We start from the raw sequence: 115,343 nt of genomic DNA on the forward strand, positions 1-115,343 counted from the left end.
GATGTCCGGGTTCGCGGGGTTTTCAAACTGCTGCGGAATGAAGCTGTCGGGGATTTGCCCGCGAAGCTCCTCGGCCTTCCGGATAGCCCCTGGCATGCGCTCCTCGGCTGGCGTGAGCACAACTTCAGCCCCATAGGCTTTCAGAATATTAATCCGTTCCTTCGACATATTATCCGGCATGATCAATATCGCCCGGTACCCTTTGGCCGCCGCATTCATCGCCAGTCCGATCCCCGTATTCCCGCTCGTCGGCTCGATAATCGTAGCCCCCGGCTTCAGACGCCCGTCCTTCTCAGCTTGTATAATCAAATTATAAGCGGCCCGGTCCTTCACGCTGCCGCTGGGATTGAAATATTCAAGCTTTACATACAATTCGGCATCGTCTTCGCCTGCCAGCCGCCGAATCCGAACTGCGGGAGTGTCCCCGATCAGCTCGGTGATGCTGTTTACCATTCTTGTTCGCTTCGTCATACCGCGCCGCTCCTTTACTTCCGCTTGCGCCGGGTGCGAACACCCGGGCCTATGGCCTTAATTGTAAAGACCCGGACCGCCCGAGGTCAAGTCGGCCGTTTGTCTGGCCCGCCATCACGCGGCATGCGCCTTGCGCATGAAGTAATAGGCGGCCAGCGGCGAGCTGCCGATGCCGAGCAGCAGCCAGTTCATCACCGCAGGAGAGCTCGCGAAGGAAATGACGGCGACGAACACGGCTGTGCCGAGCAGCCTTCCCGCATTCAGCGCCAGCTCGCGCATAACGATGTACTCCTCGCGAAGCTTCACGCTCTCCTCTTCTTTGCCGATTAAATCGAAGACGATGGTCGTCATAGGGATGCTGTACAGCGGATAGAAAATCGCGGCCCCTATTCCAAAAATCAGCAGCGTCGTGAAGCTTACCTTCCAGAAGAAAGGCAAAATGATCAGAACCAGCATCACAACGCCGATCAGCATGGCCATTCGCCGAAATCTTGGCTTCAACAGACGCCCTGCCAGCATGAAGAACACCAGCGAGACGGCCGAGGAAATGAGCGCGAAATTGCCGAGCTTCATCTCGTTGCCCGTATGCACATACACGAGCAGCGCAATCATGAAGCCGAACACGCCCTCGCGGCAGCCTTGAGCGACAAGCGCGGCGCTGACCGTGCGCCATGCGGTATCCTTTTGCCTTAAACATCTCCATGTCAGCATCCATTCATAAGTGCCGGTCGTCTTCCGCTTTTTCAGAAAAAAGCTGACGATCACGCCGACGACAAAGACGACCAGCGACAGCGTAAAAATAAACCGGTATCCGCTGACGGCGCCCATGCGTACGATCAACATACCGGAAAGCCACGGGGCAATCATCCCGACGCCCGACCCGATGAGGCCGACCCAGCCGTTGAACCGGTCACGACTGTCGGGATCCGTCACTTCGAAATAAACGACATTGAACGCAAGCCAAAAAAAGCCCGCGGCGAGCCCCTGCGTTACGCCGAGCAGCACGAAATATTCAGCTGCGCTTTCGCCGAACCACAGCACAATCAAGTAGAACAGCGCGGAAACCGCCACGCCGGCACGCAGACAATTCATCTTGTTATGTTCCTTCACCCATTTACCCGAGATCCAGAACGTCAGCGCCATCGTCAAATGATGAATCAGCGTAAACCAACCGATCAGCGTGAAATCTTGCTTCGCCTTCCACAAGTACACGTTAACGAACGTCCCGGATAAAGCGTTGCCTGCCGCAAAAAAACCGCTTACCGCAAGCAGCAGTCTGGACTGTGCGGAGAGCGGCTCGCCTTTCTTCAGGACGGATTTGCGGCCGCCCCGCTTTCCTTCCTCTTCATGTTCCCCCCGCACCTCACGCCATTCGTGCCGGTCTTTCCCGTCTTGCAGCAAGCCCGTCCTGCCATGGTGCGAATCATGTTTCGATCCGGTGTACATGCCCTCACCCTCTCTTTGGAGTGTGTAAGCTTTAGCTTCCCCAATCGGCCGGAAAGCATGACCTGAAGCAAAAAAAAGAAATCCTCCGCCGGCGACCCAGCTTCGGATTCCCTTTTTTTTGTACATCGTTGCTATCGAATTTACGCCTTCCCGTGCTGCTTGAGCAGCTCGATCATCGCCACGCGATCCTTCTCCGCCAATACATGCTCAACCTTGAAGCATGACGGGCAAACGTATACCTGGCTCGCATGCGAAGCGGAAAGCAGCGGTTTCTTGATCGCCTGATGAACGAACGGTACGAACGAATCCGGCGACGTCCGGGTGCCCGCGAGCAGCATAAAGCTTTGACAGGACGTGCACTCGGGCGCTTCCTCTTGATGGTCCAGCAGCCGCTGCACGCCTTCCTCATATTCGTCGTCCATGGCTTCCAGCTCGGCCTCGTCCATATCGTCGTATTCTTCGTCTTCATCCTCGTCAAACTGGATCGATTGTCCTGTCTGCTTGACCGTTAATTGAATGCTGCGGTAATCGCCCAAGTCATTATAGCAATGCGGACACGAAGTCTCCGGTCCGATCTCGGGATCCCATACAATTTCGGTTTGGCACCAAGGGCAAAACAAATCTTCCGCTTGCGACAATCGTCATACCTCCTCGGGTGACCGGCCTCGGGTCCATGCTCCATATCGCCGGGCCACTCTCTTCATGCATATTTAATAAAATAGTAAACGCCCGCGCCCAAAAACACAAGCGCAAGCGCAAACAAGGTCCCCCATAAATACTTCAATCTCCGCACCTCTCCCTCAGGGCTTGTTCATCTTCTACGGTGTCTGCAAGCCGGTGCCCTTAGGTCACGCTCGCGCCGATCACATACGAGAGCGAGATGGAAAGAATCATCGAGAGAAAGCCGACCGCGCGATTATCCTTTTGGATTTGTTCGTCGATTTTGAAGTAGGGCGTCAAAAACTCAAAAATAAAATAGGCTGCAAGCAGCAATACAAAACCGTATCCCGCCCAAATCAGCGAATGCAGTACGGAATCGTTGTTAAGAATCGCAAACCGGAACAAGTTGCATATGCCGAAAATTTTACCGCCCGTCGCCATCGCAACCGACACATTGCCGTTCTTGATTTCTTCCCAATCCTTGTATTTCGTAACCAACTCGAAAACCGCCAAGAAGACGACGAGCGCCAATACGGCGACCGAAAAAAACGCCAAGGTTTCCACATACGGATTTCCCATCAAACGATCCACCTCTTCATTCATCATGATCGATTGCCCCTGCCTCTCCCTGCATATGGTTGCTCACATCCGAGAACAGCCGAAGAGACTGAAGGCGATTAACCTTCAGTCTCGTCCATATCGTCTTATTCCGATTGTTTCTTGGCAGCCAGTTTGGCACGCAAAGCGGCTAGCTCGTCTTCGACGCCGTCGTTCTTGCCAAGCGCATCGAGCTCGTCGTCCAAGCTTTTGTTTTTGCCGCGCAGCTCATTGCTCGCTTCGGCTTCCGCTTCAAGCTGAAGAACCTTCTCGCTCATACGGTCGAAGCCTTTGGCCGCATTATCGGTACCGAAGCCGGACATCGCCTGGTTGATTTGCTTCTGCGCTTTAGCCGCTTCCGCCCGGGCCACCAGCACTTCCTTCTTGCTCTTCAACTTGCCGAATTCATCTTTCATTTCGGCCAGCTGGCCGCGAAGGCGATCTGCATTCGCTTTGGCCGTATCGAACTGCGCTTTCATTTCGTCGTAACGCGCCTGATGCTCCTTCTTGTCCTGAAGCGCGCGGCGGGCCAAATCTTCGTTGCCGGATTCAAGCGCCTTGAGCGCCTGCTCTTCGCGCTTTTGCACCATTTCCAGCGCTTCCTCATACTGCTGCTTGAACTTTTTCTCAATCGCGATTTGCTTCGCGACTGCGGTTTCCGCCTCGAGGATGTCCTCTTCCATATCGCGGAGGAACTGGTTCAGCATTTTCACCGGATCTTCGGCCTTGTCAAGCAAGTCGTTAATCGAAGCCATCGTCAAATCGCGCAATCGTTTAAAAATCCCCATCTTTACCTAACATCCTCTCAAATTATTATTTATGTGGAAAACAAGCCTGCAGACCCTTCAACCTGAACATCGATGTTTACACTTCTTTATTACGAAAGCAAGAGGCTTTTCGTTTCAGAGGATCGCAGAAAAAATTCGATATGCGCGTTCGACTCGGGACTATTTCAGTTCGGCAACGGTTACTCCGGCCCCGCCCTCATTGTAATTGCCCATGCGGTAGCTTTTCACATGCTTGTGCTTGCGTAAATATTCTTGCACCCCGGAACGCAGAACGCCGGTTCCTTTGCCGTGAATGATATAGACCTGGCCGAAATTCGCCAAATACGATTCGTCGAGAAATCTGTCGATTTCCACAATCGCCTCCTCGACATTCGCGCCCCGCAGATCAAGCTCCATCTTCGCGTTGTCGTCGCGCGTCCGCTTCAGGCTTGACGTCGCCTTCGGCTGCTGGGGCTTCGGCTGCGCGGAAGCCGCTTTAATCAGCTCAACGTCAGCTTTATTCACCTTCAGCTTGAGAATGCCGAGCTGTACCGAAACCTCATGCTCGCCCACGATCTCGACGACATGACCCTTCTGCCCGACCGTGGTCACGAGCACCTCGTCGCCCGGCTCCAGGCGATCCGGCTTCTTCTTCGCCGATTTGACCGCGTGTTTGGCCTTCAACTCCGGCACGGCGTCGTTCATTTTACGCTTCAGCTCGCTGATCTTGTGATCCTTAACGCCCCCGGCCTCCTCGCGCTGCAGGCGGCGCAGCTCGGCAATGACTTCCTCGGCTTCGCGCCGGGCTTTAGCTACCGCCTCCCGCGCTTCGCGTTCGGCGCGCTCGAGCATCTTGTCGCGCTGTTCTTCAAACTTCTGCCGTTCGCGCTTCAGCTCCTCGCGGAGCGTCTCGACTTCGTTGCGCAGCTGTGCCGCCGTCGTCCGCTCGGCTTCAGCCTGCAGCGTGTTCTCCTCGAGCGTGGCAATCATCGATTCAACCCGCTGCTCTTCCTCGCCCACTTGACCGCGAGCGCTCTCGATGATGGCGCGCGGCAGGCCAAGCCGCTCGGCAATCGCGAACGCGTTGCTTCGTCCGGGCACGCCGATCAGCAGCCGGTAAGTCGGCCGCAGCGTCTGCACGTCGAACTCCATGCTGGCGTTAATGACGCCTGGACGGTCGTACGCGTACGCCTTCAACTCGCTGTAATGCGTCGTGGCGATAATCCGGCAGCCCATCCGGTGCATGAAATCAAGAATCGAGATGGCGAGGGCAGAGCCTTCCGCAGGATCCGTGCCGGCGCCGAGCTCGTCGAGGAGCACCAGGCTTTTTGGCGTCATTTCTTTCAGAATCCGGATAATATTCGTCATGTGGCTGGAGAACGTACTGAGGTTTTGCTCGATGCTTTGCTCGTCGCCAATATCGGCGTAAATGGCGTCGAAGACGCACAATTGACTGCCCTCTTCGGCCGGAACGAACAGTCCCGACATCGCCATCAGCGACAGCAGACCGACCGTTTTCAACGAGACGGTCTTACCGCCTGTATTCGGGCCGGTAACGATGATGGAAGAATATTTATTGCCGATTTCCACGTCGATCGGTACGACTTGCTCGCTCGCGATGAGCGGGTGCCGGCCGCGCTTCAGCTTGATGAAGCCGCGGTCGTTCAAAATCGGCAGCGTCGCTTTCATCTCCCGGGCGAGTCCCGCTTTGGCGAAAATAAAATCGAGCTCGGCCAGCGCCTCGACATTGACGAGCAGCGTATCCGCGGCTTCGGCGACGAGCACCGTCAGCATGCGCAATATTTTTTCGACTTCGATTTCTTCCTTGAGCTTCAGCTCGCGGACGCGGTTATTCATCTGTACGACGGCTTCCGGCTCAATAAACAACGTGGCGCCCGACGCCGACTGATCATGAATCATTCCGCCGAAATGACTGCGGTATTCCTGCTTCACCGGGATGACATACCGGTCATTGCGGATCGTGACCAGGTTGTCCTGCAGCATTTTTTGAATCGAGGGGGTACGCACCATCTGCTCCAGACGCTCACGCGCCTTCGATTCGCTGCCCCGCAGCTCATGACGGATCCGCGCCAGCTCCGGACTTGCGCTATCGACCACGTTCGCATTCTCGTCGATACATTGGCGGATGCGGTCTTCCATCGGCTTATGATCGGTTAGCTGTCCAATAAGCTCCATTAATGACGGGATCGCGTAATCGTCGTTTACGTCGCTTAAGAAGCGTCCCAGCCGCCTGCCGCCCTGACTCGTCATCGCGACGTCGAGCAGCTCCGACGGGTTCAGAACGCCGCCGATGCGCGCGCGATGCAAGGCGTTCCGAATATTCCGAATACCGCCGAACGGCGCCGCGCCCTTGAGACGGTCGGCATTGACCGCTTCGTCGGTCGCTTGAAGCCTTTTTTTCACCTCGGGAAACAGTCCGCTAGGCACCGTCTCCAGCACCCGTTCTTGTCCGAGCGAGGTTGAAGCATGGTTGGCGCACCGTTCCAAGACGGAGTGATAGTCCAGCGTATTCAATATTTTTTCATTATACGATTTCGTAGGTTTCATCAGTTTCCCCATGGGTCCCTGCCTTTCTGGCTTAACCATTTACACCTGCTATTATATCCAACTTGCGGTACCAAAGCGAATGATTTTCCCTTCACCTTCCATTCATACCGGCCGGGGTTCAAGGCAACCCTAAATGTTGCACCGGATGAGCATGCTGCACAATAAGTTCCGCTAAGGAGGAATGAGTCTGATGTATCTGTTAGGTCATCTAGTCCGATTTATTGTCTCCGCTCTTATGCTGCTCGTAGTAAGCTGGATCGTTCCCGGCTTCACTGTCGGAGGATTCTGGAGCGCGTTCTTCTTGGCCCTGGTCATCGCTGTCGCCGCCTGGGTTATCGAAGGCGTGTTCGGCAAGCGAATTACGCCGTTCGGCCGGGGTATCGTCGGTTTTCTCGTGAGCGCACTCGTCATTTGGCTCGCCCAGTTTATTGTCGGCGGCGTTTCGACAAGCATTGTCGGCGCGATTCTGGCCGCCCTTGTGGTCGGGATTATCGATTTGTTCATTCCGGTCAAAACGCCGTTCGAACATGGCATTTCAGGACGGGAAGACGCCAAGTAACAACAAACAACCACGGTTCATCCCAGCCGCGAACGAACCGTTTCCCGCGGTGCGGCTGGGTTTTTCACTTGCCCGGGCTACTTCACGATCTGTTCATATTGTTGTCACCCGCCCGACACAGCCAAAAGTCCCTCTTCGAGTTACACTTACTTTACGGGATGCAGCAATGCCCGGACATGTAAATGAGACGGAGGGATTACAAATGAGAATCAAGATGAATATGAATAAATGGATCGTAACGTTAGCGGCATTCGCCCTTATGCTTTCCTTAGCGGCATGCGGGGCGAAGGAAGCCCCTAAAGCGGCAGAGCAGCCGCCAGCTTCGACAGGAGCTTCCAGCTCAAGCTCCTCGGCTCAGCAAGTGAAGCTGGTCGCCACCAATTTCCAATTCGATCAGAAGGAATACAAGGTGAAACAAGGCCAAGACGTCACCTTTACGCTGGAAAACAAAGAAGGCATGCACGGCATCTCGATCAACGGTTTGAATGTGAAGCTGGATAACGGGTCGAAGACGGCTACCGTGAAGGCCGACAAAGCCGGCACCTATGATATTATTTGCACCGTTCCTTGCGGGCAGGGCCACATCTCCATGAAATCGAAATTGATCGTCGAATAAATCGAATATACCGCAGAAGCGTCCTTTCTCGAAAGGGACGCTTTTTTTATGAAGTAACTTTTCCTTATGCGATTTATCAGGAAATATAATTTCCCCTCTGTACCAGCGGCTGTTATAATAATAAAAAATCGGCAAAGGAGCGGACAGGATGGTAAATTTGGCAAGCTTGAAGGGAAAAACGGCGATTGTTACAGGAGCAGGAACAGGACTTGGACGGGCTACGGCGATAACGTTGGCGGCCGCGGGCGTTACCGTCGTATTGTGCGGCCGGCGACTCGGTAAAATCGAAGCGGTCGCCGCCGAAATTGCAGCCAGCGGCGGCTCGGCCTTGGCCGTACAGGCCGACGTCAGCCAAGAAGCCGATGTAAATAGGCTTGTTCGCACAGCCGTGGAACGATTCGGTACGATTCATATTCTGATTAATAACGCCGCCGTTTACGAAACCGGACAAGTGATTGATACGGAGCTCTCGGCTTGGAACGAACAGATCAGCGTCAACCTCACCGGAGCCTTCCTGATGACGCGCGCCGTGCTGCCGACGATGCGCAAGCAAAAAGGCGGGCACATCATCAACATCACCTCTTCGCTCGCTACCAACGGAGCGGGCGGCTTCGCCGCATACAGCGCCAGCAAAGCCGGGCTCGAGTCGCTGACCCGGACAACGGCCGAGGAAGAAAGCAGCTACCGGATTCTGGCGAACCTGTTCAATCCAGGCACGATCAAGTCCGAAATGCACGCCACCGGTAAAGACCCGCACCTCGTCGCCCCGGATATCGCTGCTCTGGCTGCGCTAAGCAACCCCGGCTTCACCGGGAGGCTGGTCGAAGCGGGAACGGTGTTGGAATAAGGCGCATAGCGCGAAAGCGGGGAGCCGAAGGCGGAACGCGAAGGCGGAACGCGAAGGCGGAACGCGAAGGCGGAACGCGAAGGCGGAACGCGATGACAGGGACGCGATCGCGGAACGCGATGACAGGGACGCGATCGCGGAACGCGATGACAGGGACGCGATCGCGGAACGCGATGACAGGGACGCGATCGCGGAACCAGATGCGTTATCCACGTTTTTGTTTTGGCGTCTGGTATAATAGCGGAACTTGGGGCGGCTGCGGTCGCATTTTCACCTCTCTGCAGCGTTTGTAGCGAAATTCCCCCGTATAAGAGACCACAGTTCCGCTTTTGCCCGAATGGGTGCTGAAAGTTGAGAATCAAGGTACCCGTGTTCCGCTATTTTTGGAAAGTATGCCAAAAAGGACTCCTTGCGGAGTCCCTGACGGTGAACACAATTTGGTCACTGCTCTGAACCTTATGAATCTCGGGTCTACCCTCATTGAACACTATGCAGTACGGATACTACAATAACGTCTCTGCGGCACATCCCCTCGCTTCTGGTCGGATTCAACAACAACTTCCCCGGCATTGCTCGTTAGAACCTCCAACGGAACCACACCTCTCTCGCTTTCACCGTCGAAGTCTAATATGAACCGTTCATCTCGAAAATATACGCCGCTCGTCAAACCTATTTTGCATGATGGCCTGTGGGCGAACGTCGGACATCTCATAGATGCAGATCGCAGCGGCATGGCAAGCAAGCGCTGTACAAGTTACGCTTTCACCCGCTCCGAGCGGTTCTCCCACATTTCCTGCAGCTTGTCGGTCACGACGGGCGTATGCTCCAACATATACGGGGCTGTCATCGACGTTTGGAGCAAGCGCTGCGCCGTATCGTTAGGAAAGACCGTCATGACGTGTACGGCGATCAACGCGATCAGCCCCGCTTCCACGAACCCGAGCGCGGCGCCGCTCCACTTGTTTACCGTCTTGATGCCCGGTGCGGCGGCCAGCCAGTTCAGCAGCCTTCCGGCTACGCTGAAGCCGAGCTTGACGCCAAACAGCAGAATGCCGAAAGCCAGCGCGTTGTAGACATACGTATCGAGATGCAGGCCTTCCGCCAAAAACGCGTACTTGCGGTACGTCTCATGCTCCGACAAGTTCAACAGGCTGCGAATCCACGGGGCCGTGTCGTCATAAAAAGCAAACGCCGCGACATAGGCCAGAAACAAACCGACAAACGAAACGAGTTGCCCGACGAAACCGCGGGCGTAACCGAGCACGGTTCCGGCGGCAACGACCGCCAGAACCGCGTAATCCAAGCCATTCATCGGCTGCATGCTAATCTTTCTCCACAAGTTCGATCCACTCGTTATATTCGACCTGCAGCTTCTCGTATTCCGATTTCAGCGATTCCAGCTCGCGGAACACCCGTTCGGCCTTCTCCTGCTGCGCGTCATACTCGGCTTGCAGCGCTTGGTGCTGCCCGATTTGGAGCTTCAGCTCCTCTTGCAGCTCATTGTACAGCTCCACCTGCAAGCTAAGTTCACGCTGCTGTGAGACGAACTCTTTCTGCAATTGACCGGCCTGCGAAACCGCAGCTTCCAGTTCGTTAATCCGCGAGGCTTGCGAGGCAAGACGGGCAGTCAGGACGTTGTGCTCTTCGAGCGACGTTTTTTGCTTCGCTTCCCAGGCCGCGCATTGTTCCTGCAGGGCGCGACTGAATTCTTGGGCGCCCAACACTTCCTTCTGCGCGTCGATCAAGCGGCGTTCCCGTTCTTCAAGCTGACGCTCGAGCTCGGCAAGCCGCGTTCGAAGCTGTTCATTCTCTTGGGTGCTCGAGGACTCCTGCTCCGCGAGCCGTTGAACCATCTCTTGATACTTCTTCTGGAGCTCGTCATACAGCTCCTGCACCAGCCCAAGCTCCTCCTGCTTGCCCTGCAGCAAGGTACGCAGCTCGTCCGCTTGTGACGCCTGGATTTCGCTCCGCCGCTGCCACTGGCTGCTGCTCTCCTGCAGCTGCAGGTTATACGCCTGCTGCTGCCCGAGCTGCCGCTCCAGCTCCTGGCCGCGCTGCTCCCGCTCCGCGAGCTCCTGCTGCAGCTCCGCTGCCCGGGCCGCCCGCGCCTCCAGCTCCACTCGCGCACGAGCCTCCGCCTCGGCCAGCTCGCTCACACGGCGCTGCTCCAGCGCCTCCAGCTCGCGGGCATGCTCCGCGCGCAGCGCTGCCTCCGCTTCCGCCAGCTCCCGTATGCGCGCAGCTTCCGCCTCAAGCGCCTGACGCAGCTCCGCTTCTCGCGTTACGCTGTCTTCGCGCTGACCGGCCAGCTCGGCTTCGAGCACGCCGTACAGCTCAAGCTGCAGCTCGAGCTCCTCCGCCTGCTCCCGCTGAGCCGAACGCAGCGCCTCCAGCTCCGCCTGCAGCCCATCCGCACGCTGCTGCTGCTCGCGGCATTGCTCGAGCTGCTCGCCAAGCTGCACCTGCAGCCGGCGGTGCTGCTCTTGCTGCTCGCGCAGCTCCTCTGCCCTGCGCTGCTCGGCCGCTTCGAGCGCGCGAGCGGTCTCCGCTTCGCACTCCGCCAGCCGCGCGTCAGCCGCCGCTGCCTGCTCGGCCGCTTCCCGTCCAAGCTCCGCAATGCGGCGCTCCAGCTCCGCTTCGCGCTCCGCCAGCCGCGCATCGGCTGCCGCCGCCTGCTCGGCCGCTTCCCGTCCAAGCTCCGCGATGCGGCGCTCCAGCTCCGCTTCGCGCTCCGCCAGACGCGCATCGGCTGCCGCTGCCTGCTCGGCCGCTTCCCGTCCAAGCTCCGCAATGCGGCGCTCCAGCTCCGCTTCGCGCTCCGCCAGACGCGCGTCAGCCGCCTCTGCCTGCTCGGCCGCTTCCCGTCCAAGCTCCGCGATGCGGCGCTCCAGCTCCGCTTCGCGCTCCGCCAGACGCGCATCGGCTGCCGCTGCCTGCTCGGCCGCTTCCTGCTTCAGCTCGGCTTGGCGCGCTGCCTCCGCTTCGAGCGCAAGCCGCGCGCGCTCTTCCGAGGCGGCCAGCTGCGCTTTCAGCTCCGCTTCACGCGAGCTGCTTTGCTCCAGCAGCTCGTCATAGAGCGCCACCTGCAGCTCCACTTCCTGCTGCCTGCCGCCGAGCTGCTCCTGCAGCTGATCCAGCTGCTCGCTCAGCTCGGCGTACTGCCGCTCGCCCGTCGCGACGCGCTCAGCAAGAAGCTCCCGCTCAGCGGACAAGCCGCTCAAGCGAAGCTCCAACGCAGCACGCGACTCTTCGCCTTCGCGCAGCCGCAACGCGAGCTGCTCCGCTTCGCGTGACTGCTCGGCCGTAAGCTCCTCCAGCTCGCGCAGCCGCGCCGCCAGCGTCTCGCGCTCTCCTTGCGCTTCACCCAAACGGCGCTCCAGCTCGGCGCGCTGCCGCTCGCAGTCAGCGATCTGCTGCGCAGCTTGCTCCGCTTTGCGCAATTGCTCCGCATGCTCCAGCTCCAGCGCCGCCAAGCTTTCCGCCAGACGGCTGCGCTGCGATTGCTCTTCGCCGAGACGCAGCCGCAGTTCCTCGCGCAGGCGCTCGCTTTCCTGCAGCAGCTGCCCCAGACGCTCCGTCTCGCGAGCCTGCTCCGCGCTGCGTCCTTCGAACTCGCGCGCACGCTCCAGCGCTTCGGCCATCTGCACTTCGAGCTGGGTCAGCCGTTCCTCCCGGATGCGCAGCAGCTCGGTTTTCTCGGTCAGCTCCGTTTCAGCGACTTCGTACAAAGCGCCCAGCTCCTCGACCTGCCCCTGCAGCTCGACTTGCTTCCCTTCGAACGCCGCTTTAACGGCAAGCAGCTCATCGCGTTCCGCCGACAACGACCGCAGCCGCTCGCGATCGGCGTCAACCGACTGTTGAAGCTCCCCATGCTTATCCGTTAAAGCCGCCAGCTCGCCCTGCACCTTCGCAAGCTCCCGCTGCTGTTCCTGCGCAGCTTCGACCTCCTGCTGCATGCGGGTCCATTCGTCCGCCATATTGACGGCCGCAAGAACGGCGATTTTGGGCAGATCCAGACGCGGACTGCCGGCGGCGATGCGGTGCATTTGGTCGTTCACGACGGCAACGACGCGTTTTATATAGGAAGGGCTGGATTTGGATACTAATTTATATTGGGAGCCATAGATGTCGACGGTCATCCGTACTTTATCTTCACCGTTCACGAAGCCGTTCCCCTTTCACACAAAAAATTCTCCGTATCCTGAATTATTCGATACGGAGAATTGCTTTTCCTGCTAGGAGTTAATACGTTTTGTCGGTCAAAAGCAGCCTTCGTTATTTACGCAATTCCGCGCCGTAGGAAGCTTCCAGCGCCGCCACGACGCGGACGTGCAGCTCGCTGACTTCCTCGTCGGTCAGCGTCCGCTCAGGCGTCCGGTAGACGAGCGATATCGCAACGCTCTTCTTCGACGAGTCGATCCGGTCGCCTGTGTAAATATCGAACACCTGAATCGATTCGAGCCAATCGCCGGCCGTAGCTTGCGCCGTTGCGATCAGATCGCCGACGGCGACAGCGCGGTCCACCACGAGCGCCATATCGCGAGTAATCGCCGGGAACCGGGGCAGTTGGCGGTACGTAAACCGTTCGCCGGCCAGCTTCGCGAGCGTCTCCAGCTCCACTTCGAGCACATACGTGTCGGCGAGATCTTTGGCCTGCTGCAGCGCGGGGTGAAGCTGACCGATCGTACCGATCACCCGGCAAACGCCGTCTTCCTCCACTTCGATCGAAGCGGTACGTCCCGGATGGAAGCCTTCCGGATTAGCGGCGACGTAACGAATGCCCTCGATGCCCAAGTACGACACAACGCGCTCAAACACACCCTTCAGGTCGAAAAAGTCGACATTGCCCGGCTTTCCGGTCCAATGCAGCTCGCTGCGCTTGCCGGTCATCAGCGCGGACAGCAGCAGCTTCTCTTCCGGAAGCTTGCTCAGCGACGACTCGCTGCTCAAGAAGACGCGTCCGATCTCAAACAGCGCCACGTCGTCGATGTTCCGGTTGCGGTTATACAAGGCCGCATCGATCAAATGCGGCACAAGGCTCGTGCGCAGCACGCTGCGCTCCTCGCTCATCGGCATCGCCAGCGCCACCGGCTGCGCATCCCGGTAAGCCCCGGCGAACGATGCGATTTGCTCCGGATGCGTGAACGAATACGTGATCGCCTCATGCAGCCCGCTGCCCGTCATTAAGCGGCGGACTGTCCGGCGTATCGCTTGTTCTTTCGTCAAGGCGCCAGGCGTCGTCTCCGTGTTCATCAGCGTCGTCGGGATGTTGTCGTACCCGTGCAGACGGGCCACTTCTTCAATTAAATCGACGGTGCGGGTAATGTCTCCGCGACGGCTCGGCACATGAACAAGCAGCCCGTCCTGCTCCAGCGGCTCGAACGTGAAGTTCAGCCGTCGGAAGATCGATGTCACTTCGTCCATCGTCAAGCTCGTCCCCAGGTAACTGTTAATGCGGCCGAGCGTGATTTCGATTTGCACCGGACGATGCTCGCGCGCCACAGCTTCGACGATACCGGAGGCCACCTGACCGCCCGCAAGCTCGGCCATGAGCGCTGCGGCCCGGTTTAACGCCGGAATAACCGCTTCCGGGTTCACTTCCTTCTCGAAGCGCAGCGAGGCTTCCGAACGCAGGCCCAGCTGACGCGACGTCTTGCGGATCGTGCCGCCGTCGAACTTCGCGGATTCGAGCAGGATGCGCGTCGTGCCCTCCGACACCTCGGAATTCGCGCCGCCCATCACGCCCGCGAGTCCGACCGGCTTCGTACCGTCCGTAATCAGCAGCATATGCGGCTCGAGCGTCCGCTCCACGTCGTCCAGCGTCACCAGCTTCTCGCCTTCGCGCGCGAAGCGGACGTCGATGTGCCCGTTCGCCAGACGGTCGGCGTCAAACGCATGCAGCGGTTGGCCGTATTCCAGCATCACGTAGTTCGTGACGTCGACAATGTTGCTGATCGGGCGGATGCCCGCCGCCATGAGGCGGTTTTGCAGCCAGAGCGGGGAAGGCCCGATCTTCACGCCTTCAATCAGCCGCGCCGCATAATGCGAGCAGGCGTCCTTGGCCGTAATTTCGACCGAAATACGATCGGATGCTGTAACGGGCGACTCCGTATCCTGCAGACCGGACGCGCTATCCGGGGTCTTGACGTCGCGACCGAGAATCGCTCCGATTTCATAAGCCGCGCCCAGCATGCTTAAAGCATCGGACCGATTCGGCGTCAAGTCGAGGTCCATCACCTCGTCATTAATCGCCAGCACTTCCAGAATGTCCGCGCCGATCGGCGTATCCGCCGGCAGCACGAGAATGCCTTCTTGAATTTCCTTCGGCAGCAGCTTGTCGTTGAGACCGAGCTCTTTCGCCGAGCAGATCATGCCCTGCGACTCGACGCCGCGCAGCTTCGCGCGTTTAATAACGAGACCGTCCGGCAGCTTCGCGCCGACGATGGCGACGGGCACCTTTTGCCCCGCGTCCACATTTTTCGCTCCGCATACGATTTGCAGCTCCTCGGTTTGGCCGACGTCCACCTTACAAACGCTCAGCTTGTCGGCATCCGGGTGCTTTTCGCGGGATTTCACGTAACCGACCACGACGCCGGTCACGCCTTTGTTCCGGTTTTCCACGATATCGACTTCAATGCCGCTGCGCGTCAGCTTCTCGGCGAGCTCGTTCGCCGTATAACCGCTTACGTCGACATATTGAGATAACCATTGGTAAGATACTTTCACCTAGTCCACGCTCCTCTCTCTTACAAGTGGACGAACTGCTTCAGGAATCGCAGATCGTTCGTATAGAAATGACGAATGTCTTCAATGTCGTACTTCAGCATCGCGATCCGCTCGACCCCGAGGCCGAACGCAAAGCCGCTGTACTCCTCCGGATCGTACCCGGCCATCTCCAGCACGCGCGGATGCACCATACCGGAGCCGAGAATTTCCAGCCATCCGGTATGTTTGCACACGCGGCAGCCGTGTCCGCCGCACATGGCGCAGGTGACGTCCACCTCGGCGCTCGGCTCCGTGAACGGGAAGAAGCTCGGGCGCATCCGGATTTGCGTTTGCTTGCCGAACAGCTCCCGCATGAACTGGAGCAGCGTCCCTTTGAGATCGCTCATGCGGATGTTGCGGTCGATGACCAGCCCTTCGATTTGCGTAAACATGTGCGAATGCGTCGCATCGTCGTCGTCGCGCCGGTAGACGCGGCCCGGACAAATGATTTTGATCGGCACATGGCCCTTCATCTTCTCGAGCGTACGCACCTGAACCGGAGACGTATGGGTCCGCATCAAAATTTCTTCCGTCACGTAGAACGAATCCTGCATGTCGCGCGCCGGATGGTTTTTCGGCAGGTTGAGCGCTTCAAAGTTGTAGTAATCCTGCTCCACTTCCGGCCCTTCCGCGACCGTATAGCCCATCCCGATGAAAATGTCTTCGATTTCCTCGATCACCTTGCTGATCGGATGCACCGCCCCGCGTGCAACCGGACGTCCCGGCAGCGTCACGTCGATCGTCTCGGCTGCCAGCCGCGCCTCAGTTTCCGCCCGGTTGTACTCGGCCTGCTTCGCCTCGATCACGTCCTCGATAGCCCCGCGCACCTCGTTGGCCACCTGCCCGATGAGCGGGCGCTCCTCCGCGCTCAACGCTCCCATCCCGCGCAGCACTTCGGTCAGCGGACCTTTTTTGCCCAAATATTTGATCCGCAGATCGTTCAACTGCTGCTGGTTCTGCACGCCCGCCAGCTCGCCGAGCGCCTCGTCCTTCAACTGCAACAAACGTTCTTTCATCGTGATCTTACCCTCCTTAAGTGTTGTACGAATGCTCCATATCCACGCCACGCAAAAAAGGCCTCCCCGTCCCGGATAAGGGACGAAAAAGCCGTGGTACCACCCTTGTTAGAAAGCTGCGACGCCGCACTTGAACAGGGCGACTCGAAGCGCTTCTCACTTCGTTGAACATAACGGTTCGTAAACCGGTGACCCTCTACTTGCCGCAGCGATAGCTTTCGCGGTTTCAAGGGACTGCTCGGGAGCGAACTTCGGCAGCCTGATTCTTTCGGACCCGCTCTCAATCTCCGGCGGGGCCTCCCTGTGAAGAAGCACTGCTTACTTGTCTCCGTCCACGCATTTGACGGTATGGATTTAACAAGTATTATATGCAAATGGGCCTGCAGATGCAAGGGCGTCCGCCCTTCCGGTCCGGTTCGGCGGTTTGGAATCCGAAGGGGCTGTGGTATAATTCATGGATAATCATGCTAGCAGATGACGAAAAAGTGGGGTCCTTCATGTTAACCTTCGAACAAAAATTGTCCGTGATCGAATCGTTCCCCGAACTGACGCGTAAAGACGTGTCGCTCGGGCGCATTAATTTTCATTATGAAGAAAGCGGCTACGACAAGAAAATCGTCGTCTATCACCTGCACCCGAACGGCAACGGCTTCGTCTATGCCGGTCATACGGCGGACTATGCGACGGACGAGCGCGGTCTCGTGAACATCCGCGACTACTCGGCAGAGGAACTGCGCAAGCTGATTCGGGCGTCGATCCAATCGCTCGCCCCGAAGACATCCGCCGAGCAGGCCGTCAGCGGCGATGCGGCGGAGGAAGAACGCTGGCACGGGCCGAACGGCCAGACGCTGCTGCTCATTCACGAGGACGAGCTGTGGTACCTGTACGCCGGCTTGAATCTGGAATCCGCCTTCGAAACGTATGAGGAAGCGGCCCGGTATTTGCAAGAGGAAGGCTTCAAGCGCCCGTAATGGGTGCGGAAGAACCTCTGTGAACGCGAACACCGCGGACACTCGGACTTGAACTTGAATTTGAACTTGAACTTGAATTTGAATTTGAACAAAGCAATCGGATTGGAGTGCAAACGAACCATGCTTACAGGACAGCAGCGCAGTCACATTCGCCCGGGGCTCGAGGTCGATATCGTGCTGAAGCAAGACCAGCGGACCGGCAAGACGACCCGCGGGATCGTCAAGGACATTCTCACGAACTCTCCGACGCATCCGCACGGCATTAAAGTCCGGCTGCAGGACGGCCAGGTCGGTCGCGTGAAAGCCATTATCGGCGCCGCTAATTCTTAACGGACGAACACCCCCGTATCCTGCCGGAGCCGGGGGTGTTCGTCTGTTATAGTGAAGGAATGTTCTCCGCCTTTCTTCGAAAATTTTCGAAAACTTGCAACTTGGCTCCATTTTGTTTCGTCTGGATAAGGTACGTCTCGTACACATAGAGAGAGGCGCGAACCATATGAAAGGGGAGTCCTCCGTTATGAAACTGCTTAAAAATGTGCTTCTTGTTCTTCTAGGCTGCGCTCTATGCTACCTGCTCGTCGGCGTGCAGTTTGTTGACCTCATTCGCTCTCTCGTCGCTTAAAAACTTCCATGACTGACTTACGTTCGGCGGCACGGCCGCATCCGCAAGCCGCCTTTGACCCGCAAGGAAATCAGCGGCTCGGGGATAGCCGCAGCTTCCGTTGTGCGCTCGAACCGGTACGCCCTGCCCAGCTCCGCGAGAATAAGCGCCGCTTCCATCATCGCGAACTGCGAGCCGATGCAGCCGCGCGAGCCGCCGCCGAACGGAAAATAAGCGAACCTCGGCCAGCCGGCGCTTTCCTTGGCAAACCGCTCCGGCCGGAACGCGTAAGGGTCGCCGAATACGCGCGGATTCCGGTGAACCGCATAGGGACTGATCAGAAACGAGCTTCCCGCCGGGAAGGTTTCCCCCAGCACGTCCACCTCACGCTCCGCCTCCCGCAGAATCGTCCAGGCCGGCGGATATAGCCGCAGCGTCTCTTGTATGATCTGCTGGGTGTACTTGAGCTTGCGATACTGCTCGAACGCCGGGCCTTCCGATTGCCCGGGCGCATCGACTTCGGCGTGAAATTTGGCGGCGGCGTCCGGCTCCCGGTCGAGCGAATACCATGCCCACACAAGCGCATTGGCCGTCGTTTCATGACCGGCAATCAGCATCGTCATCAGTTGATCGCGGACTTCCGTATCCGTGATCGGCTTTCCATCCTCGTCCTTCGTATCGAGCAGCAAGCCAAGGAGGCTTTCCTCGTACCGGTCGGGCCGTTTCCTTGCATCCGTTATCGCTTCCCGAACAACCGACTCCAGCGTACGAATCGCCCGTTTGTGTACGCGGTGTCCCCGTGTCGGCACACCGAACGGGACGATGAACGGAAAGAACAACGTACGTGCCGACTCGCGAATCGCGATATCGACGGCGTCCGCCAATTCTTTCTTCCGCTCTGCGACATCCGTTGCGAACATGCCTTTGGCAATGACGGATAACGTCAGGCGCATCATCTCGTCATGCAGCTCCACAGGCTGTCCGTCCTGCAGCGATTCGATCGCTCGCTGCGATTCCTCCGCGACAATACGCGCGTACGCCTGAATCCGTTCTTTGTAGAACGCGGGCGTCAAATATTTCTTCTGCCGCCGGTGCTCCTCTTTTTCCGACGTCAGCAGCCCGTCACCGATCGTCCTTCGAAGCACTTCCGAGCTTCGGCCCTTGCGGAAATACGCTTCCTTGGCGACCAGGATTTCGTGGATGAATTCCGGCGCATTGACGATATAAGAGGGACGCTTCTCTCCCGAACGCAGGGAAATCACGTCGCCGTCCTGCAGCACCTCTACTAACAAGCCGAGCGGATCGCGTTGAAATGCGATAAAATTGCGCATGCGCGACGTGCGGATGTCTACGATGCGAGACATAGCTTGAACGCCTCCTCCGAAACCTTATGGATGTATGTCCCAAAGTATACCATGTTTAGAAGAACGCTGGCATTTATCGGGCGGGAACCGTTTCAAGAAGCAAGATATACGTAACGAAAGTGTGCGAAAAGGGAGGAAGAGAAGGTGAGGAAACGCTGGATTTGGATGATGACGCTATTATTGCCGCTGACGGCTCTCGCTTGGGCCGCCTTCCCGCATCCGTGCGCCGCCTGTTCTTGTGCGGCGGTCACTCCGCTGCAAGCCGCCGAACAAGCGGCGGCAGTTTTCGAGGGGAAGGTGCTGGGCATCCGCGAGACGTACGATCCATACGACGAAAGCAGGGCAATCGGAAGACGATACGCCGTTCGCCTGGAGGTCGATTCGATCCGGAAAGGCGAGCTGCCCTCGGAAGCTATCGTGTACACCGGCTTCCATTCGTGCGGCATTGATTTTAAGCAGGGGGAAACGTATTTGGTATACGCGCAGGAGCGGCATCCCGGCGAGCTGGAGACGCATCTTTGCGCAGGGACGAAGGCGCTGACGGATGCCCGGGACGATTTGGCCCTGCTGCCCGTCGGCGTAAAGCCTTCCACCCAAGCCGATCTCCCCGGCAGCCTGATGACGGAGGTACCGGGCTGGCTGGCCTTGTATGCGAAGCAGGCGTGGAACAAGCTGACGCAGCCGCACGCGCTTGCCAAGCTGGGCTTGCTTGCGTTAGGGTTCGCCATCGCCTGTGCTTTCGTCGCGACGAAGCGCAAACGGCTGCCGCTCTATAGCCTTTCGCGCGTTATCGGCTTGTTCGGCGGAGTGTACAGCTCGGCCCTGTGGGTCAGCCTCATCTGGCTGAATCCCTACGCGCCTCTTTCCGATCCCGGCGAATGGCTGGCGGTGCTGCTGTTCGGGCTCGCTCCTGCGCTGCTCGCCATCGTCTCCTCCGTTCGGCGGCGGCCATGGGGAATGCTGGCGGCTCTGCTGTGGGCCGCCCCGCTAAGCTTATATGTGGCGGCGACGCCTGGAGTCTTTCGCTGGGCAGGCGTCGCGCTTCCGTTCTATATGCTGGCTTGGCTGATGATGAAGCTGCACAAGGACTCGTCAGCGCGTTGATGCAATGCCCTGCAGCGGTGGGCGGTGCAGGTTCGCGCAAGGATCGCGCAGGCAAGATCAGCATAAGCCGCTAGGCTCGCTCCGCCTTGTAGGCCTCGCATTCTGCGAGCCAGCGCGGGACGATGCCCGGATTCGACGCAAAGTGAAGGTGCGTGTAGCCGGCAATCAGCCGGTTCCGCAGAGCGCCTTCGGTCTTCGTGCCGCGCATGCCTTTCGTCTCGTAGGCATGCGCCGGGAGCGCCGTCTCGTCAGGCGGCTCGTAGACGGAGTAGTGGAACTCGTGCCCGCGCGCAGCCTCGCCTTCCGGCAGCAGGAAGTTGCCGGGTAAACCGGTCACCTCGCGCAGTCCGAGCGCCGCCAGCTTCCGCTGCATCGTCACCTGTCCGGGGACGAGGCCGACCATCGGGAAGCTGCGTCCGTCCGTATCGCGGATCGACCCGGTCAAGTACATGAAGCCGCCGCACTCGGCCAGCGTCGGCAGGCCTTGCTCCACCGCCCGCCGGATCGATTCGGCGACCGCGGTTTGCGCGCCGAGCCGCTCGGCAAACTCCTCGGGGAAGCCGCCTCCGATGTACAGGCCGCCCGCATCCTCCGGCAGCGGCTCCCCGGCCAGCGGCGAGAAGAAGCGCAGCCGGGCGCCGTACAGCTCCAGCAGCTCGAGATTTTCCTCGTAGTAGAAATGGAACGCGGCGTCGCGGGCGACAGCCAAGGTTACCGGGTATTTCCTCGCCGGTTCCGCGAAGATCCGATTCGCCGGACTCGGAGGCAGCCCAAGCTCGTCCGCGAGCTCGCTTAGCTCCAGCAGCTTGTCCATATCGGTTGTCTGCTGCAGCCTCTCCGCGAGGGCGTCGAAGAAGCCTCCAAGCTCGCCCCGTTCGATGGAAGGCACGAGGCCGAGGTGCCGCTCCGGCACCGACAGCGCCTCTTCCCGCAGCAAATAACCGATGACCGGAACGCCGCACTCCTGTTCGATCGCTTCCTTCACGATGCGGTAATGCCCGGCGCTTCCGACCTTGTTGGCGAAGACGGCCGCGATTCGCACGCGCGGATCAAGCAGCTGAAAGCCCTTGACGATTGCCGCCGCACTGCGCGCCATGCTTTGGCAGTTGACGACGAGCAGCACCGGAGAACCGAGCAGCAGACTGATTTCGGCCGTGCTGCCGACGTTCGATTTCGGGTCTTTGCCATCGTAAAAGCCCATCACGCCTTCGATCACGGCAAGGTCCGCATCCGCCGACGCGCGTTCGTACAGCTCCCGCACCGCTTCCGCTCCGAACATCCAGCTATCCAGATTCCGCGACGGTCTGCCCGTGACCGCCTTGTGATACGTCGGGTCGATATAGTCCGGCCCGCATTTAAACCCCTGCACCTTCAATCCTTTGCCTCTCAGGGCGGCCATGATGCCGAGCGTCACCGTCGTTTTGCCGGCGCCGCTTCCGGTGCCCGCAATCACGAGACAACGCCGGCCTGCCGCCGCACACTCCTGATCCATCCTGCCAATCCCCCTAAATAACGGTTGGATAAGCCGCCCCGCCTCCGTTATTTTAAAAAAGGCGCGACGGCTACCGAAATCGTGACGTTGCCGCTTTTTTTCTTCGTCAAGGCCAACTGCTGCGCACCCGTATATCGTTTGACGGCCGGTTCGCTGACGCCGTACGCTCCGGTAAACTTGTACACCGTGTCGGACGGGTCGTCGATCGGCATCTCGTTCAGCTCCTGCGGCGTATAGCACACGAGCGGCCAGCCGTGCGAGCGGCATACCGCAAGCAGCCCTTCCTCGTCCTGTTTCAGGTCGATCGTACAGACCGCCTTCACGCTTTGCAAGGAAAAACGAAGCTCGCTGAGCGTATCGCGCACAACCGCTTCGATCTCCTCGGCGGACGTCCCGCGGTTGCAGCCGATGCCGAGCGCAATCACTTTAGGGCGGTACAGCACGCCGTTCGCCAGAATCGGCAGCTCCTCCGGCTCCAGCAGCCGGTGCGTCACCACCAGCGCCGCCTGCGGCTCGTCCGCCAGCGCGCTTGAGATATCGCCATATGTGCGGATATGCGGCGGCAGCGGCGTGTCGTGCAGCCACCAATCCGGCTCGCCCGACTCCTGCACGACGGCGACGCGCTCCTCGTTCACGACCGACGCGCTGACCGGCGTCAGCTTGTCGGCGCTGTCCCACGTCCAGCCGAAACGGCGGCCGAACAAGTCGACCGCGATCGTCTTCTGCACGTCGGACGCCGTCGTGATGACGGCTCTGGCGCCGAGCGCCGCCGCCACCTCGCGCGTCAGCTCGTTCGCGCCGCCCAAATGGCCCGACAGCACGCTGATGACGTGCTCGCCCTTGTCGTCAATGACGACGATGCCGGGGTCCTTCTTCTTATCTTCCAGCAATGGAGCGATCATCCGGACGACCGCGCCCAGCGATATGATGCAGACAAGCCCCTGATAAGCCGGAAAAAGCGCCGGATACAGCAGGCGCACGCTGCCCTCGAACAGCTGGATGCCTCGCTCCGCCTCGTCTCCGCGCGCAAACTTGGACATGTAATACACATCGGTGGCGCCGCCGAACGACGCTTGCAGGCGCCGGGCCAGCTCCGCGCCGTGCTTCGTGATCGCGACAACCGCATAATCGCCGCTGCGCCGGATTTCCGGCACGGCTCCTTCCTGCAGCTTGATGGCGGCGGGCGTTTGCATCACGGCTTCACCCCCTTGCGGTAGCCGTGAGTGAACGTGGCGTCGTACAGCTTCGAGCGGTACGCGTCATTCTCGTGAATATGCGGATCGAGCGCCCAACCGGCCAAAATCATCGCGTGCTTTCGAATGCCGTTCACCCGCATATCTTCGTCGAGCCGCTCCAGCGTGGAACGGACGACGACTTGATCCGGCCACGAGGCCCGCTGCACGACGGCAACCGGCGTCTGGGGCGACCAGCCCGCTTCCGTCAGCTCGCGCACGACCTTCTTGGTGAGCGTCGCGCTAAGAAATAGCGCAAGCGTGCAATGGTGCTTGGCCAGATCGCGCAGCTGCTCGCGTTCCGGCATCGGCGTGCGTCCTTCCACGCGCGTCAGAATGACCGTCTGCGTCAGCTCGGGAATCGTCAGCTCGGCGCCGATCGCGGCGGCCGAAGCGAAGACGGAGCTGACGCCGGGCACGACTTCGATGCCGATGCCTTCGCGCTTGAGCAGCGCCGCCTGTTCCATGATGGCGCCGAACATCGACGGATCGCCGGTATGGACGCGGGCGACCATTTTCCCCGCCCTGACCCGGTCGGCCATGATTCCCACCATCTCTTCCAGGCTCATGCCGGCGCTCAGCAGCACTTCCGCCTCCGGCTTCGCACGCGCGATCAGCTCCTCGTTGACGAGCGAATCGGTGTACAGCACGACGTCCGCTTCCTGCAGGAGGCGCAGCCCTTTGACCGTAATCAAATCCGGGTCGCCGGGGCCCGCGCCGATTATATATACTTTCATTTTCTCACCACCATCAGCGTTAAATATTCGAGCTCCCGCCCCGCCAAGTCGGCAACGTTGCGCCATATTTGCTCCTCGGCCGAGGTCACCTTGGTCAGGACGGACGCCTTGTCCGTCAAGCCGAGATCGCCCAGCACGCGCAGCATCAGGTCGATCACCTTCGCTACCTTGATGAACACGACGGCATCGTGCGTTTCGAGCGCCGTCCGCATCGCCTCGTAATCGTCCGTCGCCGGTACGATCGCCACCTGTTCGTCGCCGTCCGCCAGCGGAATGCCGAGTCTCGAAGCCGAAGCGTTGATCGACGAAATGCCGGGCACGGACACCGCCTGCACCTCGGGATGGCGCTCGTTCATGAGCCGCATCAAATGAATATAAGTGCTGTACAGCATCGTGTCGCCCTCGGTGACGAAGGCGACGTCTTTCCCTTGATTCAAGTGCTCCCACACGGTATCGACCGTTTTGTTCCACTGCTTCTCCAGCGCCTCGCGGTCTTTCGTCATCGGGAACGTCAGCCCGAGCATCGTTTTCTCCGTCGTGTCCACATACAGCTCGGTAATGGCAAGGGCATAGCTTTTGGCCCCCGATTTTTTACGCGGGTAAGCGATGACAGGACATTGTTTCAACAGGCGGAACGCCTTCACCGTAATTAATTCCGGGTCGCCCGGCCCGACGCCGAGCCCGTAAAGCGTACCAAGGTTAGTCATCTTGAGGTTTCCTTTCTGTCTGTGAGGGTGCACTCGTGATCCGCCGGTTTCCGCCGGGCGGCGATGATGTAAACCGGATTTAAGCTTTCAAACCGCGTCATATCGAGGATCGGCTTGCTGCGGCTCAATTGAGCGAGTGTGATGTCGGCCCGGAAGCCTTCATCGGCAAAAGCTTGCGCAGCTGCCGCCAGGTTCTCAATCGTCACCGCGTTCAACACAATCGTACCGCCCTGTCTTAGACGCGAGCAGCACAGCGCCAGCAGATCCCGCAGCTCGCCGCCGCTGCCGCCGATGAACACGGCGTCGGGGTCCGGGAACGACTCCAGCCCTTCGGGCGCTTTAGCGTGCACGAGCGTGATGTCCGTGCGGAACTTGCGCGCGTTCTCGCGGGCGTTGGCCAGATCGCCTTCGTTCTTCTCAACGGCGTACACGGCCCCCTCCGGGCAGAGGCGAGCGGCTTCGATGGCCACCGATCCGGTGCACGTGCCGATGTCCCACACGATGCTGTCCCGCTTCAAGCCGAGCGCGGCGATGCTCAACACGCGCACTTCGCGCTTCGTGATGAGCCCTTTATCCGGCTTCCGCTGGGCGAATTCGGCGTCGTCAATGCCGAGCGGCCATGCCGGGGGCATGACGCCGGGGCTTTTGGCGCGCAGCACGACGACGTTCAACGGCGCGAAGTCGCCGCTCGAGAGGGCCGCAAGGTCGGTTAAACCGTACCAGCCGGTCCGCTCCTTCTCTCCGCCCAGATGCTCGGCGACGAACGCCTCATATTCCGTCATCCCGTACTCCAGCAAATAGGCCGCAACGGCCGCCGGATGGTTGATCTCGTCGGTGAGCAGCGCCACCTTCGGCTTGCCGTCGATCCGCTGCGCCAACCCCCGGATCGGCCGACCGTGAAGGCTTACTGTGAAGGCATCATGCCAGCCTTCGCCGATCCGCGCGAACGCAAGCTGGACCGAGCTCACGAATGGCAATACCTCGATCCGGCCGGGCAGCTTCGCCGCCAAATACCCCCCGATGCCGTAAAACAGCGGGTCCCCGGATGCGAGCACCACCGTGCTCCGGCTCTCGTTGCGCAGTTGTTCGACGAGTTCGCCGAGCCCGCTGCGAATCATGACTTTCTCCGCCGGGCTGTCGTGGAACATCTCCAGCTGCCGTTCCCCGCCGACAAGCACCCCGCATTGTGCGATCCGCTGCAAATAAGCGTCCGGCAATCCGGCCCTCCCGTCATCGCCGACGCCCATCACCACGATCGTATTTTCCATGTTCCTCTCACCTTTCCCTGTCGCTTCCGGATTGTTCCCCCGTCCCGTGTGAAGCTGTTGCGGCAGATCGCCCCAGCAGCTCGCCCTTCATCGAGATAATAACGGTTTCGATCTGAAGGCTTTCGTCCGGCTCGCCTTCCGCCTGCCGTTCGCGCAGGTCCGCCGGGCGGCTCCTGCTCCCGGTTTCCTTAAGCAACGCTCGGCAGCAGTATTCGCCCATCCGCTGGAAGAAGGCCTCGTTCCCGAGCGCCTGCATCATATCGCCGACCTGTGCGGCCGTATTGGCTTCCCGGATCTGCTGCAGCGTCTCCCCGGACGCCCCGGCCTGCTCCGCCAGCCCGGCGAGAAAGCCGAAGTCCACGGGGGCGCTTTTGGAGTGCACCATCATCACGCCCTGCGCCACTTTGGAAAATTTGCCCATCATGCCGACGAGGGTGATGCGCCTGATGCCCTGCCTGGCGCATTGCTGCACGGCAAATCCGACAAAGTCGCCCATTTCGACGAACGCCTCCTCCGGCAGCGCCGGATACAGCTCCATGCCGAACTTTTCCGTACGGCCTCCGGTGGAGAGGACGATATGACGGACGCCGCTCTTGACGGCCACCCGAATCGCTTGGGCGACGCTTGCTTTGTAGGCCGCCGTCGAGAAAGGCACGACGATACCGCGCGTGCCGAGAATCGAGATGCCGCCCAAGATGCCGAGCCGCGCATTGAGCGTTTTCTTCGCAATCTCTTCGCCCTCCGGCACCGATACGACGACCCGCACGCCACGGTGAATCTCGTAGCGGTTGAGCACGGCCGCAACCGCTTCGCGGATCATTTTGCGCGGCACCGGATTGATGGCAGCCTGACCGACGTCGACGGGCAGCCCCGGCTTCGTCACCCGACCAACGCCGATGCCGCCGTCGATGTCTATGCCTTCCTCCGGGGTCCACGAGACCTCGGTTATAATTCTCGCGCCATGCGTTGCGTCCGGGTCGTCGCCGCCGTCCTTGATGACTTCGGCGCAAGCCCGCGTCTGCTCGAATTCGCACCGGACGATGTCGAACGTCACATCCTGCCCGATCGGCAGCCGGATCGTCGACTTCATGACCGTTTCCTGCACAATGAGCGCCTCCAGCGCCGCCTGAGCAGCCGCCGTGGCGCAAGCGCCCGTCGTATACCCGTGACGAAGCGGCTTCGTCTCCTGGTTGTCCGCACCGGCCTTGACCATGTCTGTTACCCCTGACGCTCCGCGAGCAGCGACAGCGCATTAACGGTCGCAACCGCGACCGGACTTCCGCCTTTGCGGCCGATATTCGTGATGAACGGCACGTCCAGCTTCAGCAGCTCTTCCTTCGATTCCGCCGCCGACACGAAGCCGACCGGGACACCGATGATTAAACCGGGACGCGCTTCGCCCTCCTTGACGAGCCGAATCAGCTCCAGCAGCGCCGTCGGAGCGTTGCCGATCGCATAGATCGCGCCGTCCGCTTCCCGCGCCGCCTTGCGCGTCGCGATGATCGCGCGCGTCGTATTGAGCCGCTTCGCCTCCTGCATCACGTCGGGATCGGATATGTACACCCGCACCTCGCCCCCGAACTTCTCCAGACGCGGCTTGCTGATGCCGACCTGCACCATCTGCACATCCGCCACGATCGGCTTGCCGCTGCGGATCGCCTGAATACCGGCCTGTACGGCATCCGGATGAAACACGAGGCTGCGCCCCAGCTCGAAATCGGCCGAAGCATGAATAACCCGCTGCACGACTTTATACTGCTCCTCGGCATAATCGTGCGGGCCGAATTCCTCCGTAATCATCTCGAAGCTTTTTTCTTCAATTTCCTGCGGCTGTACGGTCACCGGTTTAAAATCCGTGCGAAAATCCATTACCGACGCACCTCCTGTGCAATTTGTCCGAGCTCGGCGAGCACGCCGTCAAACTCCGTGTAGACGACCCCGTAATCAAGCGCCGGCCGACCGATCACAATCGTGTCGATGTCCATCTCAAGCGCGGCCGACAGCTTCTCTTCCACGGCGCCGACTTGTCCGCTTTCCTTCGTGATCAGCACCGTGACGCCGTAATGCCGATAGAACGCCTGATTGATTTCCTTCGAAAATGGCCCCTGCATGGCCACGATGTTCCTCTGCTCGACGCCGAGCTGCTCGCACTTCTCCATGTTGTCTTTACGGGGCAGCATGCGCGCGACCAGCGTCGTATCCGGCAGCCCGACCAGCTTCTCGGCAAACACCTGCAGCGTCTTGCTGCCCGTGGCGAGGAATACGACACCGCGCTTTTGCGCCGCCAATTCCGCCGCCTGCTCGTAGTCGTCGACGAAGGAAAGGCGCGGGTGGGCGGCGAACTTCCCGCGCTCGCGCTCATAGCGGACGTAAGGCACGTCCGCCGTGCGGGCCGCCGCCATCGCATTGCGCGACGCTTCCTCGGCGAACGGGTGCGTCGCGTCGACGACCGCCTGGACGCTGCGGCTGCGGATCAGCTCCACGAGCGCCGCTTCGGACAGCCTCCCGACCTGCGTCGGAACACCGGCCTCCATGAGGCTCTTCGCCGCACTCTCGGTGACGACGGTCGCCAGCAGCTCGTAGCCGGCTTGCCGGATGCGTATTGCCAGCTCACGCGCGTCGCTCGTTCCGGCCATGACGAGGATCATGCGGGCACCTCCTTCGTAGAAGCCGGAGACGGCGCTGCCTCCTGCGGCTGCTCGCGATGCTGATCCTGTTGTTCATGGCCGGGATGGCGCTTATGCTCATGATCATGATCATCGGCATGCGCGTGGACATGGCTGTGTTCCTGTTGATGCTTAGGTTCGTGGTCATGCTCGTGCTCGTCGCCGTGCGCATGAATGTGTTCGTGCTCATGGTTATGAGCGTGCTCGTCGCCGTGTGCATGACGGTGCCCGTGCTCATGTTCGTGACGGTGCTCGTGCTCATGATGATGATCGTGCCCATGGTGATGACTGTGGTCATGATCATGATCATGGTGATGATGCTTCATCGCTTCCAGCCGGAATTGACACATGTCGCAATTCATCCGCACCTGCCCCTGCAGCGCTTCCTGTGCGCGCTCCCGCATAATCTCGCGCAGCATCGGGTGGAACCCGAAGTATTCGGCAAGCACGAACTCGCGGTCCGGATACGTCTCCGCGAACGAGGCCGTCAGCTGCTCCAGCCTCTTGATCAGTACGCCCGTGAACAAAAAGTACGGCAGCAGCACGATGCGTTTCGCGCCCAGCCTGACACAGCGGTCCACGCCTTCGTCGGCCCGCGGGGCGGTTACGCCGATGAACGCCGTCTCGACCCATTGCACGTTGAGCCGTTCCCACAGCAACCGGGATATTTTAAACAAATCGCTGTTCGCATCGGCGTCGCTGCTTCCTCTTCCGATCAATAGCAGCGCCGTATCCGGCGATTCGATCAAACCGTCGACACCGGCCTCCGCCAGCCGGGTCTGCAAAATATCCAGCGCCAGCTCGTGCACGCCGATCGGTCGGCTGTAAATAAATTCGACACCGGGAAACTGACGCTTCGCCTCATCCATAGCCGCCGGAATATGGAGCTTCGCATGTCCCGCCGCAAACAGCGTAATCGGCACAACGCCAACCCGGGTCGCCCCCCGGGCGACGCACGCGGCAAAGCCTTCCCGCATGGAAGGGGACTCGAACTCCAAAAAACATGTTTCTACAATCGGCACATCCAGCCCGTTCTCCACCGAACGGACAAAGGCGCGCACCTCTTCGTTTCCTTCCGGATCACGGCTTCCGTGACCGACAAATAACAAGGCGTCCATCTACGATCCGCCTCCCTTCGTTTAATCGCCGCAGACGGCATTTTCAATCTTGAACACCGGCACTTCCCGGTAACGATATCCTTCAAGCTCCTTGATCCGGCTATAATATTTATGAAAACGCTCGTTCGGATGGGCCTCATCCGCATACCGCCTGACGATCCGCTCCACCGTCTCCAGCAAGCGATCCGGCTCTACGCCTTCAGCCACCGGGATGCCCGGATGAGCGTTGCGGCCGACCGTTTTGCCGCCGAGGAACAGATCGAACTTTTCCTTGCGGTACACGATGCCGATATCTTCCCGCACCGCGCCGTAACAAGCCATTCCGCAGCCGTTGAAACCGATGCGCAGCTCCTTTGGCACCTTCAGGCCGCCGATTCGCTGCTGCAGATCCTCCAAGTAAGGAACCGAATCCGCTTTGTCCATATTGCAAAAATCGCATGCCTTGATTTGCGCGACATCGCCGACCGGCGCCAGCAGCAGCCCAGCCGCCTCCAGCCGCGATACCGCCTGCTGCGGCTCCGAAGTCACGAGCCTCACAAGCCATTGATGATGCGGCGTATATTCAATCGAACCGTCTTCGCCCACGATGTCGGCCAGCAGCGTCAGTTGGGCGGCCGTCAATCTCTTCTCCGCGAGCCCGGGGCTGACGGCGAACTCGAGAATCTCCCGCCGCCGGAACGGATCGCTTTCGCGCTGCCAGGACGGTGTCTCGGCCGGCGCTCCGGCGTTCGCCGCACCGCGCTGCGTCTCCACGAGCCGCAGCGCCTCGAGCGCCAACGCTAGCGGCGACGCGGCAGCGTCCCCCGCTGCGCCCTCCGCTTCCTTCGCAGCCGTCGCCTCTGCGGCAGCCGCTTCGCTCTTCGCCGCTCCCGCTGCCGGCTCTCGCTCCGCCGTCGCAACAGCGCCTTCCCGCGCTTCGAGCGACCACGGCTCCGCCTCGGCGCGCAGCCGCTCATGCGGCTTCAACGGCTGCACGTCCGCGCCGAGCGTATACTTGCGCTGGTAGCCGCGCGGCGTAATCATCAGACCGTCGTAGACGACCGTCGCCGAGTTGCCGATAATAACCGTCGTCAGCATGCCGATGTCGTGCTCCAGCATGCGTTCGAGCGTCGTGATGGCAATCTCTTCCCGGTCCCGGTAGGCGCTTTTGACAATACCAACCGGCGTTTGCGGCGACCGGTAACGCAGCAGCACGCTGCGCGTCTCGACGATTTGCCGGGTGCGCCGGCCGCTTCGCGGGTTATATAACGCGATGACGAAGTCGGCCGCCGCCGCCGCTTCGACCCGCCTAATAATGAGGTCCCAGGGCGTCAAATGGTCGCTCAGGCTGATCGTGCAGGCATCGTGCATGATCGGCGCGCCAAGCAGCGAACCCGTCGAGTTGATCGCCGAGATGCCCGGAATCACCTCCACGTTGACACCGGTGTCCCGACGCCAGCCTTGCTCCATCAATACTTCGTAGACGAGGCCGGCCATCCCGTACACCCCCGCGTCCCCGCTCGAGATAACCGCGACTTTCCGGCCGGCCTGCGCCTGCCGAACCGCCTCCTGCGCCCGGCTGACCTCCTCGGTCATCCCGGTACGTACGATATGCTGCCCGCTCAGTAAACCGCGGATCAAATCCACGTATGTGTTGTAGCCGATGATGACCTCGCTCTCCATGATCGCTTCTTTCGCCGCTTGCGTCATATGCTCGAAGCTGCCGGGGCCAAATCCGATAACCGATAGCTTGCCTTTCATCGTTTCGTCCTCCCTTCCAGTCGCTGAACGATAATAGCGGAACCATCAAACAAACCAACCCACGCAAAAAAAGCATCCTTCCTCTCGGAAAGATGCTTGACGATAAAGTGAACCGGCTGCTGCCGGGGTAAATTCCCGCGCGTTTGCCGAATATGACGGCAAGCGCTTGGCTCTAACCCGCAGTACGCCTGAACCCATTCCCGTACACCCCCCTATCCGCGTAGGCTTTCTGGTGACTTTGCCGCTCTCGTCGCGTTCGATCGTGACAAGGCAGCGGAAAACAGGCAGGTCTCCTGACTTGCGTCTCATCGCTTTTTCACGCGCCTTCCCATCGACGAATCGACAGTGGCCTGGGTCGGAAAAAGCTCCTCGCTTACAGTGGCGGGACCGTGCCGGACTTACACCGGCTTCCCTATTAAGCCGATACGCGCAATGGCGGCATATCGGCACCTGTTCTCTGAACTCAATATAAAATTAGGTACGTATTCACGCATTTCTTTGATAATCAACTCCCATGATAGCACGATTATTTCAAGACTGTCCAACTCTTTGTCGGAAAGGGAGCTTGATGCGGGAGGTTGAGATGACACGCGTCAGGAGTGCTTGCCGCTTTTGTCGCCGCGCTGGGCGCCCGGCCTGATGCCTATGCCCCGTGGTCACGCAAGTCTTCGGCCAGCTGCGGTTATGGCTTTTCATCAGAGCCGGGATCGGATATGCTGAAATAAAGGCAAAACCGCCGCTGAAAGGAGCCTCTTGTCAAATGAATCACGAGTTATTGATCGCCCTGGCGTTGAAGAAACCCGGAACCAGTCTGCGTTACCCGTTCGAGCCCGATCTTCCGGTGCTTTATGTCGGCAGCAAAATGTTCGCCTTATTAGGCCATCAATCCGGCGTCCCGAGCGTCAATCTGAAGGCCGATCCGGACACAATCTGGCTGATGCGCCAGACGTATCCAGACACCGTGCTGCCGGGATATCATATGAACAAAAGGCATTGGAATACCGTCATCTTGAACGGAAAGCTGGCGGATGAGGAGCTTGAGAACATGCTTGAAGAGTCGTATCAGCTTGTCAGACGGAACTTGTCAAAAGCGGAGAAGGAAGCGATCTGGGGCCCCGGGCAGCGAAAGAGCTGAACCTCTTAACGTTACTCCCCGCGATGTGTATCCCGTGCCGTGAATGCGGCGATCGCGCCGAGCAAGATCAGCATGGAGGCCGCCCACAGGACGCCGCCAATGCCGAGCCACAGCGAGTTTCCTTCCGAAGCCATCGAAGGGTGCGTCGGCCTCGTGCCGATCGCCTTCAGACAGCAGGCCACCGCTGCGCTGAACACCACGAAATGCGCGATCACCCACCCGAAGGCGCTGCGGTATACTTCTTTTCGCCCTTTTATCCAAAGCAAAATGACAAAAACAAACGAAATGCCCATGACGATGCCGAAACCGCCGACGAGCAGCGCCATCGTTTCCTGTTCCATCGGTAACAAGGCTGTTCCCCTCCCCCTGGTACGTTTTTCATAGGGATTCCCCCGTTCCTCGTGGACGGCCCGGGATAGATACATGTTTCTTCCCGCCGCAAGCCCTTCCCTCTACGAACGATTCGGAATGACAACGACGGAATTAAAGTAACGCAGAAAGTCGCACATCATTTTAAACTTCACCATGTAATCCTCGAAGCTTCCCTGCATGCCTTCGGCCAACTGATGAAGCTGCCAGGCGTTGCGGTACAGAAATTCGAGCACTTGCTCCTCGGTTTTAGGCTTATGCAGGTCCGTGCCGTGAAGAATTTCGAATTCCAGCAGTATCCTGCCTCTGTAATAAGGATGCACGTTCACCACGTTGCCGGGGTTCGGATTCGGTTCGATGTAGGCCAGACCTGTTTGTTCGAAAGGCAGCATCAGCAGGTTCGTAACCCGGTCTTCCAGCTGTACGGTATAAGCCAGTCCGTGATGAAGCGAGATCATAAACGGATAATTGTCAAACTCTTTCTTTTTGAGACGTTCATAAAAGAACTCTAAAAATGACGGCATGGTTCCACCCTTTTTCGCAATCTCTCTCAACTTGAATTTTCGTAAGCGCTCTTCTTTCAGCTTCCGCCGATTCGAACATCTTCCGATGAAAATATTACTATAAGTTTACACGATCTACCACTCGCGTAGTGAAAAGCCCGCAAAAAAAAAGACGCCAGGCAAATTCCCCCAGCGTCTGGCGTCTTATTCAAGCGTCACATTTCGGCCTGCCACGCCCTTCGACGTGCTCCTATCCTTGAAGCGCTCTGCGGTAAACATGACGAATATCGTCTAAAGTTAAGGCTTTGGGACTCCTCTGCAGCAAGCGTGTTTGCTTGGCTCCGTCCTGGGCCAGCAGCTCGATATCCTTCTCTTCAATGCCATAGGCCTGAAGGGAGGACGGGATGCCGACATCTTGAGTCAGGTCGCGAATCGCCTGAAGCGCGGCGAGCGCATTGTCCCGAGTGGATGCCTCTTTGCGTCCTACCCCCATAACGAAGGCAACCTTCTCCATCTTCTCCAGGCAGGAGGGAAGAATAAATTCATACACATAAGGCAGCATGAGAGCGTTCGATTCCCCGTGTGAAATATGGAATAATCCGCCGAGCGGGTAAGCCAGCGCATGAACGCCGGCCGTCCCTGCATTGAAGAAGGCCATTCCCGCCAGCATACTCCCCCAGGACATAGCTCTTCTTGCCTCTTGATCGTGGCCTTGCCATACCGCTTTGCGAAGATTTTTGGCGATCAAATCCATCGCTTCCAACGCCAGCGCATCCGTGAGCGTAGAGGATTGGATCGACGTATAAGCTTCAAGCGCGTGAGTGAAGGCATCTACGCCAGTGGCAGCCGTTACACGGGGTGGAACGCTGTACGTGAATTCTGGGTCTACAATCGCGACATCCGCCAGCAGGTAGTTGTGGGTAATGACGTCCTTGGTTGACTCCAGGTTAAAGACGGCGATATCCGTTACCTCAGACCCTGTCCCTGATGTTGTCGGGATCAGGATTTTCGGAAGCCCCTTATGCTGCAGCTTCCTGGTGCCGGTCAAATTTAAATAATCCGCTATGCTGCCCTCATGTGTCGCAAGCACCGCAGCGGCCTTGGCGATATCCAGCGCGCTGCCCCCTCCGACCGCGATCACCAGCTCCGCTCCGGAGTTTCTGACCGCATCGACCGCTTGATCGCCGATAGCGACCGGCGGTTCGGGCACGATTTGGTCGTAGACCGAATATTCGATGCCATGCTCAGACAGAATGTGTTCTACTTTGCTTATGGCACCTGACGTAACGAGAAACGGGTCTGCGAAAACGATCACGCGACGGACTCCTAACGCTTGGCATTCGTCGCTAATTTTTCGGACACAACCTTCTCCGAAATGAATTTTTACGGGAGAAATAAATGTACTCATCCTGCACACTCCTTTATTGAAGATCATCTCTTTCATCTCGGTGACGCCAAATCCCGGAGCTTTTGCCGAATTAAGCTGTATCAGGTCGTTTCAGGCGTTCGGTTCCTCCTGTCCTTTTTCAGCCAATCCATCAATTCCTGCTCTCGCTCCCGGTTCATCTGCCGGGAGAACGCCGGCGTCCATTCATAAAAGCCTTTTCCGTTTTTTTGTCCGTAGCTGCCGCTGTCGACGAGCGCGCGCATCGCCGGCAACGATGCGGAATGCGTGCTCAAATCGGGGAACAAATAACCGGAAATCGAATCAAATACATCAAGCCCTCCCATATCGGCCGTCATGAACGGACCTGTAACCGGGAGTCTCCTTCCGATGCTGTATTTAACGGCCGTATCGATATCCTCTATGGTTGCAACACCCATCTCCGCTATATATTGAGCTTCACGGAACAGCGCGTATTGCAGACGGTTCACGATCGAACCCAGCACATCTTTTTTGAGCTCGACAGGTTTTTTGTCCATGTGATTCAACAGATTCATCGCGCGCTGGGCCGCTTCATCCGATGTCTCCGCACCGCGAACGACTTCCACGAGAGGGATGAGGTGAGCGGGATTCCAAAAGTGCGTCACTAGAATACGATGCTTATAGCGGGCTTTCCATGCGATGTCCGTCGGACTTAACCCCGACGTATTGCTGGCGAGAATGACGTCCTCCCCGCATAAACGATCGAGCTTTTCAAACCAGATCTGCTTCAGCGGCAAATTCTCCGGAATCGCTTCTATCACAAAGGTGGCGCCGGAGAGACAAGCTTCCAAAGCAGTCGTGAAGCGAATGCGCTGTTCGATCCCGATTTGCTCGGCGTCTGTGATTAATTGATTGTCCCGCAGAATGGCAAGCTTCTCCTCAATGCCGGCCTTCCCTTTATTCAAATCGTGCAAATCGGCTGCCCAAACCTGTACAGGCATCCCGGCCCAAGCCGCGGTCAAAGCAATCGAATGCCCCATCGTACCTGCGCCGATCACAGCCAACTGTTCGTGCATAGCCCTCTCCCCCTTCCTTATATCGCCGTCCAGCCGCCATCGACGCGGATCGTTTCTCCCGTGACGGAGCCGGCCAGATCGGAAGCCAGGTAAAGGACGGCTCCCGTTACATCCTGAGGCCTCGCCATCCGTCCGAGCGGGATGCGGCGCAGGACATCCTCCATGAACGATGGATCGGTGAGCATCTTGGCCGTAAGCTCGGTCTCAATAAAGGTAGGCGCTACGGCATTGACGAGCACGCCCTGGGAAGCCCATTCAACCGCAAGAGCGCGGGTCAGCTGCACCACCCCGCCTTTGCTCGAGCAGTACGCCGCCCGGTTGAAATAGCCGACAAAAGCCATTTGGGAGGCGATGTTGATTATTCGGCCTCCCCCTTGTTTAAGCATGACCTCCCCTGCGCGCTGGCAAGCAAAAAAAGTGCCTTTCAGGTTCGTATCCAGCACCCGGTCCCAATCTTCTTCGGTCACTTCCAGGGCAGGCTTCGCAATATTAATCCCTGCATTATTGACCCATATATCGATCCGGCCGAACCGTTCCAAGGCCGTATCGCCCAATTGCCGGATGTCGCTCACTTTCTGCATATCGCATGCCATGGCGAGGCTTTGCGGCGCGTGCAGTTGAAGCTCCCGGCAAGTCTGGTTCAAAGCGGTTACGTCTCTCCCCGTAATGATCACACGGGCGCCCAATTTAGCGAACGATAGCGCGATGTCTTTCCCGATCCCCTTGTTCCCGCCCGTCACGATCACAACTTTTCCTTGCAGGCTGTCAAAGTTCATGCTTTCACCCACCGTATCAAAAATAAAACAGGCGCCGCAGACGCCTGTTTGGGGTTACTGCCCTTCGTAAGCATCCCGGTAGATCGCTTCGATTTCTTTCACCGTGAGCCAACGTGGATTATTATTTAACAGGCGGTCAATTTTGCTGGCTTCTTCAGCCAAAGCGGGAATATCGTCTTCCGTTACGCCAACGTCCCGCAATGTGGATGGAATCCCGACATCCCGTGACAATCTGGCCAGGGCATGAACCGCTGTTTCCGCTGCATCGCGCAAAGAAAGTCCTTCCGTGTTCTCTCCCAATGCCTTGGCTACCTGTGCAAACTTTTCCAGATTGGCGAGCACATTATATTTCATCACATAAGGCAGCAGCAATGAATTCGCCACGCCATGCGGAACTTTAAATTTGCCGCCCAACGGGTAAGCTAACGCATGAACCGCTCCTACTCCCGCATTGCCGAGGGAGATGCCGGCCATTAAACTGCCCATCGCCATATCCTCGCGGGCTTGAATGTTCTTGCCGTTATATACGGCAGTACGAATGGAGCGCGATATTAATTGAATCGCATGAAGCGCAATGCCGTCCGTCAACTCCGATGCGCGCTGGGCCGTGTAGGATTCCACAGCGTGGACTAATGCATCCATACCCGTAGCCGCCGTTACCGCAGGCGGTACGGAGACCGTCAAGGCTGCGTCTACGATTGCAACATCCGGGAGAAGATAGGGACTTACAATCCCTTTTTTCACGTTATCCCGAATATCCGTAAAAATGGCGTTGTACGTCACTTCAGAGCCCGTTCCTGCTGTCGTCGGGATTAAAATAAAAGGAATGCCTTTGTTCCGTACCTTCTCGATGCCGACCAATTCCCGTACATCGCCCGGGTTGGTCATCATAATGGCCAAGGCTTTGGTGACATCTAATGCGCTTCCCCCGCCGATTCCGACGAACACGTCATAGCCTTGATCGCGAATGCCGCGCGCAATTTGCTCGAGATTTTCAAACGGAGGCTCGGGAACGACTTCGTCGATAATATCGACTTGAATATTCTCGGCTTCTAACGGATCGGTTACTTGCTTGACCAATCCGGTTTGGTTCAATACTTTATCGGTAATGACCAGTACTTTGCGAGCTCCCAATTTGACAGCCTGGACTCCGACTTGCTGTACAGACCCGGTTCCTGTTAGTAGCACGTTCGGCATTCGGAAAATAGAAGATACACTCATGCTGCTTCCCCCTTAAAGTAAGCGGACTCCGATAAACTTCGTTTCGGTCATGTCCTCAATCGCATATTTGACGCCTTCCTTGCCAAGTCCGCTCAATTTCACTCCGCCGTACGGAATATGATCGGTGCGGACCGTCGATACTTCATTAATCCATACGCCGCCGGTTTCCAGCAGTTCAGCGATGCGGAACGCCCGGTTAATATCCGAGGTAAACACCCCTGCCTGGAGACCGTAGTCCGAATCGTTCGCTGCGGCGATGACTTCCTCTTCCGTTTCAAACGGAATCACCGTAATGAGCGGAGCGAACACTTCTTGGCAAACGACTTTCATATGATGCTTGGTATCGGTAATTATGGTTGGGGAGACGATATTTCCGTTTCTTTCCCCGCCAACAAGAATAGTCGCTCCTTCCGAAGCCGCTTCGCGGATCCATTCCTCCGCTCGAATGGCGGCCTGCTCCGTGATCATCGGTCCGATATCCGTCGATTCCAGGGCGGGATCTCCGATTCTGAGGCTGGCTACTTTAGGAACAAGCCGGTCCAATAGAGGCTGGTACACGTCCTTCTGGACATACACCCGTTGCACCGAAATGCAGGCTTGACCTGCAAACGTAAATCCGCCTTTGAGAATGCTTTCTACGGCAATGTCCAAGTTAGCGTCATTGAAAATAAGATTAGGCGAATTGGAGCCGAGCTCCAGCGTTACTTTACGCGGACCTGCCATCTCTTTAATTTTCCATCCTACCGGGCCGCTTCCCGTAAAGGTTACTTTTTTGACCAGCGGATGCGTGACAAGCGGCTCGACCAAGTCAACCCCGGTGCCATTGACGACGTTCAAGGCCCCTTTGGGGTAACCGGCTTCCTCCAGCAATCTGGCTAGCTTCATCGCAGACAGCGGCGTTTTCTCCGCCGGCTTTAACACGACGGTGCAGCCTGCGGCAAAGGCCGTCGCCAATTTATGAAGCACGAGATTAAGCGGGAAATTGAAGGGCGTAATTGCCGCAACAACGCCAACCGGATACCTTTTGGCAAAGCCGATCCGATTTTCTCCGCCGATGGCGCTGTCCATCTTAATAAGCTCGCCGTCATTGGCTTTGGCCTCTTCCGACGCAAAACGTATCACTTGAATGGCGCGCCCTACTTCTCCCCGGGCGTCGCGAATCGGTTTGCCCGCTTCCGCCATGAGCAGCCTTGCAAAATCTTCCGCCTGAGCTTCCAGGCTATCCGCTGCTTTTCGTAAAATCTCCGAGCGCCGGTAGGCCGGCATCTTCTTCATCGTTTCATGGAATACGCGGTAAGCCGTTTGAACCGCTTGCTCGATATCCTCGCGCGTACCGTATTCCACGACGCCTACAACCTCGCCGTTATAAGGGCTTCTGATTTCGTGCTCTTCGCGTCCCTCTCCCCGTACTTCGATGCCATTAATTAATGATCCGATATGCATCTCTCTCATCTCCTCCTCCTACATACCCAGGAATGCTTTCTTCACGTGATCGTTGTGCAGCAGCTCTTGTCCGGTTCCTTCCAAGCTTATGGATCCATTCTCCAGCACATAACAGCGGTCTACAATTTGCAAGGTTTGCTTCACGTTCTGTTCAACCAGCATAATCGTAATGCCTTGACTGCTGATCTGTCTAATGAGACTGAACAGATTTTGAACCAGCAGAGGAGACAGGCCCAGCGAAGGCTCATCGAACATAAGCAGCTTCGGTCTGCTCATCAAGGCTCTGCCGATGGCTACCATTTGCTGCTCCCCGCCCGAGAGGGTTTTGGAAATTTGCTTCTTTCTTTCCTCCAGGCGCGGAAGCAGCTTGTATACTTCCTTCAAGGTTTCATTTCTAACTTTTCGTGCTTCCGGATGGGAGGAGCCGAGCAGCAGATTTTCTTCCACGGTCATGATCGGAAACAGCTTTCGGCCTTCCGGCACTTGAACGATGCCCATCGGCACCCGATCATGGGCCTCTACCGCCGTTGCGTCTTTACCCATAAACTCGATGGTTCCGCTCGTTAATTTGCGAAGTCCGGATATTGCATTAATGGTGGTGGATTTACCGGCGCCATTGGAGCCGACGATGCTGACGATTTCCCCTTCGTTAACCTGGATATTGACGTTCGCCAGAGCCTGCATGCCGCCGTAATGTACACTCAGATTTTTCACTTTAAGCATGATGATCATCCCCCAGATACGCTGAAATAACCTGTGGATTTTGCGTAACCTCTTGCGGCGTTCCTTCGGCGATCGGTTCGCCGTAGCTGATGACAAGCACACGCTCGCACAAGGCCATGACCGCTCTCATGACATGCTCGATCATGAGAACCGTGACCCCTGATTGTTGAATGCGTCTAATTAATTCCACCGCTTCATCTACTTCGCTTGGCGTCAGTCCTGCCAGCACCTCATCCAGCAGTATCAACTTAGGCTGGGTCGCAAGCGCTTTTGCGACTTCCAAGCGTTTGCGGTCGACAATCGTCAAGTTTTTGGCCAATAAGTCTTTCCGGCTCTCCAAGCCGACCAGCTTGACGACTTCTTCCGCCTTTTGCAGCGCTTCGCTCCTGCTGTTCGTTCTTGCAAACGCGCCTACGGCCACATTATATAGCACCGTCTTCGAACCGAACGGCTTCACGATCTGGAACGTTCTTCCGATCCCTTCGCGGCACAGCTCGTACGGGGGTTTTCCCACAATATTTTTGTCATTAAACACAATGCTTCCGGAATCCGGACGGATATATCCGGAGATTTGATTGAAGAGAGTCGATTTACCGGCGCCATTGGGCCCGATAACCCCGAAAATTTGACCTTCCTGCACACGGATCGATAAATTTTTGGTTACCGTTAATCCGCCAAAGCTTTTATTTAAATTTTGGATCTCAAGCACGGCCATCCTGGTTCCTCCCCTCTTTTACGCCCATCGCCACTTTCTTTTTGAATGACAGTTTTTTGGAAAGGAAGTTTTGCAGCGGCTCCACGATTCCTTTAGGCCAGAATACAATAACGATCGTGACGATAATGCCGTAGATGACCAGATGAAGCCCTGGAATTCCATCTCCAAGGTACACGCGCGACACTTCGCCCACGGTCCCAAGCAATATCGCACCAATGAACGGTCCGAACACCGTTCCGATTCCGCCTACGATGGCGTTGAACACCATATGAGCGGACATTTCCGCACCTGCAACCGTATCCGGCTGCAAGATCCCCATCAGCTGACCGAAGAACGTACCTCCGATAGCGGTGAAAAATCCGCTGATCGCTGCGGCGTACAGCTTTACTCTTGCCGTATTAATGCCCAGTGCTTTGGCCGCTTCTTCATCCTCACGGATGGCCGTCAAGTAAAATCCGAGCTTCGACCGCTCAATATACCAGGATACGAAAAGAACAATCGCGGTAAAAGCGAGAATGATATAGTAGTACGGCACACTGGAGAGAAACTGAAAGCTTGCAATACCGCCGTCGGTTACGAGCGGAATGATCAATCCTTCGGAGGAGCCCAGCTCAATCGGACCAATCTTGGGCACCGATTTCAGAATCGTGAGCAAGCCGCCGGAAAAGGCAACCGTCGCGATAGCGAAATAAGCGCCTTTGAAGCGAAATGTCGGAATCCCGATTAATACCGATATGATGGCAACCACGATACCGCCGATCAGCATCCCGATCCAGGGACTCAAGCCGGTATTCATAAACAACAGCGTGGAAACGTATCCGCCGATTGCCATGAAAGCCGCATGACCGAAGGACAATTGCCCCGCGTACCCGCCGACAATGTTCCAGCTGGTAGCCAGATACGCATTCAGAAGAATAAAGACACAGCTTTTCAATAAATATTCGTCATTTCCTAACAACGGGGGCACGGCTGCAAAGATGAGCCCGACGATAATGATAGGTAGAAACTTCTTCATCATATCACTCCTATTACCAATCATGTGGAGAGCCGAATAGCCCCGACGGACGAATCGTTAAGAATAACAAGAACCCAAACAGGACGAATGCCGGCGCTAATGTTTGAGCAACATATAAGGTGGCAACGGATTCTACGATGCCTATAAGCAAGCCGCCGATGATCGCTCCCGGAATGCTGCCCAGGCCCCCTAATACGACGGTGACGAAAGCCGTTGTGCCAAACAAGCCGCCGATAGTCGGATATAACTGGTTGAACGGCAGCAACGCTACGCCAGCCGTCCCAAGCAGCGCCATGCCCATACCGAATGCAATATTGAACGTTTTTCCGATGTTAATTCCCATTAATTTGGCTGCGTTCCTGTCTTGTCCTACTGCACGAATCTGACGGCCAATTTCCGTTTTATTCATGATCCAATAGAAAATAGCCGTCACAATAATACAAAGAACAAAAGCATAGACGCGGGAAAGACCATTCGTAACCCCTAAGAACGTAACGGTGGCGTCTGAAAAAGAGGTTTTGATCGTCCGATAATCGCCGCCGAAGGTAGCAAGAATTCCATTATCCAATACGATCGAAACGGAAGCCGTTAACAGCAGGGCGCCAACCGGCTCGCGCACATCCGCTTCTTTATTCAGCACGGGTTGAACCAAAAACTTGTTAACCCCGTAGCCGATGAGAAACATAGCGGGAACCACAATCAGGAGGGATACATAGGGATGCAGCCCAAGAGAAGTAATCCCGAAATAAGACAGGAACATAGCAATCATCAAAAACGAACCGTGACCGAAGTTAATTACCTTCATAATGCCGAAAATCAGGGTTAAACCTAGTGCAATGAGCCCATAAACCGAACCCATTAAAATCCCATGAACCAGCGCTTGACTCACGAATACTCCTCCTTTACCGCTTGGGTAAGAGAAGAGTGGGGAACAGAACCCCACCCCTCTCTACTTGCTTACTCCGCTTTATACGGATATATGATTTGGGAACCTTGACGGGCATCGGCTTGCGGATAAACCGTAACACGTTCAACCTTGCCGTTTACTTTCTGGAATTGAGCCATAACTAAGCTTGGATCCGGCAGCGTATTTTGTTCATTAAAGTGAATCGTTTTCGTGTAAATTTGAGTCGGACCGCTTGTCAGATTCGTTTCTTTCAACGCCTTGCGAAGCGCTTCCGTATCCGTCGATTTCGCACGCTCCAGCGCATCAGCAATCGTGTAGATGCCTGCGTATTCTTTAATTTGCTCGCCGCTCGGATGTCCTCCGAATTTATCCACAAACAGTTTGTCCAGCTCTTTGGATCCAGGACGGTTCACATCCGGCTCCCAGGCGGAAATATCAAACCAGTTGAGCGCATCCTCGCCGGCATTTTTCACGAACTGCATATCCGCTGTTCCGCCCGCCGTGGAAATAAAGGCTTTTGGCGTTACCTTTTGCTGCTTGAACGCTTTGGCCAGCAGGGTCGCATCTTGTACATAGGAAACCATCAGAATAGCGTCGGGGTTTGCCCCTTTTACCTTATTGGCTACCGGCGTTAAATCGGTCGCTTTCCGGTCGTACGGCTCGTCGAGGACGACTTGATAGCCCGCCTTCGGCAAATCCTCTTTCCAGTACTTCGCTACGCCTTGTCCCCAGGAGCTGTTCTCATACACGAGCGCGACTGTCTTGATTTCCGTGCCTTTCGCTTTCAGGTCGTTCATGAAGTTGATTTGTGTAGTAACGCGCATTTTGGAAGTATCGGCGATCCGGAATACATTCTTAAAGCCGCGTGTTGTAATGGAATCGTCCGATGGAACCGAAGCGAACCAAATCTTGTTCTTCTTCTCCGCTTCCTGGGAAGCAGGCAAGGTCATCCCGGATTGGTAAGCTCCTGTGATGAGAGCAACCTTTTCCTTATCGATCAAACGAACCGTCTCGGAAACCGCCGCTTGCTGATTGCCTTGGCTATCGCCAAAAACAAGCTCTAATTTCGCGCCGTTCAGGGACTTGATCCCGCCTTTTGCGTTAATTTCTTCAACGGCTACTTCTATGGCTTTTTTACTTTGATCCCCTAATGGCGCTGCATCTCCGGTAAGCGGAAGGATGACGCCGATTTTAACGGCTCCACCGGCACTGCTTGAACCGCCTGAGCCACCGCTGCCACCGGCTGCTTCTTTGGTCCCGCCTCCACAAGCAGTCAAACCAAAGGCAAGTATGGCGCTCATCGTAATTAAAGAAAATTTCTTCATACAAAAACCCCCTTTAATAAAGTAAAAGATTATATGTTTCTCGCCTTTACGGCGTTTGAAACCGCTTCAATGAATGCGTATTCAAATCGGTTTGAATAGGGACATGGCTTGCCGAGCAAAAATAGTAGACTATTTTACCATGAACCATTCGTTAAATAGTGACGGTTTAAGGTTGAATATTGTAACCGGTTAAAAAAATACGTATTCATCAGCCAGTTGTAAACGCTTTATAGAATACGTATTCATAAAGACTTGCGAAGGGGAATCCCTGTAAAGAAACTCCCGTTCAACAACGAGCTTTACACGTGGTGTTCCGCACCACCAGTTCAGGCTTCAGCACAATTTGTTTGGGCGTGGACGTGTCTTCAATTCCCTCTATCATATTGATCAGACTTTCCACGGCAATCTCGCCCATTTGATACTTCTCGTGACCGACGCTTGTCAATCTTATCGCGCGATGAGATGCAATTTTAATATTGTCAATCCCCGCTAAGCTTACATCCTCGGGAATGTTAAGCCCTATTGACAGCAGCGCATCCATGCACTGCAGCGCAATGGCATCGTTCGCGCACAGGATTGCGGTCGGAGGCTTGGGCCCGTTCATTAACTTCCATACGACCTTCTCAACTTCCACTTCGGGAAAATCCAAAAAATAAACAAGATCGGAATCGACCGTCAACGCTTCGCTATTAACGGCTTGAATAAACCCGGTGAATCGTTCTTTAAACGTTGAAATATTGCCGCTCTTCGAAATATACGCAATGCGCGAATGCCCCAGATCTAATAAATGCTTGGCGACCAGCTCGCCAGCGAGGGCGTTGTCCAGCACCACATAGTTTCCGCCGATTTGCGGCTTGCGGTTGTAGAGCATGTAAGGTACGCCGGAACGCTGTAAATCTTCAAAGACAGGGTCATCCAGTTTTAGCGAGGACAACAGAATGCCGTCAACCGAATTTCCGATAGCGGTTTCAAGCCAGTTCGAGGTCAGTTCCTCATCAAAGCTAACCGTGACGTTGTATCCTTTTTGGCTCGCATACTGAACAATCGAATCTGTCGTCTCTGCAAAAAAAGGATTCAAAATCGAACCAGACACCATTGCAATGGTCTTCGTACTTTTCGTGACTAGACTTCTTGCAATCAAATTGGGACGGTATCGCAATTCTTCAATAGCTTGAAGAACTTTCTGCCGCGTCTTGGGATTTACACTTTCCGCGCCATTTAGTACACGAGAAACGGTGGATTGTGATACTCCGGCCCTTTTAGCCACATCGTTAGAAGACGCCATAAGTTTTTCTCCAAGAATACGTATTCAAAAATGAAACCAAATCTACTCTTTCCTTACAAGAAGAACCATCTACTTCTCCAATGTATGCCATGAATGCGCATTCATTTAAGTTGAGTATATTCGAAATTTAGTTTCTTGTCTACTCTCATTTTATAAAATATTTTTAAGAACCCCATTCAACGCATTGGAACCGGATCCGGTTTGGATAATGCGTATTTTGTTGGTTACAATACAACTAAAATTAATCTTTGGTCAAGGAGATTTTTATGATAAGCAACCGTGAAATCAAGGAACAGATCGATGGCTTAACCGAACAAAACCAATTATTAACCCAGGAATTGCAACAAATTAAAGATTTAATCCGAAATCAATCCAATAATAATAAAAATAATCAAAACAACGGCACGAATCAAAGCAGTAACGAAAATAATGGGAATCATCAAAGCAGCAGCAGCAGCCAAAGCGATAAACAAAGCAGCGGTAACCAACAAAGCAGCGGCAACGGTAATCAAGACGCAGCCACGAATAGCGGACAGCAAATTAATGATATCGCAGTCGATTTTTTAAAACTCAAAGATTTAACGGATGCTTTGGAAATGAAAATGCAAGAATATATCGCAACCAACCAAAAAAAATCGGCGTTAACCAATGAAGATGTAATCAGCCTCATCTTGAATATGATGAATGGCATGATCGATTGGACCAGAGACCTTATAGCCCAACAAAGCAGTCAAAGCCAGCTGCAATAAATTCTATATATCCCCCATTACTCATAGCAGCCGCTTCCGGAAGTTGGAGGCGGCTTGTCTGCATGCCGCATGTAAATCCATACTCAGATTCCCTTGCCTGTTTATATCTTTTTTCAATTCGTGGTATTCTAAATAAAAATGCAAAAAGGTGATCTTATGAGTGAATTCCCTGATGATTTTACGCTTGCAGAGTCGTTATCCGGACGTTGGTACAAGCTTGGCTTGGGCGTTCGCGGAGGCACCATGCTTGTCGAGATGGGCGATAATATTTTGCTGAGCATCCATATAAGCTCCAAACGTCTTGATATACTTCTCAAAGATAAGCAAGGTGTTTATCAATACGCAGGAGATTTTGCGTTTGAGGGACTTGAAACGGAAGGAAAGCTTCTGTTCCATAGTTGGTCTATAGAGCACATTCATATGAACAATCAAAATGTTATCTTGGACAACCCCACCAATGAATTGACCCAGCTGTTCATCAAATTAAGTCTCGATAAACGAAAAGAAACCGAAAACAAGTTTTTATAGGAATTCTATGCATATGATGGTCTCCGTAAACAAATCATACTTGTAATCCTGCAGTCCGGAGGCTCATCCATGGAAAATAAAGAAGATTACTTCGAACACTTCACGAATAACAGTATTCCTACACCCGCTGACCAGGAAGACATCACGCCTACGGATCTCCTAAGTGAAGCCGTTGAGCAAATCATCGATAAACTGGCCGGAGAAGCGGCTGACGAGTAGTCTCCAAAGCTGCTGAGAACGATACCTGGGCAGGTTACGGCCCTGGGGATATCGCGAAGAAACCGTTCTGTACAGAACGGTTTCTTCATGATTCAACACCTATTTCCCTTATGAATCAGGGCATATCCTGCTAAATGGAAATCAGATCCTTCACGTCAAAATGAACGCTTACCTCGTAATCTGTTTGTAGCTGAGGATATTTAATTTTAGCCGTTTTTTGTTCCGTATCGTAGTACCAGCCTTCCGCTTGGTCATTCCATTCCTTGGGATCCAGGAACATGGCAAGCTTCCTGCCCTGCAGCTTCACTTGAACCGGAGCGATCTCTTTGCAAATCAAGTCGATCACCAACGTTTTCAGCGTACTGTCATATTCACCTTCGTTTGAGAACGAAATGACGGTTTCTTGGCCGGCTTTCACGCGGATCGTCGTCTGCAGATAAGCTCCACGCTGATAATCGTTGGTCAGCCCGTCATCCTCATACAGCACGAAGCTCGCATCTTCCGACGGTTCAATGATCAGCCGCAGCTCTTCCATCACGTCTTGATGGAGGTTATTCAGACCGACAGCCATCGGCACAATCGCACCGGTCCGGAGGAACATCGGAATGGAGGCCAGGGTAACGTCAAACTCAATCGTTTGTCCCCCCGCATACCGTTTTTTGCTGTTCCACTCGATCCAATCGCAGCCTTTCGGCAAGTATACTTTTCTCGTCTTGGCCTGTTCCTCCAGCACGTTCGCAACCAGGATGGAGCGTCCGAGCATGAAGTCAAAGCTCTCTTCCCATACCCGGGCATCCTGCTGGAACTCATAAACCAGCGGGCGCATAACCGGCGAACCTTCTGTGGAAGCTTCGAACAGCAGGGAGTAGAAATAAGGCGCCAGCTTGTAGCGAAGCTGGATGGCTTCACGGATATACTTCGTATAAGAAGGGTACATCCAAGGCTCGGTCACGGTATTGTCGGTATTGCAGGAATGAATGGAGAACCTGGGCTGAAAAATACCGTTCTGCACCCAGCGCACGAACAGCTCCGGTTCCGGCGCCGGACCGAAGAACCCCCCGATATCGCAGCCTTGATTAGCCACGCCCGAAAGTCCCATGCCCAAAATAACGGGTATATTGAATTTCAGGCTCTTCCAGCTTGTGCTGTTGTCTCCGGCCCACGTCTGGGCAAACCGCTGGATGCCCGCGAAGCCCGCCCGGTTCACAATGTACGGCCTGATGTTCGGTTCGACCTCGGCAATCGCCTCCTTGGCCATCTGGGCCATCAGGTTCGGCATGATCGGACGCAGCTCGCTGATCGGTTTACCTTCGCCTTCAAAATCGCATAACGCGTCCTCATTGTTAATTTCATATTCGTTGTTATCATTCCAAATGGAAGTGACGCCGAGTGAGATGAAGGATTCCTTCAGGTGCTTCTTCCACAGCGCTCTGCCTTCGGGATTCGTAAAATCCACGAACGATGCCAGGCCGCCCCAATAGCGGTCTGTTTGCGGGCCTTCCCCGTTCTGGTCCTTTACGTAAGCTCCCGCTTCGTCAAATTCCTTGTACAACGGATGCGTAGTCAGCATACCCGGCTTAATGTTCGGCACGAGCGCTGCGCCTTTCTGCATGAGCTCCCCGATAAACGCCTTAGGATCCGGGAACCTGTCGTTGTTCCAATTGAAAACATAGCGCTTTCCGTCTTGACCCGTCGTATAGCCGGACGACATGAAGAACCCGTCGCACGGAATGCCTTCTTCCTTACATTTGTCCAGGAAGCTCAAAATCGCTTTGTCGGAATCTTTCTCCAGCTCGGTATAGTACATGGTGGAACCCATATACCCGAGGGAATACTTGGCAGGCAGAATCGTTTTACCGGTTAAATCAGTGTAATGACGTACGACGTCTTTTATTTCCGGTCCGTACATAAAGAAGATGTCCAGTTCCCCGCCGTCCGCACAAAAATACGAATAAGGGTTCCAATAGCCGCTCCGCTCACAGCCCATATCGAAGACCGAATCGTAGGAATTGTGGTAGAATAGCCCGGTCGCCTGCTGAGTTTTGCCGTTGAGCTTTATATAAAAGGGAATATGCTTGTACAACGGGTCCGTATGTTCGGAGTCGTAACCGAGCGTGTCCACATTGTGCATACGCATTCTTCTTTTTTTCTTGTTCAAAGCGCCGGCCTTCTCGCCGAAGCCGTAGAAATAGTCCTCATCGTTCATACACGAATAGTGATACAACCGGCCTTGCTTGTCTTTGACATAGGATCTTTCCTTCAAATCCGCATGAAGCACCGTACCCTGTTTATCTTGAATTTCGATAGCAAAAGGCTGTTTATGGATAATGACGTTCAACTTTTGCGTTGATAGCACGAATTGCGTGTCCGAATCTTGATAGTTAACGGGAAGCGCCTCTATTTTTTTCCGGCCGTCGACGATGGAGTCCAATTTATCTTCCCAAGCCGTCATCGCGAGAACGTAGGAAGCCTCTTCAACGAATTGTTCGTCGAAGGAGCACCGGATTCGAATCACCTCGTCTTTCATCAAAATAATTCGGTATCTGGCTGCATTTGTAATGAGATCCAAATAATTATGCCCTTCGATGACCTGCAGTAATGTGTTGCTTACCAGCATAATTCCTTACCCCTTCCCTACCAAACCATTTTGATATCCACCACAATATCCGATACATGTTAATCATTCTGTTATACGATCAACCAAGTTCGTCCCAACGGAATTAACCGGGATCTTATATTCATCATAGCATTTCCTCGTTTTTTTACTTTGCAATTGTTGCTATATATTTAACCGATATTGTCCCCTAATTGCCGCTTCCCCTTATTTGTTCCATACACCTTGCTATCGAGAAAAAATAGCCACAGCCTCCATAGCTGCGGCGGTCAAGTTGTTATGATTCATGATCCTTTATTTCATCCCCGAAGTTACCATGCCGCTGACAAAATAGCGCTGGAACATCAGGAACACGACAAGAACCGGTATCATCGTAATTACGGACATCGCAAGCAAACTGCCCCAATCCACATTGAACTCCCCGATGAAATTGGAAAGCGCGAGTTGAATCGTGTACAAGGAAGGATCACTGATCCCGATCAGCGGCCACAAGAAATCATCCCAACGCCACATGAAGGAGAAGATCGCCAGTACCGCCAGGATTGGCTTGCAGACCGGCAAAATAATTCGCGAGTAGATCCTCCACTCGGATGCGCCGTCTATCCGCGCCGCTTCCAGCAGTTCATCCGGAACGGAAAGCAAATATTGTCTCAGCAGGAACACACCTGTTGGCGTTGCCGCTGGAGGAATAATGATGCTGAGCAAATTGTTGTACAGCCCGAGAAAACTGATCACCTTAAAAATCGGAATCATGATGACTTCCAGAGGAATCATCAAGGTGGAAATAAATCCGACCAAGAGGAACGTATCGCCTTTAAATCGGTACTTGGCCAAGGCGAATCCAGCCATAGAATTGATAAGCAGCAGCAGCAGCGTCGAAGAAACGGTGACGATGGTGCTGTTGATGAAATAAGCCCCAAAGTTCCCTTTATCAAAGGCAGCGATGAAATGCTCAAACGTCACGGTCTTCGGAAAAAGGCTCGGAGGAAAACTATACAGATCCGTGTTCGTCTTGAAAGCCGAGAGTACGACCCAAAGTACCGGAAACAACCAAAACAATCCAAAAACAATTAACAGCGTATACACCGATATTCTAACCAGCGGTTTCATTTCCATATTAGTTTGCGCCTCCTTTGGAGAGCTTGAATTGCACGACGGTAAAAACGGCAATGAGCGCGAACAATACGACCGACATGGAGCTTGCCATACCGAGCTCTTGCTTGGCGAAGCCGATCTCATAAATATATTGAACGATAAATGTCGTCTCTCTTCCCGGACCGCCGCCCGTAAGAGCGAACATCAGCGGATACGCCTTAAACGCGTCGATTAACGAAATCATGATGACCAGCAGGCTCGTTGGCTTCAGAAGAGGCAGCGTGATGCTCCAGAAGGAACGCAGCTTGGATGCGCCGTCGAGATGCGCCGCTTCGTAATAATCGTTCGGGATGACCTGCAGACCGGCCATGAAGATGACCATGAAAAACCCGACCCGCGACCACAGGGTCGCTACAATAACCGACAGATTGGCATAAGTCGGATCAGATAGAAAGTGAACCGGCTCCGCTCCGACAAGGGTTAACACATAATTTAAAATACCGAAATCTCCAAAAATCCATTTCCAGGTCAAACCGACAATGATGAATGAAATCATAGTCGGCCAATAAAAAATGGCTCTGAACAAACCCCTAAGCTTAATTTGCTGAATAAGCAGTATCGCTACGGCCAATGATAAGCAATAAATACCGGGCACCACAGTGGCCGCATACAAAGCGGTCTTGCTCAGGGCCGTCCAGAACTCCTCATTGGCGAATACTTCTTTGTAGTTATCGATACCTACAAAGCTCATCGGATTTAACCCGTCGTACTCGTGAAAGGAATATACAAAACCGATAAGCGTCGGGATCACAATAAACACGGAAAAAATCAAAAAGTTAGGCAAGACAAATAAATACGGAGCTAGTTGTAGCTTTTTTTTCGGCCGCGACTTTTTCTTCATCCCGGTATCCATAGCATGCGCTGACATTATTGCTTCCCCTTTCCTAATAAAAATCAAAGGCTGCCGCCTATCGCAGCAGCCTTCAACCTATTATTTTTTATCGTCTTTCTTATCGTCGCTAATGGCTTTGTCGATCGCTTTAGCTGTTTTATCCATAGCTTCTTTGGCCGTTGATTTGTCGGTGATGACCTCGACCAAATTATTTTTCAAATCGTTGCTGAATTTCGGAACGATGCCTTGCTTGGACCAATCTTCAGCTGCGGCTGGAGCCGTGTTATTCAACTCGTTAGCGAATACTTCGAACATCTCTTTGCCGAATGCATAATCCAGCTTGCTGCTGTCTTTGCGCGGACTCATGAACAAAGATTCTTTATTAAATTTCGAGTTCACTTCCTTGCTGGACAAGTATTCGATGAAGCTCGCCGCTTCTTTCTCTACACCGGAGTTTTTGAAGGCCATCACGAATTTACCGCCAGGAACGGAGGAGCGCTGCTTCGCCTTCGGCATATACGTTACGCCCCACTCGAAGTTGGTAATGTCTTTGTAGTTGCTGACCATCCAGTTTCCGGCCAAATGTGCGGCTACCGTACCGGAACGGAATAGGTTGTTCGGGTTTTCGCCGCCGAGCCAAACGGAAATCGGCATGACGCCATCCTTATGCAGCTTTTTGAAATATTCGGCCGCTTGAACGCCCGCTTCATTGTTAATCGTTGCTTTCGTGCCGTCTTGACTGATCATGCTGCCGCCGAACTGGTACAGCAGCGTGGACCAGCGATGTGGCGTGAAGTCCCATACCATCCCGTATTTGGCTCCGCCCTTTTCCATAACCTGCTTCAAAGCTGCACTGAATTCGTCCCAAGTCCATACAGCATCGGGAGAAGTAGGCACCTTCACTCCGGCTTTGTCAAAAAGCGTCTTGTTATAAATCAATCCGTTTGCCGTCACATCCATCGGAGCGGCAATAACTTTATTGTCGACCACGTAATAAGGTTTAATGGAATCGATAAATTGCTCTGTAAATTTATCGACGCCTCCGACATAAGTTGCGAGATCCAACGCCTGATTGGAGAACGCCCCGATCTCAGTTGTGCTGATCCGCGCAAGTGCCGGCGGCTTTCCTCCGGCGACCATCGTCTTCATTTTGGTCGATAAATCCTTGTAAGCAATTTCAATTAAATTGATTTTAATGTTGGGATTTTTTCCTTCGTAATCTTTAATAATGTCCTTCATGACTCCGCCTTCGACACCATCCGAGAACCATACGAAATCAAGCGTCGCATTTTTCTTGCCGTCCGAAGCTGCAGGATCGTCGTCTTTCTTGCCGCAAGCAAGAGACATCAAGGCTAACATAACCAAAACCAGAGTAACCGATACAAATTTGAAGCTTTTTCTCATTGCAATCAACTCCCTCTTATAATCAACATGGTCATTTGCTAACGCTTACTTTTCGAAAAATTTGCGGCGACACTCCGGCATACTGCTTAAACGAACGGCTGAAATGCACCGAAGTGTTGAAGCCGATTTTTTCTGCGATAGCACTAACCGGTTCATTCGTCGTCAGCAACAGCTTCTTGGCCTCTTCAATCCGCTTGCTCATCAAATAATTGTTAACCGTGTATCCCGTGACTTCCTTAAAAGAATGACAAATGTAATATTTGTTCAAATGGAGCGCTTTCGAAAGATCGGCCAGCGTGATGTTTTCTGTGAAATGCTGGTTAATGTACTGCAAAATTCGCCTTACATTCGCCTGACTATGGGACGGCTGTTCAGTAGGCGAAAATTCGACCAGATGCTTGGACTTCCTGTAAATCTTAATTAACAATTGCGCAAGATACGTCTTCAGAATCACTTCGTATCCGAACGCTTCGCGTTCAATTTCTTGCTGCAAAAGTCGGAAACCGCTCTCAATTTCACCTTGCTCGTCGAGTGCCCAGCGAATCAGCAAGCCGCCGGGGGCGTCAAACAACGATAACAATTTCTGATACATCTCGGGCGGTAATTGCTCCTTGAGAAACAATTCCGTAAAGTTAACATAACTCCGGACATAGGGAACGTCTTTCGCAGGATTCACTCTATGAATCGTGCTGCCGCGAAATAGCAGCATGTCACCTGGCGACAAATCATAAATATCCTCACCGATAATGTAATTGGCGCTCCCGCGAATGAAATAATAAATTTCAAAGCCTTCATGCGTATGAACCGGCCAATTATACTGCCATTCGCTTTGATCCGCTCGAACATAAATTCCATTTCTTCGGAGAGCAAGATTCGTCGGAGTGTGAATTATTAAAGAAATCAGTACCACCCCTCAATAGTACTATTTGTATATTTGATTCGACATAAAACGACTGCTACGTGATCAATAATACCACACATGTCAGCCATTGAAATAACGGATATTGCTGTTAATTTAATCAGAATTGCTGAAAAAAGGTGAGATTTATTAAACGTTGCGCGCAATCCAAATCCAGTTGAAAGGGAACGCTATTGAAGCCGTATTAGCCATGCTTTTAATCATCCATATGGCCGGCTGGGCGCTTTCAACTTTCTACTACAATTTCAAGATTTAGAAATAAAAAAAACTTATGACCTCATGATCATAAGTTTTTTTGCTGTTCGAACAGTATCTTATCGTTGCAGAGATATTTCCTCGCCGCCTGTTTTTGCCGGTTTCGGCACCGCTTTATTCCGCTTGAAATAACGCCCTAGCCCAACCAGCCCTTTCGGCATAAACCGGATGATTAAGATGACGGCCAGGCCGTAGATGGTCAACTGGTAATCCTGGAAGTTTTGCAGCCAGGCCGGTAAAAACACGAGCAGGATCGATCCCAATACCGGGCCGAGCAGCGTTCCCGAACCGCCGATGACAACGGCAAGCAGACACGCCATCGATGCCGCGACGTTGAAGGGCGCCGGGCTGACAAACCCGGTAAAATAGACGTACAAAACCCCGCCCACGCCGGCAAACAAAGCCGACAATACAAATGAGGCCGTCTTGTACACATACAGCGGAACGCCTACGCTGGCCGCCAGCCTGTCATTCGAGCCGATGCCGCGCAGTCCGTAACCGAGTCGCGACTTGCGCAGCCAGGCTACGAATGCGATTGCGAGCAGCATGACCGCCAGCACGAAATAATAGTAGGTCTCTCTCGGCCATGAGCTCGGGAACAAGCCGGGTACTCCGGAGATTCCGAGATTCCCGCCGGTAATGGCCAGATTATGAAAAAGCTCATCCAGAATAAGGGACATCGACAATGTCAGAATCGCAAAGAAATGACCGCTGGTCCGAAACACAATTAAGGCAAGCGTCAAAGCGATCAGACCATTGCCCGCGATGGCGATCAGTGCCGCGGACCAAACGTTCATGCCGAACGTAGTCGCGCAAATAGCCGTTATATAGGCTCCGACGCCGAACAGTCCGCCCTGCACCAGCGACGTATAGCCTGTAAATCCAAGAATAATGTTTAAGCCCTGATTCACCACGATCCATATGAACGTTAATATGAAAAGGCCCTGGTAATAAGAAGACGTGGTGAACAGAGGGATCAAGGCGGCCAGAAGGACGAGGGCGATCGACAGCAGGGAGCCGCGGTTCAGGATCGTTTTCATCGCCTGACCTCCTTGGCAAACAACCCCATCGGCTTAAACACAAGAACCAGAATGATCATCACGAAAACCGCTACGGTTGAATAATGGCTCGAAATGTATCCGATGGTCAGAGATTGGAAGATGCCGATGATCAAACAGGATATGATCGTTCCCATGAGGTTGCCCATTCCGGCCAATACGAGCGCCGCAAAACCGAAAAAGATCAGATCGTTGCCCCGGGTCGGGACCAGGGAATACAATCCTCCATACAAGATGCCGACGAGGGCGCCTACAGCGGAGGCAAAGCCAAATACAAATGCCGATATGCCTTTGATGCTGATGCCCATCAGCAGGGCTGCTTCACGGTTCTCGGCGACGGCACGAATCGCTGTGCCCAGCTTGCTCTTCTTCAAAATAACGGCTGTCGCCACCGTAATGCTGATTGCGGTCAGGATCAGAATCAAGCGCAGTTCGGTAAGCATAACGGGACCAAGCTTGATCATGCCGCCCGCGTCCAATTTGACCTGGAACTGGTCCGGCCCGAAGATCAGCTGCATCGTATTATTCAGGAACGTCATCAGTCCCAGTGAAATAATAAATATATTGAGGGGAGGCAGCTCATTCGCGTTCTTGTACGGGAGCCGCTCCAGCAGAATGCCCGCTGCCGTTGAAATCGCGATCGCCAGCAGGATGGATATCCAGATGGGAAAGCCCATCCGATTGATAAACACCAAGCCGAAATATCCGCCGAGCACCGCGACCGACCCGAATGCAAAATGAGGAATATGCAGAACCCCGAATACCAAAGACAAACCTAACGCAAGGAGCAGGTACAGGCTGGACATGACCAACCCGTTCGCCAACTGCTGCAAAAGCTCATTCAATATAGTCCCTCCGTTCGAAGCCTATGTTCGTTTGGCCGGACCCGTCCGAAGCGTATCGGCGGCCCGGCCATCTTCGCTTTTGTTTACTTGGACGCGTTTCTGATTTTGGCCAATCCTTCCGAGTATTCTTGGACAGGGCTGTTCATTTCTTTATGCACCTTCTTATCTCCGCCCGTCCATACGAAGCTTGCATTCGGCACATAGGCCTGATTGTTCTTGTCAAACATCTTGCCTTCCACCGGGATCCATTTCATCGTCATATGCTCTTTCGGAACCGGCATCTCGTTCAGCGCTTTCACGACCGCATCCGCGTCCGTCGTTCCAGCCTGCTCGATCGCCGCGGCCAGAATGTTCATCAGATCGTAACCGTAGCCGGTGCTTGGCGGCGCTTCCACGTTATATTCCGCTTTATATTTATCCAGGAAGGTCTGCGCGTACGGACCGTTGATCGAATGATCGGACGGATTGATTTCTGCCGGAATCATGTCGTAGATGCCTTCGAGCACATCGGCGGAAACAATTTTCTCAAACTGTGCCTTCGAGCCTCCGTTGAAACCGAGCAGTCGGCCCTTATATCCCAATTCTTTGGCTTGTTTATAGACGAACGCCGCTGATTCTACGTCGGCCCCGACGTAAATGGCATCCGGTTTCGTCGCGATTGCCGCTGTCAGCTGTGCCGTAATATCCTGATCTCCGACTTTGAAGCCCTGTACCGTTGTGATGCTGCCGCCGGTGGATTGAAGCCCCTGCTGTACACCCTCGATCAGGTCCTTGAAGAACCCTTGGGCGGTCGTACCGACCACAGCCATCGTTTTTACGTTCAGCTCTTCGCCGATAAACCTTCCGCTCGTCAGGCCCGTGAAGTCACTCGGCGGGCGGACGTGGAAGACGTAGGGGTTGTTCGTTGCCGTGATCGCTTTGTCGGGAGCTACGCCGACAAGGGTCGGAAGCTTATTTTCTTTAATGTAAGGAAAGGCGGGCATTACCGAGGAGCCGCTCATGAAACCGACGAGAAACTGGATCTTCTCGTGCTCCACCATTTTCTTGATATTGCTAAGTGCGGTTGTCGGGTTGAATTGATCGTCGAGCGAAACCAGCTCAATCCTATGTTTCTTCCCCCCGACGTCGATTCCGCCCCGCTCATTGATATGTTTGACGGCGAGCTTGATGCTGTTATTTTGCGGCACGCCATAAACGGCAAGCGGTCCGGAAAGCGGCTCGGTCTCCCCGATGACGATCGTCGGTTCGGAAGAAGACGACGACGAGTTCCCGCACCCCGCTGCAAATACAGAAACCAACAATGCTACAATCATAACCAGCCTTGTTTTTTTCATATGTTTGTTCCCCTTTAATGGATTTGTAAGGCTAGACACCCAGATAAACGCTTTGTACGATCGAATCCGTCTTCACCTCTTCGGTCGACCCTCCCTTCACGATGGAACCGGCATCCAGGACATAAGCGTAATCGGAAACCGATAAAGCCATATTGGCATTCTGTTCCACCAGCAGAACGGACGTACCTTCATCGCGGATCTTGTTCACGATCTCTCCGATTTTCTCGACCATCATAGGGGCCAGCCCCAGAGACGGCTCATCCAGCAGCGCCATCCGGGGCCGCGACATGAGCATTCTCGCCACGGCAAGCATCTGCTGCTCCCCGCCGCTCAAGTTAGCGGCCGGCTGCGTCCAGCGATCCTTCAGAATCGGGAACCATTCGACAAGCCTTTCCACATCGCTCCGGATGGCCGATGCGTCCGACCGGAGATACCCGCCCAGCTCCAGGTTCTCTTTAACCGTAAGCGTGGGGAACACCTGCCTTCCTTCCGGACAGAGCGCAATCCCCTGCAGAATGCGTTCCCGCGGAGACATGCGGGTAATGTCCACGCCGTTGAATGTAATGGACCCCCGGGTGATTCGGGCCAGTCCCAGTACCGCCTTCATCGTCGATGTTTTTCCCGCTCCGTTCGGGCCCAGCACAACCGTTGTCTGGCCTTCCTTCGCCGTGAAGCTGATCCCATGCAGCACCTCGAGGCTTCCCCAGGAAACATGCAAATTTTCAACCGTAAGCATGAGCTGCACTTCCCCTTCCCAGATAGGCTTCAACGACGACCGGGTCCCGCTGGACGATCTCCGGTTTGTCGTCGGCTATCACTTTTCCAAAGTTCAGCACAACCATCCTGTCGCAAATTTTGGACAACAAGCGCATATGATGCTCAACAATCAGGATGGAGATGCCCCGGTTTTTAATTTTCAGAAGGAGATGTTGAAAATCGTCGCGCTCCCCGACAATCATCCCTGCCGACGGTTCATCGAGCAGAATGAAGGCCGGATCGCCGACCATCGCCATCGCGACCATAAGCCGCCGCTGATCCGCCGTGCTAAGCTCCGATACGGACCGGTCCGCATAGGCGCTGTCGATCCCGACGAACTCCAGCAGCTCAAGCGATTTATGCTCGATGTTGAGCTGGCTTTGTTTGCGTGTCGTCACATGAAACAATGATCGCTTGTCCTCGAGATGGGAGGCTATGGACAAGTTCTCCAATACCGTACAGTCCTTAAAAAGGCTTGTTGTCTGAAACGTTCTCCGAATACCGGCACGGGCTATCTTCGTCGCGTTGTGACGCGTAATATCTTGGCCGTTGAATACGATGTGGCCGCTTGTCAGAGGGGTATGCCCCGAAATCAGGTCCATCATGGTCGTCTTTCCTGATCCGTTGGGCCCGATCAGACCTACGACTTCGTTCGGATAAACTTTGAAGCTCACCTTATCGACGGCTTTAATGCCGCCGTAGTGCTTGCTCACATCCGTTAACTCCAGCATGCAGGCACCTCCAGGTAATCACCGATGCAGTTCTTGCAGGCGATTATGCGTTTTGTCGTTATTTGAATACCAAATATAAGTCCTCGCCGTCCTGCTCCACGGGATATCCCCTGAGCTTCGTTCCGCTATTCACCAGATGCTCCCCTGTACGGAGGTCGAATTCCCATCCGTGCCAGGGACAGCGCAATATTTCCTGTTCGCGTCCGAATTCATATTCATACACATCTGACGGAAGGTGGGTACCGCACACCATCCCGACACATACCGGCGCGTAGGCATGCGGGCACATGTTGCGCCAAGCGAAGTATTGCCCGTTTACAAGAAAAATCCCGATTTCGATTCCATTCACTGTAACGACCTTCCGGCCGCGCTCCGCCAACTCGGCGACCTTGGCAGCTGCGTACTTGTTCATCTACGTCCTCCTCTACACGGTTGTTGAAACCGCTTCCTTCAATCCGTACAGCTCCATCGCGTTTCCGGCACCTATTTTCTCCCTCATCTCCCTGGGGAAGGGGGCAAGCGCTACCTTAGGGGGATCATAATCCCAATGCGCGTAATCCGAAGAATACATGACGACATCCTCCGCACCGCTCATTTTGTAGATTTGCACCAGATGTTCCGGGCTGACCGGCTCCTCGATCGGCTGCGTAGTCAGCCGGATATGCTCCTTGATATATTCGGACGGCAGTCTCTTCAGCCAGGGAACCGTATCCCGGAGCGCCTTGTAGTTTTTGTCCATCCTCCACATCAGATGCGGAAGCCAGGATACGCCGCCTTCAATGGCGACAAATTTGAATGCCGGGAATTTCTCGAATACCCCTTCGCAGACCAGGCTGTTCACGTGCGTCATAAAGTTGAGGGGAAGCACGTTTTCCCATTCCATAAACCGCGTCGGATAGCCGGATGGGGTAGGAGGATAGGTCGGGCCCAAGCCTTCCAAGCCGGGATGAACGGCAACCGGCAGTCCGTGCCGTTCGGCAGCTTCATAGATCGGATGGTAGAACCGCTGACCGTACGGCACTCTTGCAGCGCTGCACATAATAATTTGGACCATATCTTTATGGCCGGCCATCCGTTCGATTTCCTTGACGGCCGCAGCCGGATCTGAATGGTTCACATGAATGGAGCCTTTATAATGAGGGCTCGCCTTCAACCACGTTTCCACAGTCCAGTCGTTCAGCGCCGACGCGAGCACATTGCCATAGTCCGGATCGTAGCAGAGCGAAATCGCATTCATGTACGGGGTGCCGGTTAAGATCGCGTAATCGATGCCGTATTTGTATATATGGTCCTTCAATACGAAGTAAGGATCGCTTGCCACTGTACCGCCGTTGTCAGGAACGGCGTCTTTGCGCAGCACGCCTACAGGAGACCAGGTTTTGGAGCCTTCCATGCCGTAACCGTACTCCATCCATTGCTGATGCCACGCTTTGGGCAAATACGGAAGCAGGTCCTTCCTGTCGGCCATCGAATTGTGTACGTCCGTATCGATTAACTTAGGGGCTATGCTCATACTTGACATCTCCTTGTCCATTAGCTGCTGACAGCTTTCCTATTTTCGATCCAGGCGGCCATCGCGCGGAAAATGATCCAGACGGAGGTGGCTCCGGCATCCTGGTGTCCGATCGCCCGCTCTCCCAGCGCTTTCGCCCGGCCAAACCTGGATACATACTGCTTGGTATTCTCCACGCCGACTCGCGCGCTTTCTTCCGCTGCCTTCAGCGCGTCTAGCAAACTGGCGGATTTATCCGCATATTTCCGCAGCGTGGCAACGGCCGGCTGCAGAGCATCAATCATCGTCTTATCCCCGAGATCGGCCTTTCCGCGTTCCTTGACCGCTTTCAACGCATTTTCCATGATGGTTGACAGCGTTTCCAAATCGATCCGGTCCATGACCGGCATGTTTTTCACGCCGCCTGTAAACATGGTGCCAAAGATGATGCCCGACGCGCCGCCCATGGAGTTGATCATGGACATGCCGATCGTTCTGAAAATATCGTTGATGCTCGTCATCTCGGTTTCGTTCAATTTCTGGATGGCCGCCGTAAAACCGATAGACATGCCGATGCCATGATCGCCGTCGCCGATGGCACCGTCAACCTCCGTAAGGATCGGTTTGCTTTCGATGATCCTCTCGCCGACAAACCGGAACAAATCACAGGTCATCTGTACGTTTAACGTGTTCTCCACGATCATCGCTCCTGTCTGTGCATGTTATGATAAAAAGAGGATTGTGCGGGATGGTTGTAATACCGTTTCAGCTCGTCGTCCAATCGGATCAGCGAGATCGAAACGCCTCCCATTTCCATCGTTGTACAATAATTTCCGATTACAGTGTCATGGATGGCAATGCCGCGCCCGGCCAAAACCCGGGACACTCTGCGATTGACGATCATAAGTTCGATAAGCGTCGTTGAGCCGAGACCGTTGACCAGCACGCAGACTTCATCGCCGCTGGCGAAGGGAAGATCATCCAGCATGTAATCCAGCATGTTGTCCGTCAGTTCGTCCGCCTGCATCAGCTTTGTTCGTTTGATGCCAGGCTCGCCGTGGATGCCCATGCCGAATTCGATTTCGTCGTCCGCGAGCGTAAACGACGGTTTAACCGAGCCGGGTATGGTACCCGGTGACAGCGCAACGGATACGGAGCGGGTGGCCTCGCTTGCTTTCCGGGCGATCCGCACGACTTCATCCAGGCTGTGTCCCTGGTCGGCTGCGGCTCCTGCGACTTTGAGGACAAACAGGAATCCGGCAACGCCTCTCCGGTCATGGATTCTTTCCGGCGGCGCGGAGGCCACATCGTCATATACAGGTACGGTTGCGGTTGTCAGCCCCTCCATGTCCAGCATCTCCGCCGCCATTTCGAAATTCAGCACATCCCCGGCATAGTTCACGATCAGAAACAGGACACCCCTGCCCGAATCGACCGCTTTGGCTACGCCTTGTATGGTGCTCGGAGTCGGCGCAGCGAACACATGGCCGATCGCCGCCCCGTCCGCCAAACCCTCACCCACATAACCGAGAAACAGGGGTTCATGACCGCTGCCGCCCCCGATGACAAGGCCGACTTTGTCTTTTTTGTGTTTAAGGACAATTCCGTTTATGCCGTCCACTTTGGTATAATCGTTTCCAAATGCATGGATGAAGCCTTCTATCATTTCATCTACAACCCGCTCCGGGTTGTTTATCAATTTTTTCACGGCCATCGCTCCTCTGATCATTTTCCAAGCCCTTACACTTAAGTCGATATCGTAAACTGAAAGCCCTTACATAAGGATGGATTTATCTTATAGCATTAATGCAATTAATGTAAAATTAATAATAGTGATCTTTAGTTAAGCAGAAGTTATGGATCAGGCCGGGCAGCTTGCATGACGGCAATCCATGTCATGAAATATGGTATGATGAAGGCATACTGCACTATTAACTCATACGGGGAGTAAGACGATGAATATTGAACAATTGGAATATATCGTTGAAGTGGCCAAAACGAGTTCAATATCGATCGCGGCGGAAAAACTGCATATTTCGCAATCCGGAATCAGCCAGTCGATTACCAGTCTCGAAGAGGAGCTGGGCATTAAAATTTTCAACCGGTCACGAATGGGAACCTACCCAACCGATGAAGGCAAAGTGATCATTAAGAAAGCCTATGAAATTTTAAGCAATCTGCGGGAGCTGAGGCAGGAAGCACACATGCATAAAAGCCTGATAACCGGCGAATTGAAAATTTCGGTCATTCCCAACATGATGATGCTGCTGTTCAACACCCTGTTAGCCTTTAGAAGCGATCACCCCGATATCCATATCGAAATCAACGAAAAAGGAACAAGCGATATTCTCGAGGATTTAAGGCTGCAGCACGCCGAGATTGGCCTGATCACCATTCCTGAGGATCTGCTGAAAACGTATGAAAGTTTTTATTTCGAGAAGCTTCTGGAAGCGAAGATGAAGGTGTATGTAGGGAAAAATACGCCTCTGGCCTTCAACGGTACGATCACTACGGAGGAATTGGCGAAATATCCGCTGGTCCTGTACAAGAGTGAGAATGTGAAACAGTTCGTCAAGGAATTATCCGACAAATACGGGCCGTTTAAGATCCTGTTCACAACGGACAGCAATGATGTGATCAAAAGGGCGACCATTGAAGGCCTGGGCATCGGCATCGGGACCAGCAATATCGTGCATTACGATCCCTACATCATCAACGGGGATATCATTACCGTCGACATCGCGGATTTCGAGCAAAAGCACAGAACGTATTTCGGCTGGATCCGGTCCAAGGATAAACCGCTGTCTCCCGCGGCCAAGAAATTCCTCAATCTGCTGAAGCTGGAGATCCAGAAGGGGAACGGTTGAACGGGTTCTTCGTTGCCGGACTGAACAGTCATTCGTCCACAGATGAATAGACCCTCTTCCAGCTGCACTGGAATAGGGTCTACGGCGTTAATAAACAGGTTATTTCTGCCATCTCCTTTGGCGGGGTTTTATTGAACTTCATTATCCAACTATTTGTAGAGCCTTCTCTAACGCTCCAGATGCACCGAAGCCATCATGATAGTCGATTTTCTTACCCTTTTTTTCCGCGAGCTCGCGCACGGCCCACATCGAAGTATGCTTGATCGCTCCTTTTAAGATTATAATAACATCGGCTTTATTAATGATTCGTTGAAAATAGTTTTCTACAGAGCCTCCACCCGTCTTTCCATTATGATGCACGACGATCAAACCGCGCTTTTCACCCATTTTTTTGTAGGTATCGGTTTGACTGCCTCCGATGATCGCAACTGTCTTCATTTTCAATTCCCCCCTTATCATTGGACTCTTTCAAAACCTGTTAAGGTTATTTTAACTCAATATGTGTAAATGTCAATCGGTTTACTCGGATTATTAGTACCATGAGCAGCGCGGGTGTTTGTCTCAACTAAAACAACCTCATCCGGTTAATCAGCGGTTTACAAGGTAAAGCAAAATAACCGGCTGCAACAGCCGGTTATTTTGCTTGTAGAGTTACCTATTCGCTCATTGCGGCAGCGCTTTAGGATTGGGCACTTCAATTCCGTTAAGAATAAGTCTGTACGTGATATCCGCATTCAGTGAATCGGACACAGAGCAGTACTTTTTGCTTCCCAACTCGATGGCGTTCCACACGCGGTAGTCGGGGATCGTCCCATCGACCCTTACCGTCAGCTCGATGGCGTTAAAGCCTTTGGGCGCCGCTTCTCTTCGGGAACCCTCGGCATCGATCTCCAGGTGTTCCACCGTATGCAAGAAATTATTCAAAATCATCGTAATATCTATCCCGATGCAGCCTGCCAAGCCTGCCAGCAGAAGCTCCATCGGCGTCGCCCCCTCTCCGTCTCCGCCGTAAGCCGGCGTTGCGTCCATGCTTATGCTGAACCCGGAAGGGCCTACCGATTGAAATGAGCGTTTGCCTTGCCATTTGGTCGTTACGAGCATCCTTTAAAACCCGCTTTCTCCTGTGAGATCATGGTAATCAATTGGAATTGTTGTTCTTCTCATATAAGTGACAAGCAATATAACGGTTCCCGTCAACCATCCGCCACTCGGGCTGTATGTTCCTGCATTCCGGCTTAACTAGCGGACAACGGGTATGAAAAGCGCATCCCGAAGGAGGATTGCGCGGGCTGGGAACATCCCCGGATAGCACAATTCGCTCCCTGCGCTTGTCCGGGTCCGGTTCGGGGATCGCCGAGATGAGCGCTTGGGTGTAAGGATGAAGCGGGCGCTCAAACAGCTCCTCCGTGGGCCCCATCTCTACCATTCTGCCTAAATACATGACGCCGACCCGATCGCTAATGAATCGAACGACCGACAAATCATGAGAAACGAACAAGTAGGTGAGCGACAAACGGCTTTGCAGATCCTGCATCAAATTCAGAATTTGGGCTTGTATGGATACGTCCAAAGCTGAAACCGGCTCGTCAAGAACCACGAATTTGGGCTGAAGAATCAAAGCCCGCGCAATGCCGATACGCTGCCGTTGTCCTCCGGACAGCTCATGCGGATATCGAAGAGCGTGATGCGAATTTAATCCGACGACTTCCAGCATCTCGCCGACCTTGGCCTTGATGTCTTGAGCGGATAATTTCAAATGGGTGCGAAGCGGCTCCTCCAGCGTCCGTTGAATGGTCCACTTGGGGTCCAACGAACCGTACGGATCCTGGAAAACAATCTGCATGTCGGTTTTCAGCTGACGCAGCTGCTCCGGGCCTAATGAGGTGATATCCGTGCCGTCAAACCGAATGCTCCCTGCGGTCGGCTCTATTAATCGCAGGACCGTTTTGCCAAACGTCGTTTTGCCGCAGCCCGACTCTCCGACGACCGCGAAGGTCTCTCCTTTTTCAATGGACAAGGAAACGCCGTCGAGCGCCTTAGCAGTACCGGCTCCTTTACGGAATATTCCATTCCGAGCGGGATAATGCTTTTTCAAATCACGTACCTCAAGCATCGGGGGCATGCGTATCCCTCCTGTACAGATGACATTTACACCGGTGGCCGTTTCCAAAGTCGAACGTGCCCGGCTCCTCAATCTCGCAAATATCGATTTTGGAAGGGCATCTCTCCGCAAAACGGCAGCCCTTCGGGTATTCGGAAGGATGGGGTACCTGTCCGGCAATCGAGTATAGGCGCTTTTCGCCGTCCGTGAATTGGGGCACCGATTTCAACAGCCCCACCGTGTAAGGATGCTTCGGCTCCCGAAACAAGCTCGCGACGTCTCCCTCCTCGACGATTTGCCCCCCATACATCACGGAAACCCGGTCGCACATCTCGGCGACAACGCCTAAATCATGCGTGATCAGCATGATCGCCATGCCCCGCTCCCGCTTGAGCCTACGCATCAGGTCCAGGATTTGGGCTTGAATCGTGACGTCGAGCGCTGTCGTCGGTTCATCGGCAATTAATATTTCCGGGCTGCTTGCCATAGCCATCGCTATCATCACCCGTTGACGCATTCCTCCCGACAGCTGGTGCGGATAAAGCTTGGCCACTTGTTCAGGCGCCGAAATTTCCACATCTCTCAACAAAGAGACTGCTTCCTTGCGGGCTGTTCTCTTATCTTTGTTTGAATGCTGCCGTATCGCCTCTTCCAGCTGTCTCCCGATTTTGAACACCGGGTTCAATGCCGTCATCGGCTCTTGAAAGATCATGGCGATCCGGTTCCCGCGAACCTTCCTCATCTCGGACTCAGGCAGCTGCGCCAGGTTCTGTCCTTGTAAGCGAATGTCGCCTCCCGTAATCACGGCTTGTTCCGGGAGAAGACGCATGATGGAGAGCGAAGTGATGCTTTTTCCGCTGCCGGATTCTCCGACTATTCCGAGCGTTTCTCCTGAATTCAAATACAGATCGATACCGTCCACTACACGTACCGAGCCCGACGGGGCGGCAAACTCCGTTCTTAAGTTATAAACCTCCAAAAGCTTAGTCATATTCGCCTCCCGTGTAACGAGTAAAGTCCGGCAAAACCCCCGAAGTTAATCGGGGGCTTGTTTATTATTTATAGAGCGAGGCAAATCGGATGATCTCATCCGGATAGAATACATACCCCTTCACGTTCTTATTGAAGCCTGCAATCAGATTGCTTTCGTACAGATAAGCCCATGGGGAATCGGCCGTGATCTTTTTCTGAACTTCCTTGTAAATCGCAGTGCGCTTAGCTTCATCGGTCTCGGAATTGCCCTTAGCCAGCAGGCTGTCGACTTCAGGGTTGTTATAAGCAGCATAGTTCGAAGCGCCCTTGCTGTCCAGCAAAAATCCGTAATGGTACGACGGGTCGTTCACGAGCGACGTATATTTGCCAAGGAACGCAGGCACCGACTTTTTGGTCGTCAGCTCCCGGTATTGTGCCGGCGCCACTTTATTAATATTCAACGTAATTCCGACCTTCTCCAGCTCAGCCTTAAGCAGTACGGCAATATCCTCGTAATCCTGTGTCGCGGAGGAAATGGTCAGATCGAACGTAAAGCCCTTCTCGTAGCCGGCTTCCTTCAATAAGGATTTGGCTTTCTCCACATCATACTTGTATTCATAGCCTTCAGAGGTATGAGCAGGAGACTTGCTTGAGATGGAGCTGGTCATCTTGGAGGCTTGACCAAAGACAACATCCTGCAGCAATTTGTCCTGATTAATCAAGTAATTGATCGCCTGTCTGACCTTCAGGTTGTCAAAAGGCTTGAAATTCGCGTTCATTCCCATATATACGATGCGGTTTGTCGATTCGGAGCTGATAACCAGGTTATCCTTCTTGGATAAGCTCCCCACATCCTTGGCCGGAATATCCAGAGCGACGTCAATATCTCCCTTTTCCAGGAAAAGCTCTCGGTTCGACGCTTCTTTTACGTACTTCACCACCACTTTGTCGACCTTCGGAGCGCCCTTCCAGTAGCTTTTATTCGCTACGAATACGGCTTCCGTGGCGGGGTCCCACTTCTCCAGGGTGAATGCGCCCGAGCCTGCCGAGTTCTGGGTTAAATAACCGTCAGGCTTGCCCTCAACGACGGATGGATCAACGACCGAGAAGGTAAAGGTCGCCAAATATTTCAAGAACAGCGGGTTCGGTGCCGCAAGCTTAAATTCTACAGTTTTGTCATCGATTTTCTTAAACGATTCGATGTTCGAGAGCTTATACAAGCTGCCGCTCTCGCCCTTGCTTTGAAGTCTCTTGAAGGAGAATACAACCGCATCGGCATTCACAGGGTTGCCGCTGTGAAATTTCACGCCGTCGCGCAGCACGAATGTATAAGTTTTCTTATCGTCGGAGATCGTCCACTTCTCAGCCAAGGAAGGCACGATCTGATCCGTACGGCCTACGGTTTTCCCGTCTTTGGTTTCTGTGCCGCTCGTTACCAGCTGATCGTACAAGGCAAACGCATAGGAGGCCGAGGTCAAATCTGCCGCTTCATGAGGATCCATCGTTTGACCTGCACCTTGGGAGTAGGCGATGGTTATCGTTTGACCCGCAGCGGGCGTATCGTTATTCGCGCCAGCTTGAGGCTGCTCGGAGTTATTCGCGCCCGGCTTCGGATTCGCGCTATTCGTGCAGCCTGCCGCCAGCACCAGAATTAATATTGCTGAAATGATCATAATAAGCTTGTTTGGTTTCATTTTCTCTACTCCTTCTTTGCTCTGAATTTATTATCCTTCGAGGAACGAGAGTGCGGATCGAGTATGTCCCGCAGTCCGTCCCCAAGCAGATTAAACCCGAGAATCGTAGTAGCGATGGCTATGCCGGGGAATACCGTCATCCACCATTCGCCGGAAATGATATAATCGCGCCCGTGGGAAATCATCGCCCCCCATTCCGCGGTCGGCGGTCGTACGCCCAGCCCAAGAAAACTTAGACTGGCGGTCGTCAGTACGGCGGATCCCAGACCGAGTGTAACCTGCACCAGCAACGGGGCGAATGCGTTAGGAAAAATATGACCGAACAAGATAGCGCTATGTCTGACGCCTAAGGCCCGGCTAGCCTCGATAAATTCCCGTTCCTTGATCACGACGGTTTGTCCATACATCAGTCGCGCGAACTCAGGAATACCGACAATGCCGACCGCCAGCAGCGCTCCGAACAGCCCTGGACCAATGGAAGCTGCAATGGCCATAGCCAGGATGAGCGAAGGAAACGCAAGCAGCGTATCCATGATGCGCATAATGATATTTCCGCTTCTCCCTCCAAAATAGCCGGCGATGGCTCCCAGCGGAACTCCGATAAAAAAAGCGATGCCGACGGAGACGAATCCTGTCCATACGGTGACTTGAGCACCATATACAATTCTACTAAATATATCTCTGCCATAATTGTCCGTGCCAAACCAATGCGCAGCATTCGGCGGCAGCAGCTTATCTGCTGTTTGAGGCTCGTTAGGCAAATAAGGAGCGACCCAAGGCGCCAGCACGGCCAGCACGACCCAAACGAGTACAAGAATCAGTCCAATACACGTTAACCTGTTGTTCAATACATGATTTATGACGACGATAGCTTGCTTTCGCTTATTCATAACGCACCCTCGGATCCAGCACCCCATACCAAAGCTCTACTATTAGATTCAAAATTCCGTATAACACGGCACTGATCAGCGTTATCGCCTGGATTGGCGCGTAATCGGCCGCCAGAATAGATTCCGTGACGTATTGGCCTACACCCGGCCAGACGAAAACCGTTTCGGTGATCACCGCTCCGCCGAGAAGATATCCGAACTGAAGCCCGACTACCGTTAGGGTCGGTACTAAGCCGTTAATAAGTCCATGCCTGGCAATGACGGCACCGTCCGACAAGCCTTTGGCTTTCGCCGTTCTCATGAAATCCTGCTTGATGACGTCCAGCATGCTGGCTCGAATCATTTTGGTCACAATGGCCATCGTGCCTAAGCTTAAACAAAAAGCCGGCATCAACAAATGAAGGAGGGAATCCTTCAGCGCCACCATATCCAAGCTAAGCAAGCTGTCAATCACATACAATCCGGTTACATGCGTCGGCGGATTGATATCCCCGCTGATTCGGCCAACCGGCGCGGGCAGCCAGCCAAGCTTCGAATAAAACAGGCTGATCAGCAGCAAGCCAAGCCAAAAAATCGGCATGCAGGAGCCTATCAAGGAGAGAATTCGCGTGAAATGGTCAATCACGGAATTTTTTCGGGCAGCAGCCAAGACGCCTAACGGTATGGCAACCATAAGTGCGATCACCATGCTGGCAAGTGTAAGTTCGAGCGTAGCGGGAAACCGTGTGGCGAAATCGGAAGCCACAGAATGTCCCGTATGCCAAGCGTATCCGAGATCTCCTCGGGCCAGCTGCTTGATATACTCCCAAAATTGGATATATAAAGGCTGATTAAATCCGTATTGCTCACGCACCTTCTCCACAAACTCGGGAAGCGCCTGCTCACCGGTTATCATCAAAGCCGGGTCCCCCGGCAGTACCCGTGTCAGGATGAAAGTGACTACGATAATCCCGATGAGACTAGGAACCATCATTGTTAAACGCCGGAGCGAGTATACCAGCAAGTCCCTCTTATCCTCCTTATTAGGCTATTAATAGGGGCCTTCATTTGCTTAGATCCCTAATAAGCCGAAAAATTCGAATCGCACCGTCTCAGCCGCCAGTTCTTCCGCCGTAAGGCGTGCCAAGTCGGAATTCGGATGGATCGGTCCGAACAGCCAACGGGCTATAACTCCTTCGATGAGACTCACTAATAGTGCCGCACGCATATGCAAATTCATTGACCCGGGCAGCATCCCTAGTTCAGTCGCTCTTTCAATATTGCGCCTGAACGCCTCCTCCATGTCGATACGCGTTTCCTTAGAGGCTCTTCGAATCGATTCATCCTCACCTCCGGTTAGCAGCAGCTCCATAAAATACCGGTTTTCATCGGCAAATTGAAAAATATCCTTCAAGAGACGCTGCGAGCCTTCGACCATCTCTGAAACGGAACCGCTTTGGCTGCGGTAGCCTTTCGCAATCACTTGAAGCAGCCGTTCCCGGCCGGAACGTATGATTTCCAGACCGATCGCTTCTTTGCTCTTGAAATACCAGTAGAACGTTCCTTGCGCCACGCCGGCATCGGCAACAATATCGGATATCTTCGTATTGTGGTACCCATGCTTGGCAAACCGCTCGACCGCAATTGCCAAAAGCTGTTCCCGGCGCAGATCCCGCTTTGAAGCACTTTTATCGTTATCGTTGGTAATAACAAATACACACTCCTTCAAGATTGACTAGTCAGTCAGTTTTATATAATTTTATATCTTATAGACTTACTTGGAATTTGTCAATACTAATATTTTCATCCCTCATCTGTCTCATCCGGAAAGCTCAGGCTTGTCGCCGGATACTGTTGTTGATGCCATGAAATTTATGGGGGCAACTGGCGAAAGCCCTATCAGGCAGGCTCATTCCAGAGAATGAACCACCCAATAGAGCTTGACTCGCAGCTTCTGAGCAATCACATGTAACGTACGTTCTATCCCTTCATGGCGATCATTTCGAACGCTTCTCCGAAGCATACGCCGAGCCGTTATCCAATTGCTCCTGCCATTCCGGGGCCGGCCATCCCGCGACGCGGCCGGATAGCAGCGGGTCCTGCGTTTCCTTCATCCAGGCATCCACTTTACCCCGCAGCTCGTGAAGAACATTCGCGTAGTCGGGATTTGCAGCTAAATTATGACGCTCCAACGGATCTGTCTCCAAATCATAGAGCTCCTCTAAAGCATTAGGAACGTAATAATCGTCCCGCACGATTTCGCCGGATAAGCTCCGATGAATATCAAGCGGCAAGTACACGGAAGGGCCGTCCTCGAAATTGCGGATATACTTGTACTGCTGCGTACGAACACCTCTCATCGGATGATACAAGTCATGCCAGGTCAGCTCCGCGAAGAAATGGTCACGGCTTACAGTGCCGGCTTCCGGCTTGAACAATCCGAGGAAGCTTGTCCCGTCCAGCTCTTGCGGAATGTCTCCGCCAACGAGCTGAAGCAGCGTTGGCATCAAGTCCACGTTGCAGAGCAGTTCTTTTACGACCTTCCCGCCTTCGATCAGACCCGGGTAATACATGACGAGGGCCGTCTCCAAGCCGGCGTCCATAAGTGTTCCCTTCGCCCGCGGGAAGGCAATCCCGTGGTCCGTCGTATAAATGACCAGCGTGTCCTTACTTAAACCGGCTTCTTCCAGACCTTGAAGAATGCGGCCGATACTCTGATCGAGTACTTTCACCGAACCGTGAAGCAGCGCAAAATCCTCTCTTACCTGAGGGTGATCGGGTAAGTATGGGGGCGGAGTCACTTGATCCGCGGGGTCCTTCACCGCTTCATACTCGTCAAAATCACGGTGTGTCTCAAAAAAACCGACCGACGCAAAAAACGGTCTCCCCTCGGCAGAGGCACCCTTTTCCTGCAAATATTGTACAACCCGCTCAGCTACTTGAGGTCCACGATCTCCCGGCACCGGCTCCACACGTTCATATCCCAGCTTGTAGGTCGAGGACGTCAGCCGGCTGTCGGGTTCGCCGATCGTTTCGTGGCTAAAGCCGATGAGCGCCGTTTCGTATCCCAGCTTCTGCAGCTCCTTCGGTAAGGTCGTGACCTCGGGTCGTATGGAAAAGCCCAAATGTGCAAGACCGATCATCCCGTTATTATGCGGATACTGGCCGGTAAGAATACTTGCGCGGCTCGGACTGCACTGCGGGGCCGGACAAAAGTAATTGTCGAAGCGAACCCCTTTCTCTGCAAGCGCATCGATGGCGGGCGTTTCCACCCCTTTACCGTAGCAGCCTAAATAACGTCCGGTATCGTGTGAGATCATAAACAGAATGTTTGGTTTTTTCATGTCGCTCTCCTCTTTATATCGCTGCACGAGCTATTATTCCTTTACGGCGCCTGAAGTTAAGCCGGATACGATTTGCCGTTGAAACAGAAGCACCAGGATCGCGACCGGCACCGTCACGGTTATGGTAGCGGCGGAAATTTCCCCCCAAGGGAAGGTGAATTCTCCTTGAAACATGGCAATGCCGACTGGAACGGTCATCATGCTTTCTTTGGTATTGATTGTTAAAGAAAAGAAAAATTCGTGCCAAGCGTCCACAAACACGATGATCGCCGTCGTGAACAATCCTGGCGCTGCCAATGGCAGCAATATTTTGCGGAACGTCTGCATGATCGAGGCGCCGTCCACTTTGGCCGCTTCCTCCAGCTCATACGGAATTTTTTGAAAAAACGTCGTCATGTACCAGATCGATAACGGAAGCGCAAAAGTCGTATACGGAATAATAAGTCCCAAATACGTGTTGCGCAGCCCGGTAGCCTGCATGAACAGGAAAATCGGGGAAATCGTAGCGATCTGCGGAAACATGGAAACCGCCAGCAGCACACCCAAAAAGAACGTTTTTCCGAAAAATTGAAGACGGGCAATCGCATACGCCGCAAAAGACGCGACAAACAGGCTGTAAAGCATCGTCAAACCGGCTACCGTCAAGCTGTTCAACAGGTAACGGCCGAACGGATGGTTGACGAAGACGCTCACGTAATTGTCCAAGGTGTAGCCCGGCACGATCACATCGAACGCATGCGGCCCATATAAATACTCGGTTTCTTTCACGGAGGCCAGGAATACCCAGAAAAAGGGAAACATGACCGCTGCAATAAAAATGGTTATGCCGACATAAAAAAGCAGACCTGATTTTTTCGCCATGGTTTCCCCTCCTAACCTCCGCGTTTGCTGACCATGTCAGCGCCCAAGAGCTTCACAAAGATCATACAGATGATGGCTATGCACAAAAACACAATGACAGACAACGCGGAGCCGGCTCCGAAATCAAGCTCGGCAAACATCGTTTTGTAAGCATAAATCGAAATGGACTCCGTCGAATTCGCCGGGCCGCCCCCCGTCAGCACATAAATGAGATCGAAGACACGGAAGGCATCCAGCGTACGGAACATCAGCGCGACAAGGAAGGTTGTTTTCAATGAAGGCAGCGTAATATGAACAAACTGTTTCCAACGCGTCGCACCGTCCACTTGAGCCGCCTCATACATCGACCCGGATATCGTCTGCAACCCGGCGAGCAGCAGCAGTGCTACGAAAGGAGCTGTTTTCCATGTATCGGCGAACACGATCGAGAACATCGCTCCCGCTTTCGTCGATAGCAACGTACTCATTTCGGAGATCAAGCCAATTTCGGTAAAAAGCCTGGCAATCACGCCGTTCTGTCCGTCGTACAGAAACTGCCACATCATGGCGGAAATCGCGGTCGGCGTCGCCCAAGGAATAAGAACGGCTGCCCGTACGAGCCCCCGGCCTCGAAAAGAGCGGTTGATAAGCAGGGCGATCAACAGACCGAATAGCATCTCCATCGATACAGCGCACACCGTAAATAAAGAGGTATTTCCAATGGATTGCCATAACCGCGGATCCGCGATAAACCGCTTATAATGGCCCAGGCCGACAAAGTTAGGCTCCATGAAGGTCCCCATTAGCGCCCCGATGAGCCCTATGGGATCGTCGGGGCGCTTCATCAAGCCCTCCTCTTTCACTTGCTTTAAGATCTGAAGCATCTCGCCGAGCTCCGTCCTCAGCTTCAACGCCAATTCCCGGTCCAGCTCGAAGTACTTCAGCTCTTCCGGCACCGGCTGAAAATCGAATAGCAGACGATCAATCTTCTCATATCTGGCTTTAAAGGCCGGATCGGCCTCCAGCTCGTTCTTCATCTCCTCCGCGCGCTGCCGCAGCGGCTCCAGGCGATCTTTAACCGCTCCTCCTTCAGCAGCTTCCGCCCCAAGAATTCTAAGAAGTATCGGCATGGTCTCCGTATACTTCTCCATATTCAGGGCATACTCCGCATGAATCTCCGACTTTGTCGGATCATTGAGCCGGATGTCATATAAGCTGATCCAGAAGGAGCGCAGCACCGGCCAGATGGCAATCGCACAGATGAGCAAGGCGGCCGGCATAATCAACAGGTAAGCCACCCGAGCCTCTTTGGTAAACGCCGTTCGTTTAAACATATTTTCGAAAGACACCGCCTTCGGTCACAGCTATATCGAGAATCGAAATGAATGAAGAGTCGTGTGCCTTGAAGGCTGTAGACTCATTATGTGTTTATTTGCTGCCAATAGCTTGCTTGATTTGGCTTTCCAAGTTGCTCAGCGCCTGCTCCGGTGTTTGCTCCCCGGCGATCGCTTTGGATACCTCGACTTGAATCAGGCCGGAAATTTTGGCATATTGCGGTGTAATTGTTCTTGGGATCGCGCTGCTTAGACCGTTGACAAAGTCGCGGCTCGCGAACAACGGACTCGCTTTTTGTACCTCCGCATCATCAAACAGAGACAAATATGTGGGCGTTTGCGTGCTGTTGACGGCAATGATTTTTTGCCCTTCAGGGCTGACCGCAAATTTCAGGAACTCCCAGGCTTCCTTCGGATGCTTGGAATATTTGTTGATAGCCGCCAACCAGCCGCCAAGAGCTGCTGCTGAACGGGCGTCACCGGCCGGAAGCGCTGCAATACCGACATTGCCTGCAACTTTGGATAGCTTCGGATCATTGGCCTGTGCGTACAACGCCGGCCAGTGACGGGCAAACACCGCGCTGCCTTCCAAGAAGGCATTCAGCGTCTCTTTCTCGGTAAAGGTGTTTAAATTGGCTGGTACGGACTGAGATTTTTGAATCTCAATGAGCTTCTTCAGCCCTTTCAAAGCTTCCGGACTATTCACCGTTACATTGCCTTTGTCGTCGATAATTTTACCGCCGTAGGCGCTGACGAGCTCCGTAAACCCGACCGTTAACCCTTCATACTGCTTCCCTTGGGTTACGAAACCGTATTTGGTGCCGCCTTGCCCCTTCAACGCCTCCGCTTGCTTGAGAAGATCATCCCACGTTTTCGGAACTTCCTTCACGATATCCTTGCGGTAATATAGCAGCCCCGCATTGTTATAACGCGGAAGAGCCCACTGTTGTCCGTTGAAATAGCCTGCGTCGATGCCGCCCTTCAGATATTTAGTGAGGTCGACCTTATCCTCCTGGATCAACCGGTCGAGCGGAAGAAGGAAACCGGCTTGGGCGAATTCGGCAGGCCAAACGACGTCCAGATTGATCACATCGATTTCAGCCGATTTACCGCCAAGGATGGTAACAAGCTGATCATGCATTTGCGAGGAGTCATTCGGGAAATCGCGTACTTCCACCTCGATGTTCGGGAACTTCGCTTGGAAGGCGGCGACCAGCTTCTTCGTGCCTTCCGTTTGGTCGGCCCCCTGACTGAATACGATCTTTACCTTCTCGGCCGGCTTATTTTCTGCAGCCGGAGCGCTAGGCGTGCTGCTTGGGGCAGGTGCCTGGTCTTGAGGATTCGATCCACCGCAGGCGGACAGCGCAGCAGCTGCCAGCGAGAATACAAGGGTTGTGCTCAGAGCTTTTTTCAACATATGATTGGCCTCCTATTTGGTTTGAGCATGGAAATTATAGCTATCGAGCGGCGTGCAGAAGTGTATCACCCCTTTCAACACAAATGGAAACGTTTGCTGAAAAGCTTTTCAGATTATCGTGAGCTTTAGCTCACTTGGTTTTCACCTAATTGATGTTGATATCTCTCACGGAATGCCGTTCTTCAATCCAATGCGACATGTACGTGCGCAGCTCCTCCAGCTGTTTGCCGTTGATGAGCTGATCCAGCTTCCGGACCGCTTGAAACCCCATTTGGTACAACGGCTGGGCAACGGTGGTCAGCTTCGGGTAGCTCATGCCCGCCATTCTCGTGTTGTCAAAGCCGATGACCGAAACCTGCTCAGGCACTTGAATCCGGTTCTCGTGCAGATAAGATATCGCACCAAGCGCTCTCTCATCACTTGAAGCGAAGACCGCTGTCAGCTCAGGGAATTTCGCATACAGCTTTTTCATGGCCTCGTAGCTTTCTTCAAAGTGATAGTTCGCATATTCAATGCGGATTTCCGGTGCAGCCTCCAGACCATGTGTCCGCAGTGCTCTCATGAATCCTTGAATTCTCGGCAATCCGGATATCGGATCAAGTGTAGACCCGCTAATCATGCCGATGCGCTTGTGTCCCTTGCGAATCAGATACTCCGTCGCATCATACGCAGCTTGCTCGTCGTTCACTCTTACGGAAGGGATCTCGTATTCCAAGCTATGCGTGGCAGCCAAAACAATCGGTATATTCAACTGCCGGAACAGTTCATAGCTGTCCGGATAAATCGGCTCGCTTGTAATGACGATTCCGTCGATCTGCTTTTCGCTTAACACCTTCACGCTTGCCAATCGACGAGCTTGATCGTTAACCGTATTACAAATAATCAGGTTATTTCCGCTTTCATGCGCCGAATCTTCCATCCCGCGGATGACCTCTGCATAAAATAAGTTGGAGATGTCCGGAATGATGACCCCCAGCGTCTGCGTTCTTTTGTGAATTAACCCCCGTGCCAAGGCGTTAGGGGTATAATTTAGCTGCTCGATCGCCTCCAAAATCTTTTCCCGCTTATCTTTGGCCACCAGATCCGGATTATTCAATACCCTGGATACCGTGCTAATAGAAACGTTGGCCATACGCGCTACATCTCTTATGGTTGATTTCATCGGATTCACCTGTCATTTGTCATGAAAAGCTTTTCATGACCATTATATCAAAGGCGCTCCGGCTCCACCATACCTTTTTTGATAACCAACGGGAAATTTGATATGAACTCAATCCTTATACCAAGTATTATACTAGGTATTATATGAATATCAAGATTTTTTTGAAAAAATTTGCGGAATTCAAGAAATCTTTCGGGCGGCAAGAAAAAATAATACAGCGCGTCCTACCGGAGGACACGCTGTATTCCTTAGCTTATTCGGTTGTTTTCTTAAAGATTCGATACATGAGCACGGCGGTTTCGGCCCGCGTTATATTCGCCAGCGGTTCAACGCGCCCATTGCTCCCCTCGATGAGTCCAGCCTTCACCATGCCCGCGACAGCCTCCTTGGCATAATCGGCAATCTGCTGCCCGTCGGCGAACGTTTCGAGCGAAGCCGCACCGCTAATTATCGGCGCTTCCGCCGCCTTCAACGCCCGTTCGGTTAGGACAAATGTGTCTTGCCGGGTAATCGGATCGTTCGGTCTGAATGTATCGTTGCCCGAGCCCTCGGCGATTCCCAGCTTCCTTGCAGCCGCGATCGCTTCGTAATAATAATCCCCGGGCTGCACATCCTTGAAGTTTTCTGCCGCTTGCTTCGACTCGAGTCCGAGCGTCTTGACCAGCAGCGTTACAAAATCCGCCCGGGTGGTCGGTTTGGCCGGCGAGTATTGCTTCTCGGACGTTCCTTCGATGATGTCTCTGGAGGCCAGCGCCTCGATCGGCCGCTTCGCCCACTCGAGACCGTTCAAGTCGTCGAACGTTTTGAATACCAGAGCAACGGCGTACGTACTGAAGTGGGTCGTCTCGAATACGATCGTTTCAGAAGCCAGATCGTATTTGGCGTTCGCTATCACATGGGCCTGACCCTCCGAATCCATGTACAGGACGACCAGATGGTCGCTTTTGCTTCTTTCCTCCGGCGTTGCCTTGTACGGAACCGATACCTTCACTTTCACATCCGGGTTGTTCCAAGCCAGCGTCCGGTCGCCGTCCTTCATCTCCAGCTCAATAACCGGACGGTCACCGACTGACGCGCGGACCTGCTCGCTCAAGCGGCCTTGATCGGCAGCGCCTACCGTTAAAGTGACGGTGGATGAATTGTCGCTGCGTCCCGTCAGCATATTGCCGGGGAGCACAACAGTGCCGACGGCCGACACAATCTCGATGCGCCGGGATGGATTATCCTGCATCAACGCTGCCGACGGGAGCGTCAACGCATATGTCCGTACCCCTTCTACGGCATCGAGCTTAACCGTAACGGTCTTCTGCCCGTCCGTTCGCGCTTCCGCCTGTATGAATGCGCTATGGAGCTCCTCGGCCTTCAGCTCCGCTTTGGCTGCAGCTCCTTCCCGAGTCGGCTTCACGGTCAGACGGCCGTCCTCGTCCGGCTTGGGCTGCTCTCCCGCAGGCTGTTGTCCCGCAGGCTGTTGCGGGCCAGAGCCAACATGACCGACATTATTTTCTTCGTCATCGTCGGAATTGCTGCTTGGTCCCGTCTTGAAATTCCAAATCCCGGAGACGCTGCGGCCGCCGAAATCATCCTCCGCGACAGCGTACCACTGCTGCAGGGTCTTCGCCGGGAGACGGTTCCAGACGACTTCAGCCTTGGAGCCGCTCGCGACTTGCTCCACCTGGCCAATCCGTTGATCCGTATACACATTAACGCCCATGTAATCGGTCGCTACGCGCTTCTTCTTCGGCTGCAAATCGAGCGTTAACGTAAATTCGTCCTTGTTTGGATACTCCACGGGATCGTAATAGTTGTAATCGTCCAAATAAGGGGAATAGGTTTTAATATTGAGCTTATTGTTATCCGTATCAAATTGCATTAACCGAATGTATCCTTGTCCCCCTTCGGGGCCGCCTTGATAATCGGCCAGCATTTGATATACGTTCCGGTCCTTGACGCCGTCTCCGTCGTCATCGATTTCATCGACCAGCAGCTCGGCGTCATGATAATGCCCGGATAAGACGGCAATGACATTTTTATTCGGTACTACGACCCGCTCAAACACCTTATCGGCAATCGGCGCGCGGTTGCCCGACACCAGCAGGTATTCGTGGAAATTCAAGATGGCCATCCGGTCCGGATACTGCTTCAGCACATCGTCCATCCACTGGATTTCTTTGTCGCCAAGCCCCCAGCCCATATACAGCACGATAAAATCGTTGCCGTGGGACGATATGAGGTCATAATGCCCTCGGTTGTTATCGTACGACCCGCCGAAGGTCGGCTGCTTCTTGAAGCGGTCCTCGCCGAAATAATTCCAATAATGATCGTAAGCGCCCAGCTTATGATCCACGTCATGGTTCCCTGCAAGCACCCCATAAGGAACGCCTGCCTTCTCCAGCACCGCCATATCGTCCGAAGCGCGCTGCCACTGTATCGGTTTATCCGCTTCATCAACCAGGTCGCCGGTGTGGATGACATATTTAATGTTCATCTCATCCTTCTTATCCGCAATCCAATTCACAATATCCTCATAGATATGAGGATAGCTTTCGGAATAATACTGCGTATCCGACATCCAAACGAAGGAATAATCGTAATCGTCGGGCGTAGGAGGGATTTCGTCCTGAATCAGCACATCGATGGTGTGCGAGCGGGCATATTTCCCGGCTTCGAAGGTCGCGTACAGCTCAAAATCCTCTGCACCCGCCACATGTTGGGCAAGCTTCTCCCACTCCTGCTTGGTCTCATCCCATGCGTACATGGTTACTTTGCGTCCTTCCAGCGAAGCTCCCTGCCACTTCAGCTCAACGGTATCGGTTGCTTTCACCGACGGATCCAGCTGCACTTGGAACCTTTGGTACGGGAACTGCGTGTCGCTGTCCGTTGTTACATATTGTCCGTCCTTGGCCGCAATCGCCATATAGTCCGCTTCACCAAAAGCTGTTTCTCCTGCCGGAACCTGCTGCTTCGGCGGCTCGTAATCGACCGTATTCCGATAGCCTGCGAGCTTTCCAGGTGCGCCGCCTCCGTACGCGTAGCCCTTGTAGAACGAAACCTTCATGGCATCACCGGTCGGATCGGTCACCTTCACGGCGAGGGATACGTCGGTCTTAGCAGTCCCATTGCCCTGCTGCGGCGCGATGAGTTCCGGCTGCGAAGGGTGTTCGTTAGGCGTAAAGAAGGTAATCTTGGATTCCGAACGATTCCCCACCTTATCGCTGGCTTGAATGATCAGCGTATGCTCCCCGGGCTGCAGCTTGGAAGAGGAGGTAGCATACGGGAACGTAATAGGCGCGCCGTCGAGCCGGGTCTCCACCTTCTCCAAACCGGATGAAGCATCGCTAACGGCTGCATCAATGATAAACGGTCCTTTATACGTCTCTCCTTCTACCACCGTTGGTTGAATGGATGGAGCCGTGTTGTCCACATTGACGGTGGCCGTGCGTTCCCCGCCTCCCGATTGGATAACCTTGACGGTGTAACTTCCGTCGGCCCACTTTGTCGTATCCCATTCATAAGCCTTTGATCTAAACTTCTCCTCCGTAATGTGGAACTTGAAATCGATCACCGGGAATCTGCCACTGCCGTCCCCCATCTTGATTTCCTGCTCGCGGTCCGTATAACGGTCATCATACAGCTCCGTTCCGTCAGCGAGAACAAGGCGAATGTTCTTCACCTGGAAATCGTCCTTGTTTTCTTCCTGCCGAGTATCAAACGGCGAGGCTTTGGAGCCTGCCCGAATGGAAAGGACATTATCCCCGATTTCCAAACGGTCCGGGTTGATCGGAACGGTTAACGTCGTCCAATCATTAATCGTATCATCGAACGTGAACAGAATCTCCTGCCCGTCGGTCACCGCATTTTTGAACCAATAATTGACCGCGGTCACATCAAAGGCGAAATACGCCTCATTCTCCAGCGCAATGCTTGCAGGGGCGGCCGGCTCGTTATCAATCGCGACGCTCAGCTCGCTCGGGGCGGCCGACTGCGACGTAGTCTTCAACAAGTACCGGCCAGATAACGTGTCTCCGTCCTTCACGTTCATTCGAAGCGGCGATGTATCCAAGCCTCCGGTAATAAGCAGTCGATACGTCGGGCTTGTAGTCGTATTCGTGCCGTCTGAAGCTGCAAAGTAATAGTCAACATAAGTCCGTCCGATCAGCTCTGGCGAAAAGACCCTGTGATGATACATCGTATCGCTGAAGCTCTCTTTCAGGTAACGCTTGGTGTACGCAGACTGCTGATCCGTTTTGTAAAAGACCGCTACCGTCTTCACGCCCTGATCGTCCTTGGCATCCGCAACGAGCTCGACATCCTGCCATTGCTCCACCTCCGTTTTTCCCGTCAAGACTTCAATCGTCGGTGCTATCGTATCCACAGGCAGCATCACCGGAAGGAGCGGCACTTGATGGCCGGCTACCGTGCCCGGCGTCGCCGCTTCCAGACCCGCGCTGTACTTGATCATCGTAGCGGCGCCGTTGGCGGCGTACTTATAGAAGATGCCTTTGTTCGCCTTCGTTTCTTCGTCGTTGTCGTAGAGCGCAACCGATATCTCTTTGTGGGTGTTCGTGGCAATGACGATGCCCCGCTTGCCACCGTTGGCCATCCCGTCACTGCGCATCTTCATGATGTTCACGTTTTCCTGCAGATTCGTGCCATAGATCGCGTTAAAATCAGCGACGGTTTTGGACTGGTTCTGCGCGTTGATAATCCAGAATACCATCGTTTGCTTAGCTGGAAGGATGAAGTCCTCTACGTCCGTCGGCCAAACGACATCGGCGTCCGGACCGGAGTCTGTATAACGATAATAAATTTTATAATCTTTAAAGTTAACGTCCTTGTCGGAGTTGTTATAAATCTCGATAAACTCATACCCGTCAGCCGACCCTACGTTCGTCGAATCGGGCACAAGCTCGGTAACCATTAACGGCGGCAGCGCATTGAAGTCGATATCCGGCATTGCAATCTGCACCGTATACGTATCTGTTTTTACAGTATTGGCGCTGTCCTTAGCCTGAATATAGTACTGAAGCTGCGCCTCCTTCAGCTCTGTTCCAGGAATCGCTGCGCTGAAGTCGGTACCCGTCATTTTTACAAGCGGTACAGATAAGAAGGTCGGTTCCGAAATCGATTTATAGTATACCGCCGCCGTTACAATATCGTTGTAGGTGGCCCCAGCGACCGTATCCTCCGGATTCGTAATGCTCGCCGTGATGATTACATCGTTCTCCACATTTGCAGCCGTTACAGGCGTGTGCGTGATGACCGGCGGCTCGTTATCCGGCAGGTGCACCGGAGTATCCGGAACCTGACCGGGGGAAAGCGTCCCTGGCGTCGGCGCCTGCAGGACGGCAAGTTTCGCTTGTTCCGTTCCCGCTAGTGGAGATCTATAATAAACGCCTAATCCGGTGCCAATGTCTTCTGTGACGTAGATCGCTCTTGTGATCTCGTTGGCGGCCGCGTCTCGAATGACCACGCCGCGGCTGCCACTGTTCGCCAGTCCGGTAAAACCGGTCCCGGTAATTTCTGCGATCTGATCGGGGTTAAGCGACGTTCCGTACTTGGAGTTAAAGTCTGCGACCGTCTTCGCGCTCTTGTTGTACCAGAGAACAACCGTTTGCCCGGAGGGCAGCGACACCTCAGGGAATTGGAACGGAATCGTAGATCCATCTGAGGGATAATAGTACCTAACAGAATAATCGTTTAGCTTAAGCGTCCGATCAGAGTTATTATAGATTTCAATAAACTCGTAATCGTCATCCCCCGTATTATTCGGATGAATTTCCGTCACGAGCAGCACCGGCGCGCTCGACTCTGCCGCCGCAACTGCAGCAACGGGTCCAAAGGGTGACAAACAGCTTAGCAGCAAACTGCCAGCCGCCACGGCTGATATGTATGTTTTCAACAACTTACGTATGCTTCTCACCATTCGCTTCTCCTTTATATTGAAAATACGCGTTCGATAAACCAGAAGACGCCGAATAAGCCGATCAAACCCGAGGCGCCTGGAAGCCAGCGGTCGTAGGCTTTCTTCAGGCTTCGATGAAACACCCACAGCAAGGGAAGCACAATCGCTACCACCGCAAGCTGACCGAGCTCTACCCCAAGGTTAAAGGAGAACAAGGGCAGTGCAATGCGACCGGCCAGCGTTCCCTGCAAAATCTCGGCAAACCCGAAGCCGTGAACGAGTCCAAACAGCGCCGTCAGCGTCGTCCGGTTCATCGGGATCTTCCGGGTCCAATTTAGATTCTCCATCGCTACATAAACAATGCTAAGGGCGATGAGCGGTTCGACAAGAATCGGCGACAATGAGGCCAACTCCAATGCGGCCAAAACCAAGGTCACACTGTGACCCACGGTAAAAGCCGTAATTAGGCGGACGACCTCCTTCCGGTTTCGCGTGGCAACAATAAGACCGGCGACGAACAAAAGATGATCGGCCCCGCCCCATATGTGCTCCATCCCCATCCGCACGTACTCCATGAGCGTCAGGTACCAAGGGTTGGAAGCGGAGCCTTGCGAGGCCGGCTGCACGCCTTTGAAGCTTGTCTTCTCCTCTGCCGCCCCCGCCTGCCCGCTCTCCTGCGTCTGCGAAGAGCCTTGAATTTGCAGGATGGCGTTGTTCTGGTTCAACACCTGAGTGACGGTTTGTCCACCCAGAAGAATCGTTGCGAAGCTTCGATGGTCCGAGTTCGTTCCGTTGTAAAAGAACCCGTACTGCACCTGAAAGCGTTCAACCTTGCCGGGAAACGCGTACACCAAATCGAGTTCGACCATTGGCATTTTGGCCCGCAGCGTTTTCTTTACCTGTTTGATCGCGGCTTGTCCGACCTTGCTGTCCCCTGTCACAATCAGTCCGTCGTTCACAAATGCCTTCAAGCTTTCCGACGCATCGCTTAATTCTTGTTCGGAAAGCTTTCCGTCCCCGTCCTGATCAAGCTTGAGCGCTTCCATCAGATCATGCTCGCCAAAGGAAAGCAAATATTGAAGCTCCTGTTCCTTGACGGTGATATCCGAATACCCGGTAGAGGTGAAATGTGCTTCCGCGCCGGGCGGAAGAAATAGCCCCAAACCCATCGCCAACAGCAGAACAATAGCCGCCAGCCCTCTACGGTAAATGGGACCGTACCTATTCGCGAGCATCATTTCACATGATCAACCTCCCTTCTTTGTGTCCAACTCTTTAGCAGCAGGCGGTTCATTAATTAAATTGTAGTCATTTATGTTCGCTCGATGTTAACGCAGCGTTAAGAAATTATGAAGAACCGACAAAAATCGATTCCTCACGACAAAAAGCCCTTCAAATGAAGAGCAACTGGGCATGACTCATGCAGTTGAACGGGGCAAGGGGATCAACTCCCTATACCATCCCATTATTACGACCGCACGCCAACACGCTAGATGTTACCCGCAGGTTTCTCTAAGGGGGTACACCCTTCTCCCAATTTAAAGCACCAAAGGAAATAGGCCAATCAGAAGTTTCTGACTGACCTAATAATTCGCAAGGGCCCTTTCGGGTTCCTTGACGGTGAGCGGTTGTAAAATTAATATCCATTGCGCCGTGACTTGCGAATTAGTCGAACGACGGTAAAAATAACAACGATCCATAAAGCGAGGCTTAGCAGTGAAAGCAAAGGAAACCCGAGCGAAAAACCGGCAAATGGATTGAACAGTGATCCTAGAATCGTCCCCAAAGCTAATCCACCGAATAGTCCGCCAAAAAATCCACCAAAACCGGTTCGCGGAGATGGCGTCGTTCTCGGAGGCGCTGGATTACGTACCGCATTATCCGGTCTAGCAGGAGTTGTACGGCCGGGGCTCCCGATCCCGGGATTATAGCTTCCCCGAGGCGAACGATATCCGCCCCGTTTAAAAGGCTCAACAGTACCCGACGGTTTGACTTCCTCTTGCATTTCATACGACAAACTGTAAACTTCCGCCGGCGAATTTCCAAAAACCAATGTGCCCAATAGGACCAGTACCAAGATCTTTCTCATTTTGTTTGTTCACACCTCCACCAGTAGATTGCCCCAATCGGCGGATGGAAATATTACGAATAATCAGGGAATAAGTGGACATATTAGAATTACTTTCAACAAGGGTCGCAAACATTGGAGCACTGAAGTACCACGTTACTTCAATAAAACAAGCAAACTGCCGCGGCATCTGCTTGTAAATGAAACTTACTCTTTTGTTCACACATGATTATATATAGAATGTCATGTTTTTCTTTTCATCCTTATAATATTGGATTCGCTTTTGCAGATTTCCAGTGTGAAATTCAAATTTATGTCCATCAGGGTCCGTAAAATAAATTGATTTTCCTTCTCTTGCTTCATCACGATTACGCCCATCCAGGATACTTACACCTTGATTCTTAAGTTGCTGTTCAATATGTTCAAAATCATGTTCATCTACTGTAAAAGCCATGTGGGTATACGATGAATGAATATCATTTCTTGGAATATCCATTTGTACATTTAAAGCAAGCCAAATACCATGTAAATCAAAATAAGCCATCTTTTCTGCTTTAACCATAAGTTTCGCTTTAAGCGCTTGCTCATAAAATAAGATTGATTTCTCAAGGTTAGATACGGAGATAGTGATATGGTTTAATCCTTTGATTTCCATTTTATTAAACCCCTCCCCTTCATATAATCATGCTTTTATACATGACATCATACGATGCATCTATTCAAAAAGCCTGCTCGCCTTTTTAAAATGCAAAAAAGACAGCTTTGGACTGCCTTTTTTGGTCATTCATTACGATACTGTGTGAGTTCGTGCAGTGCTCCATAGCAGAAACAACCATCCCTAACGCTTCTATTATCATGTGCCGCAAAAGGTTCGGTAAGGACGGTTTGATTGCGCAGGCAGTGTCGAGTAATCAGCCTGTTCGGGGGAATGCGCGTAAGGGCTTGAAAGAACATCAAGAAGCCGCTCCATCACGCTGTAGTCTCCTTGTTTCACTGCGGCTTCTAGTGCGGCTTCTACCCGGTGGTTCCGAGGGATTAGCGCAGGATTGCTGTTCCGCATCAACTGATGCGAGGAGGCTTTCGTTTCCTGCTGCCTGCCTAATCTCGCCTGCCACAGCTCGTGCCACTGAGCAAATTCCGGGGTCGTAAACAGAACCGTATCCTCCGCCGTATCAAAAGTTAATGAGCGGAAGGTATTGGTATAGTCCGCACGATACTTTTGCATCATACTGAGCAGGTCTTCAATAAGGGATTCATCCTCTATCTCTTCGTTAAATATCCCCAGTTTTGCTCTCATTCCCGCGAGCCAATTCAAGTGATACCACTCCGTAAAATTTGAAATCGCATCCTGGGCCAGTTCGACAGCCTGCTCCTGATTTTCATGCAGCAGCGGCAATAGCGCTTCAGCAAATCGCGCGAGATTCCACGCGGCAATATGCGGCTGATTGCCATAGGCATAGCGGCCTTGAGTGTCAATGGAACTGAATACCGTTGCCGGGTCATAGGCATCCATGAAGGCGCAAGGACCATAATCAATGGCTTCTCCACTAATGGCCATGTTGTCGGTGTTCATCACCCCGTGAATAAAGCCAACCAGCTGCCATTTGGCAATCAGCACGGCCTGACGCTTAATCACTTCCTGAAGTAGGAAAAGATAGCGATTCTGGGCAGCGTCAACGTCTGGAAAATGTCGTTGCAATGTATAATCAGCCAGGACCCGGAGATCCTCGGCAGTGCCCCATTTTGAAACGTATTGAAAGGTGCCGACGCGCAGATGACTGGCAGCCACGCGAGTCAAAATTGCGCCAGACAGGTCGGTTTCACGGATTACCGACTCACCCGTTGTCACCACCGCTAGGCTGCGGGTAGTCGCAATACCAAGCGCATGCATGGCTTCGCTGATGATGTATTCGCGCAGCATCGGTCCAAGTGCCGCTCGACCATCACCCCTACGGGAGTATGGCGTTCTACCTGAACCCTTAAGCTGAATGTCAACCCGCTCACCGAAGGGAGTGATCTGCTCGCCAAGCAGCAGAGCCCGGCCGTCCCCTAACATGGTAAAATGCCCGAATTGATGCCCCGCGTAAGCCTGAGCAAGAGGCAAAGCACCTTCGGGAATCCGGTTGCCGGCAAGCACCGCTACGCCATCTTCGCTTTGCAGCGCCTGGACGTTCAACCCCAGGGATGTTGCCAACGGATTATTGAGAATGATCAACTTCGGTGAGCGTACTGGGGTTGGGTTGGTGACGGTAAAAAATGATTCCGGCAGACGGGCATAACTGTTGTCGAAGTTCCATCCTGTCTCTATTATTTCTTTTCCCTTTGTCATCGTATCTCCTGTTCTTCTTCAGTCTTTTTGTATCCTAGTTTTTTACATGGACAAAAATCATAGGCATTCTATTGCATTTTTTAGTTTTCTGTTTCCAGATTAACACAAGACAGGCCCTGTTAGTGTATACTTCTTCCAATTTATTATACCCTTTCTACACAAAGATGGCGCCTTATAAATATTTTAGTAGTGAAGTCATTCCCCCTCTATTCCTACGCGCAATACCATTTACGTGAAATTGTACAGGCTCAAACCCTGTATACCGCTTAATACAAGGGCTATTGGCTTTCAATCAACACACTCCACATGAGACGTACGGAAACAACATACAATCTAGCCGCATCTATTGATAGTGTAAACTAATTCATAACGAAGAGACCCTCACAGTCAAACCTAAAAATGGTCGAATCCTACTTCTAACTTCTCCATACACATGAACATCAACTTTTTGTCCATGTCAACGATCCAAATTAACCGAGAGATTTCAATCCACGCATCCGGATAGGATGCGACCAAAGTTACCGCCCAGATCCAACTGACCTTCCTTGTTTCAATCCAAGCGTGGATTGAAACATATAGAGTGTGAAGTGGAAACCTATCCGATAGACCAGATAGGTTTCTTGGGGTGAAGTCCCTTTTTTATATCTGAAAATCCTTACGGCTCAAGGCCTCAGATTACTGCAAAACGCTCAATTACAAAGTACATCCATAAAAGCACAAACCCGTCCTTGATCAGGACGGGTTTATCGATATTACACCAACTTATATTTATTCGCACGTTCAACAAATTCCTTGTACCCCATAAAGTTTTCAAATTCTTGAACATCCGCAAGATATTCTGCCGCCAAGCTTTGATCTTTTGTTTGATGGAAAAGTTCCAGAGCTTTTTTCACCCCGGCATAAGCCGCTAAAATAGAAAAGCCGTAATATAGGACAATATTAGCGTTCGCATCCTCTTCATCGGCAACAGAGAATCCCTTGCTATCAATTGCCATCACTTTCCCTTTGACCCGATGGCGCACTTCCTTTAATACATCGGGACGAATACCCGTAAGGAAAACCATGTCTGCTCCTGCTTCCGTGAAAGCGTTCGCGCGTTCAATAGCGCCCTCTAAGTTATTCAAGGCCCAAATCATATCTGTACGGGCGATGATAAGAAAATTGGGATCGGTTTTCGCATCTACTGCAGCCTTTATTTTAGCCACCATTTTGTCAAGCGGGAGCAGAATTTGCGGCACATCTGCATGCTTTCCGAATTCATGATCTTCAATATGGATGCCGGAAACACCAGCTTGTTCAAAAGCTTGGACAGTCCGCCAAATATTAGCGGCATTATTGAACCCATTCTCCGCATCCGCAATGACCGGAATAGATACGGCATCTACTGTTTTTTTGGCGTGGCTGACCATTTCATGCAATCCCAGCAAACCGATGTCCGGCAGTCCGTACGCGCTCGAGGAAGTAGCATAACTACCGACATAAACAACGGGAAAACCGGCATCTTCAACTAGTCTGGCGCTCAGGGCATCGTATGCGCCGGGAACGGGAATGCTTTTTTCCTTTTCGATTAGCGATTTCAGTTTTATTCTTCTTTCTTGATGATTCATATTAAAAGTACTCCTTTTCAATTTTCTTTCGCTCATCCATTTCAGATGGTCGTATTTGTTTTTCTCGAAGCAATTTTTTTAGACAACCAGCCGAAATGGCCGCCGGAGTTCATCACATCAACCATGAACGGCGATAATTTTGTCCCTGTAATTGACGTATTTTTTGTTCGGTTGATGATCAGGGCAGTTTCCAGGTCTACTTCGATTTCGTCTCCCATTTCCACTGCTTTCAAAATGCCCGGACACTCTAACAGATTGATCCCGTTAATCATGGATTGGTCAATGAGGTAAGTGGAGAAACTCTCTGCTACTATACAGTTGATTCCTAACACCTTCATTCCTATGAAGAAACTTGCATGGATTTTTCCATTACCGAAGTTTCTCCCACCTACCAAAATATCATTTTTTTGCACGATACCTGGTATTTTAGGATCATACGCCGCCAGAAACTTAGCTGCTAACTGGGCCGGCGGCAGCGCATCCATCCCCAAATACCAGCCGGTGGCAGTATCCAAGTTCACATGCTCTCCTAAAACCGTAATTGCTTTTCCAGTAAACTTCATGCTCGTACCGATCTCCTTTCTTTATAAAAATGAGACGGTTTCACGTCTCAACATCACTTTAGTAAGTTTGCGGATCCGTGATATAACCGGTCAATGCAGAAGCGGCTATGGTCGCCGCACTTGCGAGGTAAATATCCGCAGCGGGGCTTCCCGAACGTCCCGGCGTATTCAACGTTTGTTGGGACAAGCCTACTTCACCTGGCGCCAATGGCCCTTGTACACCAACACATACATCGCAAGTCGAAGAGAGTATAGTTGCGCCGGCTTCCGACAACGTTGCAAGCAATCCTTCTTTTGCCGCCTGTTCGTATACCCTTCTTGTAACGGGAGATACTAAGAACCTCACGTCGGCGTGTATTTTTTTCCCCTTCAATATGCTCGCAGCGGTTCTTAAATCGTCCAGAGTTCCTCCTGCGCAAGTGCCGAGGAGACATTGATTTACTTTAATAGAGCCTAATTCTTTGGCAGGCTTTACAGTGTGCATTTCAGGAGGACAGGTTACCATCGATCCAATTTTTTCAGCGTCATATTTTAATGTTTTTTCATATTTCGCATCATCGTCAGCTTTTATTGTTTCAACATCGATGTTGAAGTTTTCCTTGAACCATTGCTGGGTCTTGCTGTCGGATTGCATAATCGCTCCGTCTGCACCTGCATACATCACGTTGCCGCATAGAACCATTCGCTGTTCGATCGACATTTCGTCTATGGTAGTTCCGGCAAACTCAATCACCATTCCGTATGCGCTGTCAGGACCGATATCATTTAATATATGAAACCAAATATCCCGGCTGCTAATATTGCGGCCAAGCTTGCCGTTTATTTCGATCCGCAAAGTTTCAGGGACGCGGACAGTGATTTCTCCTAACGCATAGGCTTCATATGGAGCGCTTCCTAAACGTCCTCCGTTTGTAAAGAAAGCTCCTATTCCCCCGGCGTTCGAGGCTTGCGGGTCCACATGCACAAATACTTTTCCGGGAAGAATGTGTCCTTTTTCAACATTAACCACATGTCCGATCCCTTCGCCCTTATCATAGATGTTCTTGATGCCCAGCTCTTCGGATTTGCTTCTTACTGCCTTGAACAGTTCAACATCTTCAATGGATTTAGGCGGATAGTTGTGGTCGCCGTTAATGATACAATTTTCCGGTTTGGCTATTTTGTCTACGCCTACTTCCAACAGTTTTTTATGAACATCCTCGATCCAGTTGAACCCGGAGAAGGAATAGAGAATCGGACCTACAAAATCTTTAAGCACTACATATTCGCCAGGTACGACATTTTCTTTGCCGGCGTATTTAGCCAATATTTTCTCACTTAAAGTCTTACCCATTTCATTACCTCCCTTGTCTTAAATCCAGTAAAAAATGATTACGGTTACAAACTGAGGTTTGCATAAGAAATCTAAAAAAATTGTTCCAGCTATTCATTCGTTGTCTGCCGCCATAGTCAATTTTAAGCGATTATTCTCCAATCGTACCGGCAGCAAAGTAAGTAATCGTCCTATCCCCTTTCTTCAAACATTTAAATATATGTTCAAATTATTAATGTTTTTAATATATACTAAAATATTCGATTTTACAACTTCATATTTAAGCTTAAATTTATATGACCCGATGTTCTTTAAGAAACAGAGATGCGATAAATCCAACAAAGGCACATATCGAGCCAAGAAGAAAGACGTGAGTATAAGTTGAAGAAGCATCAATGAAATAACCCGAGATAACCGGAGCCGATGCTCCTACCAACTGTGCCGACATACTCATGACGCCACCGATCGGCGCGCTCGCTTTTGTGGGGAACATGATCGTCGTAAATGGCCAAATAACAACCCACATATTCACAAAAAAGGCGAATATCAAAACCAAAACCATTGTTAACCACAATGGAACCGAGATAAGATCAAAGACAGCGAAAAGCGCTGATAAAATCGCGGTTCCGATCAATGCGCCGGAAGCAACCTTTTTACGGCCAAGCTTGTCGGATAAAATGCCTCCGACAGGTTGACTTAGCAAGGCGGGAACGGTAGAGGCAATTGCCCATAGAAATCCGGCTGCACGAATGTCAATTCCATATTTATGTTGGAGAAAAGCCGCGAACCATGTCCAAACAAAGTAAAGCGCTCCCAAATAACCTGCATACACAATGGATAATAGATAAGGATACCATGAACGTTTCATAATATATCCGAAAGAAGGTTCGTCTTCGGCCGCATCAACATCGCTTTTTACTTTATCTACATCCAAAGAAACCAATCCGATTTCCTCAGGACGATTTTTAACAAGAAAGGGAACAATAAAAATCATGATAACTCCCGGCAGAGCGGACCAAAGAAATCCGCTTTGAATCTGGCTCAAACCAAATATGGAAACGGAACCCAATATGAGTATCGGCATTAAAGCTCCGCCTAAAAATTGTCCCAACGCTCCCCCAGTTGCCATGATGCCAGTTGAAATACCTCTTTTTCTCGGCGCGAACCAGCGCGCTAATACGGGATATGCAGGTACCCAAACGGCTGCCGCTCCGACACCAATTAACGCTCTTGCCGCTATGCTAAGACCCACGCTATCGACCTTAAAAGCATAAATCACGCTGGCTAATGTCATGATTGCAGTGCCAATTGTAACGGTCCATTTAGCACCCAACCAGCGTTCACTAATATATCCCCAAGGCACTTGCATAATCGCGTATGCCCACAAATAAGCGGAGTCAATCCATCCGACAGTTGCAGCACTCCAATTGTATTCTTTTCTTAAAATCGGAATTACCGTTGGAATATTGTATCGCATGAAAATATCAATTAAATAAACAGCCCACATGACAATTAATAATTTCCAAGAATAGCGATAAAATCCACGTTCCAAACCACGTTGTTTTTCTTGTAAATTCACTTTATAACCCCCATAATGATTTTTGTGAGCGATTTCAAATTCAAAAATAAAAAATTTAGACTTTATGCATCATGATCATCTCCGATTATCAAAATTGCTTTCGTACTTGTAACTTATGAAATCCATCAGTCCAGATGTTTAAAATGTGATGCCCCTTTTACGTCTCCAATCTCAGCCCGCCTTTCAATATTTTTAAAATATTAATACGTTTTGAATATATACTGAAATTTTATTCTTGTAAACAGTAAAATTAATACAGGGCTTATTTGGTTTGAACAAAAAACGAAGGGGCTGTCCCAAATGGATCATTCCTGTCTTTAGCAGGAAGACTGGAGTAATGCGGCATATTCTAAACAATCGCCGGAATTTCCGGCGCTTTCGCTTTCTGCTTCAGCAAAAAGCAAAAACGGTAGTCCCAGGGCTACCCTGGAGCTACCGTTTTTGCTTTTATCCAACCAATATTTGCTTGTGCCATGCCGATTATGTCAGCTAATTTGGGGGACGCCCCTTAATACTTGTTGATCAATAAGAGGGCGGCGTAATGGCCCAGATGGAAATTAATTTATCGGGACCAACATTTACCCATTTATGAGGTATTTCGCTTTTGAATTGCGTACTGTCTCCTTCATGAATGGTGAAAATTTGACCATTCAAATCAATCTCCATGGAACCTTGGATCACAAACCCGCACTCTTCTCCTTTATGCGAATAATAATCATCTCCGCTTTTACCGCCCGGATGAGCAATAATTAAAAGCAGTTCAATATCGCCATTTAAATCTGGAGATAACAGGTACATCTCGGTTTTAGATTCCGATGAAGAAAGCATCTTTCGTTTATTTGCTCTAACAATGTGATTCTTCTCGAGGATTTCGTTATCTTTTCCATTTTCCATAAAAAAATATGCTAATTGTACATCCAAGGCATCACTGATCTTTTTTAATGTATTTACCGATGGATTTGCGATGTTACGTTCAATTTGACTCAAGAGACTTATTGAAAATCCGGTTATTTGTGAAAGTTTAGTTAATGAGAGCCCCTTTTTTGCGCGATAGGTTCTAATGTTTTGGCCAATATTCATATAAAATCTCCCAACGTTAAAGCGAAGTCCTTTTTTATAACCCCGTATTTTACAGTTTGATTTCATCCACAAGCTTTTATTGGCTTTAGCCGCTTTATCACCTTTGGCTTTGTCTAAGGCCTGTGCAGCTAATTCGAATTTACTCCATTATAACATGTAATAATAAATTGAACTATTTTCCTTCCCGATTTAGTACTTTTTACCCTTTCTGTAATCCTTAGTGACCTTTATGCTCACTGATGTGCCGTTTTTCCCTATATATATCCCATCTCCCGCGACTGATTTGAAGTCCGGATTCACACGACGATGTTTGGTCGGGATGGAACGACCGCCGCAGCGCTGTCGGTATCGTCTTCTTCTTTATCATACAAAAAAGAGAAGCTTCACCTGAAGCCCCCTTGCAATAGCATATGTCTGCCTGACACCATCAATCACGACAGAAATTGTAATTCGGCAACGTAAGCAAATGGATACCTTACCTTTTGACTAACTGGCGGTCCTCGAAATTACCTTTGAGTCTATTCTTCTTATCCACTACAATATGGAACGCCCTTGTAAACCATTACAGAAACGGGCATTATGGGTCATCATTCCTGAAAATGAAACAATGGGTACGTATCATAGGATGCTCCACGAACTTAAGGAATATCCCGACCATACGGAGTATCATAATTTAAGAGCATAAACATCAGGTGACTTACAAAACTAAATCCCCTCAAAAACATCCACAAATCAACAATGAAGACGACGATGTAATAAAAGAATCTTTTCGGCAGGAACGACTTGGGTATTCCAAGTTTGAGGTAACAACAGATTACTATGCGCATGTCACTAAGAAGGTTTCTCGAGATACAGCTGACAAGCTGGACAAGTTTAATCCGAAAAATTTCGTCCCCAATCCGTCCCCAAATAACATTTCAGCCCAAATGTAGTACTCCATGAAAATGAAAAAAACCTTGATTTCTCAAGGGTTTTTTAGTTAAGCGGGTGATGGGAATCGAACCCACGCCACCAGCTTGGGAAGCTGGAGTTCTGCCATTGAACTACACCCGCGGGTGAAACAGCTAGTTCACATTATACGCGCTGTGGGGCCATTTGTCTAGATGGAACTGCTGAAGCAGAGGGAACTCTGCGAAAACGCTAACATTTGAACTCCCGTCCGGAAACCGATATGATTTACATATATCATTTTCCAATCCATTCCAAGGAGGAATCGATTTATGAAGTACCGGGTACTAGGCAAAATAAACCTGAAGGTGTCCGTCATCGGCGTCGGCACTTGGCAGCTCGGCGGTGAATGGGGTAAGCCCTACACGCAAAGCGAGGCGGACGCCATTCTCGATGAAGCGCGCGAATGCGGCATCAACCTGATCGATACGGCCGAATGCTACGGCGATCATACATCGGAGAAGCTGATCGGCCAGTACATCGCTCGCAGCCGGCGCGAGGATTGGGTGATCGCGACGAAGTTCGGCCATCACTTCCATGAGAATTTCACCCGTTCGCAGGTATGGTCGGCGGACGAAGTGCTGGCGCAGCTCGATGCGTCGTTGAAGGCGCTGCAGACCGATTACATCGACATCTACCAGTTCCATTCCGGAACGAACGAGGTGTTCGACAACGAAGCGCTCTGGACGATGCTGAACAAGCAGGTGCAGGCAGGGAAAATCCGCCACCTCGGGACGTCGATCGCCAGCAACGATAATTTACATCAGGTCGAAGCGTCTTCCCGGGTAGGCTCGGAAGTGATTCAAGTCGTGTACAACCGGCTCGACCGCAAGCCAGAGGAGCGCGTCTTCCCTTCATGCGAATCGCAGCAGCTGGGCGTACTGGCGCGCGTGCCGCTAGCCAGCGGTTACTTGAGCGGCAAGTACAAGCCCGGCGCCGTATTCGCCGCCAATGACGTGCGCTCTCGTCATGAGGCGGAGCAAACGCGCCTCAAGCTCGAGGAAGTCGAACAAATCCGCCGTAACGAAGTACCGGCCGGCCTGGACATGTCGACGTGGGCGCTCGCTTGGTGCTTGAAGCATCCGGCCGTCACCGCCGTCATCCCAGGCTGCAAAAGCCCCGAGCAAGTGAGAGCTAATGCCGCTGCGGCCGACTATGTCGGCGAAGGGCATCCGCAAAATTGGAAGGAATAGCTCCTTCCGACACATACTCCCGTTCGGCCACCGTTTGTGGAGACGGGAGTTTTTGTTTCACACGGAAGGAATACGTGCCTTTCATGAACCGGAGACGACAAGTTGGACGTCCTCAGGCAGACTCACTTTTTTAGGTAAGTACATCCACGCCAAAAAACCGCTTCACATCTTAATAAATGTGAGCGGTCTTATTTCTTTGCTTCCTGGGACTGTGGTTAATAAACAAGAGGCTTGAGCTCAGCAAAAGCAATGCCGCATCCTCTCTCCTTCATACAGCAGCTCCACCACTGCTCGATACCCGCTGCAGTAAATTCGTAAACTCCATTGCCGGAATCGGCCTTGAGTAGATAAAACCCTGGATCTCGCGGCACTTGACATCCAGAAGGAACGAAAGCTGCTCCTCCGTCTCCACGCCTTCGGCAATGACGTTCAGCTTCAAGCTGTGAGCCATCGCCATAATCGCTTGCACGATGGCGGCATCGTCGGGGTCGTCCGTAATGTCGCGGACAAACTGCTGCGCGATCTTCAGCTTGTTGATCGGGAATTTCTTTAAGTAGCTCAGCGACGAATAGCCCGTGCCGAAGTCGTCCATGGATATATGTACGCCTAATTCCCGCAGCGTTTGCAGCTTTTCGATAACCCGATCGACGTGATACATCGCAATGCTTTCAGTAACTTCAAGCTCCAAATAATGCGGTTCCAACCCGCTGTCTTGGAGCGCCCTTAGCACGATATCGACGAAGTTCTGCTGATGGAACTGGAGCGGCGAGATATTGACCGCCATCTTCAATGGAGTAAAGCCGGCTAGCTGCCAGGCTTTGTTTTGCTTGCAGGCCGTGCGCAATACCCACTCCCCGATGGGAAGGATTAGGCCGGTTTCTTCCGCAAGCGGAATGAACTCACTGGGAGAAATGAAGCCCAGACGCGGATGATTCCAGCGTAGCAGCGCTTCCATTCCGTTAATTCGGCTGCTGAAAATATCGACCTGCGGCTGGTAGTACAGCACAAACTCTTCCTTTTCCAGCGCCTGGTTAAGCCACTCCTCCATCACCAGCTTCTGGATGACGGTGTCGTTCATTTCCTCTTGATAGAACTGATAGCCGTTCTTGCCGCCGTCCTTCGCGCGATACAGCGCGGCATCGGCATTCTTCATCAGCGTGATCGCATCTTCGCCGTCCTGCGGGTACATGGCGATCCCGATGCTGCAGCCGACGCGAAGCACATGTCCTTCCATCGAGAACGGTTGGTTCAGCAGGCCGATGATTTTTTGCGCGACCTTCTCCGCATCGCCGGCTAGCACAGTATCTTCAACAAGCACGGTGAACTCATCGCCGCCTTGCCGGGAAACGACATCTCCCGCTCGCAGGCCGACTTTCAAGCGTTCCGCAGCTTCAATCAGCAGCAAATCGCCGAAAGCATGACCGAACGTCTCATTCACATGCTTGAAGCGGTCCAAATCGATCAGCATGACCGACAGTTGCCGGTTGGACGTTCGGGCAGCCTCGATGGCTAACGACAGCGACTGTAGAAACATTTGACGGTTAGGCAGCCCGGTCAGTTGATCGTGATAGGCCAAATAGGTAAGCTGACGGACCGTTTTTTCACGTTGGCGAATTTCGCCGGCGACCGCGTATAACAAAGGTCCTGTCACAAGCAAGAGAAACACCATATCGAACAGATCCCCGGACCACTTTCTCTCTCTCATGACAAACAAACGTAACATCATTTCTAAGAGGTCCAACGCCATCATACAACCGACGATGACCAGCACCATATTCAAAAGACGGCTGGAACGAATACGCTTCATGGTTGTGTAAAGAACCGGAGCGGCGACAAGCGAAATTGCAGCTAACCGGATGTAATCCAATGAATCGTTCGTCCAGCCGATAACTTCCTTCAAGGAAAGCAGAACGATTTCAGTTCCGACTAGAATGAACCACAATCGCAGAAAGATGAAATGTTCGTGCCACTTCGTCTCCCGCCTCGGATTCGTATCCGAAGTATTGTGCATTTGTACCATGACAAGCCTCTGCTTCCTCTTCTTAAAGGTATATAACCTATTGTAATGTTCCTAGTTCGAAAGGACAAGATTTTTTTGGTCTATAAGTCCTATCTAAAGGCTAGAAAACCGAGGGCAGAGGGCAGAAGGCAGAATTATGTCGAAATCCGTTTGGTTCAATAGATCCGGATTTCATTGTGATATACCGTTTCATCATCGTTGGAATCCATGACACGCACTTCCAGCTGCCATGTCCCCGCATACGGGAGATACGCCCCCCGTGCCTTATAGGTGTATCGTTTCATCCCGAAAGATTCTTCGACACTATTATCCTCCGCCGGTTCCAGCGGCACCTGAAACGGGGCAACGTCCGGCATTTCCTTGGCATGCAGCTTCATCAGCACCTGCTTCGGCTCCCCCAGCTTCTCCGGCAGCCATACCTTCACCGTAAAATCGTTCACGCCCGGCGCATTCGGGCTAATTTGCGCCGTCATATGCTGCTTCTCGCCCATCACATGCCAGCGCAGCGGCTCATTGGGCGGCAGCGGAGTCATATACGTGAAGATGCCGACGATGACAACAATGCAAGCCATAAGACCAGCGTCAATTCGCACGAGAACCCCCAGCGTGCGCTCGCGTTTGCGCTTGAATAGGCGGCGAATAACGGCCGCTGTCAAGACAACAAGCAGGACGAGGGCGGTTTTGGCGAGCAGCCATAACCCCCAGCTCGTCTCCAGGACGTAGCTGATGTCCGGCAAGAAAATGAATACGGACATCGCGCCCGATACGGCGAGCAGCAAAACGCTCCAGAGCGCCGCGGAAGAAAACATCGGCAGAAATACCCGAAACGCTTCTTTCTTCGCACTAGCGAAGTAAAGAAGCATGACCAAACCGCCGACCCATACGGAAGCGGCTCCCAAGTGAAGCCAATCGAGGAGCAGCGTCTGTCCTCGAGGCTCGAACGCGGCGGCATGGCCGAGCAAGCTTTTGGCAAACCAAACGAGCGCCACCCACGCATAATCGAGCCATGCCCGGTGGTACAGGCATACGAAGGAAAGCAGGGCCAGCAGCAGGCCGCCGAGCCAAGCGTAGCCAATCGTCGTTTGCGTAAACAGCCGAACGAGACTGTCCGTTCCGCCGTCCCCGATCAAATCGCCCAAATGCGCGCCCATAAATAAGATGTAAACGATCGTGTACGTTTGCTGCAAGCCGACTGCGATTCTTTTTAAGGAAAGACGAAGGTCATCCGGACGGTCGACCCCGAACCAGCGCATCCACATCAGCCAGCCGGTCAGCGCCAGCATCGTCATATAAAAGGCAATACGGGCCGCGTACTGCAGCACGTCTTTCGTGCCGAAAGCGTCCAGCAGACCGTCACGGCGGTGCATGTGTTCCATCGAAGCATCGGGCTGCGTGCCGGACGGCGTATCCAGGGTTTGTCCGACGGCGAACAAATAGCTGCCCTCAACCGGGTGCCCGTCTGCGGAGATCACGTGGTACGTCGTTAAATAGGTCCCCTTCTCCAGCGGCGGCAGCTGCAGCGTCAATACGGTGTGCGCTTCGTTCAAAACGGCGGGCTGTTCCGTCACCCTCCGCTTGTTAGAATCATAGACGCGTAAATAATAGAGTCCTTCCTCCAGCCGTTCATTAAAGGTTAGTGCGACGGCAGCCGGGGACTCCCGCAGCTCGCTGTTCGCATCCGGTACCGCCTGGACGAGACCTGCATGCGCGCTGACCGGCTGCGCCGGCATAAAGCTGAGCAATAAGATCGCTACAAGGCCTATATAGTAAAATAATCGCTTCAACATCATTCCTCCTCTGCCCGGGCAACGCACGCCCGATAACCTGGCGCTTGTGTTCCCAACCTTAAATGTAGCATAAACGTGTAAGCTAAACCAAATCCGCGTTAACTTCCAAAGCAGTTCTATGAATAGACAAATTCCAGCGAAATAAGAGATTGACAGAACGACGTGCAATCATGTAAATTCATCTTATCGCCCAAACGGAACAACTATATATTGTGGGGCGAATAACCAAATACCACGATATATTGTGTGGAATTTAACAAAATCGAAATTTTCTCCGGAAATCTTCACACACGGAATTCCGCGAAATTCGACGTAATTCAACAAGAGATCGACAACATCGAGATGATGCACTGGCATGCTGCCGCCGAGCAAATCGGCTGCGGCGTGCTTTTTATTCGCCTTGCCGTTTGACCCGCCCTACCATTTTACGTTTAGAGGAGCTGGATTTATGATTATCGTAAAACGCGACGGCACGAAAGAAGAACTCGTGTTCGCCAAGATGAAAAAGGTCATTGATTTCGCTTGTGAAACTTACCCGGAGTGCGATCCGCTCGAGCTTGAGACGGCGCTCCTTCCTTTATTCCGAAACGGCATTACAACGAAAGAAATTCAACGACTGCTCATTCAAGTGGCTGTTGAGAAAACTAGCGTGGAACAGCCGAACTGGCAGTACGTGGCCGCCAAGCTGCTCGCCTACGACCTGTATAAAGAAGCTCGCTTGAACCGCAAATACGGTCACTTCGGTTACGGCGACCTGTATTCCTTGGTTACATACTTGACCGATTTGGGCCTGTACGGTACTTATATCCTCGAGCACTACACGCGCGACGAAATCAACGAGCTCGGCGCTTACATCAAGCCGGAGCGAGATTACCTGCTCAACTATATCGGACTCAAAACGTTGTCCGACCGCTACCTGATCCGCGGCTTGGACAAGGAAGTGCTTGAGCTGCCGCAAGAGCTGTTCATGGGAGTGGCGATGCATCTGGCCATGAAGGAATCGGACAAGCTGCGCTGGGCGAAGCAGTTCTACGACGTGCTCAGCAGCCTTGAGATGACCGTGGCGACGCCGACGCTTGCGAACGCGCGCAAGCCGCTGCATCAATTGTCCAGCTGCTTCATCGACACCGTGCCGGACAACCTATGGGGCATATACAATGTCGACCAAAGCTTCGCGCAAGTGTCGAAGCATGGCGGCGGCATGGGGATATACGTCGGGAAGGTGCGCAGCCGCGGCTCCAACATCCGCGGATACAAGGGTGTCGCCGGCGGCGTCGTGCCGTGGATTAAAAACTACAACAACACCGCCGTCGCCGTCGACCAACTCGGCGTCCGCTCCGGAGCCGTTGCGGTATACCTCGACGTATGGCATAAAGACATTCTCGACTTCTTGAACCTGAAGACGAACAACGGCGACGATCGGATGAAGGCGCACGATATTTTCCCGGGCGTTTGTATCCCCGACTTGTTCATGAAGACGGTACAGGAGCGCGGCTCCTGGTATTTGTTCGATCCGCACGAAGTGCGCAAAAACAAAGGCTACTCGCTCGAGGATTCGTACGGCGAGCAGTGGGAAGAACGCTACCTCGAGTGCGTGAACGATGAGAAGATATCCAGGGATGAAATCCCGGCGATCGATATTATGAAGCGTATTTTGACGAGCTCGTTCGAAACCGGAACGCCGTTCATCTTTTTCCGCGACACCGTGAACCGAGCCAACCCGAACAAGCATAAAGGCATGATCTACTGCTCCAACCTGTGCACGGAAATTTGCCAAAACATGAGCCCGACCGAGATCATCCAGACGACGCATGAAGACGGCATTATCACTTCGCAAGTGAAATCCGGCGATTTCGTGGTGTGCAACCTGTCCTCCACCAACTTGGGACGTGTGTACACGAAGGAAGATATCGAGCGCGTCGTTACGACGCAAATGCGCATGATGGACAACGTCATCGACTTGAACTACTACCCGATTCCGCAAGCGGAAATTACGAATAAGAAATACCGTGCCGTCGGCCTCGGCTCCAGCGGCTACCACCAAATGCTGGCGCAGCTGAAAATCAACTGGGAGTCCGACGAGCATGTGGCGAAAGCCGACGAAGTGTACGAGTGGATGAACTACTACGCCATTAAAGCATCGATGGAAATTGCGAAGGAGAAGGGCACCTACCCGGCCTTCGAAGGCAGCGAATGGCAATCCGGCGCTTACTTCGAGTCCAGAGGCTACAACAGCCCGGAATGGCTGGCGTTAAAAGAGGAAGTTGCGAAATACGGCGTCCGCAACGGCTGGATGTTCGCGATCGCCCCTACGGCGTCGACTTCGCTCATCGCCGGATCGACGGCGGGCATTGATCCGATCTTCAACAAATTTTTCGTGGAAGAGAAGAAAAATGCGGTCATTCCGCAAACGGCGCCGAATTTGTCGCAGGAAACGATGTGGTACTATAAGGAAGCCCATCGAATCGACCAGTTGTGGAGCATCAAGGCTGCAGGCGCACGTCAACGGCATATCGATCAATCGCAATCGTTCAACCTGTACATCACGCCCGAGCTGTCGGCGCGCGAATTCCTCGAGCTGTACATGGCGGCTTGGGAGAACGGCCTGAAAACCGTCTATTACGTCCGCAACAAAAGCTTGGAAGTCGAAGATTGCGTCAGCTGCAGCGCATAAGCAAGCCGGAATCGTGCATACGAACCATCAGGATATGAAATGCTAGACAGGGGCTTTGCCCCTGTTTGCATGGTTAAGCATAGATAGGCTTAGTAAGGTGACAGAGCGTAATACAATGGGAGGGTTTGATAGCCATGGATTTGCAGAAGAAAAAGCTCTTTAACGAGAACGGCGACCGGGACTGGGGCAAACGCCGCATGATTGGCGGCAATACGACGAACCTGATCGAGCTGAATAACGTTAAATACGACTGGGCGACGAAGATGTACCGGACGATGATGAACAACTTCTGGATTCCGGAGGAAATTCCGCTCGCCCAGGATGCGAAGGATTATAAATTTCTATCTCCCGCGGAACGGCAAAGCTATGATAAAATTATCAGTTTCCTGATCTTCCTCGATTCGCTGCAAACGGCCAATTTGCCTAACATCAACGAATACATTACCGCGCCCGAGGTGAACCTGTGCCTGACCGTGCAGACGTTCCAGGAAGCGGTACACAGCCAAAGCTACTCCTACATCCTGGACAGCGTCTGCTCCGCAGAAGTGCGTGACGACATTTACAACCAGTGGCGCGAGGATAAACATTTGGCACGCCGCAACCGCTTCATTACCGACCTGTATGAGCGGTTTATCGAGAATCCGACTACGGACAACCTGATGCGCACGATCATGGCCAACTACATTCTCGAAGGCTTGTACTTTTACAGCGGGTTCAGCTTCTTCTACGCCCTTGGACGCCAAGGCAAGATGCTTGGCACCGTCTCCGAGATCAAGTACATCCAGCGGGACGAGCTGACGCACCTGGCGCTGTTCCAGAATATTTTCCGGGAAATACGCAAAGAAAATCCGGAGATATTTACCGACGAGCTGGTCGAGGACCTGCGCAACATGATGCGGACCGCCGTTCAACACGAAATCGAATGGGGCCAATACATCACCGACAACAAAATCAACGGCCTGAGCAACGAAATTTTGGATCAGTATATCAAGTACCTTTCCAACGAACGTCTGCGCAAGCTGGGACTGGACATTTTATATCCGGAGGTCGTCGAACATCCGATGAAATGGGTCGAAAGCTTCAGCAACATGAACAGCATGAAGACCGACTTCTTCGAGCAAAAGGTAACAAACTACAGCAAATCGTCGAATCTGAACTGGGACGATCTATAAGCGGAAATTGGGTATCAGGATTGTCCGCTGATAAGGATAAGTACCTGCGTTCGGCTACTGTTGAGAAGTTGCCGTGTTCTGGGCCGTTCTAATGTCAAAAATAAGAAGCCTTCCTTGTCGAACATGGAAGGCTTCTTATTTTGTTAACGAACCTTACTTCTACCCCAATCGGCCAAATCAAGCGCCACTGTACCTCGATTCCCCGATTCGAGCGGACGCTTGATCCAGACGGCCTTGACGCAGTGCCCTGCTTGCGTCAGCGACGACTACCGCTTTTCGTTTCGGAACGCCTCATCCTTCAATCCGCTGCAGACGGCCTCCAATTCATGCGCCAGCCGGTTCAATCCCTCCGTCGCGGTCGTGATGGACTCCATTGCTTTCAACTGATGCTGCGACGAGAGGAGCACCTTCTGGACGCCCGAAGCATGATCTTCGGAAAGCCGCGCCACTTCGTTCAGCGAGGCCGACACTTCCTCCGTTCCCGCCGACATTTGCTCAGCCGTTGCAGAGATTTCTTGAATTTGATCGCATACTTTGCGCGATTCTTCGACGATCAGCTTAAAGACTTCCCCGGCCTCGTTCACAGCGCTATGGCTCGTCTCCACCTCCACCGAACCCAAGCTCATCACGCGCACGGCTGAAGTCGTCGCTTCTTGAATCTCCTCGATCAACGTCTTGATCTGCCCGGCCGACAATTCGGATTGTTCGGCCAGCTTGCGAACCTCGTGTGCGACGACGGCAAAGCCGCTGCCGTGCTCACCGGCGCGCGCCGCTTCAATAGCCGCGTTCAACGCCAGCAAATTCGTCTGCGACGCGATCCCCGAAATGAGCGTCGCAATTTCGCCGATTTGCATCGATTGCCGCTCCAATCGCTCCAGTTCGGCGGACACCTCCTGCGAAGTGTGCCTCAGCGAATCTAACTGCCGCACCGCATGCTCGATCGTGCTGCTTCCCTTCTCCGCCTCGCGCACCATGCCGAGCGACGCTTCGGTCACCGTACCGGACGATTCCGCCACCCGCTGCACGCCAATCGCCATTTCCTCCATCGCGCGCGCGCTGTCCTTACTGTTGTGCGCCTGCTCTTCGGTGGCCGCTGCCATCCGCTCCATCGCGTCTGTGATGCTGCGGTTTTCCGCCAATGTACGGTCCGCGTTGCCGTTCAAATGCTCCACATATTGAACCAGCTGACCCGAGCTGGCGTTCAGCCGCTCAAGCGTCCGAAGCAGCAGCTGAAGCTTCTGTGCCTTGTCGGCCTCCAGCAGGTCAACAGTCACTTTCTTCTTGGAAATTTGCCAGATGGTCGTGCCCGCCGTCAGCAGCAGGAAGACCAGGTCGACGGCCAGCAGGATCCACCCATACCCTTCCGAGCCGAAGACGAGCGCCGGATAAAATACGTAAGCCGATACATACTGAAGGGCGAATACCGCCGTCATCATCCAGATGAGCGCGGTGCTTTCATAGAAAGCCATCAAAGCGATGACCATAAAGACCGAGAAGAAAAACTCCACCATGCCTCCGGCTACGAAAATCATCGACACGCTCGAGAACGTCATCGCGAGTGCGTTGGCTACTGGCACGTAGCGCTGACGTCCCATCGCAAATAAAACCGCGCCGGCCGCCAGGAACAGAACGGGGGCGACCAGCAATCCGTTCAGGACGAGCGCATAATGGGCGAGATCGACGCCGTGGTGCGTGTGAAGCACCTCTACCCAACGGAATAAAACATGGGTAAGCAGCGCTAACAAATACGTGCCCAAGGTAACTGGCAAAGTCATTCGATTTTTAATCGTGAGCATATCGAGCGGTTTGGACATATTCGACACATCCTTTTTCGTTCTTTCGGTCCTATGAAACTAAGCCCTTTATCCTATATATCGGCATTTTATCATGCGGCATAAGTGAAGAAAATGCAAAGACCGTGAACGTTTTGAGAACAAACGCACACGGTCTTTCGATCATTTAGGATAAGTTCAGCATTTCTTTAACCCGCAGCTCCAGCTCCACCATCGAGAACGGCTTGTGCATGTAGGCGTCGGCACCCAGCTTCAGCCCCAGGCTAATATCTTCTTCCCGGCTCCTTCCCGACAGCACGAGCACCTTCATCTCTTCAGGACGGTTCCCCTGCTCTTTCATCCGGGCAAGCATTTCGAAACCGTTCAATTGCGGCATGACGCCGTCCAAAATACACAGATCCACCGGCCTTCGCAGCAGCGATTGATACGCTTCCTCCCCGTTCGCCGCTTCGCAAAAATCGACGGGTAAATGTTTGAGCTTCGCGATCAGGATCGAACGCAGGATGTTATCGTCGTCGGCGATCATCACCGTCTTACGGGAACCGGGGCTCGCGACTTGCGCGCCTGCCGCTTCGCCCGGCGGAGTACCCGCGTACAGGATGGTACGGTTACGGCCTCCTTGCTTGGCTTCATACATCGCCCCGTCTGCAAGCCCGATCCAATCCTTGACGGACATACCGGCGCTCCATTCGGCAATACCGGCCGAGAATGTGATGTGGAACGCTTGTCCTTCGTTCTGGGCAACCGGTCCGTGGTGCGCCTGCCGGAGAATGTCGTCAATCGCTTTCTTCGCATCCGGTCCGGTCGTATTCGGCAGCACAAGGATGAACTCCTCGCCTCCGAAACGAGCCAGCATATCCGTAGCCCGCAAGTTATTTTGCAGCAGATGCGCCAATCCTTGCAGCACCTGGTCGCCGACACGATGACCGTACGTATCGTTAATCGATTTGAACCCGTCGATATCGATAAACACGAGCGAGATCGGGGCCGGATAACGGGCAATGCGCTCCAGCTCGACTTGAATTTGATGATCGAAAAACCGCCGGTTATACACGCCTGTCAGCGGATCGCGAAAAGCCATCTGCTCGAACGTCTTGGTCCGGCTCAGCAGGCTGTAGATCCGGGCACCCAGCTCTTCGTATTGAAAAGGCTTCGTGACATAATCGTCGGCACCCAGATAAAAGCAGCGCACCTTGTCGTTGACATCGTTCCGGCCGGATAAGACGATAAGCGGCAGCCACTTCAATGTCGGGTCGTTCTTCAGAAATTCGAACAGCTCATACCCGCTGTCCGGATGCATCATCAGATCGAGCGTAATCAAATGGTACGGATTCTCCCGAAGCAGCTTCATCGCAGTAGCAACGTCCGCCGCTTCATCCACCTCGTAACCGTCCATCCGCAAGCGGCGAACCAAGTACGAACGGAGCACCTCGTCGTCGTCAAGGACCAGAAGACGTTCTCCGTTCGGCTGCAGAAAGGAACTGTTCACCTGCTCCTGCTGCTCGTCCAGCTCCAGTTCCCGCTTATAAACTTCGAGCTCGAGTTCCAGCTCGCGAAGAAGCGGTTGCGACTGCTCCGCGCAGCGACCGAACGGCAGAGCTGTCATCGGGCCGGAAGCCTCCGCCTTCTCGCGCTGCGTCCACTCCCACAGCTCGACCAGACGCTGCGCAACGCTGCCGATGCGGACAAATTCGAACATCGGCGCGCTTCCTTTAAGCGTATGGACAATGCGGTAAATGTGCTTTGCCGTCTCAAGCGGCGATTCCGGCTCGGTCAAGCCGCAGCCTTCTCGCAGCTGAATCAATTGCTTGCCCAGCTCGGCAATATATTTTTTCTTTCCTTCTTTTAAAAGTCGTTGTTCTCTGCCGATTCTGTCATTACCCGATGCCACCGCACGAATTCACTTCCGTTCTTTAACGAGGTATGTATGCAAGGAAAGGATTTATTCGTTCGCCCCCGCCCGAATCAGTTCTTCCACGGTATCCAGCAGCTGCAGCGGACTGAACGGCTTTACGATATATCGGGTCGCGCCGGCCGCCTTGGCCCGCTCCCGGTCTTTCTCCAAAGCTTTGGCGGTCAGTAAAATAACGGGCGCGTGACGGTTCGGATTGTCATGGCTTCGCAGCCATTCGCAAACTTCGACTCCGGTTCGCTCTGGCATCATATAGTCCAAAATGACCAAATCGAATACGGCTTCCTGCAGCCGTTCGGCCGCTTCCTTACCGTCGGCCGTTTCCGTAATGACGTACCCTTCGTCGGCCAACGTTTCCGTTAACAAAAAGCGCAGCGCCGCTTCGTCGTCCGCGAGTAAAATTTTATAGTTGGCCATAGCAACTCATCCGCTCCCAAAAATCGTCCATCTCGATTGCGTTCATTATAACATGAACCGGATTTTTATTGGAGGGAAAACGAAAGAAATAGCCGTCACATATATGCCAAAAGTATGATTCATATGCCCGAAGGACTATGATATTATGTTTATAAAGAAAATTTAATAAAAATTTTGGACGAAATAGGAAGTACATCCTATTTGAGGGGATGAGTATAATGAGTTCCATCGAGTATTTAATTCGGAAAGTATCCCGATATGTAACCTTCGGGCAGCCTGTTTCTTCGGGTTCCGTAATCAGCCAGCGACTGTCGGATCCGCGTATCCCGATGTTGGCTTATTACTTGGGCCTTCAAGAGCAAAACAAGGAGAACCAGTATTACCATGAGGTTTGGTTGAAGAAGGAAGGCACGTTCGCCTTAACCGAAGCGTGGTACAAGGGCAGCATGGTCACCCGCAAGCTCTACAAGGACAACCTGTCTTTCGAACAGTTGACCGGCATAATCGGCGAGGAAGACGCCAATGCCATCATCATGCGTTTCAACGAAATCATGAAGAAATCGGAAAAAGACGATTGGAGACCCTATTCCTTACGGGTTTAAATACCGCAAGAACGTTGGAATCATGGGTTATGGGTCGCTAAGTGCCGGCTGTGGCCGAGATGACGCCGCCATGAGCCGCTTTCAATAAGCGGACACCCCCGTGAATGCGTCCATACATACACCCAGCCTTCACGTTCTTCGCAATTGCCGTCACGAATCCAGATCCGCTCGTAATCATTGGTCCCGCCAGGACCCTCATATTCCTCCAATGCATCCATATGACGGAGTCCTTCCGGCATCACGACGAGCCACTCGCCTTCCACCATGCGGGAGCCGTCCGACCCGGAAAGCACCATGGCCGGATAAGCGCCGGCATCGTACAGCTTGCCCCGCACGACCCCCGGCCGTACGGACTCTACATAAGGTGCAACGACATGATGGTTCGCTTCCCCGACCAACAACGTTCCATAGACAAACACCGGGATCAAGACGCCCACTCCTTTCAGACCTTGCGCCATCGCTTCTTTACTATATCATATTCATTCAACCGATTTCCCATGAGAAGGGGACGATCCTGGGCAGGGAACCTGCCGAAGGGCTGCCGAATATATTGAGCATAAACTCGGCACCCGCCGGGAAGGGAGGGAATCTCATGCTCAGTCCTGAGGACGCGAACAAAATCATCCGATTTTTGTCCGCCGCCTACTACTGTACCGAGTCGGAGGAAGCGCGCCGCGAATTTAACCGTCTGGCCAACGAGCTTCGCAAAGCGTCCGGACAGCCAATACAATAACGGATGGAACTGGTATCCGACAGCGCGTCCCGATTGGTACGAAAACGCCCTTCGACGCGAAGCGGCGTTTTTTTCATTCATCAATACGCGATACGCGCAGCGGAACCGGTAAACGTTCATCTCTTACAATTGACGCATCAATCCTGAGAAAAAAACAATTGCATATAGGTTAACTAGGAATTATAATGTGAGTGACCGACAAGATCGCTTGAGGTGGAGATAATCATGGAACTTAATATTGTTTTGATGGGAGCGCTTGTTGGCCTTCTCGTCGGCTTGACCGGCGTGGGCGGAGCCGCTTTGCTGACTCCTTTGCTCGTATTTTTGGGTATTCAACCGACCGTTGCGGTGGCTACGGATTTGTTCTACAACTCGATCACGAAGCTGTTCGGCAGCATTCAACACGTCCGGCAAAAGACAGTGAACATGACGCTGGTCAAACATCTGGCCATGGGCAGTGTCCCCAGCGCCATAGTGGCCGTGCTGCTGCTGAAATATTTCCCGCCGCTGCAAGGCTATCAGGACGCGATCATCAAGCATGCATTAGGTATCGTACTGATTATCGTCGCTATTCTCAGCATCGTGAAGGTCTGGTTCACACCAAACCAATCAAACAAGCTTCAGGAGAAGTCGCTGCAGGAGAAAAAAGCGGTGACCATCCTGATTGGCATACTGTTAGGCTTTATCGTCGGCTTGACTTCCATCGGCTCGGGCTCGCTGTTCGCCCTTGCGATGATGTTCTTCTACCGCTTGAAGGCGGCGGAGCTCGTCGGCACCGATATCGTACACGCGTTCCTGCTCGTTTCGGCAGCCGGCATCATGCATGCGGGCTTCGGGAACATCGATTATATGCTTGCGTTCAACCTGCTCATCGGCTCCGTCCCCGGCGTACTGCTTGGCAGCAGCTTGTCGGCGAAGGTGCCGGCCAAACCGCTGCGGACTGTCATGGCCACCATCATCCTGATCAGCGGAATTAAATTGATCTAATGCGTAATTCATAAATTGCCTACCGGGCCGGAGCTTCTAGGGAGCCTGTACCGATACGCCTTCCTCCAGCAATTGCTGACGAAGCGTACGTGCCAGTTCCAAAGCATCCGGCCCGTCGCCATGTATGCAGAATGTGTCTGCGCGCAGGGCGACCGCTTCGCCCAAGGGCGTCAGCACCTCTCCCCGCTTGAGAATATCGAGCACCTGCCGCACCGCCTGACGGAGATCGTGAATGACCGCATCCGGCTCGCTCCGCGGGGTAAGGGTCCCGTCGGCGCGATAGGTGCGATCGGCGAACGCTTCCGCTGCGGTCCGCAGGCCTTTGGACTCGGCGGCCCGAATCAGTTCGCTGCCGGCGAGACCGAATAGCGTCAGCTCCGGATCCAGGCGGAGGACGGCCTCCGCTATCGCATCCGCTAACGGCCTCTGCACCGCCGCCATATTATATAAAGCGCCATGAGGCTTGACATGCCGCATCCGGCCGCCTTCGGCGCGCGCGATCGCTTGCAGGGCACCGCCCTGGTACAAGATTAGCTCATACGCCTCCTGCGGGGTGACCGCCATATTGCGGCGCCCGAAGCCTTGCAAATCCGGCAGGCCCGGATGCGCCCCGATCGATACGCCCGCTTGCAGGCACAACCGGACCGTTCGAACCATGTGGCCGGGGTCGCCGGCGTGGAAGCCGCAAGCGATATTAGCCGAAGTGACATACCGGACGAGCTCGTCGTCCTGTCCGAGCCGATACATACCGAAGCTCTCGCCCATATCCCCGTTAAGGTCGATCCGGATAGGTAACTGTTCCAAGTGAAGCCCTCCTTTGCAACCATCCGATCGGATGGTCCTTTTGTATGCACCCCCGTATGCCGGCGAGTGTGGAAAGAAAAAAGCCAAAAGCATCCACTTCCGGCTTCGTTCGCGTATTCGTCTGTCCTCTGCGTCTATACGTCTATTCGTCTATGCAGCGGCCTTCCCATGCGGCCTGGCGCGCCGGGCCGGTTATGCGGCGTGTCTGCTTCCTGCTGCGCAGCCCGGTTCCTGCCGACCCCGATCCCCGATCCCCGCGCCCCCGGCTATTGTCTTGCTGCAAGTCCGCGCGTTTTGACGATGATTTTGCGAATGCTGTCTTCGCTTAAATGAAATTTGCCGATCAGCTCCGACACGGAATAACCGTTCTGATACAGCCGGTATATTTCGTGGTTCCGGCGCTGGATCGTCTGCCGCGTGCCGTTGTTCTCGCCCCAGCCTGCGCGGGTTTGCTCCTTCTTCGGAACGTAGATGATCTCGCCCTGGATGTAATCCTGCAGCTGCTTCAGCAAGTTAGGCGGTAAAATGTCCTTTCCGTTCTTGTACCCCACCGATGAATGCCTCCTTTCGCGCCGTTATGGCTGACTTACCGAAAGTTATAAGCATTTTCATCTTCACACCTCCTAGGAATGTGCCTTGGGAACACCGGATACGTAGGCCTGAGGGGCATTAAAAATAAAAAAAACACGATCTGCCGATGCGTGCCCGAATGCCTCTTATGTTCAGTTCCTGTAAAAGACGGGGTTCAGGTGACGGTGATGGAGAAAATGCTTATTCACTTGTTACAAATCCTCTTGCCATCATGGTCCACGTGTTCATTACCCACATCACACGTCACTCCCTTCTTCAAAGTCAAATATGGTTTCAAGCTCACGGACTATTATACCCATTGTTTCCCATCATGTCCATGTCTTATTCGCATGAGCCGCTTCTATTCGAGGGACCCGAAGGTCCCCGGTCGGCTACAAGTTTTATTAACTCACAAACGTCCTGCCGCCGACAAGGTGATAAAATTGTTATAACGATTTTATCCGTTCGCCCGCATCCTTACGGCGGCGGCGATCCGGCGAAGTTCCAGCTCCTGCCGGATATAGAGGGCCTGCGCCTCGGCATGCGTGATCTCGACGAAGCGCACCGTAGCGCCGGGCCGCGTCTGCGCCAGCAGCGGCAAGTCCACGGCGGCGATATGCGCAATCCGCGGATAGCCGCCGGTCGTCTGCGCATCGGCCAGCAGCGCGATCGGCTGGCCGTGCGGCGGCACTTGGACGGTGCCGGGCACCGCGGCTTCCGAGCGCATCTCCAGCGACTCGCGCAGCGCGAGCCGCGGACCTTCCAGTCGGCAGCCCATGCGGTCCGACTGCGGGGTCAGCTTGTACGGCGCGGCGAAGAACGCTTCGAGGCTGACAGCCTCGAAGCGTTCGGCCTCGCGACCGCGCACCGCGCGGACCGCCGGATGCTCGGCGTAGCGCGGCCTTGCGCCCGGCGCAAGCGCCCACGGCGCAGCGGCGAACGGCGCTTCGCGCGCCGCCACGGCCGCAAGCCGCGCGTGCAGCGCCGCGGCGGCCGCCGAAGGCGCGCCTAGCGGCAGCCGGTCGCCGGCGCGAAGCGCGCGGCCGGCGAAGCCGGGCAGCTGCGCGCGCACGTGGGCGCTGCGGCTGCCGAGCACGGCGGGCACGGCGAAGCCGCCCGCCACGGCGAGGTAGGCGCGCACGCCGGTGCGCGCCGCGCGGATGCGCAGCGCAGTGCCGCTGCGCAGAAGCACGGGCCGCCACCGCGGGAGCGGCGGCCCACTGCCTGCGCGCGCGTCCATGTCCGCGCCGCACAGAGCGACGAGCACATCCTGCTCGAAGCGCAGGGACGCGCCCGTCAAGGTCATCTCCAGCGCCGCTTCGCCCGGCGCGTTGCCGACCAGCGCGTTCGCGGCACGCAGCGCGAACGCATCGGCGGCCCCGCCGGGCACGACGCCGACGCCGCGCAGGCCGAAGCGGCCGGCGTCCTGTACGGTCGTCTGCAGCCCCGGCTCCAACACGACAACGCTCATGATCGTCCCTCCTCCCGCGTTAACCAGCCTGCGGCCGGATCGCGCGCAAGCTCGTCGTACTGCGCGCGATCGACCGGAACGAAACGCACGCGGTCCCCCGCTTGCAGCAAGCTCGGCCGCTCCCGCTCCGCGTCGAACAACGCATACGGCGTCCGGCCGATCAGCTGCCAGCCGCCCGGCGCCTCCATCGGGTAGATGCCCGCTTGAACACCGCCGATCGCGACGGAGCCGGCCGGCACCTTCTGGCGCGGCACGGCTTTACGCGGATGCGCCAGCTTCGCGGGCAGCCCCCCGAGATAAGGAAAGCCGGGCAAGAAGCCGATCAACTGCACCTCGTAATCCGCGGAACAGAACAGCCGGATGACCTCGCCGGGAGACATACCGGCCCGATCCGCCACCTCCCGCAGATCGGCTCCCAGATCGTCTGCGAAACAGACCGGAATCTCCACCGCGGCAGGGGCGACGTGCGTCGCCGGAATCGCCTCTTCCTCGGGCGCCACCGCTTCCGCCGTTGCCCCACCCGCCGCCGCGAGTCCGGCTTGCCGCGCACCGCACCCTTCCGCATCCGCCCCGGCCCCTGCCGGATGCTCCCGGGAGCCAAGCAGCCTCTCAATCCACGCGCACACTTGCTCATAAGGCGTACGCTCCCGCCGTTCGCTCGTGTCGTAGACTGGCTCCGCCGTTCCAGGGGGGAAGCCGTCCCGGTACACCGACCACACATCATAGAACAAAGTAACCGTCGCATACGTTTGTACCCATTCCGTAATAGCGGGCGGGCGCTCCTTCTCCAGCAGGCGGACGAATGCCGCCAGCCGTGCCCGCGAAGCATCGAACCCGGTCGATGTCGGGGAGGGGCCGGGATTTACCCGGATGACGACTGCTGCTTCGCCCAGTGGATATAACTCGAATTCCGCCGCATGCTCTTCCTGCCCGACTGCCCTCATCGCTTAATCCGCTCCCCTGTCCCGGATACGCCACACGCGCACGCCGCAAACAGCGGGCCGCGATACGTATTCGTTCATATTCCTTCGATACCCCATGACAGCGCTACAGCTTGATCCAACCGTTTGAAATACCGCTTAGGCCTTATCCCGCTTCGGCTTGCCGTCCCATACGATCTCCCAGTTGTGATTCAGCGTCGCTTCGATCGTGCCGCGTTCCATAATATAACCGGCGAGCAGTTCAGCCATGTCCGTCGGGATGTCCTTCACGACGGGCTTGCCTTGAAACATCATATAATTGCCGCCGCCCGCCGCACGGTAATTGTTCATCACAACGTCGTAGTCGGCCTCCGGATCAAGCGGCCGGCCTTCAAAGCGAAGCTCCTCCACCCGCGAGCCGACGGGACGCGAAATATTGAGCTTATACTCGATGCCTTCCCACATGTCGTAGTTGTAGTGCTGCGGCTTCGGATCGCTGAACGCAGGGCTGACACGAATGTCGCCTTCCCCGTTGTAAGTGGCAAAATAACCGGCCGATTGCTCCAACGCAGCCTTAATGTCTCGTCCCTTCACGCGGATAACCTGCAGCGTGTTCGGATAGATATAGTTGGAGACGATATCGCGCATCGTGATATGCTCCGGGAATCCCGGCGAAATGTTATCGAACAGCGCCGTATTGGAAATTTTCGCGCCGGACAGCTCCATCTGCACCTTGTTGATGAACTCGATCAACGGATGCTCCTCCAGCCGCACCCGCATCGGATCGTGCACCCGCATATCCCCGATCAGCCGCCCGATCGGTTGATCGAGCCATGTTTGCGCCTTACGCTCGTGCGGCTCCGTAATCGCCAGCACCGCCGCATCCGGTTCTACGCCTTCGGGCGACAGCAGCTCGGACAAGGCGTCCGTCACGCGCCAGCTTCCGTCCGGCTGCCGGGTTACCGTCAGCGTCACCTTGCCGAGCCAGGCGCCGGCGCTGCCCGGCTGTACGACCGGCACGCCGCATACGCGCGTCCGCGAGATGGACCGGTGCTGATGACCGGTCAGCAGCACATCGATGCCTTCGACATCGCGGCACAGCGCGTAGCCTTCATTTTCACCCGTTTGCGGTTCGCTCGGTTCGCCTGATTCCAGATGACGCTCGAACCCGCCGTGGTACGACACGATCACCACATCGGCCCCTTCCTCCTCGCGCAAATACCGCACCCAGCGCTGTGCCGACTCCACCGCTTTATGGAATCGCAAGCCGGCGATATGCTCCGCTTTTTCCCAATTCGGGATGTAAGGCGTGGTCAATCCAAGTACGGCGACCTTCAGCTCATGCTCGAACGAACGAATGATGTAGGGCTTCCCCAAAAAAGGCTGCTCGTCCGAAGCATTCACAATATTGGCGCTTAACCAAGGGAACGAAGACTCGCCGACGGCTTTGCGAAGCAGCCCCATGCCGTAATTGAACTCGTGATTGCCCACGACTGCCGCGTCATACCCGAGTTCATTCAGGCATTGAATCATCGGATTCGGTTCGTTCGCGTTCAATTTGGCATGATGATACGCCAGCGGCGTACCTTGAATCAGATCGCCGTTATCCACGAGCAGCAGCGGGCGGCCGCACTCGCGTTCTTGCCGAATCAACGTTGCGATTTTGGCAAGCCCCGTTTCAATGGGCTTATGATTGGCATATTGGATGGGCATAATGTTTCCGTGAATGTCGCTCGTTTCCAGCACGGTGATCGTCAGCTTCTGAGTCACAGCGGGGGTTCAACTCCATTTGTCATGAATTTGAATTCACTATAACAAATTCAGGGATAAAGAGCCATATGCAGCTTCATGTGAGGAAAATTAACACAAATGCGACATATTAACAAATTTTTAACTGTCCATCTCCCCAAATTGTGGTATAGTGTATTTGTTAAAAGACAATTAACAGGAGGTCAATTTGCTATGCTAAAAAAAATGTCTGCCCTTAGCTTGTCCCTCATTCTGACAGCCGGACTTGCCGTCGGTTGCGCTACGAAAACGGACAACAACCAAGGCGGTCAGGCCCCGGCGCCTGCGGACAAAAAACAAGAAGCCCCTGCGGCTAAAGGCTTCGAACCGAAAGAGCTCCGCGTTCAATTCGTGCCTTCCCAAAGCGCCGAAACGCTAGAAGCGAAAGCGAAACCGCTGGAAAAGCTGCTCGGCGACAAGCTCGGCATTCCGGTCAAGGTTTCCGTTTCG

General features: G+C 53.6%; 100 protein-coding genes, 1 tRNA gene and 1 riboswitch (2 of these 102 cut by a window edge). Of the genes, 19 read left to right on the forward strand and 82 right to left on the reverse strand.

Annotated elements, in window-relative coordinates; genetic code table 11:
- The 6 genes from cysK to ACZ439_RS07610 form a co-directional block, all read right to left on the reverse strand.
- Nucleotides 1–471, reverse strand: the 5' portion of a protein-coding gene (cysK, locus tag ACZ439_RS07585) for a cysteine synthase A (RefSeq protein ID WP_127608242.1). It extends 456 nt beyond the left edge of the window; 471 of the gene's 927 nt are visible here — the first part of the coding sequence; its start codon is at nucleotides 469–471; its stop codon lies off the left edge, out of view.
- A gap of 114 nt (nucleotides 472–585) precedes the next feature.
- A complete protein-coding gene (locus ACZ439_RS07590) occupies nucleotides 586–1,917 on the reverse strand; it encodes an MFS transporter (protein WP_464620840.1) in 1,332 nt (443 codons plus the stop codon).
- Nucleotides 1,918–2,057: 140 nt separating this feature from the next.
- Entirely contained in the window at nucleotides 2,058–2,555 is a 498-nt protein-coding gene (locus ACZ439_RS07595; RefSeq protein WP_054798136.1) for a hypothetical protein, read from the reverse strand.
- Between the two features lie 205 nt (nucleotides 2,556–2,760).
- Complete coding sequence (locus ACZ439_RS07600) at nucleotides 2,761–3,180, reverse strand: DUF350 domain-containing protein (RefSeq protein WP_464621118.1); 420 nt, start codon at nucleotides 3,178–3,180, stop codon at nucleotides 2,761–2,763.
- A 101-nt stretch (nucleotides 3,181–3,281) separates the two neighbouring features.
- On the reverse strand, nucleotides 3,282–3,962 hold the full coding sequence (locus tag ACZ439_RS07605; RefSeq protein WP_141334982.1) for a PspA/IM30 family protein: 681 nt from the start codon (nucleotides 3,960–3,962) through the stop codon (nucleotides 3,282–3,284).
- A 159-nt stretch (nucleotides 3,963–4,121) separates the two neighbouring features.
- Nucleotides 4,122–6,509, reverse strand: coding sequence for an endonuclease MutS2 (locus ACZ439_RS07610; RefSeq protein ID WP_141334984.1), 2,388 nt, complete (start codon nucleotides 6,507–6,509; stop codon nucleotides 4,122–4,124).
- 190 nt (nucleotides 6,510–6,699) lie between these two features.
- On the opposite strand from ACZ439_RS07610, the gene ACZ439_RS07615 reads away from it, so the two are divergent.
- The 3 genes from ACZ439_RS07615 (at nucleotide 6,700) to ACZ439_RS07625 (ending at nucleotide 8,531) form a co-directional block, all read left to right on the forward strand.
- Nucleotides 6,700–7,068 carry a phage holin family protein gene (locus ACZ439_RS07615; RefSeq protein ID WP_054798137.1) on the forward strand — a complete coding sequence of 123 codons (369 nt, stop codon included), beginning with the start codon at nucleotides 6,700–6,702 and terminating at the stop codon, nucleotides 7,066–7,068.
- 202 nt (nucleotides 7,069–7,270) lie between these two features.
- Nucleotides 7,271–7,684 (forward strand): cupredoxin domain-containing protein, encoded by a 414-nt coding sequence (locus ACZ439_RS07620; protein ID WP_230876053.1) that lies wholly within the window; start codon nucleotides 7,271–7,273, stop codon nucleotides 7,682–7,684.
- 148 nt (nucleotides 7,685–7,832) lie between these two features.
- A complete protein-coding gene (locus ACZ439_RS07625) occupies nucleotides 7,833–8,531 on the forward strand; it encodes an SDR family NAD(P)-dependent oxidoreductase (RefSeq protein ID WP_054798138.1) in 699 nt (232 codons plus the stop codon).
- A gap of 754 nt (nucleotides 8,532–9,285) precedes the next feature.
- Here ACZ439_RS07625 and ACZ439_RS07630 read toward each other — a convergent pair.
- The 4 genes from ACZ439_RS07630 to pheS all read right to left on the reverse strand — a co-directional run bounded on the left by ACZ439_RS07630 (nucleotide 9,286) and on the right by pheS (nucleotide 16,312).
- Nucleotides 9,286–9,852 carry a CvpA family protein gene (locus ACZ439_RS07630; RefSeq protein WP_054798139.1) on the reverse strand — a complete coding sequence of 189 codons (567 nt, stop codon included), beginning with the start codon at nucleotides 9,850–9,852 and terminating at the stop codon, nucleotides 9,286–9,288.
- A 1-nt stretch (nucleotide 9,853) separates the two neighbouring features.
- Nucleotides 9,854–12,694 (reverse strand): cell division protein ZapA, encoded by a 2,841-nt coding sequence (gene zapA, locus ACZ439_RS07635; RefSeq protein ID WP_464620841.1) that lies wholly within the window; start codon nucleotides 12,692–12,694, stop codon nucleotides 9,854–9,856.
- Between the two features lie 112 nt (nucleotides 12,695–12,806).
- Nucleotides 12,807–15,257, reverse strand: coding sequence for a phenylalanine--tRNA ligase subunit beta (gene pheT, locus ACZ439_RS07640; protein ID WP_054798277.1), 2,451 nt, complete (start codon nucleotides 15,255–15,257; stop codon nucleotides 12,807–12,809).
- 20 nt (nucleotides 15,258–15,277) lie between these two features.
- Nucleotides 15,278–16,312 carry a phenylalanine--tRNA ligase subunit alpha gene (gene pheS / locus ACZ439_RS07645; protein ID WP_127608249.1) on the reverse strand — a complete coding sequence of 345 codons (1,035 nt, stop codon included), beginning with the start codon at nucleotides 16,310–16,312 and terminating at the stop codon, nucleotides 15,278–15,280.
- Between the two features lie 497 nt (nucleotides 16,313–16,809).
- Between pheS and ACZ439_RS07650 the strand changes: the two genes are divergently transcribed.
- Together ACZ439_RS07650 and ACZ439_RS07655 are read left to right on the forward strand one after the other, a co-directional pair.
- On the forward strand, nucleotides 16,810–17,283 hold the full coding sequence (locus tag ACZ439_RS07650; RefSeq protein ID WP_054798279.1) for a hypothetical protein: 474 nt from the start codon (nucleotides 16,810–16,812) through the stop codon (nucleotides 17,281–17,283).
- Nucleotides 17,284–17,403: 120 nt separating this feature from the next.
- Complete coding sequence (locus ACZ439_RS07655; RefSeq protein WP_054798278.1) at nucleotides 17,404–17,613, forward strand: YwbE family protein; 210 nt, start codon at nucleotides 17,404–17,406, stop codon at nucleotides 17,611–17,613.
- Nucleotides 17,614–17,922: 309 nt separating this feature from the next.
- Here ACZ439_RS07655 and ACZ439_RS07660 read toward each other — a convergent pair whose 3' ends face one another.
- A complete protein-coding gene (locus ACZ439_RS07660) occupies nucleotides 17,923–19,248 on the reverse strand; it encodes a cytochrome P450 (protein ID WP_464620842.1) in 1,326 nt (441 codons plus the stop codon).
- 144 nt (nucleotides 19,249–19,392) lie between these two features.
- Between ACZ439_RS07660 and ACZ439_RS07665 the strand changes: the two genes are divergently transcribed.
- Nucleotides 19,393–20,352 (forward strand): hypothetical protein, encoded by a 960-nt coding sequence (locus ACZ439_RS07665; protein ID WP_464620843.1) that lies wholly within the window; start codon nucleotides 19,393–19,395, stop codon nucleotides 20,350–20,352.
- A 70-nt stretch (nucleotides 20,353–20,422) separates the two neighbouring features.
- Here ACZ439_RS07665 and ACZ439_RS07670 read toward each other — a convergent pair whose 3' ends face one another.
- From ACZ439_RS07670 to cobJ, 10 genes are read right to left on the reverse strand one after another with little or no spacing between them, the layout of a single operon-like run.
- On the reverse strand, nucleotides 20,423–21,844 hold the full coding sequence (locus ACZ439_RS07670) for a cobyrinate a,c-diamide synthase (protein ID WP_054800328.1): 1,422 nt from the start codon (nucleotides 21,842–21,844) through the stop codon (nucleotides 20,423–20,425).
- A 47-nt stretch (nucleotides 21,845–21,891) separates the two neighbouring features.
- On the reverse strand, nucleotides 21,892–23,037 hold the full coding sequence (locus ACZ439_RS07675; protein ID WP_464621119.1) for a cobalt-precorrin 5A hydrolase: 1,146 nt from the start codon (nucleotides 23,035–23,037) through the stop codon (nucleotides 21,892–21,894).
- Nucleotides 23,037–23,813 (reverse strand): precorrin-4 C(11)-methyltransferase, encoded by a 777-nt coding sequence (cobM, locus tag ACZ439_RS07680; RefSeq protein ID WP_054798274.1) that lies wholly within the window; start codon nucleotides 23,811–23,813, stop codon nucleotides 23,037–23,039. Before cobM ends, ACZ439_RS07675 begins: the two co-directional genes overlap by 1 nt.
- Complete coding sequence (gene cobI / locus ACZ439_RS07685) at nucleotides 23,810–24,520, reverse strand: precorrin-2 C(20)-methyltransferase (protein WP_127608256.1); 711 nt, start codon at nucleotides 24,518–24,520, stop codon at nucleotides 23,810–23,812. Before cobI ends, cobM begins: the two co-directional genes overlap by 4 nt.
- Entirely contained in the window at nucleotides 24,517–25,788 is a 1,272-nt protein-coding gene (locus ACZ439_RS07690) for a bifunctional cobalt-precorrin-7 (C(5))-methyltransferase/cobalt-precorrin-6B (C(15))-methyltransferase (protein WP_054798273.1), read from the reverse strand. Before ACZ439_RS07690 ends, cobI begins: the two co-directional genes overlap by 4 nt.
- 7 nt (nucleotides 25,789–25,795) lie before the next feature.
- Nucleotides 25,796–27,001, reverse strand: a complete 1,206-nt coding sequence (locus tag ACZ439_RS07695) for a cobalt-precorrin-5B (C(1))-methyltransferase (protein WP_054800326.1) — start codon at nucleotides 26,999–27,001, stop codon at nucleotides 25,796–25,798.
- 5 nt (nucleotides 27,002–27,006) lie between these two features.
- Nucleotides 27,007–27,657, reverse strand: a complete 651-nt coding sequence (locus ACZ439_RS07700; protein WP_127608259.1) for a precorrin-8X methylmutase — start codon at nucleotides 27,655–27,657, stop codon at nucleotides 27,007–27,009.
- A complete protein-coding gene (gene cobK / locus ACZ439_RS07705) occupies nucleotides 27,657–28,436 on the reverse strand; it encodes a precorrin-6A reductase (RefSeq protein WP_054798272.1) in 780 nt (259 codons plus the stop codon). The genes ACZ439_RS07700 and cobK overlap by 1 nt, the downstream gene beginning before the upstream one ends.
- A complete protein-coding gene (locus ACZ439_RS07710) occupies nucleotides 28,433–29,572 on the reverse strand; it encodes a sirohydrochlorin chelatase (protein WP_201319244.1) in 1,140 nt (379 codons plus the stop codon). Before ACZ439_RS07710 ends, cobK begins: the two co-directional genes overlap by 4 nt.
- 21 nt (nucleotides 29,573–29,593) lie before the next feature.
- Nucleotides 29,594–31,312 (reverse strand): precorrin-3B C(17)-methyltransferase, encoded by a 1,719-nt coding sequence (cobJ, locus tag ACZ439_RS07715; protein WP_127608261.1) that lies wholly within the window; start codon nucleotides 31,310–31,312, stop codon nucleotides 29,594–29,596.
- 266 nt (nucleotides 31,313–31,578) lie between these two features.
- A riboswitch (cobalamin riboswitch) is annotated at nucleotides 31,579–31,781 on the reverse strand.
- A gap of 291 nt (nucleotides 31,782–32,072) precedes the next feature.
- On the opposite strand from cobJ, the gene ACZ439_RS07720 reads away from it, so the two are divergent.
- On the forward strand, nucleotides 32,073–32,447 hold the full coding sequence (locus ACZ439_RS07720; protein WP_054799403.1) for an MmcQ/YjbR family DNA-binding protein: 375 nt from the start codon (nucleotides 32,073–32,075) through the stop codon (nucleotides 32,445–32,447).
- Nucleotides 32,448–32,458: 11 nt separating this feature from the next.
- On the opposite strand, the gene ACZ439_RS07725 is transcribed toward ACZ439_RS07720, so the two are convergent.
- The 13 genes from ACZ439_RS07725 to ACZ439_RS07785 all read right to left on the reverse strand — a co-directional run bounded on the left by ACZ439_RS07725 (nucleotide 32,459) and on the right by ACZ439_RS07785 (nucleotide 45,171).
- Nucleotides 32,459–32,797: a hypothetical protein gene (locus ACZ439_RS07725; RefSeq protein ID WP_372813143.1), complete on the reverse strand. Its 339-nt coding sequence runs from the start codon at nucleotides 32,795–32,797 to the stop codon at nucleotides 32,459–32,461.
- Between the two features lie 102 nt (nucleotides 32,798–32,899).
- Complete coding sequence (locus ACZ439_RS07730; protein ID WP_054797732.1) at nucleotides 32,900–33,340, reverse strand: hypothetical protein; 441 nt, start codon at nucleotides 33,338–33,340, stop codon at nucleotides 32,900–32,902.
- A gap of 229 nt (nucleotides 33,341–33,569) precedes the next feature.
- A complete protein-coding gene (locus ACZ439_RS07735; RefSeq protein WP_054797731.1) occupies nucleotides 33,570–34,727 on the reverse strand; it encodes an iron-containing alcohol dehydrogenase in 1,158 nt (385 codons plus the stop codon).
- Between the two features lie 80 nt (nucleotides 34,728–34,807).
- Nucleotides 34,808–35,761 carry a 3-hydroxyacyl-CoA dehydrogenase family protein gene (locus tag ACZ439_RS07740; RefSeq protein WP_464620844.1) on the reverse strand — a complete coding sequence of 318 codons (954 nt, stop codon included), beginning with the start codon at nucleotides 35,759–35,761 and terminating at the stop codon, nucleotides 34,808–34,810.
- 17 nt (nucleotides 35,762–35,778) lie between these two features.
- Nucleotides 35,779–36,537, reverse strand: coding sequence for an SDR family NAD(P)-dependent oxidoreductase (locus tag ACZ439_RS07745; protein ID WP_155614549.1), 759 nt, complete (start codon nucleotides 36,535–36,537; stop codon nucleotides 35,779–35,781).
- A 54-nt stretch (nucleotides 36,538–36,591) separates the two neighbouring features.
- The gene (locus ACZ439_RS07750; RefSeq protein ID WP_054797730.1) at nucleotides 36,592–37,758 is read right to left on the reverse strand and encodes an iron-containing alcohol dehydrogenase; all 1,167 of its coding nucleotides are present in this window, start codon (nucleotides 37,756–37,758) and stop codon (nucleotides 36,592–36,594) included.
- A 12-nt stretch (nucleotides 37,759–37,770) separates the two neighbouring features.
- On the reverse strand, nucleotides 37,771–39,201 hold the full coding sequence (locus tag ACZ439_RS07755; protein ID WP_127608443.1) for an aldehyde dehydrogenase family protein: 1,431 nt from the start codon (nucleotides 39,199–39,201) through the stop codon (nucleotides 37,771–37,773).
- Nucleotides 39,202–39,219: 18 nt separating this feature from the next.
- Complete coding sequence (locus ACZ439_RS07760) at nucleotides 39,220–39,924, reverse strand: ABC transporter ATP-binding protein (RefSeq protein ID WP_127608435.1); 705 nt, start codon at nucleotides 39,922–39,924, stop codon at nucleotides 39,220–39,222.
- Nucleotides 39,917–40,639 (reverse strand): ABC transporter ATP-binding protein, encoded by a 723-nt coding sequence (locus ACZ439_RS07765; RefSeq protein ID WP_464620845.1) that lies wholly within the window; start codon nucleotides 40,637–40,639, stop codon nucleotides 39,917–39,919. The genes ACZ439_RS07760 and ACZ439_RS07765 overlap by 8 nt, the downstream gene beginning before the upstream one ends.
- The gene (locus ACZ439_RS07770) at nucleotides 40,626–41,654 is read right to left on the reverse strand and encodes a branched-chain amino acid ABC transporter permease (protein WP_164751860.1); all 1,029 of its coding nucleotides are present in this window, start codon (nucleotides 41,652–41,654) and stop codon (nucleotides 40,626–40,628) included. The genes ACZ439_RS07765 and ACZ439_RS07770 overlap by 14 nt, the downstream gene beginning before the upstream one ends.
- Before the next feature lie 13 nt (nucleotides 41,655–41,667).
- Nucleotides 41,668–42,543 carry a branched-chain amino acid ABC transporter permease gene (locus ACZ439_RS07775; protein WP_127608432.1) on the reverse strand — a complete coding sequence of 292 codons (876 nt, stop codon included), beginning with the start codon at nucleotides 42,541–42,543 and terminating at the stop codon, nucleotides 41,668–41,670.
- 68 nt (nucleotides 42,544–42,611) lie between these two features.
- On the reverse strand, nucleotides 42,612–43,886 hold the full coding sequence (locus ACZ439_RS07780) for an ABC transporter substrate-binding protein (RefSeq protein WP_127608431.1): 1,275 nt from the start codon (nucleotides 43,884–43,886) through the stop codon (nucleotides 42,612–42,614).
- Between the two features lie 286 nt (nucleotides 43,887–44,172).
- Nucleotides 44,173–45,171 (reverse strand): LacI family DNA-binding transcriptional regulator, encoded by a 999-nt coding sequence (locus ACZ439_RS07785; protein ID WP_155614551.1) that lies wholly within the window; start codon nucleotides 45,169–45,171, stop codon nucleotides 44,173–44,175.
- Between the two features lie 266 nt (nucleotides 45,172–45,437).
- Here ACZ439_RS07785 and ACZ439_RS07790 point away from each other — a divergent pair, with 266 nt between their 5' ends.
- From ACZ439_RS07790 to ACZ439_RS07800, 3 genes are all read left to right on the forward strand, one after another.
- Complete coding sequence (locus tag ACZ439_RS07790) at nucleotides 45,438–45,920, forward strand: hypothetical protein (RefSeq protein ID WP_464620846.1); 483 nt, start codon at nucleotides 45,438–45,440, stop codon at nucleotides 45,918–45,920.
- 156 nt (nucleotides 45,921–46,076) lie between these two features.
- Nucleotides 46,077–46,448, forward strand: coding sequence for a hypothetical protein (locus ACZ439_RS07795; protein ID WP_054799386.1), 372 nt, complete (start codon nucleotides 46,077–46,079; stop codon nucleotides 46,446–46,448).
- Nucleotides 46,449–46,517: 69 nt separating this feature from the next.
- Nucleotides 46,518–46,667 (forward strand): hypothetical protein, encoded by a 150-nt coding sequence (locus tag ACZ439_RS07800; RefSeq protein ID WP_164751859.1) that lies wholly within the window; start codon nucleotides 46,518–46,520, stop codon nucleotides 46,665–46,667.
- A 130-nt stretch (nucleotides 46,668–46,797) separates the two neighbouring features.
- Here ACZ439_RS07800 and ACZ439_RS07805 read toward each other — a convergent pair whose 3' ends face one another.
- The 14 genes from ACZ439_RS07805 to ACZ439_RS07870 form a co-directional block, all read right to left on the reverse strand.
- On the reverse strand, nucleotides 46,798–49,284 hold the full coding sequence (locus tag ACZ439_RS07805) for a glycoside hydrolase family 31 protein (protein WP_464620847.1): 2,487 nt from the start codon (nucleotides 49,282–49,284) through the stop codon (nucleotides 46,798–46,800).
- A 291-nt stretch (nucleotides 49,285–49,575) separates the two neighbouring features.
- A complete protein-coding gene (locus tag ACZ439_RS07810; protein ID WP_054797722.1) occupies nucleotides 49,576–50,397 on the reverse strand; it encodes a carbohydrate ABC transporter permease in 822 nt (273 codons plus the stop codon).
- A 1-nt stretch (nucleotide 50,398) separates the two neighbouring features.
- Nucleotides 50,399–51,304, reverse strand: coding sequence for a carbohydrate ABC transporter permease (locus ACZ439_RS07815; protein WP_127608425.1), 906 nt, complete (start codon nucleotides 51,302–51,304; stop codon nucleotides 50,399–50,401).
- Between the two features lie 63 nt (nucleotides 51,305–51,367).
- On the reverse strand, nucleotides 51,368–52,672 hold the full coding sequence (locus ACZ439_RS07820; protein WP_127608424.1) for an ABC transporter substrate-binding protein: 1,305 nt from the start codon (nucleotides 52,670–52,672) through the stop codon (nucleotides 51,368–51,370).
- Between the two features lie 31 nt (nucleotides 52,673–52,703).
- The gene (locus ACZ439_RS07825; protein WP_236596004.1) at nucleotides 52,704–53,582 is read right to left on the reverse strand and encodes an AraC family transcriptional regulator; all 879 of its coding nucleotides are present in this window, start codon (nucleotides 53,580–53,582) and stop codon (nucleotides 52,704–52,706) included.
- 323 nt (nucleotides 53,583–53,905) lie between these two features.
- Nucleotides 53,906–54,886, reverse strand: coding sequence for a branched-chain amino acid ABC transporter permease (locus ACZ439_RS07830; RefSeq protein ID WP_054799387.1), 981 nt, complete (start codon nucleotides 54,884–54,886; stop codon nucleotides 53,906–53,908).
- Nucleotides 54,883–55,749: a branched-chain amino acid ABC transporter permease gene (locus tag ACZ439_RS07835; RefSeq protein ID WP_054799388.1), complete on the reverse strand. Its 867-nt coding sequence runs from the start codon at nucleotides 55,747–55,749 to the stop codon at nucleotides 54,883–54,885. The genes ACZ439_RS07830 and ACZ439_RS07835 overlap by 4 nt, the downstream gene beginning before the upstream one ends.
- 83 nt (nucleotides 55,750–55,832) lie before the next feature.
- Nucleotides 55,833–57,083, reverse strand: a complete 1,251-nt coding sequence (locus ACZ439_RS07840; RefSeq protein WP_155614557.1) for an ABC transporter substrate-binding protein — start codon at nucleotides 57,081–57,083, stop codon at nucleotides 55,833–55,835.
- Nucleotides 57,084–57,114: 31 nt separating this feature from the next.
- Complete coding sequence (locus ACZ439_RS07845; RefSeq protein WP_054797716.1) at nucleotides 57,115–57,819, reverse strand: ABC transporter ATP-binding protein; 705 nt, start codon at nucleotides 57,817–57,819, stop codon at nucleotides 57,115–57,117.
- Entirely contained in the window at nucleotides 57,806–58,570 is a 765-nt protein-coding gene (locus tag ACZ439_RS07850; RefSeq protein ID WP_054797715.1) for an ABC transporter ATP-binding protein, read from the reverse strand. Before ACZ439_RS07850 ends, ACZ439_RS07845 begins: the two co-directional genes overlap by 14 nt.
- A 58-nt stretch (nucleotides 58,571–58,628) precedes the next feature.
- Entirely contained in the window at nucleotides 58,629–58,982 is a 354-nt protein-coding gene (locus tag ACZ439_RS07855; RefSeq protein WP_127608419.1) for a Rieske (2Fe-2S) protein, read from the reverse strand.
- 12 nt (nucleotides 58,983–58,994) lie between these two features.
- A complete protein-coding gene (locus tag ACZ439_RS07860) occupies nucleotides 58,995–60,083 on the reverse strand; it encodes an amidohydrolase family protein (protein ID WP_230876055.1) in 1,089 nt (362 codons plus the stop codon).
- Between the two features lie 20 nt (nucleotides 60,084–60,103).
- Nucleotides 60,104–60,766, reverse strand: coding sequence for a dihydroxyacetone kinase subunit DhaL (dhaL, locus tag ACZ439_RS07865; RefSeq protein WP_164751858.1), 663 nt, complete (start codon nucleotides 60,764–60,766; stop codon nucleotides 60,104–60,106).
- Complete coding sequence (locus ACZ439_RS07870) at nucleotides 60,763–61,770, reverse strand: dihydroxyacetone kinase subunit DhaK (protein WP_201319252.1); 1,008 nt, start codon at nucleotides 61,768–61,770, stop codon at nucleotides 60,763–60,765. The genes dhaL and ACZ439_RS07870 overlap by 4 nt, the downstream gene beginning before the upstream one ends.
- Nucleotides 61,771–62,017: 247 nt before the next feature.
- On the opposite strand from ACZ439_RS07870, the gene ACZ439_RS07875 reads away from it, so the two are divergent.
- Entirely contained in the window at nucleotides 62,018–62,929 is a 912-nt protein-coding gene (locus ACZ439_RS07875; RefSeq protein ID WP_127608418.1) for a LysR family transcriptional regulator, read from the forward strand.
- 141 nt (nucleotides 62,930–63,070) lie between these two features.
- Here the strand turns inward: ACZ439_RS07875 and ACZ439_RS07880 are convergent, their stop codons facing one another.
- The 23 genes from ACZ439_RS07880 to ACZ439_RS07990 all read right to left on the reverse strand — a co-directional run bounded on the left by ACZ439_RS07880 (nucleotide 63,071) and on the right by ACZ439_RS07990 (nucleotide 94,155).
- Complete coding sequence (locus tag ACZ439_RS07880) at nucleotides 63,071–63,367, reverse strand: DUF2325 domain-containing protein (protein ID WP_230876056.1); 297 nt, start codon at nucleotides 63,365–63,367, stop codon at nucleotides 63,071–63,073.
- Between the two features lie 225 nt (nucleotides 63,368–63,592).
- Nucleotides 63,593–64,030: an OsmC family protein gene (locus ACZ439_RS07885; RefSeq protein WP_127608416.1), complete on the reverse strand. Its 438-nt coding sequence runs from the start codon at nucleotides 64,028–64,030 to the stop codon at nucleotides 63,593–63,595.
- A 37-nt stretch (nucleotides 64,031–64,067) separates the two neighbouring features.
- Complete coding sequence (locus ACZ439_RS07890) at nucleotides 64,068–65,051, reverse strand: ABC transporter ATP-binding protein (protein WP_127608415.1); 984 nt, start codon at nucleotides 65,049–65,051, stop codon at nucleotides 64,068–64,070.
- Nucleotides 65,035–66,021, reverse strand: coding sequence for an ABC transporter ATP-binding protein (locus ACZ439_RS07895; RefSeq protein WP_054797712.1), 987 nt, complete (start codon nucleotides 66,019–66,021; stop codon nucleotides 65,035–65,037). Before ACZ439_RS07895 ends, ACZ439_RS07890 begins: the two co-directional genes overlap by 17 nt.
- Nucleotides 66,022–66,085: 64 nt before the next feature.
- Nucleotides 66,086–67,696, reverse strand: a complete 1,611-nt coding sequence (locus ACZ439_RS07900) for an ABC transporter substrate-binding protein (protein ID WP_054799391.1) — start codon at nucleotides 67,694–67,696, stop codon at nucleotides 66,086–66,088.
- Between the two features lie 5 nt (nucleotides 67,697–67,701).
- Nucleotides 67,702–68,586, reverse strand: a complete 885-nt coding sequence (locus ACZ439_RS07905; RefSeq protein ID WP_127608413.1) for an ABC transporter permease — start codon at nucleotides 68,584–68,586, stop codon at nucleotides 67,702–67,704.
- Nucleotides 68,579–69,589 carry an ABC transporter permease gene (locus ACZ439_RS07910; protein WP_127608412.1) on the reverse strand — a complete coding sequence of 337 codons (1,011 nt, stop codon included), beginning with the start codon at nucleotides 69,587–69,589 and terminating at the stop codon, nucleotides 68,579–68,581. Before ACZ439_RS07910 ends, ACZ439_RS07905 begins: the two co-directional genes overlap by 8 nt.
- Nucleotides 69,590–69,637: 48 nt before the next feature.
- On the reverse strand, nucleotides 69,638–70,216 hold the full coding sequence (locus ACZ439_RS07915) for a TetR/AcrR family transcriptional regulator (protein WP_230876057.1): 579 nt from the start codon (nucleotides 70,214–70,216) through the stop codon (nucleotides 69,638–69,640).
- A 346-nt stretch (nucleotides 70,217–70,562) separates the two neighbouring features.
- Nucleotides 70,563–71,909, reverse strand: coding sequence for a sulfatase family protein (locus tag ACZ439_RS07920; RefSeq protein WP_464620848.1), 1,347 nt, complete (start codon nucleotides 71,907–71,909; stop codon nucleotides 70,563–70,565).
- A 33-nt stretch (nucleotides 71,910–71,942) separates the two neighbouring features.
- Nucleotides 71,943–72,770, reverse strand: a complete 828-nt coding sequence (locus tag ACZ439_RS07925; protein WP_127608410.1) for a carbohydrate ABC transporter permease — start codon at nucleotides 72,768–72,770, stop codon at nucleotides 71,943–71,945.
- 11 nt (nucleotides 72,771–72,781) lie between these two features.
- Nucleotides 72,782–74,083 carry a carbohydrate ABC transporter permease gene (locus ACZ439_RS07930; RefSeq protein WP_141335018.1) on the reverse strand — a complete coding sequence of 434 codons (1,302 nt, stop codon included), beginning with the start codon at nucleotides 74,081–74,083 and terminating at the stop codon, nucleotides 72,782–72,784.
- A gap of 94 nt (nucleotides 74,084–74,177) precedes the next feature.
- Entirely contained in the window at nucleotides 74,178–75,500 is a 1,323-nt protein-coding gene (locus tag ACZ439_RS07935) for an ABC transporter substrate-binding protein (RefSeq protein ID WP_127608408.1), read from the reverse strand.
- Nucleotides 75,501–75,645: 145 nt separating this feature from the next.
- Nucleotides 75,646–76,632: a LacI family DNA-binding transcriptional regulator gene (locus tag ACZ439_RS07940; protein WP_464620849.1), complete on the reverse strand. Its 987-nt coding sequence runs from the start codon at nucleotides 76,630–76,632 to the stop codon at nucleotides 75,646–75,648.
- A gap of 283 nt (nucleotides 76,633–76,915) precedes the next feature.
- Complete coding sequence (locus ACZ439_RS07945) at nucleotides 76,916–82,582, reverse strand: S-layer homology domain-containing protein (RefSeq protein ID WP_464620850.1); 5,667 nt, start codon at nucleotides 82,580–82,582, stop codon at nucleotides 76,916–76,918.
- Between the two features lie 14 nt (nucleotides 82,583–82,596).
- Nucleotides 82,597–83,802, reverse strand: coding sequence for a HupE/UreJ family protein (locus ACZ439_RS07950; protein WP_054797582.1), 1,206 nt, complete (start codon nucleotides 83,800–83,802; stop codon nucleotides 82,597–82,599).
- Nucleotides 83,803–84,861: 1,059 nt separating this feature from the next.
- Nucleotides 84,862–85,287, reverse strand: coding sequence for a metallothiol transferase FosB (fosB, locus tag ACZ439_RS07955; RefSeq protein ID WP_054797584.1), 426 nt, complete (start codon nucleotides 85,285–85,287; stop codon nucleotides 84,862–84,864).
- A 198-nt stretch (nucleotides 85,288–85,485) separates the two neighbouring features.
- Nucleotides 85,486–86,961 (reverse strand): protein adenylyltransferase SelO, encoded by a 1,476-nt coding sequence (locus ACZ439_RS07960; RefSeq protein WP_054797585.1) that lies wholly within the window; start codon nucleotides 86,959–86,961, stop codon nucleotides 85,486–85,488.
- A gap of 752 nt (nucleotides 86,962–87,713) precedes the next feature.
- Nucleotides 87,714–88,568, reverse strand: a complete 855-nt coding sequence (locus ACZ439_RS07965; RefSeq protein ID WP_141335035.1) for an isocitrate lyase/PEP mutase family protein — start codon at nucleotides 88,566–88,568, stop codon at nucleotides 87,714–87,716.
- A 41-nt stretch (nucleotides 88,569–88,609) separates the two neighbouring features.
- Complete coding sequence (locus tag ACZ439_RS07970) at nucleotides 88,610–89,131, reverse strand: 3-isopropylmalate dehydratase small subunit (protein ID WP_141335037.1); 522 nt, start codon at nucleotides 89,129–89,131, stop codon at nucleotides 88,610–88,612.
- A 58-nt stretch (nucleotides 89,132–89,189) separates the two neighbouring features.
- On the reverse strand, nucleotides 89,190–90,464 hold the full coding sequence (locus ACZ439_RS07975; protein ID WP_464620851.1) for an aconitase family protein: 1,275 nt from the start codon (nucleotides 90,462–90,464) through the stop codon (nucleotides 89,190–89,192).
- A gap of 271 nt (nucleotides 90,465–90,735) precedes the next feature.
- Nucleotides 90,736–92,022 (reverse strand): MFS transporter, encoded by a 1,287-nt coding sequence (locus ACZ439_RS07980; protein WP_464620852.1) that lies wholly within the window; start codon nucleotides 92,020–92,022, stop codon nucleotides 90,736–90,738.
- Between the two features lie 522 nt (nucleotides 92,023–92,544).
- Nucleotides 92,545–93,102 carry a helix-turn-helix domain-containing protein gene (locus tag ACZ439_RS07985; protein ID WP_181410120.1) on the reverse strand — a complete coding sequence of 186 codons (558 nt, stop codon included), beginning with the start codon at nucleotides 93,100–93,102 and terminating at the stop codon, nucleotides 92,545–92,547.
- Between the two features lie 982 nt (nucleotides 93,103–94,084).
- Nucleotides 94,085–94,155, reverse strand: a tRNA-Gly gene (locus ACZ439_RS07990).
- A 167-nt stretch (nucleotides 94,156–94,322) separates the two neighbouring features.
- Between ACZ439_RS07990 and ACZ439_RS07995 the strand changes: the two genes are divergently transcribed.
- On the forward strand, nucleotides 94,323–95,243 hold the full coding sequence (locus tag ACZ439_RS07995) for an aldo/keto reductase (protein ID WP_054797594.1): 921 nt from the start codon (nucleotides 94,323–94,325) through the stop codon (nucleotides 95,241–95,243).
- A gap of 268 nt (nucleotides 95,244–95,511) precedes the next feature.
- Here the strand turns inward: ACZ439_RS07995 and ACZ439_RS08000 are convergent, their stop codons facing one another.
- Complete coding sequence (locus ACZ439_RS08000) at nucleotides 95,512–97,263, reverse strand: putative bifunctional diguanylate cyclase/phosphodiesterase (protein WP_464620853.1); 1,752 nt, start codon at nucleotides 97,261–97,263, stop codon at nucleotides 95,512–95,514.
- A gap of 155 nt (nucleotides 97,264–97,418) precedes the next feature.
- The gene (locus ACZ439_RS08005) at nucleotides 97,419–99,047 is read right to left on the reverse strand and encodes a copper resistance CopC/CopD family protein (RefSeq protein WP_464620854.1); all 1,629 of its coding nucleotides are present in this window, start codon (nucleotides 99,045–99,047) and stop codon (nucleotides 97,419–97,421) included.
- A 249-nt stretch (nucleotides 99,048–99,296) separates the two neighbouring features.
- On the opposite strand from ACZ439_RS08005, the gene ACZ439_RS08010 reads away from it, so the two are divergent.
- From ACZ439_RS08010 to ACZ439_RS08020, 3 genes are all read left to right on the forward strand, one after another.
- Nucleotides 99,297–99,461 (forward strand): hypothetical protein, encoded by a 165-nt coding sequence (locus ACZ439_RS08010; protein WP_155614566.1) that lies wholly within the window; start codon nucleotides 99,297–99,299, stop codon nucleotides 99,459–99,461.
- Nucleotides 99,462–99,498: 37 nt separating this feature from the next.
- Nucleotides 99,499–101,724, forward strand: a complete 2,226-nt coding sequence (locus tag ACZ439_RS08015) for a ribonucleoside-diphosphate reductase subunit alpha (protein WP_127608398.1) — start codon at nucleotides 99,499–99,501, stop codon at nucleotides 101,722–101,724.
- Between the two features lie 134 nt (nucleotides 101,725–101,858).
- On the forward strand, nucleotides 101,859–102,896 hold the full coding sequence (locus ACZ439_RS08020; protein WP_054797595.1) for a ribonucleotide-diphosphate reductase subunit beta: 1,038 nt from the start codon (nucleotides 101,859–101,861) through the stop codon (nucleotides 102,894–102,896).
- A gap of 266 nt (nucleotides 102,897–103,162) precedes the next feature.
- On the opposite strand, the gene ACZ439_RS08025 is transcribed toward ACZ439_RS08020, so the two are convergent.
- The 3 genes from ACZ439_RS08025 to ACZ439_RS08035 form a co-directional block, all read right to left on the reverse strand.
- On the reverse strand, nucleotides 103,163–104,710 hold the full coding sequence (locus ACZ439_RS08025) for a methyl-accepting chemotaxis protein (RefSeq protein ID WP_054797596.1): 1,548 nt from the start codon (nucleotides 104,708–104,710) through the stop codon (nucleotides 103,163–103,165).
- Between the two features lie 145 nt (nucleotides 104,711–104,855).
- Nucleotides 104,856–106,580, reverse strand: a complete 1,725-nt coding sequence (locus ACZ439_RS08030) for a diguanylate cyclase (RefSeq protein ID WP_464620855.1) — start codon at nucleotides 106,578–106,580, stop codon at nucleotides 104,856–104,858.
- Between the two features lie 51 nt (nucleotides 106,581–106,631).
- Nucleotides 106,632–107,018: a response regulator gene (locus tag ACZ439_RS08035; RefSeq protein WP_054797597.1), complete on the reverse strand. Its 387-nt coding sequence runs from the start codon at nucleotides 107,016–107,018 to the stop codon at nucleotides 106,632–106,634.
- A 218-nt stretch (nucleotides 107,019–107,236) separates the two neighbouring features.
- On the opposite strand from ACZ439_RS08035, the gene ACZ439_RS08040 reads away from it, so the two are divergent.
- Nucleotides 107,237–107,620, forward strand: coding sequence for a hypothetical protein (locus ACZ439_RS08040; protein ID WP_127608394.1), 384 nt, complete (start codon nucleotides 107,237–107,239; stop codon nucleotides 107,618–107,620).
- A gap of 20 nt (nucleotides 107,621–107,640) precedes the next feature.
- Here ACZ439_RS08040 and ACZ439_RS08045 read toward each other — a convergent pair whose 3' ends face one another.
- The gene (locus ACZ439_RS08045) at nucleotides 107,641–108,048 is read right to left on the reverse strand and encodes a gamma-glutamylcyclotransferase family protein (protein WP_054797598.1); all 408 of its coding nucleotides are present in this window, start codon (nucleotides 108,046–108,048) and stop codon (nucleotides 107,641–107,643) included.
- Nucleotides 108,049–108,212: 164 nt separating this feature from the next.
- On the opposite strand from ACZ439_RS08045, the gene ACZ439_RS08050 reads away from it, so the two are divergent.
- Together ACZ439_RS08050 and ACZ439_RS08055 are read left to right on the forward strand one after the other, a co-directional pair.
- The gene (locus ACZ439_RS08050) at nucleotides 108,213–108,353 is read left to right on the forward strand and encodes a hypothetical protein (protein ID WP_054797599.1); all 141 of its coding nucleotides are present in this window, start codon (nucleotides 108,213–108,215) and stop codon (nucleotides 108,351–108,353) included.
- Between the two features lie 225 nt (nucleotides 108,354–108,578).
- On the forward strand, nucleotides 108,579–109,340 hold the full coding sequence (locus tag ACZ439_RS08055; RefSeq protein WP_127608392.1) for a sulfite exporter TauE/SafE family protein: 762 nt from the start codon (nucleotides 108,579–108,581) through the stop codon (nucleotides 109,338–109,340).
- A gap of 36 nt (nucleotides 109,341–109,376) precedes the next feature.
- Here ACZ439_RS08055 and ACZ439_RS08060 read toward each other — a convergent pair whose 3' ends face one another.
- From ACZ439_RS08060 to ACZ439_RS08080, 5 genes are all read right to left on the reverse strand, one after another.
- Nucleotides 109,377–110,105, reverse strand: a complete 729-nt coding sequence (locus tag ACZ439_RS08060) for a 5-oxoprolinase subunit PxpA (RefSeq protein WP_054797601.1) — start codon at nucleotides 110,103–110,105, stop codon at nucleotides 109,377–109,379.
- Between the two features lie 305 nt (nucleotides 110,106–110,410).
- Entirely contained in the window at nucleotides 110,411–110,695 is a 285-nt protein-coding gene (locus ACZ439_RS08065; protein ID WP_054798707.1) for a CD3324 family protein, read from the reverse strand.
- Between the two features lie 476 nt (nucleotides 110,696–111,171).
- Nucleotides 111,172–112,185, reverse strand: coding sequence for a 5-oxoprolinase subunit C family protein (locus ACZ439_RS08070; protein ID WP_464620856.1), 1,014 nt, complete (start codon nucleotides 112,183–112,185; stop codon nucleotides 111,172–111,174).
- Nucleotides 112,182–113,129 (reverse strand): 5-oxoprolinase subunit PxpB, encoded by a 948-nt coding sequence (gene pxpB, locus ACZ439_RS08075; RefSeq protein WP_464620857.1) that lies wholly within the window; start codon nucleotides 113,127–113,129, stop codon nucleotides 112,182–112,184. Before pxpB ends, ACZ439_RS08070 begins: the two co-directional genes overlap by 4 nt.
- 135 nt (nucleotides 113,130–113,264) lie before the next feature.
- Complete coding sequence (locus ACZ439_RS08080) at nucleotides 113,265–114,818, reverse strand: bifunctional metallophosphatase/5'-nucleotidase (protein WP_464621120.1); 1,554 nt, start codon at nucleotides 114,816–114,818, stop codon at nucleotides 113,265–113,267.
- A 249-nt stretch (nucleotides 114,819–115,067) separates the two neighbouring features.
- Between ACZ439_RS08080 and ACZ439_RS08085 the strand changes: the two genes are divergently transcribed.
- Nucleotides 115,068–115,343, forward strand: partial view of a phosphate/phosphite/phosphonate ABC transporter substrate-binding protein gene (locus tag ACZ439_RS08085; protein ID WP_127609974.1) — the 5' end (the start) only. The gene runs 699 nt beyond the window's last position; 276 of the gene's 975 nt are visible here — the first part of the coding sequence; it begins with the start codon at nucleotides 115,068–115,070; its stop codon lies beyond the right edge, outside the window.

This window comes from Paenibacillus sp. JCM 9796 (assembly GCF_055379675.1).

Bases quoted from the DNA above. Each gene is read 5' to 3' on its own strand.
- ACZ439_RS07590 (WP_464620840.1), bottom strand. From the start codon at position 1,917: ATGTACACCGGATCGAAACATGATTCGCACCATGGCAGGACGGGCTTG.
- ACZ439_RS07600 (WP_464621118.1), bottom strand. From the start codon at position 3,180: ATGAATGAAGAGGTGGATCGTTTGATGGGAAATCCGTATGTGGAAACC.
- ACZ439_RS07605 (WP_141334982.1), bottom strand. From the start codon at position 3,962: ATGGGGATTTTTAAACGATTGCGCGATTTGACGATGGCTTCGATTAAC.
- ACZ439_RS07610 (WP_141334984.1), bottom strand. From the start codon at position 6,509: ATGAAACCTACGAAATCGTATAATGAAAAAATATTGAATACGCTGGAC.
- ACZ439_RS07615 (WP_054798137.1), top strand. From the start codon at position 6,700: ATGTATCTGTTAGGTCATCTAGTCCGATTTATTGTCTCCGCTCTTATG.
- ACZ439_RS07620 (WP_230876053.1), top strand. From the start codon at position 7,271: ATGAGAATCAAGATGAATATGAATAAATGGATCGTAACGTTAGCGGCA.
- ACZ439_RS07625 (WP_054798138.1), top strand. From the start codon at position 7,833: ATGGTAAATTTGGCAAGCTTGAAGGGAAAAACGGCGATTGTTACAGGA.
- ACZ439_RS07630 (WP_054798139.1), bottom strand. From the start codon at position 9,852: ATGCAGCCGATGAATGGCTTGGATTACGCGGTTCTGGCGGTCGTTGCC.
- pheS (WP_127608249.1), bottom strand. From the start codon at position 16,312: ATGAAAGAACGTTTGTTGCAGTTGAAGGACGAGGCGCTCGGCGAGCTG.
- ACZ439_RS07650 (WP_054798279.1), top strand. From the start codon at position 16,810: ATGTTAACCTTCGAACAAAAATTGTCCGTGATCGAATCGTTCCCCGAA.
- ACZ439_RS07655 (WP_054798278.1), top strand. From the start codon at position 17,404: ATGCTTACAGGACAGCAGCGCAGTCACATTCGCCCGGGGCTCGAGGTC.
- ACZ439_RS07660 (WP_464620842.1), bottom strand. From the start codon at position 19,248: ATGTCTCGCATCGTAGACATCCGCACGTCGCGCATGCGCAATTTTATC.
- ACZ439_RS07670 (WP_054800328.1), bottom strand. From the start codon at position 21,844: ATGGATCAGGAGTGTGCGGCGGCAGGCCGGCGTTGTCTCGTGATTGCG.
- ACZ439_RS07675 (WP_464621119.1), bottom strand. From the start codon at position 23,037: ATGCAAACGCCCGCCGCCATCAAGCTGCAGGAAGGAGCCGTGCCGGAA.
- cobM (WP_054798274.1), bottom strand. From the start codon at position 23,813: ATGAAAGTATATATAATCGGCGCGGGCCCCGGCGACCCGGATTTGATT.
- cobI (WP_127608256.1), bottom strand. From the start codon at position 24,520: ATGACTAACCTTGGTACGCTTTACGGGCTCGGCGTCGGGCCGGGCGAC.
- ACZ439_RS07690 (WP_054798273.1), bottom strand. From the start codon at position 25,788: ATGGAAAATACGATCGTGGTGATGGGCGTCGGCGATGACGGGAGGGCC.
- ACZ439_RS07695 (WP_054800326.1), bottom strand. From the start codon at position 27,001: ATGGTCAAGGCCGGTGCGGACAACCAGGAGACGAAGCCGCTTCGTCAC.
- ACZ439_RS07700 (WP_127608259.1), bottom strand. From the start codon at position 27,657: ATGGATTTTCGCACGGATTTTAAACCGGTGACCGTACAGCCGCAGGAA.
- cobK (WP_054798272.1), bottom strand. From the start codon at position 28,436: ATGATCCTCGTCATGGCCGGAACGAGCGACGCGCGTGAGCTGGCAATA.
- ACZ439_RS07710 (WP_201319244.1), bottom strand. From the start codon at position 29,572: ATGGACGCCTTGTTATTTGTCGGTCACGGAAGCCGTGATCCGGAAGGA.
- cobJ (WP_127608261.1), bottom strand. From the start codon at position 31,312: ATGAAAGGCAAGCTATCGGTTATCGGATTTGGCCCCGGCAGCTTCGAG.
- ACZ439_RS07720 (WP_054799403.1), top strand. From the start codon at position 32,073: ATGAATCACGAGTTATTGATCGCCCTGGCGTTGAAGAAACCCGGAACC.
- ACZ439_RS07730 (WP_054797732.1), bottom strand. From the start codon at position 33,340: ATGCCGTCATTTTTAGAGTTCTTTTATGAACGTCTCAAAAAGAAAGAG.
- ACZ439_RS07735 (WP_054797731.1), bottom strand. From the start codon at position 34,727: ATGAGTACATTTATTTCTCCCGTAAAAATTCATTTCGGAGAAGGTTGT.
- ACZ439_RS07740 (WP_464620844.1), bottom strand. From the start codon at position 35,761: ATGCACGAACAGTTGGCTGTGATCGGCGCAGGTACGATGGGGCATTCG.
- ACZ439_RS07745 (WP_155614549.1), bottom strand. From the start codon at position 36,537: ATGAACTTTGACAGCCTGCAAGGAAAAGTTGTGATCGTGACGGGCGGG.
- ACZ439_RS07750 (WP_054797730.1), bottom strand. From the start codon at position 37,758: ATGAGTGTATCTTCTATTTTCCGAATGCCGAACGTGCTACTAACAGGA.
- ACZ439_RS07755 (WP_127608443.1), bottom strand. From the start codon at position 39,201: ATGCATATCGGATCATTAATTAATGGCATCGAAGTACGGGGAGAGGGA.
- ACZ439_RS07760 (WP_127608435.1), bottom strand. From the start codon at position 39,924: ATGCTTAAAGTGAAAAATCTGAGTGTACATTACGGCGGCATGCAGGCT.
- ACZ439_RS07765 (WP_464620845.1), bottom strand. From the start codon at position 40,639: ATGGCCGTGCTTGAGATCCAAAATTTAAATAAAAGCTTTGGCGGATTA.
- ACZ439_RS07770 (WP_164751860.1), bottom strand. From the start codon at position 41,654: ATGAAGAAGTTTCTACCTATCATTATCGTCGGGCTCATCTTTGCAGCC.
- ACZ439_RS07780 (WP_127608431.1), bottom strand. From the start codon at position 43,886: ATGAAGAAATTTTCTTTAATTACGATGAGCGCCATACTTGCCTTTGGT.
- ACZ439_RS07785 (WP_155614551.1), bottom strand. From the start codon at position 45,171: ATGGCGTCTTCTAACGATGTGGCTAAAAGGGCCGGAGTATCACAATCC.
- ACZ439_RS07790 (WP_464620846.1), top strand. From the start codon at position 45,438: ATGATAAGCAACCGTGAAATCAAGGAACAGATCGATGGCTTAACCGAA.
- ACZ439_RS07795 (WP_054799386.1), top strand. From the start codon at position 46,077: ATGAGTGAATTCCCTGATGATTTTACGCTTGCAGAGTCGTTATCCGGA.
- ACZ439_RS07800 (WP_164751859.1), top strand. From the start codon at position 46,518: ATGGAAAATAAAGAAGATTACTTCGAACACTTCACGAATAACAGTATT.
- ACZ439_RS07805 (WP_464620847.1), bottom strand. From the start codon at position 49,284: ATGCTGGTAAGCAACACATTACTGCAGGTCATCGAAGGGCATAATTAT.
- ACZ439_RS07810 (WP_054797722.1), bottom strand. From the start codon at position 50,397: ATGGAAATGAAACCGCTGGTTAGAATATCGGTGTATACGCTGTTAATT.
- ACZ439_RS07815 (WP_127608425.1), bottom strand. From the start codon at position 51,304: ATGTCAGCGCATGCTATGGATACCGGGATGAAGAAAAAGTCGCGGCCG.
- ACZ439_RS07820 (WP_127608424.1), bottom strand. From the start codon at position 52,672: ATGAGAAAAAGCTTCAAATTTGTATCGGTTACTCTGGTTTTGGTTATG.
- ACZ439_RS07830 (WP_054799387.1), bottom strand. From the start codon at position 54,886: ATGAAAACGATCCTGAACCGCGGCTCCCTGCTGTCGATCGCCCTCGTC.
- ACZ439_RS07840 (WP_155614557.1), bottom strand. From the start codon at position 57,083: ATGAAAAAAACAAGGCTGGTTATGATTGTAGCATTGTTGGTTTCTGTA.
- ACZ439_RS07845 (WP_054797716.1), bottom strand. From the start codon at position 57,819: ATGCTTACGGTTGAAAATTTGCATGTTTCCTGGGGAAGCCTCGAGGTG.
- ACZ439_RS07850 (WP_054797715.1), bottom strand. From the start codon at position 58,570: ATGCTGGAGTTAACGGATGTGAGCAAGCACTACGGCGGCATTAAAGCC.
- ACZ439_RS07855 (WP_127608419.1), bottom strand. From the start codon at position 58,982: ATGAACAAGTACGCAGCTGCCAAGGTCGCCGAGTTGGCGGAGCGCGGC.
- ACZ439_RS07860 (WP_230876055.1), bottom strand. From the start codon at position 60,083: ATGAGCATAGCCCCTAAGTTAATCGATACGGACGTACACAATTCGATG.
- dhaL (WP_164751858.1), bottom strand. From the start codon at position 60,766: ATGATCGTGGAGAACACGTTAAACGTACAGATGACCTGTGATTTGTTC.
- ACZ439_RS07875 (WP_127608418.1), top strand. From the start codon at position 62,018: ATGAATATTGAACAATTGGAATATATCGTTGAAGTGGCCAAAACGAGT.
- ACZ439_RS07880 (WP_230876056.1), bottom strand. From the start codon at position 63,367: ATGAAGACAGTTGCGATCATCGGAGGCAGTCAAACCGATACCTACAAA.
- ACZ439_RS07885 (WP_127608416.1), bottom strand. From the start codon at position 64,030: ATGCTCGTAACGACCAAATGGCAAGGCAAACGCTCATTTCAATCGGTA.
- ACZ439_RS07890 (WP_127608415.1), bottom strand. From the start codon at position 65,051: ATGCCCCCGATGCTTGAGGTACGTGATTTGAAAAAGCATTATCCCGCT.
- ACZ439_RS07895 (WP_054797712.1), bottom strand. From the start codon at position 66,021: ATGACTAAGCTTTTGGAGGTTTATAACTTAAGAACGGAGTTTGCCGCC.
- ACZ439_RS07900 (WP_054799391.1), bottom strand. From the start codon at position 67,696: ATGAAACCAAACAAGCTTATTATGATCATTTCAGCAATATTAATTCTG.
- ACZ439_RS07905 (WP_127608413.1), bottom strand. From the start codon at position 68,586: ATGAATAAGCGAAAGCAAGCTATCGTCGTCATAAATCATGTATTGAAC.
- ACZ439_RS07920 (WP_464620848.1), bottom strand. From the start codon at position 71,909: ATGAAAAAACCAAACATTCTGTTTATGATCTCACACGATACCGGACGT.
- ACZ439_RS07925 (WP_127608410.1), bottom strand. From the start codon at position 72,770: ATGGCGAAAAAATCAGGTCTGCTTTTTTATGTCGGCATAACCATTTTT.
- ACZ439_RS07930 (WP_141335018.1), bottom strand. From the start codon at position 74,083: ATGTTTAAACGAACGGCGTTTACCAAAGAGGCTCGGGTGGCTTACCTG.
- ACZ439_RS07935 (WP_127608408.1), bottom strand. From the start codon at position 75,500: ATGTTGAAAAAAGCTCTGAGCACAACCCTTGTATTCTCGCTGGCAGCT.
- ACZ439_RS07940 (WP_464620849.1), bottom strand. From the start codon at position 76,632: ATGGCCAACGTTTCTATTAGCACGGTATCCAGGGTATTGAATAATCCG.
- ACZ439_RS07950 (WP_054797582.1), bottom strand. From the start codon at position 83,802: ATGATGCTCGCGAATAGGTACGGTCCCATTTACCGTAGAGGGCTGGCG.
- fosB (WP_054797584.1), bottom strand. From the start codon at position 85,287: ATGGAAATCAAAGGATTAAACCATATCACTATCTCCGTATCTAACCTT.
- ACZ439_RS07960 (WP_054797585.1), bottom strand. From the start codon at position 86,961: ATGACAAAGGGAAAAGAAATAATAGAGACAGGATGGAACTTCGACAAC.
- ACZ439_RS07965 (WP_141335035.1), bottom strand. From the start codon at position 88,568: ATGAATCATCAAGAAAGAAGAATAAAACTGAAATCGCTAATCGAAAAG.
- ACZ439_RS07970 (WP_141335037.1), bottom strand. From the start codon at position 89,131: ATGAAGTTTACTGGAAAAGCAATTACGGTTTTAGGAGAGCATGTGAAC.
- ACZ439_RS07975 (WP_464620851.1), bottom strand. From the start codon at position 90,464: ATGGGTAAGACTTTAAGTGAGAAAATATTGGCTAAATACGCCGGCAAA.
- ACZ439_RS07985 (WP_181410120.1), bottom strand. From the start codon at position 93,102: ATGAATATTGGCCAAAACATTAGAACCTATCGCGCAAAAAAGGGGCTC.
- ACZ439_RS07995 (WP_054797594.1), top strand. From the start codon at position 94,323: ATGAAGTACCGGGTACTAGGCAAAATAAACCTGAAGGTGTCCGTCATC.
- ACZ439_RS08000 (WP_464620853.1), bottom strand. From the start codon at position 97,263: ATGGTACAAATGCACAATACTTCGGATACGAATCCGAGGCGGGAGACG.
- ACZ439_RS08015 (WP_127608398.1), top strand. From the start codon at position 99,499: ATGATTATCGTAAAACGCGACGGCACGAAAGAAGAACTCGTGTTCGCC.
- ACZ439_RS08020 (WP_054797595.1), top strand. From the start codon at position 101,859: ATGGATTTGCAGAAGAAAAAGCTCTTTAACGAGAACGGCGACCGGGAC.
- ACZ439_RS08025 (WP_054797596.1), bottom strand. From the start codon at position 104,710: ATGTCCAAACCGCTCGATATGCTCACGATTAAAAATCGAATGACTTTG.
- ACZ439_RS08035 (WP_054797597.1), bottom strand. From the start codon at position 107,018: ATGGCCAACTATAAAATTTTACTCGCGGACGACGAAGCGGCGCTGCGC.
- ACZ439_RS08040 (WP_127608394.1), top strand. From the start codon at position 107,237: ATGAGTTCCATCGAGTATTTAATTCGGAAAGTATCCCGATATGTAACC.
- ACZ439_RS08050 (WP_054797599.1), top strand. From the start codon at position 108,213: ATGCTCAGTCCTGAGGACGCGAACAAAATCATCCGATTTTTGTCCGCC.
- ACZ439_RS08055 (WP_127608392.1), top strand. From the start codon at position 108,579: ATGGAACTTAATATTGTTTTGATGGGAGCGCTTGTTGGCCTTCTCGTC.
- ACZ439_RS08060 (WP_054797601.1), bottom strand. From the start codon at position 110,105: ATGGGCGAGAGCTTCGGTATGTATCGGCTCGGACAGGACGACGAGCTC.
- ACZ439_RS08070 (WP_464620856.1), bottom strand. From the start codon at position 112,185: ATGAGCGTTGTCGTGTTGGAGCCGGGGCTGCAGACGACCGTACAGGAC.
- pxpB (WP_464620857.1), bottom strand. From the start codon at position 113,129: ATGAGGGCAGTCGGGCAGGAAGAGCATGCGGCGGAATTCGAGTTATAT.
- ACZ439_RS08080 (WP_464621120.1), bottom strand. From the start codon at position 114,818: ATGCCCATCCAATATGCCAATCATAAGCCCATTGAAACGGGGCTTGCC.